Annotated in this window: 106 protein-coding genes (1 of these 106 cut by a window edge); 62 read left to right on the top strand and 44 right to left on the bottom strand. The window is 73.2% G+C overall.

The features are described from left to right. Positions 1-23: 23 nt before the first annotated feature. From ACIA5F_RS18785 to ACIA5F_RS18800, 4 genes are all read right to left on the bottom strand, one after another. Positions 24-212, bottom strand: coding sequence for a DUF397 domain-containing protein (locus ACIA5F_RS18785; protein WP_399354269.1), 189 nt, complete (start codon positions 210-212; stop codon positions 24-26). 34 nt (positions 213-246) lie between these two features. Beyond that, positions 247-447 (bottom strand): DUF397 domain-containing protein, encoded by a 201-nt coding sequence (locus tag ACIA5F_RS18790; protein WP_399354271.1) that lies wholly within the window; start codon positions 445-447, stop codon positions 247-249. A 149-nt stretch (positions 448-596) separates the two neighbouring features. Continuing rightward, positions 597-785 carry a DUF397 domain-containing protein gene (locus ACIA5F_RS18795; protein ID WP_399354273.1) on the bottom strand — a complete coding sequence of 63 codons (189 nt, stop codon included), beginning with the start codon at positions 783-785 and terminating at the stop codon, positions 597-599. After that, positions 782-1,570, bottom strand: a complete 789-nt coding sequence (locus ACIA5F_RS18800) for a Scr1 family TA system antitoxin-like transcriptional regulator (protein ID WP_399354275.1) — start codon at positions 1,568-1,570, stop codon at positions 782-784. Before ACIA5F_RS18800 ends, ACIA5F_RS18795 begins: the two co-directional genes overlap by 4 nt. 254 nt (positions 1,571-1,824) lie before the next feature. Between ACIA5F_RS18800 and ACIA5F_RS18805 the strand changes: the two genes are divergently transcribed. Further along, a complete protein-coding gene (locus ACIA5F_RS18805; protein WP_399354277.1) occupies positions 1,825-2,259 on the top strand; it encodes an ATP-binding protein in 435 nt (144 codons plus the stop codon). A gap of 277 nt (positions 2,260-2,536) precedes the next feature. After that, on the top strand, positions 2,537-3,241 hold the full coding sequence (locus tag ACIA5F_RS18810; RefSeq protein WP_399354279.1) for a GDSL-type esterase/lipase family protein: 705 nt from the start codon (positions 2,537-2,539) through the stop codon (positions 3,239-3,241). Between the two features lie 48 nt (positions 3,242-3,289). Here the strand turns inward: ACIA5F_RS18810 and ACIA5F_RS18815 are convergent, their stop codons facing one another. Continuing rightward, complete coding sequence (locus ACIA5F_RS18815; RefSeq protein ID WP_399354280.1) at positions 3,290-4,174, bottom strand: alpha/beta fold hydrolase; 885 nt, start codon at positions 4,172-4,174, stop codon at positions 3,290-3,292. Positions 4,175-4,473: 299 nt separating this feature from the next. Here ACIA5F_RS18815 and ACIA5F_RS18820 point away from each other — a divergent pair, with 299 nt between their 5' ends. Then, on the top strand, positions 4,474-5,346 hold the full coding sequence (locus ACIA5F_RS18820) for an alpha/beta hydrolase (protein ID WP_399354281.1): 873 nt from the start codon (positions 4,474-4,476) through the stop codon (positions 5,344-5,346). Positions 5,347-5,505: 159 nt separating this feature from the next. Next, positions 5,506-6,498: an aldo/keto reductase gene (locus tag ACIA5F_RS18825; RefSeq protein WP_399354283.1), complete on the top strand. Its 993-nt coding sequence runs from the start codon at positions 5,506-5,508 to the stop codon at positions 6,496-6,498. Positions 6,499-6,920: 422 nt separating this feature from the next. Here the strand turns inward: ACIA5F_RS18825 and thpR are convergent, their stop codons facing one another. From thpR to ACIA5F_RS18840, 3 genes are all read right to left on the bottom strand, one after another. Beyond that, the gene (gene thpR, locus ACIA5F_RS18830) at positions 6,921-7,589 is read right to left on the bottom strand and encodes an RNA 2',3'-cyclic phosphodiesterase (RefSeq protein WP_399354285.1); all 669 of its coding nucleotides are present in this window, start codon (positions 7,587-7,589) and stop codon (positions 6,921-6,923) included. 164 nt (positions 7,590-7,753) lie between these two features. Continuing rightward, positions 7,754-9,016, bottom strand: a complete 1,263-nt coding sequence (locus ACIA5F_RS18835) for an MFS transporter (protein WP_399354287.1) — start codon at positions 9,014-9,016, stop codon at positions 7,754-7,756. 301 nt (positions 9,017-9,317) lie between these two features. Then, positions 9,318-9,755 carry a MarR family winged helix-turn-helix transcriptional regulator gene (locus ACIA5F_RS18840; RefSeq protein WP_399354289.1) on the bottom strand — a complete coding sequence of 146 codons (438 nt, stop codon included), beginning with the start codon at positions 9,753-9,755 and terminating at the stop codon, positions 9,318-9,320. A gap of 130 nt (positions 9,756-9,885) precedes the next feature. Between ACIA5F_RS18840 and ACIA5F_RS18845 the strand changes: the two genes are divergently transcribed. Next, on the top strand, positions 9,886-10,068 hold the full coding sequence (locus ACIA5F_RS18845; RefSeq protein WP_399354291.1) for a ribbon-helix-helix protein, CopG family: 183 nt from the start codon (positions 9,886-9,888) through the stop codon (positions 10,066-10,068). A gap of 83 nt (positions 10,069-10,151) precedes the next feature. Here the strand turns inward: ACIA5F_RS18845 and ACIA5F_RS18850 are convergent, their stop codons facing one another. Next, positions 10,152-11,612 carry an NCS2 family permease gene (locus ACIA5F_RS18850; protein WP_399354293.1) on the bottom strand — a complete coding sequence of 487 codons (1,461 nt, stop codon included), beginning with the start codon at positions 11,610-11,612 and terminating at the stop codon, positions 10,152-10,154. A 199-nt stretch (positions 11,613-11,811) separates the two neighbouring features. Between ACIA5F_RS18850 and ACIA5F_RS18855 the strand changes: the two genes are divergently transcribed. The 5 genes from ACIA5F_RS18855 to ACIA5F_RS18875 all read left to right on the top strand — a co-directional run bounded on the left by ACIA5F_RS18855 (position 11,812) and on the right by ACIA5F_RS18875 (position 16,089). Continuing rightward, a complete protein-coding gene (locus ACIA5F_RS18855) occupies positions 11,812-12,171 on the top strand; it encodes a DUF2530 domain-containing protein (protein WP_399354295.1) in 360 nt (119 codons plus the stop codon). A 121-nt stretch (positions 12,172-12,292) separates the two neighbouring features. Continuing rightward, entirely contained in the window at positions 12,293-14,767 is a 2,475-nt protein-coding gene (locus tag ACIA5F_RS18860) for a cation-translocating P-type ATPase (protein WP_399354297.1), read from the top strand. A 13-nt stretch (positions 14,768-14,780) separates the two neighbouring features. Beyond that, positions 14,781-15,068 carry a hypothetical protein gene (locus tag ACIA5F_RS18865; protein ID WP_399354298.1) on the top strand — a complete coding sequence of 96 codons (288 nt, stop codon included), beginning with the start codon at positions 14,781-14,783 and terminating at the stop codon, positions 15,066-15,068. Beyond that, complete coding sequence (locus ACIA5F_RS18870; RefSeq protein WP_399354300.1) at positions 15,065-15,508, top strand: hypothetical protein; 444 nt, start codon at positions 15,065-15,067, stop codon at positions 15,506-15,508. Before ACIA5F_RS18865 ends, ACIA5F_RS18870 begins: the two co-directional genes overlap by 4 nt. Before the next feature lie 137 nt (positions 15,509-15,645). Then, entirely contained in the window at positions 15,646-16,089 is a 444-nt protein-coding gene (locus ACIA5F_RS18875) for a hypothetical protein (protein ID WP_399354302.1), read from the top strand. 82 nt (positions 16,090-16,171) lie between these two features. Here ACIA5F_RS18875 and ACIA5F_RS18880 read toward each other — a convergent pair whose 3' ends face one another. Both ACIA5F_RS18880 and ACIA5F_RS18885 read right to left on the bottom strand, forming a co-directional pair. Continuing rightward, a complete protein-coding gene (locus ACIA5F_RS18880; protein ID WP_399354304.1) occupies positions 16,172-19,465 on the bottom strand; it encodes a molecular chaperone Hsp90 in 3,294 nt (1,097 codons plus the stop codon). 175 nt (positions 19,466-19,640) lie between these two features. Continuing rightward, positions 19,641-20,573, bottom strand: a complete 933-nt coding sequence (locus ACIA5F_RS18885; RefSeq protein WP_399354306.1) for a hypothetical protein — start codon at positions 20,571-20,573, stop codon at positions 19,641-19,643. 247 nt (positions 20,574-20,820) lie between these two features. Here ACIA5F_RS18885 and ACIA5F_RS18890 point away from each other — a divergent pair, with 247 nt between their 5' ends. Further along, complete coding sequence (locus ACIA5F_RS18890) at positions 20,821-20,961, top strand: hypothetical protein (RefSeq protein WP_399354308.1); 141 nt, start codon at positions 20,821-20,823, stop codon at positions 20,959-20,961. 202 nt (positions 20,962-21,163) lie between these two features. Here the strand turns inward: ACIA5F_RS18890 and serC are convergent, their stop codons facing one another. Beyond that, a complete protein-coding gene (gene serC, locus ACIA5F_RS18895; RefSeq protein ID WP_399354310.1) occupies positions 21,164-22,282 on the bottom strand; it encodes a phosphoserine transaminase in 1,119 nt (372 codons plus the stop codon). A 350-nt stretch (positions 22,283-22,632) separates the two neighbouring features. On the opposite strand from serC, the gene ACIA5F_RS18900 reads away from it, so the two are divergent. The 8 genes from ACIA5F_RS18900 (at position 22,633) to ACIA5F_RS18935 (ending at position 31,454) form a co-directional block, all read left to right on the top strand. Next, positions 22,633-25,350: an FAD-binding and (Fe-S)-binding domain-containing protein gene (locus tag ACIA5F_RS18900; RefSeq protein ID WP_399354484.1), complete on the top strand. Its 2,718-nt coding sequence runs from the start codon at positions 22,633-22,635 to the stop codon at positions 25,348-25,350. A gap of 109 nt (positions 25,351-25,459) precedes the next feature. Further along, the gene (locus ACIA5F_RS18905) at positions 25,460-26,461 is read left to right on the top strand and encodes an EamA family transporter (protein ID WP_399354312.1); all 1,002 of its coding nucleotides are present in this window, start codon (positions 25,460-25,462) and stop codon (positions 26,459-26,461) included. Positions 26,462-26,629: 168 nt separating this feature from the next. Next, positions 26,630-27,304 carry a pentapeptide repeat-containing protein gene (locus ACIA5F_RS18910; protein ID WP_399354314.1) on the top strand — a complete coding sequence of 225 codons (675 nt, stop codon included), beginning with the start codon at positions 26,630-26,632 and terminating at the stop codon, positions 27,302-27,304. Positions 27,305-27,908: 604 nt separating this feature from the next. Continuing rightward, the gene (locus tag ACIA5F_RS18915; protein WP_399354316.1) at positions 27,909-28,274 is read left to right on the top strand and encodes a hypothetical protein; all 366 of its coding nucleotides are present in this window, start codon (positions 27,909-27,911) and stop codon (positions 28,272-28,274) included. Positions 28,275-28,382: 108 nt separating this feature from the next. Beyond that, the gene (locus ACIA5F_RS18920) at positions 28,383-28,811 is read left to right on the top strand and encodes a hypothetical protein (RefSeq protein WP_399354318.1); all 429 of its coding nucleotides are present in this window, start codon (positions 28,383-28,385) and stop codon (positions 28,809-28,811) included. A gap of 74 nt (positions 28,812-28,885) precedes the next feature. Then, positions 28,886-29,632: an ATP-binding cassette domain-containing protein gene (locus ACIA5F_RS18925; protein WP_399354320.1), complete on the top strand. Its 747-nt coding sequence runs from the start codon at positions 28,886-28,888 to the stop codon at positions 29,630-29,632. Continuing rightward, the gene (locus ACIA5F_RS18930; RefSeq protein ID WP_399354321.1) at positions 29,629-30,882 is read left to right on the top strand and encodes a hypothetical protein; all 1,254 of its coding nucleotides are present in this window, start codon (positions 29,629-29,631) and stop codon (positions 30,880-30,882) included. Before ACIA5F_RS18925 ends, ACIA5F_RS18930 begins: the two co-directional genes overlap by 4 nt. Positions 30,883-31,007: 125 nt before the next feature. Beyond that, positions 31,008-31,454, top strand: a complete 447-nt coding sequence (locus tag ACIA5F_RS18935; protein WP_399354323.1) for a hypothetical protein — start codon at positions 31,008-31,010, stop codon at positions 31,452-31,454. A gap of 353 nt (positions 31,455-31,807) precedes the next feature. Here the strand turns inward: ACIA5F_RS18935 and ACIA5F_RS18940 are convergent, their stop codons facing one another. The 3 genes from ACIA5F_RS18940 to ACIA5F_RS18950 form a co-directional block, all read right to left on the bottom strand. Next, positions 31,808-32,149 carry a hypothetical protein gene (locus tag ACIA5F_RS18940; protein ID WP_399354325.1) on the bottom strand — a complete coding sequence of 114 codons (342 nt, stop codon included), beginning with the start codon at positions 32,147-32,149 and terminating at the stop codon, positions 31,808-31,810. 48 nt (positions 32,150-32,197) lie between these two features. After that, positions 32,198-32,758: a DUF4291 domain-containing protein gene (locus ACIA5F_RS18945; RefSeq protein ID WP_399354327.1), complete on the bottom strand. Its 561-nt coding sequence runs from the start codon at positions 32,756-32,758 to the stop codon at positions 32,198-32,200. Between the two features lie 83 nt (positions 32,759-32,841). Then, on the bottom strand, positions 32,842-32,967 hold the full coding sequence (locus ACIA5F_RS18950; RefSeq protein WP_399354329.1) for a hypothetical protein: 126 nt from the start codon (positions 32,965-32,967) through the stop codon (positions 32,842-32,844). Positions 32,968-33,062: 95 nt separating this feature from the next. Here ACIA5F_RS18950 and ACIA5F_RS18955 point away from each other — a divergent pair, with 95 nt between their 5' ends. Beyond that, the gene (locus tag ACIA5F_RS18955) at positions 33,063-33,569 is read left to right on the top strand and encodes an RICIN domain-containing protein (RefSeq protein WP_399354331.1); all 507 of its coding nucleotides are present in this window, start codon (positions 33,063-33,065) and stop codon (positions 33,567-33,569) included. Between the two features lie 126 nt (positions 33,570-33,695). Here the strand turns inward: ACIA5F_RS18955 and ACIA5F_RS18960 are convergent, their stop codons facing one another. The 4 genes from ACIA5F_RS18960 to ACIA5F_RS18975 form a co-directional block, all read right to left on the bottom strand. Continuing rightward, on the bottom strand, positions 33,696-33,893 hold the full coding sequence (locus ACIA5F_RS18960) for a DUF397 domain-containing protein (protein WP_399354333.1): 198 nt from the start codon (positions 33,891-33,893) through the stop codon (positions 33,696-33,698). Between the two features lie 36 nt (positions 33,894-33,929). Continuing rightward, on the bottom strand, positions 33,930-34,133 hold the full coding sequence (locus tag ACIA5F_RS18965) for a DUF397 domain-containing protein (RefSeq protein WP_399354335.1): 204 nt from the start codon (positions 34,131-34,133) through the stop codon (positions 33,930-33,932). 150 nt (positions 34,134-34,283) lie between these two features. Next, complete coding sequence (locus tag ACIA5F_RS18970; protein ID WP_399354336.1) at positions 34,284-34,481, bottom strand: DUF397 domain-containing protein; 198 nt, start codon at positions 34,479-34,481, stop codon at positions 34,284-34,286. After that, complete coding sequence (locus ACIA5F_RS18975; RefSeq protein WP_399354338.1) at positions 34,478-35,305, bottom strand: helix-turn-helix domain-containing protein; 828 nt, start codon at positions 35,303-35,305, stop codon at positions 34,478-34,480. Before ACIA5F_RS18975 ends, ACIA5F_RS18970 begins: the two co-directional genes overlap by 4 nt. A gap of 228 nt (positions 35,306-35,533) precedes the next feature. Between ACIA5F_RS18975 and ACIA5F_RS18980 the strand changes: the two genes are divergently transcribed. Next, positions 35,534-35,968 (top strand): ATP-binding protein, encoded by a 435-nt coding sequence (locus ACIA5F_RS18980; protein ID WP_399354341.1) that lies wholly within the window; start codon positions 35,534-35,536, stop codon positions 35,966-35,968. A 246-nt stretch (positions 35,969-36,214) separates the two neighbouring features. On the opposite strand, the gene ACIA5F_RS18985 is transcribed toward ACIA5F_RS18980, so the two are convergent. From ACIA5F_RS18985 to ACIA5F_RS18995, 3 genes are all read right to left on the bottom strand, one after another. After that, complete coding sequence (locus tag ACIA5F_RS18985; protein ID WP_399354343.1) at positions 36,215-37,858, bottom strand: transporter; 1,644 nt, start codon at positions 37,856-37,858, stop codon at positions 36,215-36,217. Continuing rightward, positions 37,855-38,712, bottom strand: coding sequence for an ABC transporter ATP-binding protein (locus ACIA5F_RS18990; protein ID WP_399354345.1), 858 nt, complete (start codon positions 38,710-38,712; stop codon positions 37,855-37,857). Before ACIA5F_RS18990 ends, ACIA5F_RS18985 begins: the two co-directional genes overlap by 4 nt. Positions 38,713-38,969: 257 nt before the next feature. Next, complete coding sequence (locus ACIA5F_RS18995) at positions 38,970-39,659, bottom strand: bifunctional DNA primase/polymerase (RefSeq protein ID WP_399354346.1); 690 nt, start codon at positions 39,657-39,659, stop codon at positions 38,970-38,972. A gap of 217 nt (positions 39,660-39,876) precedes the next feature. Here ACIA5F_RS18995 and ACIA5F_RS19000 point away from each other — a divergent pair, with 217 nt between their 5' ends. The 4 genes from ACIA5F_RS19000 to purU all read left to right on the top strand — a co-directional run bounded on the left by ACIA5F_RS19000 (position 39,877) and on the right by purU (position 44,360). Next, complete coding sequence (locus ACIA5F_RS19000; RefSeq protein WP_399354348.1) at positions 39,877-41,259, top strand: transcriptional regulator; 1,383 nt, start codon at positions 39,877-39,879, stop codon at positions 41,257-41,259. A gap of 81 nt (positions 41,260-41,340) precedes the next feature. Beyond that, the gene (locus ACIA5F_RS19005; RefSeq protein WP_399354350.1) at positions 41,341-42,837 is read left to right on the top strand and encodes a hypothetical protein; all 1,497 of its coding nucleotides are present in this window, start codon (positions 41,341-41,343) and stop codon (positions 42,835-42,837) included. Positions 42,838-42,990: 153 nt separating this feature from the next. Further along, positions 42,991-43,437: a hypothetical protein gene (locus ACIA5F_RS19010; RefSeq protein WP_399354486.1), complete on the top strand. Its 447-nt coding sequence runs from the start codon at positions 42,991-42,993 to the stop codon at positions 43,435-43,437. 14 nt (positions 43,438-43,451) lie between these two features. Next, positions 43,452-44,360 carry a formyltetrahydrofolate deformylase gene (gene purU, locus ACIA5F_RS19015; RefSeq protein WP_399354352.1) on the top strand — a complete coding sequence of 303 codons (909 nt, stop codon included), beginning with the start codon at positions 43,452-43,454 and terminating at the stop codon, positions 44,358-44,360. Positions 44,361-44,458: 98 nt separating this feature from the next. Here the strand turns inward: purU and ACIA5F_RS19020 are convergent, their stop codons facing one another. Then, positions 44,459-44,983, bottom strand: a complete 525-nt coding sequence (locus tag ACIA5F_RS19020; protein ID WP_399354354.1) for an EF-hand domain-containing protein — start codon at positions 44,981-44,983, stop codon at positions 44,459-44,461. A gap of 430 nt (positions 44,984-45,413) precedes the next feature. On the opposite strand from ACIA5F_RS19020, the gene ACIA5F_RS19025 reads away from it, so the two are divergent. Together ACIA5F_RS19025 and ACIA5F_RS19030 are read left to right on the top strand one after the other, a co-directional pair. Further along, positions 45,414-45,995, top strand: a complete 582-nt coding sequence (locus ACIA5F_RS19025; RefSeq protein ID WP_399354356.1) for a sigma-70 family RNA polymerase sigma factor — start codon at positions 45,414-45,416, stop codon at positions 45,993-45,995. Beyond that, positions 45,992-47,221: a maleylpyruvate isomerase N-terminal domain-containing protein gene (locus ACIA5F_RS19030; protein WP_399354358.1), complete on the top strand. Its 1,230-nt coding sequence runs from the start codon at positions 45,992-45,994 to the stop codon at positions 47,219-47,221. The genes ACIA5F_RS19025 and ACIA5F_RS19030 overlap by 4 nt, the downstream gene beginning before the upstream one ends. A 24-nt stretch (positions 47,222-47,245) precedes the next feature. Here the strand turns inward: ACIA5F_RS19030 and ACIA5F_RS19035 are convergent, their stop codons facing one another. Continuing rightward, positions 47,246-48,820: a class I adenylate-forming enzyme family protein gene (locus ACIA5F_RS19035; protein WP_399354360.1), complete on the bottom strand. Its 1,575-nt coding sequence runs from the start codon at positions 48,818-48,820 to the stop codon at positions 47,246-47,248. Between the two features lie 199 nt (positions 48,821-49,019). Between ACIA5F_RS19035 and ACIA5F_RS19040 the strand changes: the two genes are divergently transcribed. From ACIA5F_RS19040 to ACIA5F_RS19080, 9 genes are all read left to right on the top strand, one after another. After that, complete coding sequence (locus tag ACIA5F_RS19040; RefSeq protein WP_399354362.1) at positions 49,020-50,249, top strand: amidohydrolase family protein; 1,230 nt, start codon at positions 49,020-49,022, stop codon at positions 50,247-50,249. Continuing rightward, positions 50,246-51,400: an acyl-CoA dehydrogenase family protein gene (locus ACIA5F_RS19045; protein ID WP_399354363.1), complete on the top strand. Its 1,155-nt coding sequence runs from the start codon at positions 50,246-50,248 to the stop codon at positions 51,398-51,400. The genes ACIA5F_RS19040 and ACIA5F_RS19045 overlap by 4 nt, the downstream gene beginning before the upstream one ends. A gap of 5 nt (positions 51,401-51,405) precedes the next feature. Further along, positions 51,406-52,347, top strand: a complete 942-nt coding sequence (locus tag ACIA5F_RS19050; protein ID WP_399354365.1) for an acyl-CoA dehydrogenase family protein — start codon at positions 51,406-51,408, stop codon at positions 52,345-52,347. A gap of 405 nt (positions 52,348-52,752) precedes the next feature. Continuing rightward, positions 52,753-53,226, top strand: coding sequence for an ATP-binding protein (locus tag ACIA5F_RS19055; RefSeq protein ID WP_399354367.1), 474 nt, complete (start codon positions 52,753-52,755; stop codon positions 53,224-53,226). A gap of 293 nt (positions 53,227-53,519) precedes the next feature. Next, entirely contained in the window at positions 53,520-54,479 is a 960-nt protein-coding gene (locus tag ACIA5F_RS19060) for a nucleoside hydrolase (protein ID WP_399354369.1), read from the top strand. Positions 54,480-54,532: 53 nt separating this feature from the next. Continuing rightward, positions 54,533-54,757 carry a hypothetical protein gene (locus ACIA5F_RS19065; protein WP_399354371.1) on the top strand — a complete coding sequence of 75 codons (225 nt, stop codon included), beginning with the start codon at positions 54,533-54,535 and terminating at the stop codon, positions 54,755-54,757. Next, positions 54,723-55,061, top strand: coding sequence for a hypothetical protein (locus tag ACIA5F_RS19070; RefSeq protein WP_399354372.1), 339 nt, complete (start codon positions 54,723-54,725; stop codon positions 55,059-55,061). Before ACIA5F_RS19065 ends, ACIA5F_RS19070 begins: the two co-directional genes overlap by 35 nt. A 414-nt stretch (positions 55,062-55,475) precedes the next feature. Further along, positions 55,476-55,931 carry an ATP-binding protein gene (locus tag ACIA5F_RS19075; RefSeq protein ID WP_399354374.1) on the top strand — a complete coding sequence of 152 codons (456 nt, stop codon included), beginning with the start codon at positions 55,476-55,478 and terminating at the stop codon, positions 55,929-55,931. A 320-nt stretch (positions 55,932-56,251) separates the two neighbouring features. Further along, on the top strand, positions 56,252-57,058 hold the full coding sequence (locus ACIA5F_RS19080) for a phosphotransferase family protein (RefSeq protein ID WP_399354376.1): 807 nt from the start codon (positions 56,252-56,254) through the stop codon (positions 57,056-57,058). 144 nt (positions 57,059-57,202) lie between these two features. On the opposite strand, the gene ACIA5F_RS19085 is transcribed toward ACIA5F_RS19080, so the two are convergent. Continuing rightward, on the bottom strand, positions 57,203-58,129 hold the full coding sequence (locus tag ACIA5F_RS19085) for a cyclase family protein (RefSeq protein ID WP_399354378.1): 927 nt from the start codon (positions 58,127-58,129) through the stop codon (positions 57,203-57,205). Positions 58,130-58,314: 185 nt separating this feature from the next. Here ACIA5F_RS19085 and ACIA5F_RS19090 point away from each other — a divergent pair, with 185 nt between their 5' ends. From ACIA5F_RS19090 to ACIA5F_RS19100, 3 genes are all read left to right on the top strand, one after another. After that, on the top strand, positions 58,315-59,235 hold the full coding sequence (locus ACIA5F_RS19090; protein ID WP_399354380.1) for an SDR family NAD(P)-dependent oxidoreductase: 921 nt from the start codon (positions 58,315-58,317) through the stop codon (positions 59,233-59,235). Between the two features lie 78 nt (positions 59,236-59,313). Beyond that, positions 59,314-60,597 carry an acyl-CoA dehydrogenase family protein gene (locus ACIA5F_RS19095; protein WP_399354382.1) on the top strand — a complete coding sequence of 428 codons (1,284 nt, stop codon included), beginning with the start codon at positions 59,314-59,316 and terminating at the stop codon, positions 60,595-60,597. 79 nt (positions 60,598-60,676) lie between these two features. Continuing rightward, positions 60,677-61,744 (top strand): alcohol dehydrogenase catalytic domain-containing protein, encoded by a 1,068-nt coding sequence (locus tag ACIA5F_RS19100; RefSeq protein WP_399354383.1) that lies wholly within the window; start codon positions 60,677-60,679, stop codon positions 61,742-61,744. Positions 61,745-61,826: 82 nt separating this feature from the next. Here ACIA5F_RS19100 and ACIA5F_RS19105 read toward each other — a convergent pair whose 3' ends face one another. The 3 genes from ACIA5F_RS19105 to ACIA5F_RS19115 form a co-directional block, all read right to left on the bottom strand. Beyond that, on the bottom strand, positions 61,827-62,474 hold the full coding sequence (locus ACIA5F_RS19105) for a flavin reductase family protein (RefSeq protein WP_399354488.1): 648 nt from the start codon (positions 62,472-62,474) through the stop codon (positions 61,827-61,829). Positions 62,475-62,614: 140 nt separating this feature from the next. Next, entirely contained in the window at positions 62,615-64,258 is a 1,644-nt protein-coding gene (locus tag ACIA5F_RS19110) for an alpha/beta fold hydrolase (RefSeq protein WP_399354385.1), read from the bottom strand. Positions 64,259-64,732: 474 nt separating this feature from the next. Then, entirely contained in the window at positions 64,733-65,839 is a 1,107-nt protein-coding gene (locus tag ACIA5F_RS19115; protein ID WP_399354387.1) for a citrate synthase 2, read from the bottom strand. A gap of 240 nt (positions 65,840-66,079) precedes the next feature. Here ACIA5F_RS19115 and pdxH point away from each other — a divergent pair, with 240 nt between their 5' ends. Continuing rightward, positions 66,080-66,706 (top strand): pyridoxamine 5'-phosphate oxidase, encoded by a 627-nt coding sequence (pdxH, locus tag ACIA5F_RS19120; RefSeq protein ID WP_399354490.1) that lies wholly within the window; start codon positions 66,080-66,082, stop codon positions 66,704-66,706. A 415-nt stretch (positions 66,707-67,121) separates the two neighbouring features. Here pdxH and ACIA5F_RS19125 read toward each other — a convergent pair whose 3' ends face one another. Next, positions 67,122-67,877 (bottom strand): SIS domain-containing protein, encoded by a 756-nt coding sequence (locus ACIA5F_RS19125; RefSeq protein WP_399354389.1) that lies wholly within the window; start codon positions 67,875-67,877, stop codon positions 67,122-67,124. A gap of 290 nt (positions 67,878-68,167) precedes the next feature. Between ACIA5F_RS19125 and ACIA5F_RS19130 the strand changes: the two genes are divergently transcribed. From ACIA5F_RS19130 to ACIA5F_RS19140, 3 genes are all read left to right on the top strand, one after another. After that, positions 68,168-68,860 (top strand): metal-dependent transcriptional regulator, encoded by a 693-nt coding sequence (locus ACIA5F_RS19130; RefSeq protein WP_399354391.1) that lies wholly within the window; start codon positions 68,168-68,170, stop codon positions 68,858-68,860. 403 nt (positions 68,861-69,263) lie between these two features. Next, positions 69,264-70,136, top strand: coding sequence for an alpha/beta fold hydrolase (locus ACIA5F_RS19135; RefSeq protein ID WP_399354393.1), 873 nt, complete (start codon positions 69,264-69,266; stop codon positions 70,134-70,136). A 369-nt stretch (positions 70,137-70,505) separates the two neighbouring features. Further along, complete coding sequence (locus ACIA5F_RS19140; protein WP_399354395.1) at positions 70,506-71,291, top strand: VOC family protein; 786 nt, start codon at positions 70,506-70,508, stop codon at positions 71,289-71,291. A gap of 80 nt (positions 71,292-71,371) precedes the next feature. Here ACIA5F_RS19140 and ACIA5F_RS19145 read toward each other — a convergent pair whose 3' ends face one another. From ACIA5F_RS19145 to ACIA5F_RS19155, 3 genes are all read right to left on the bottom strand, one after another. Then, positions 71,372-72,217 (bottom strand): enoyl-CoA hydratase/isomerase family protein, encoded by an 846-nt coding sequence (locus ACIA5F_RS19145; RefSeq protein ID WP_399354397.1) that lies wholly within the window; start codon positions 72,215-72,217, stop codon positions 71,372-71,374. 208 nt (positions 72,218-72,425) lie between these two features. After that, positions 72,426-74,660 carry an acetate--CoA ligase family protein gene (locus tag ACIA5F_RS19150; protein ID WP_399354399.1) on the bottom strand — a complete coding sequence of 745 codons (2,235 nt, stop codon included), beginning with the start codon at positions 74,658-74,660 and terminating at the stop codon, positions 72,426-72,428. A gap of 309 nt (positions 74,661-74,969) precedes the next feature. After that, positions 74,970-76,232, bottom strand: a complete 1,263-nt coding sequence (locus ACIA5F_RS19155; protein WP_399354401.1) for a flavin-containing monooxygenase — start codon at positions 76,230-76,232, stop codon at positions 74,970-74,972. 345 nt (positions 76,233-76,577) lie between these two features. Here ACIA5F_RS19155 and ACIA5F_RS19160 point away from each other — a divergent pair, with 345 nt between their 5' ends. After that, positions 76,578-77,021: a Zn-ribbon domain-containing OB-fold protein gene (locus ACIA5F_RS19160; RefSeq protein WP_399354403.1), complete on the top strand. Its 444-nt coding sequence runs from the start codon at positions 76,578-76,580 to the stop codon at positions 77,019-77,021. Between the two features lie 84 nt (positions 77,022-77,105). Here the strand turns inward: ACIA5F_RS19160 and ACIA5F_RS19165 are convergent, their stop codons facing one another. Further along, entirely contained in the window at positions 77,106-77,768 is a 663-nt protein-coding gene (locus ACIA5F_RS19165; RefSeq protein WP_399354405.1) for a pyridoxal 5'-phosphate synthase, read from the bottom strand. A 158-nt stretch (positions 77,769-77,926) separates the two neighbouring features. Beyond that, positions 77,927-79,204, bottom strand: a complete 1,278-nt coding sequence (locus tag ACIA5F_RS19170) for a thiolase C-terminal domain-containing protein (protein WP_399354407.1) — start codon at positions 79,202-79,204, stop codon at positions 77,927-77,929. A gap of 202 nt (positions 79,205-79,406) precedes the next feature. On the opposite strand from ACIA5F_RS19170, the gene ACIA5F_RS19175 reads away from it, so the two are divergent. Beyond that, positions 79,407-80,663: an acyl-CoA dehydrogenase family protein gene (locus ACIA5F_RS19175; RefSeq protein WP_399354409.1), complete on the top strand. Its 1,257-nt coding sequence runs from the start codon at positions 79,407-79,409 to the stop codon at positions 80,661-80,663. Next, complete coding sequence (locus ACIA5F_RS19180; protein WP_399354411.1) at positions 80,663-81,136, top strand: nitroreductase family deazaflavin-dependent oxidoreductase; 474 nt, start codon at positions 80,663-80,665, stop codon at positions 81,134-81,136. The genes ACIA5F_RS19175 and ACIA5F_RS19180 overlap by 1 nt, the downstream gene beginning before the upstream one ends. A 182-nt stretch (positions 81,137-81,318) precedes the next feature. Here the strand turns inward: ACIA5F_RS19180 and ACIA5F_RS19185 are convergent, their stop codons facing one another. Continuing rightward, a complete protein-coding gene (locus tag ACIA5F_RS19185) occupies positions 81,319-81,966 on the bottom strand; it encodes a TetR family transcriptional regulator (RefSeq protein WP_399354413.1) in 648 nt (215 codons plus the stop codon). Positions 81,967-82,367: 401 nt separating this feature from the next. Between ACIA5F_RS19185 and ACIA5F_RS19190 the strand changes: the two genes are divergently transcribed. From ACIA5F_RS19190 to ACIA5F_RS19200, 3 genes are all read left to right on the top strand, one after another. Then, entirely contained in the window at positions 82,368-83,246 is an 879-nt protein-coding gene (locus tag ACIA5F_RS19190; protein WP_399354415.1) for a VOC family protein, read from the top strand. Between the two features lie 193 nt (positions 83,247-83,439). Then, complete coding sequence (locus tag ACIA5F_RS19195) at positions 83,440-85,890, top strand: serine/threonine-protein kinase (RefSeq protein ID WP_399354416.1); 2,451 nt, start codon at positions 83,440-83,442, stop codon at positions 85,888-85,890. Positions 85,891-86,123: 233 nt separating this feature from the next. Further along, complete coding sequence (locus ACIA5F_RS19200; RefSeq protein ID WP_399354418.1) at positions 86,124-86,618, top strand: peptidylprolyl isomerase; 495 nt, start codon at positions 86,124-86,126, stop codon at positions 86,616-86,618. Between the two features lie 121 nt (positions 86,619-86,739). On the opposite strand, the gene ACIA5F_RS19205 is transcribed toward ACIA5F_RS19200, so the two are convergent. Then, a complete protein-coding gene (locus tag ACIA5F_RS19205) occupies positions 86,740-87,300 on the bottom strand; it encodes a hypothetical protein (protein WP_399354420.1) in 561 nt (186 codons plus the stop codon). A gap of 415 nt (positions 87,301-87,715) precedes the next feature. On the opposite strand from ACIA5F_RS19205, the gene ACIA5F_RS19210 reads away from it, so the two are divergent. Continuing rightward, positions 87,716-88,000 (top strand): hypothetical protein, encoded by a 285-nt coding sequence (locus ACIA5F_RS19210; RefSeq protein ID WP_399354423.1) that lies wholly within the window; start codon positions 87,716-87,718, stop codon positions 87,998-88,000. A gap of 106 nt (positions 88,001-88,106) precedes the next feature. On the opposite strand, the gene ACIA5F_RS19215 is transcribed toward ACIA5F_RS19210, so the two are convergent. The 3 genes from ACIA5F_RS19215 to ACIA5F_RS19225 form a co-directional block, all read right to left on the bottom strand. Beyond that, positions 88,107-88,883 carry an enoyl-CoA hydratase/isomerase family protein gene (locus tag ACIA5F_RS19215; protein WP_399354425.1) on the bottom strand — a complete coding sequence of 259 codons (777 nt, stop codon included), beginning with the start codon at positions 88,881-88,883 and terminating at the stop codon, positions 88,107-88,109. Further along, positions 88,880-89,308 (bottom strand): Zn-ribbon domain-containing OB-fold protein, encoded by a 429-nt coding sequence (locus tag ACIA5F_RS19220; protein ID WP_399354492.1) that lies wholly within the window; start codon positions 89,306-89,308, stop codon positions 88,880-88,882. The genes ACIA5F_RS19215 and ACIA5F_RS19220 overlap by 4 nt, the downstream gene beginning before the upstream one ends. Positions 89,309-89,446: 138 nt before the next feature. Beyond that, positions 89,447-90,598 carry a lipid-transfer protein gene (locus tag ACIA5F_RS19225; protein ID WP_399354427.1) on the bottom strand — a complete coding sequence of 384 codons (1,152 nt, stop codon included), beginning with the start codon at positions 90,596-90,598 and terminating at the stop codon, positions 89,447-89,449. 115 nt (positions 90,599-90,713) lie between these two features. Here ACIA5F_RS19225 and ACIA5F_RS19230 point away from each other — a divergent pair, with 115 nt between their 5' ends. Beyond that, positions 90,714-92,429 carry a FadD3 family acyl-CoA ligase gene (locus tag ACIA5F_RS19230; RefSeq protein ID WP_399354428.1) on the top strand — a complete coding sequence of 572 codons (1,716 nt, stop codon included), beginning with the start codon at positions 90,714-90,716 and terminating at the stop codon, positions 92,427-92,429. Here the strand turns inward: ACIA5F_RS19230 and ACIA5F_RS19235 are convergent. The 3 genes from ACIA5F_RS19235 to ACIA5F_RS19245 all read right to left on the bottom strand — a co-directional run bounded on the left by ACIA5F_RS19235 (position 92,401) and on the right by ACIA5F_RS19245 (position 97,009). Next, the gene (locus ACIA5F_RS19235; RefSeq protein WP_399354430.1) at positions 92,401-93,252 is read right to left on the bottom strand and encodes a class I SAM-dependent methyltransferase; all 852 of its coding nucleotides are present in this window, start codon (positions 93,250-93,252) and stop codon (positions 92,401-92,403) included. The genes ACIA5F_RS19230 and ACIA5F_RS19235 overlap by 29 nt on opposite strands. Positions 93,253-93,508: 256 nt before the next feature. After that, positions 93,509-93,706: a hypothetical protein gene (locus tag ACIA5F_RS19240; protein WP_399354432.1), complete on the bottom strand. Its 198-nt coding sequence runs from the start codon at positions 93,704-93,706 to the stop codon at positions 93,509-93,511. 228 nt (positions 93,707-93,934) lie between these two features. Further along, the gene (locus ACIA5F_RS19245) at positions 93,935-97,009 is read right to left on the bottom strand and encodes an AfsR/SARP family transcriptional regulator (protein ID WP_399354434.1); all 3,075 of its coding nucleotides are present in this window, start codon (positions 97,007-97,009) and stop codon (positions 93,935-93,937) included. A gap of 721 nt (positions 97,010-97,730) precedes the next feature. Between ACIA5F_RS19245 and ACIA5F_RS19250 the strand changes: the two genes are divergently transcribed. The 4 genes from ACIA5F_RS19250 (at position 97,731) to ACIA5F_RS19265 (ending at position 100,764) form a co-directional block, all read left to right on the top strand. Beyond that, positions 97,731-98,951, top strand: a complete 1,221-nt coding sequence (locus ACIA5F_RS19250) for an amidohydrolase family protein (protein WP_399354436.1) — start codon at positions 97,731-97,733, stop codon at positions 98,949-98,951. 147 nt (positions 98,952-99,098) lie between these two features. Continuing rightward, positions 99,099-99,341 (top strand): type II toxin-antitoxin system VapB family antitoxin, encoded by a 243-nt coding sequence (locus ACIA5F_RS19255; RefSeq protein WP_399354438.1) that lies wholly within the window; start codon positions 99,099-99,101, stop codon positions 99,339-99,341. After that, a complete protein-coding gene (locus ACIA5F_RS19260) occupies positions 99,338-99,754 on the top strand; it encodes a PIN domain nuclease (RefSeq protein WP_399354440.1) in 417 nt (138 codons plus the stop codon). The genes ACIA5F_RS19255 and ACIA5F_RS19260 overlap by 4 nt, the downstream gene beginning before the upstream one ends. A 119-nt stretch (positions 99,755-99,873) precedes the next feature. Further along, a complete protein-coding gene (locus ACIA5F_RS19265) occupies positions 99,874-100,764 on the top strand; it encodes a trypsin-like serine peptidase (protein WP_399354442.1) in 891 nt (296 codons plus the stop codon). 235 nt (positions 100,765-100,999) lie between these two features. On the opposite strand, the gene ACIA5F_RS19270 is transcribed toward ACIA5F_RS19265, so the two are convergent. Then, entirely contained in the window at positions 101,000-101,542 is a 543-nt protein-coding gene (locus ACIA5F_RS19270; protein ID WP_399354444.1) for an NUDIX hydrolase, read from the bottom strand. 237 nt (positions 101,543-101,779) lie between these two features. Here ACIA5F_RS19270 and ACIA5F_RS19275 point away from each other — a divergent pair, with 237 nt between their 5' ends. The 6 genes from ACIA5F_RS19275 (at position 101,780) to ACIA5F_RS19300 (ending at position 109,663) form a co-directional block, all read left to right on the top strand. Continuing rightward, the gene (locus tag ACIA5F_RS19275) at positions 101,780-102,619 is read left to right on the top strand and encodes a L,D-transpeptidase family protein (RefSeq protein ID WP_399354445.1); all 840 of its coding nucleotides are present in this window, start codon (positions 101,780-101,782) and stop codon (positions 102,617-102,619) included. 195 nt (positions 102,620-102,814) lie between these two features. Then, complete coding sequence (locus ACIA5F_RS19280) at positions 102,815-103,942, top strand: LLM class flavin-dependent oxidoreductase (protein ID WP_399354447.1); 1,128 nt, start codon at positions 102,815-102,817, stop codon at positions 103,940-103,942. Positions 103,943-104,066: 124 nt separating this feature from the next. Next, complete coding sequence (locus ACIA5F_RS19285; protein ID WP_399354449.1) at positions 104,067-105,806, top strand: amidohydrolase family protein; 1,740 nt, start codon at positions 104,067-104,069, stop codon at positions 105,804-105,806. Beyond that, complete coding sequence (locus ACIA5F_RS19290) at positions 105,803-107,317, top strand: aldehyde dehydrogenase family protein (RefSeq protein WP_399354451.1); 1,515 nt, start codon at positions 105,803-105,805, stop codon at positions 107,315-107,317. Before ACIA5F_RS19285 ends, ACIA5F_RS19290 begins: the two co-directional genes overlap by 4 nt. A gap of 316 nt (positions 107,318-107,633) precedes the next feature. Next, a complete protein-coding gene (locus ACIA5F_RS19295) occupies positions 107,634-109,253 on the top strand; it encodes an APC family permease (protein ID WP_399354453.1) in 1,620 nt (539 codons plus the stop codon). 86 nt (positions 109,254-109,339) lie between these two features. Continuing rightward, on the top strand, positions 109,340-109,663 hold the full coding sequence (locus tag ACIA5F_RS19300; RefSeq protein ID WP_399354455.1) for a hypothetical protein: 324 nt from the start codon (positions 109,340-109,342) through the stop codon (positions 109,661-109,663). Between the two features lie 219 nt (positions 109,664-109,882). Here ACIA5F_RS19300 and ACIA5F_RS19305 read toward each other — a convergent pair whose 3' ends face one another. After that, a complete protein-coding gene (locus tag ACIA5F_RS19305; protein ID WP_399354458.1) occupies positions 109,883-110,305 on the bottom strand; it encodes a hypothetical protein in 423 nt (140 codons plus the stop codon). Between the two features lie 393 nt (positions 110,306-110,698). Between ACIA5F_RS19305 and ACIA5F_RS19310 the strand changes: the two genes are divergently transcribed. After that, positions 110,699-111,042, top strand: partial view of a helix-turn-helix domain-containing protein gene (locus ACIA5F_RS19310; protein WP_399354460.1) — the 5' portion only. The gene runs 496 nt beyond the window's last position; the window shows 344 of its 840 coding nt (coding positions 1-344); it begins with the start codon at positions 110,699-110,701; its stop codon lies off the right edge, out of view.

Consider the following 111,042-nt stretch of genomic DNA (forward strand, 5'->3'; position numbering starts at 1 on the left):
TGCGATGGCTCGTAGGGAGAGGGTCAGCCGTCTGCGCGGGCCATGCCGACGAAGTCGGTCCAGGCGGTGGGGGAGAGGGCGAGGACGGGGCTGTCGGTCAGCTTGCTGTCGCGGACGCGGATGCCGGTCCGGGTGTCGTTGGCCACCTCGATGCACGCATCGTTGGTGTTGCCGCTGTAGGTGCTCTTGTGCCAGGCCAGGGCGTCGGTCATGGGTGATCCTTTGCGATGGCTCGTAGGGAGAGGGTCAGCCGTCTGCGCGGGCCATGCCGACGAAGTCGGTCCAGGCGGTGGGGGAGAGGGCGAGGACGGGGCTGTCGGTGAGCTTGCTGTCGCGGACGGGGATGGTGCCGGTGGTCGTCGCGGAGGTGGGGGACCACTCGACGCAGTTGTCGCGGTCACCGCTGTAGCTGGACTTGACCCACTGGTGAGAAGAAGAAGCGCTCATGCCAGGCTCCGCATCTGCTCTGTGGCCGTGCCGGATGGACGGCTGTGGCCGTTCGTGGCGGCAGGTTAGCCAATGGTGTCGGCAGCCGTGCCGGGAACGGCGGAACCCCACCGGAGAGAGTTACCGGTGGGGTTCCGTGGGGTGCGGGGTCAGCCGTCCGTGCGGGCCATTCCGACGAAGTCGGTGAAGGCTGCGGGGGAGACCGTCAGGATCGGGCTGTCGGTCAGCTTGCTGTCCCGGACGCGGATGCCGGTCCGGGTGTCGTCGGCCACCTCGATGCAGTCGTCGCGGTTACCGCTGTAGGTGCTCTTGTGCCAGGTGAGCGGATGCATAGTCATGTGTGCTTCCCCAGTGTTTCCCGGATGATCTCTTCTGACTTGCCTGGCCCAAGGGCCTCTGCGTGGAGCCGATCATAGACCTTCTGATACCTCTCCACGTCGTCTGCGTCCTGCATGAACCAACCGGTATCGAAGCCTTCGGTATAGGCGGCTCGCTCACCTGTGGGGGAGGTGAGAAGGCTGATGGAACCAGGGATGGAAGGGGCCCCGGTCGGCAGGATCTGGATGTGGATGTTCGGTTGCGTGATGTCCTTCAGCAGCTTCTCGATCTGGTCGCGCAGGACTGCCCGGGAGCCGATTGCCGTGGTCAGCGCGGACTCGGCCAGCACGACCCACAGCCAGGGCGCGTTGGAGCCAGCTAGAACCTCCTGCCGTTCAAGCCGCTGGTCCACAGCCGCATCGATGTCTGTCAGCCCGTCAGGATCTGCGGCGTGCATGATGGCGCGGGCGTACTCCGGTGTTTGGAGCAGCCCAGGCACGATGAGGGAGAACGTCCTTATCGTCTTGGCCTTCCGCTGCTTGATCAGGAACGGCACCGCGTAGTCCCTGAACGACTCGTTTCTGAGCAGCGGATACAGCTCCAGGAGGGCTCCTCCCGCGTTCAGGACCTGCTCAAGGCGCTGGACCATCTCCCGGTTCGGGGGATCGGTGCCCAGCTCCATCTTGGTCACCCGGTTGCCCGTGACGAAGAGCCTGCTGGCCAGTTCGTCGGGCGACCAGCCGTGCGTGTCGCGCAAAGCGCGGATCTTCGCCCCCAGCAGCCCGGCTGCGGTGGTCTTGTCCAAGTCTTTCCGAGGTCGTGCCACAACCGCCCCTCACACTCGTTTTGGAGCTTGCGGGCTCTGCATATTGAACCCTCTTTTCAGCGTAGCGAGTTGGGGCCAGCCTTGGTGCCGGAAGTCCTGTAATTCCACGAAGATGGGAAAGGGCCGGGTTACCGAACATGAGCGCGAGCGGTATGGGTGGCAGGGACAGTTCCGGGGTGGGTTCTGAGGTGGGGGTCGGTTGTGCTGTGGAGCGGGGGGCTTTCTATCGGTTGATGCCGGAGGTGGAGGGGGCGGTGGTGGATGCCGGGCCGCCTGCTCTGGCGGACTGTGCGCGGCGGTTCGGGGCGACGCCTCGGGGGGCTCGTCTGGCGCGGCGGTTTGCGGTGCGGCGGTTGGAGGGGTGGGGGGTGGCCGTGAGGTCGGAAGACTCTGACGCGGTGGTGGTCATCGTGGCTGAGCTGGTGGCGAATGCGGTGACGCACGGGCGGGTGCAGGGGCGGGACTTCGAGTTGCGGATGGTGCTGGATGAGGGCGGCGTGCGGGTGGAGGTGACGGATGCGCGGCGGGAGGCGGTGCCCCGGATCGGGGTGCGGACGTTGGAGGAGAACGGGCGGGGGCTTCTTCTGGTGGACGCGCTTTCTTCTGGCTGGGGGGTGTCGGACCGGGTGATCGGGAAGACGGTGTGGGCGGTGCGGAAGTTCGAGTGAGTTCGGGGTCTTGGTGTGGGTTCGGATTCCATCCCAGGGGTTGCGGGAATTCTGTTCGGCAGGTGCATGTAAACCAGCAGGTTCAGGTAATCCGCATGCCGAATCCCCTCCCACCCCCGGTGCTGCGCCCTGCGGCACCCCCATCCACCCAGGGTCGTGTTTCACGTGAAACACGACCCTGGTTTCACGTGAAACATCGCCCGCCGCCGTGCGGGCGTCCGTGTCGGGTGTCCTGCGTCACAGGGGGTGTGGGCCCGCGATCCGCGATGATGGCCCGATGCGTTTCATGTTCGTCGGCGACTCCATGACCATCGGGCGCGCCGGCGACTACACCTGGCGCTACCGGATGTGGCAGCACCTCAATGCCACCTTCGGCGGCCCCTACAAGATCGTCGGCCCGCGCTGCGAGGTGTTCGACACCTTCGCGTCCGAGCCCACCAGCCACGACTACGCCGACCCGGGCTTCCCGGACCACGCCCGCCGCCACCTGGCCGGCTGGGGCGAGGGCTGGTACCACCTGGCCCCGCTCGTCGGGCCCGCCGTCCGCGCCGCCAAGGCGGACGTCCTGCTCGTCTCTCTCGGCCTGATCGACCTCGGCTTCTACACCGGCGCCGAGGACACCGCCGCCAACGCCCGCCGCTTCATCGCCGAGGCCCGCGCGACCCGGCCCGGTATCCGGATGGTGCTGATGCCGGTGATCCCGAACGTCCGGGCCCAGGACGACGAGCCCTTCGCGGCCGAGGTCGCGCGCTTCAACGAGCTGCTGGCGAAGGCGGTCGCCGACCTGTCGACCGAGGCGTCACCGCTCCTGCTGGCCGCGCGCCCGTCCTCGTACGAGGTCCACCACGACACCTACGACGGCACGCACCCCAACGCCTCCGGCGAACACCGGCTGGCGGGGGAGTTCGCGGCCGTCCTCCACCAGGCGTGGGGCATCGGCGGCCCCTACCGCCCCGACCGGGACCGCGACCGGGACCGGTAGTCCGTACCGACAGCCCGTGCCGGTACGGGCCACCGGTACGGCGGTGCCTCAGGGGAGGTCGGCGAGGAAGTCGAGGACGGCCCGGTTGAGGGCGGGGGCGTTCTCCTCGTGCATGACGTGGGAGGCGTCCGGGATGTCGGTCTGCCGGGCGTGGGGGAGCAGCTCGGTGAGGCGGTCGGCGAGACGGTGCAGGACGGGGGAGCTGTGTTCCCCGGTCACCACCAGCGCGGGTGCCCGGACGGACCGGACCTCGTCATGGCCCAGGGGCGGGAACCCGGCCCCGAACAGGCCCGCCTTGAGGGCGCCGAGGTTCTCCCGCATCTGGGGGAACCGCCCGGCGGGCAGCCGCTCGTACGCCCACGGGTCGAGGACGCCGTGCAGGAAGAGGGCCATGGCCTCCTCGTCCTGCCCGGCCTTGAACTTCTCCGCGACCCGGTCCACGGTGCCCTTGCCGAAGGAGACGAGGGAGGCCAGCGTGCGGGGCCGGGCCAGCAGCCTGACCAGCTCCCCCGCCCTGGGCGGGTCACTGAGGTAGACCGGGACGACCGGGGGCTCCTCCAGCACGAGGCTCCGTACCACCCCGGGGTGGCGGATCGCGGTGAGGAGACAGATGAACGCGCCCCAGGAGTTGCCGACCAGGTGCGCCGGAGCCGCGTTCGTGGCGTGCAGGAACGCGACGAGATCCGTCACGTGCGGGTCCATCGGATTCGGGGTGCCCGCGGGGATGTCCGGATTGGGGCGGGCGTAGCGGCGGCTGTAGGCGAGGGCGCGGTACGCGGGGGAGAACGCGGGAAGCTGCTGCTCCCAGGTGCGCAGGTCGCTCAGGTCGCCGTGCACGAACACCACCGGCGCACCCCGGCCCTCCTCGCGGTAGGCGAGGCTCACCCCGTCGACGGTGGCGGACTTGAGGTCCGCGAGGCCGGGGAAGGTCATGACGTGTCCCTCTCCTCCTGTGATCGTGCGCCGTGCGGCAGCCGCGCGGCTGCCGCAGGGGCAGGGGCGGGGGCAGGGGCCTGACCGGCGCGGAGCCCCTTCCCGTCCTCCCCGTTTCCCGGTCCTACCGGCTCGTACGCGCCGGACGACGACGCCGCGCGGGCCGGCCGCACCCCCTGTGGACGGCGATCACCTGGACGGGCCAGGGATTTCACTCTTCTGCCCCTGCGGGAGCGCGGACGCGGCCGGACCGGCCGACGCTGAGGCGACAGCCTTTCCCGAGCGGAAGAGAGACCCTCATGGCTGTGTCCCCCTCCTCCCGTGCGCGGCGCCGCCGCACGGCGCGCGCGGGCGCCCTGGCCGTGGTGCTGACGGCGTCCGTGCTCGCCACGAGCCCCGCACTGGCCGACGACGACCCCTCCAGCAGTCAGAGCGCCGGCCCCACCGGCGGCGCCAAGCCGACGGTGGTCCTCGTCCACGGCGCGTTCGCGGACGCGTCCGGCTGGAACGACGTGGTCGAGCGGCTCCAGGGCCAGGGTTACCAGGTCGTCGCCCCGCCGAACCCGCTGCGCGGGGTGCTCAGCGACTCCACCTACGTCGCGTCGGTCCTCAAGTCGATCAAGGGCCCGATCGTGCTCGCCGGTCACTCCTACGGCGGCGCCGTCATCAGTCAGGCGGCGGCCGGGAACAAGAACGTCAAGGCGCTGGTGTACGTGTCGGCGTTCATGCCGGACGTGGGCGAGAACCCCGCCACGCTGTCCACGAAGTTCAAGGGCAGCGACCTCGGGACCGCGCTCCGGCCGGTCCCCTACACGGACGGGACGGGCAGCGGCACGGACCTCTACATCCAGAACGACAAGTTCCACGCCGTGTTCGCCGCCGACCTCCCCGAGGGCCAGACCCGGATCATGGCGGTCGAACAGCGGCCCGTCGCCCAGGCAGGGTTCGGGCAGAACGCGACGAAGGCGGCGTGGAAGACCATCCCGTCGTGGTTCATCGTGGCCAAGAACGACAAGGCCATCGCCCCGGACCTGGAGCGTTTCGAGGCCAAGCGGGCCAAGTCGCACACCGTCGAGATCGACTCCTCGCACGTGGCGATGATGTCCCACCCGGACGTCGTCACCGACCAGATCCTCGACGCCGCCCGCACCACGGCCGGCGCCCCGAGGTAGCGGAACCGGGGCAGCGGCCCCACCGGCCCGGGGGTGCCGTACGTCCGGACGTACGGCACCCCCGGGCCTCCTCTTTCAGGCCGGACCGGCAGCGGTGACGCGCCCTTCGCCGGAGGGTGTCTTGCTTCGAGTCCACTCGAACCAGTTGGGTAGGTCCCCATGAAGTACACACAGCTCGGACGCACCGGCCTCAAGGTCAGCCGACTCGTGCTCGGCACCATGAACTTCGGACCCATGACCGGGGAACCCGAGAGCCACGCGCTCATGGACGCGGCCCTCGAAGCCGGCATCAACTACGTCGACACCGCGAACGTCTACGGCTGGGGTGAGAACCGGGGCCGCACCGAGGAGATCATCGGCACCTGGTTCGCGCAGGGCGGCGCCCGCCGGGACAAGGTGGTGCTCGCCACCAAGGTCTACGGCAACATGGCCGCCTCCGAGGGCCCGAGCTGGCCCAACCACGACAAGCTCTCGGCGCTGAACATCCGCCGGGCCGTCGAGGCCAGCCTCACCCGGCTGAAGACCGACCACATCGACATCTACCAGTTCCACCACGTGGACCGGAACACCCCGTTCGAAGAGATCTGGCAGGCCATCGAGGTCCTGGTCCAGCAGGGCAAGATCCTCTACGCGGGCTCCTCCAACTTCCCCGGCTGGAAGATCGCCCAGGCCAACGAGGCCGCGGCGCGCTCCGGCCGGCTGGGGCTGGTCAGCGAACAGTGCCTCTACAACCTCGCGGAGCGGCGCGCGGAGATGGAGGTCATCCCGGCCGCCGAGGCGTACGGGCTCGGCGTCATCCCGTGGTCCCCGCTCCACGGCGGCCTGCTGGGCGGTGCCATCCGCAAGTCCGGCGAACCGGGCCGCTCGGGCGAGGGCCGCTCGGCGGAGGCGCTGGCCAACAGTGCCGTACGGACGCAGGTGCAGGCGTACGAGGACCTGCTGGACAAGCACGGCCTGGAGCCGGGCGAGGTCGCCCTGGCCTGGCTGCTGACCCGCCCCGGGATCACCGGGCCGATCGTCGGCCCGCGTACGCCGGAGCAGCTCGCGTCCGCGCTGCGGGCGGTGGAACTGGAACTCCCGGAGGAGCTCCTCACCTCCCTGGACGAGATCTTCCCCGGCCCGGGGCCGTCGCCGGAGGCGTTCGCCTGGTAGACCGCAGGCCCGGCCCCGCGGTGGCCCGGCCCCGCGGTGGCCCGGAGCTTTCGGTGGCCGGACCTGCCGGGGGTCCGGGGGCCGGGGGTCGTCCCCGGGCGGGCACGGTCCCGGCCCGGGTCCGTCGCGGGAGGCGTTCGCCCGGTAGGTGGTGGTGGGGCTGTGCACTGCCGTGCCGTGTCGTGCGGTGCTGCGCCGTGCTGCCGGGGGTCCGCCGTGGCGGGCCCCCGGCAGCACGGGAGCCCCGGGCCGGGCCGGCGGGCTACTGGCCCGTGGCCGCCGCGACGGCCACGACGAGGAACATGATCACGAGCACGCCCGCCATGACGCGGTTTCTGGTCTTGGGATTCACTGTTCGAGCGTAACGCGGCCGGGCCCGTCCCCCGTACGGAGGGGCCCCGCACCCCGTACGGAGGAGCGGCTCAGCCGCCCAGGGGCCAGGCCACGAGGGTCTCGTAACGCGGCTCCCCGCCGATGTGGCTGTGGACGAGACGGATCTCGGCGGCAGGCCAGGCGGAGCCCTCGAACCCGGCGAGGGCTTCGAGGTACGGGCGCAGGGCGGCGCTGGTGCCTGCCTCGGTCCCGGCCTTGGCCTCGGTGGAGGCCCCGGCCCCGGCTTCGGACGAGGTCCCGGCGCCCGGCTCCTCCCCCGACCAGGCTTCGGCGCGGTTGCTGTCACGGCTGCGGGCCAGGGTCAGGTGCGGCGTGTACCGGCGGGGCTGTTCCATCGGCACCCCGGCCCGCCGGGCGGCGGCGTCGGCCCGTTCGGCGAGTATCCGCAGCCCGTCGAGGTCACCGGCGACGCCCGCCCACAGGGCGCGGCCCCCGAAGTGCCCGCAGCCGTGCAGCCGCAGGGCGAAGGGGGCCGTCTCCAGGGCGGCGCGCGCCAGCCGCGCGCGCAGCTCGGGGAGCACCTCGTCCCGTACCTCGCCGAGGAAGGCGAGGGTGAGGTGCCAGCCCGCCTCGGGCGACCAGCGCAGCCGGGAGTCCCGTACCGCCCGTTCCTCCTGACCCGCCCGTGCCTCCCGCAGGGCCTCGGCCAGCTCGGTGACGACGGTCTCGGGAGGTACTACGGCGACGAAGAGTCTCATACGGGGACCATAGCCACCGGCGGCCTCCCCCGGCCGGGGACAGGCCGCCGGTGGACAGGCCGCCGGGCCGGGGAGCCGGTGGCGGTGGCGGGGCCCGGCGCCGGTGGCCGGGCCCCGCCGTCGCCCCGCTGAGCCGTCCGTCCGCTACGCCGTACGCCCGCCCGCTACGCCGCCGCGACGAGGTCGCGGCGGTTCGGGGACGGGACGAACGTGACGCCGCGACGGCCGACCCGCAGGCGGAGGTTGCCCACCCGGGCCAGGATCACCGCGATCGTCAGGGCGGCGGCCAGCGAGATCGCGCCCCCGGCGGCCATGCCGATCCGCGCGCCGTAGCTGTCCGTGATCCAGCCCAGCAGCGGGGCGCCCAGGGGCGCGCCACCGGTGAACACCATCATGAACAGGGCCATGACCCGGCCGCGCATCTCCGGGTCGGTCGCCATCTGGACGCTGGAGTTGGCCGTGACGTTCACGGTCAGGCCGAACACCCCGATCGGGACGAGCAGCACCGCGAAGAGCCACAGCCCCGGCGCGAAGGCCGTCACGATCAGCAGCGCCGAGAACAGCACGGCCGCCACGACCAGCAGCCGCAGCCGGGAGTGCCCGCGCCGGGCCGCGAGCAGGGCGCCCGCGAGGGAACCCGCCGCGATCAGCGTGTTGAAGAACCCGTAGGTGCCCGCGTCCCCGTGGAAGACCTCGCTGACGAAGGCCGACAGCCAGATCGGGAAGTTGAACCCGAAGGTGCCGATGAAGCCCACCAGCGCGATCGGCCAGATCAGCTCGGGACGCCCGGCCACGTAGCGCAGGCCCTCCCTCAACTGGCCCTTGGCGCGCGGCTGGACCTCGGCCCGGTGCAGTTCGTGCGTGCGCATCAGCAGCAGGCCGGCGATGGGCGCGGCGAACGACAGGCCGTTCAGCAGGAAGGCCCAGCCGGAGCCGACGGCGGTGATCAGGACACCGGCGACGGCCGGGCCGATCAGCCGCGCGGACTGGAAGTTGGCCGAGTTCAGGCTGACGGCGTTGGCCAGCTGGTCCTTGCCGACCATCTCGGAGACGAACGTCTGCCGGGCCGGGTTGTCCACGACGGTGACCAGGCCGAGCAGGAAGGCGGCGAGGTAGACGTGCCAGACCTGGACGTTCCCCGCGAGGGTGAGCACGGCGAGGGCGATGCCGGTCAGGCCCATCGCGCTCTGGGTGACGATCAGCAGGGGCCGCTTGGGCAGCCGGTCGGCGAGAACGCCACCGTAGAGGCCGAACAGCAGCATCGGCAGGAACTGCAGGGCGATGGTGATGCCGACGGCGGAGGCGGAGCCGGTCAGGGAGAGGACCAGCCAGTCCTGGGCGATGCGCTGCATCCAGGTACCGGTGTTCGAGACGGCCTGACCCGTCGCGAAGAGCCGGTAGTTCCGGATCTTCAGGGAGCTGAACATCGAGTTCTTGCTCCGGGCGGTGGTGCGTGTGGCGCCGGTGGTGCTGGCAGAACGAGCAGGACCGGAAGCCCTGGCAGGACCGGCAGTGCTGGCGGCACGGGTGTCGCTGGTGTCACGGGTACCGCTGGTGTCACGTATGCCGCTGGTGGTGCTGTCGGCGCCGGGGGTTCCGGGGGTGGCAGGGGTGCCAGGGGTTCCGGTGGGTCTGTCGGCGCCGGTCGTGTCGGGGGTGGGTAGGTTGCCGGGTGCGGAGTCTGCTCCGTTTCCCGTACTCAAAAGCGTCGCCTCCTGGCGTCGGTGGTCACAGGTGCGCGAGCTTCTCCAGCACAGGAGCGGCCTCGCGCAGTTTGGCCCATTCGTCTTCGGTCAGTTCGGCCGCGAGCCCGGCCAGGAAGGCGTTGCGCTTGCGGCGGCTCTCTTCGAGCATCGCCTCGGCTTCCTCGGTCTGGCTGACCACCTTCTGGCGGCGGTCGTCGGGGTGCGGCTCCAGCGTGACCAGTCCCTTGGCCTCCAGCAGCGCGACGATGCGCGTCATCGACGGCGGCTGGACGTGCTCCCGTCGGGCCAGCTCACCCGGGGTGGCCTGGCCGCAGCGGGCGAGGGTGCCGAGGACCGACATCTCGGTCGGGCTCAGCGATTCGTCGACGCGCTGGTGCTTCAGGCGCCGGCCCAGCCGCATGACGGCGGAGCGGAGATCGTTCACAGCGGCAGCGTCGTCGCCATGGGAAAGGTCAGACATGTCTTTAGAGTAACTCATTACTCTTCCTAAGGAACACCGGTATATCTCGTCACTCGTACGGGTGAGCCGGCTGCGGAAAGCGACGCGTGCCGGAGCCCGGTGGCCCGACCCTGTCGCCATGGGGACACCTGTGAGTACACATGTGCTGAGCCTGCGCATGGACGGAGAACTCCTCGACCGGCTCCGCAGCCATGCCGCCAAACGCGGAATGAGCGTCCAGGACTATGTGGTCCGGACGCTCATTCGCGACGACTTCGACGAGCGCTTCAAGGCGGCGGTCGACGAGACGGAGGAGTTCTACGGGCGCACGTGAGGCGGTGGGTGCGTGCGCCCGTAGCGAGGGGTGGGGCTGGGGGGACGGGGGGTGTCGGCCGGGTGGGTGCGGCCGGGGCGGGTCTACGTGAGGCCGAGCGCCGGCATCGCGTAGTAGAAGACGAACACCGCCGAGACGACGTACATGGCCACCGGGACCTCGCGGCCCCGGCCCGTCGCCAGCCGCAGCGCGCAGAAGCTCACGAAGCCGACGCCGATGCCGTTGGTGATCGAGTAGGTGAAGGGCATCGTCACCATGGCCAGGAAGGCCGGGACGGCGATGGTGAAGTCGCTCCAGTCGATGTCCCGGACCGAGCCCGCCATGATCAGGAAGCCGACCGCCACGAGGGCGGGGGTGGCCGCCTGGGAGGGGACCATGGTGGCGAGCGGGGTGAGGAAGAGCGCCACGGCGAAGAGCCCGCCGGTCACCACGTTCGCCAGGCCCGTACGGGCGCCCTCGCCGACACCGGCGGTGGACTCCACGAAACAGGTGGTCGCGGAGGACGAGGTCGCGCCGCCCGAGGCGACGGCCAGGCCGTCGACCAGCAGGACCCGGTTGATGCCGGGGAAGTTGCCGTCCTTGTCCATCAGCTTGGCCTCGTCGCCGACGCCCAGGATGGTGCCCATCGCGTCGAAGAAGCAGGACAGCAGCACGGTGAAGACGAAGAGGATGCCGGTCAGCACCCCGACCTTCCCGAAGCCGCCGAAGAGGCTGACCTGGCCGACGAGCCCGAAGTCGGGCGCGGCCACCGGGTTGCCCGGCCACTCGGGGACGGTGAGGCCCCAGGCGGTGGGCTCCAGCTCGGTGACGAGCTGGACGACGACCGCGACGACGGTCATGACCACGATGGAGATCAGGATCGCGCCGGGAGCCTTGCGGATCAGCAGGGCCAGGGTCAGCAGCACGCCGACGACGAAGATCAGGACGGGCCAGCCGTGCAGGTGGCCGTCCGAGCCGAGCTGGATCGGGACCGTGGTGTGCGCGGCGTCCGGGATGCGGGAGACGAAGCCCGAGTCGACCAGGCCGATCAGCATGATGAACAGGCCGATGCCGATCGCGATGCCCTTGCGCACGCCCAGCGGGACGGCGTTCATCACCCGCTCGCGCAGGCCGGTGGCGACGAGCAGCATCACCACGAAGCCGGCCAGGACCACCATGCCCATGGCGTCGGGCCAGCTCATCCGGGGGGCGAGCTGGAGGGCGACGACGGTGTTGACGCCGAGTCCGGCGGCCAGCGCGATCGGGACGTTGCCGATGACGCCCATGAGGAGGGTGGAGAAGGCGGCCGTCAGGACGGTGGCGGTGACGAGCTGGCCGCCGTCGAGCTGGTTCCCGTACATGTCCTTCGCGCTGCCCAGGATGATCGGGTTCAGCACGATGATGTAGGCCATCGCGAAGAAGGTCGCGAGACCGCCGCGGACCTCGCGGCCGATGGTCGAGCCACGCTCGGAGATCTTGAAGTAGCGGTCCAGCCCCGAGGTTCCGTGGGGGGCGGGGTCCGGGGAGACGGACGCGGGGGCGGGGGTCGGAGCCGGGGTGCTCATACCGTCCTCATTTGTATATTCATACGAAGAAAATGGGCCACGCCCAAACCGTTTCAGTATGAACACATGAAGGAAGAGCCGTCCATCTCCGCGCGTAGACCCGTGCGGGCACTGGCCGGAACCCGCCCGGGACGAGTCCGGAACCCACGGCGAACCCGCCCGGAACCAGCCCGGAACCAGCCCGCACTAGACTTGACGCATGGCGAAATGGACTGCGAAGCACGAGGCTCCCGAGCCCCTTGAGGGCCCGGTCGTCGCGACCGTCACGGGCGGCACGATCCTCTGGTTCGTCCTCTTCCTCGTCCAGCTCCCCTTCTACGGGTGGTTCGCCGACCGGGGCCAGCTCTGGTGGGTCTGGACCTGCGCGGCCGGCGGCTTCCTCGGCCTGATCGGCATCTGGTACGTCCGCGGCCGGGACGCGGCCCTCAAGCGGCACGCGGCCGAACACGCGGAAGCCGAACGCGCGGAAGCGGCGGGTGCGGCCGAACACGCGGAAGCCGCGGGTCCGGAGGCCGGGGCCGTCGACCCCGGGCGTGGCCCCGGGGCCGGACCGGCGTAGCCCTGACGTAGCCCTGGCGCGGCCCCGGGCCCGACTCAGGGACGATTCCCCGTCATCCCGTAGTCGGATCTTCGGTCTTCTCGGCGGGTGAACCGACCCCGCTCCCTCTACCGTCGGAAGCATGACGCAGCGGGCGAAGACCGAATCGGATGGACCGGAGCCGGGCGGCGGGGCCGTCGGCGCGGCCGGGCCCGCCATCGACGCGGGGTCCGAGCTGGACCCCGTACATCCGGTCCGGCCCCCCGCGCCCCGGTTCAGGCCGGGCGGTCTGACCACCGCCGAGGTCGCCGAACGCGTCGCGCGCGGAGCCGTCAACGACGTCCCCGTCCGCTCCTCGCGCTCCACCTCCGAGATCGTCCGCGCCAACGTCTTCACCCGGTTCAACGCGATCATCGGCGTGCTCTGGGCGGTCATGCTGGTCGTCGCGCCGATCCAGGACAGCCTCTTCGGCTTCGTGATCATCGCGAACACCGGCATCGGCATCATCCAGGAACTGCGCGCCAAGAAGACCCTCGACGGCCTCGCCGTCATCGGCGAGGCCAAACCCAGCGTCCGCCGCGACGGCAGGCCCGCCGAGATCTCCACCTCCGAGATCGTCCTCGGCGACGTCATCGAACTCGGCCCCGGCGACAAGGTGGTCGTCGACGGCACGGTCGGCGAGGCCGACGGCCTGGAGATCGACGAGTCGCTGCTCACCGGCGAGGCCGACCCCGTCCTGAAGAAGCCCGGCGACCCGGTCATGTCCGGCTCGTTCGTCGTCGCGGGCGGCGGCGCCTTCACCGCCACCAAGGTCGGCCGCGAGGCGTACGCCGCGCAGCTCGCCGAGGAGGCGTCCCGCTTCACGCTCGTCCACTCCGAGCTGCGCTCCGGTATCTCCACCATCCTCAAGTACGTCACCTGGATGATGGTCCCGACCTCGATCGGCCTCATCGTCAGCCAGCTGATCGTCAAGGACAACAACCTCAAGGACTCCATCGCCCGGACCGTCGGCGGCATCGTCCCGATGATCCCCGAGGGGCTCGTCCTGCTCACCTCCGTGGCCTTCGCGATCGGCGTGATCCGCCTCGGCCGCAAGCAGTGCCTGGTGCAGGAGCTGCCCGCCATCGAGGGCCTCGCCCGGGTCGACGTGGTCTGCCTCGACAAGACCGGCACCCTCACCGAGGGCGGCATGGACATCACCGAGGTCCGCCCGCTGGGCGGCGCGGACCCGGCGTACGTCACGAAGGTGCTCGGCGCGCTCGGCACCTCCGACCCGCGCCCCAACGCCAGCCTCCAGGCCATCATCGACGCCTACCCGGACGGTTCGCGGTGGCGCTGCACCGGGTCCCTGCCGTTCTCCTCCGCCCGCAAGTACAGCGGCGCCGCGTTCAGCGAGAGCGACGGCGGGACCAGCACCTGGCTGCTGGGCGCCCCCGACGTCCTCCTCCCGGCCGGGGACCCGGCGCTGGCGGAGATCGACGAGCTGAACGAGGAGGGGCTGCGCGTCCTGCTGCTGGCCCGCTCCGCCGGGGAGCTGGACGACGAGACCGTCGCCGCCGGGGCCCTGCCCACCGCCCTGGTCGTGCTGGAGCAGCGGCTGCGCCCCGACGCCGCCGACACGCTGCGCTACTTCGCGGAGCAGGGCGTCAGGACGAAGGTCATCTCCGGCGACAACGCCGTCTCGGTCGGGGCGGTCGCCGGGAAGCTGGGGATGCCGGGCGCGCGCAACACCGTCGACGCGCGCCGGCTGCCCACCGGCCAGGAGGAGATGGCCCGGGTCCTGGAGGAGAACGCGGTCTTCGGCCGGGTCACCCCGCAGCAGAAGCGCGACATGGTCGCCGCCCTCCAGTCCCGGGGCCACACCGTCGCCATGACGGGTGACGGCGTCAACGACGTGCTCGCGCTCAAGGACGCGGACATCGGCGTCGCCATGGGGTCGGGCTCCGAGGCCACCCGCGCGGTCGCGCAGATCGTGCTGCTGAACAACAGCTTCTCCACCCTCCCCTCGGTGGTCGCCGAGGGCCGCCGGGTCATCGGCAACATCACCCGGGTCGCGACCCTCTTCCTGACGAAGACGGTCTACTCGGTGCTGCTGGCCGTCCTGGTGGTCTGCTCGCAGGTGGAGTACCCGTTCCTGCCGCGCCACCTGACGCTGCTCTCCACGCTGACCATCGGCATCCCGGCCTTCTTCCTGGCGCTGGCCCCCAACAAGGAGCGGGCCAGGCCGCACTTCGTGAAGCGGGTGATGCGGTACGCGATCCCGGGCGGCGTGATCGCGGCGACGGCGACCTTCGTGACGTACCTGATCGCCCGGCACCAGTACACGGGCGTGGACTCCCTCAAGGCCGAGACCAGCGCGGCGACGCTGACGCTCTTCCTGACCTCCATGTGGGTGCTGTCGATCATCGCCCGCCCGTACACGTGGTGGCGGGTGGCCCTGGTGGGCGCGATGGGCCTCGCGTTCCTGATCGTGCTGGTCGTGCCCTGGTTGCAGGAGTTCTTCCAACTCAAGCTGGAGGGCGTCACGATGCCGTGGATCGCGGTGGGGGTAGCGGCGACTGCCGCGATGCTGATTGAATTCACCTTCAGGTGGGTTGACCGCAGGTTCCCGGCGTAGCCATACTTCTCATATGGCAACTAAGAAGGTCACCATCACCTTGCCTGAAGAGGTGCTGGAGTACATCAAGGAACGGGTGGACGGGCGCGGTGTCTCCGCGTACGTCACGGCCGCCGTCGAACACCGGGTCGCCATGGACAAGCTCGGCGAGCTGTCCGACCTGTTGGAGGAGGAGTACGGCCCGCTCACCGAGGAGGAGCTGCGGGCCGCGCGGGACCGGATCGACGCCATCGACGCCAGACACGACGACCCGAGATCAGGACGCGAGGTACGCCCCGACGAGGGGAAGGCCGCCGCGTGACCCCCCGACCCAGCTTCGAGGCCGCCCGCCGGTCCCGGACGTACGTGCTCGACTGCGAGGCGCTCTCCAAGGCGGTACGCGGGGACCGGGCCGTCCTCGCCCTGCTCGCCGAGGCGCGGACCTGCGGAATCTCCGTCGTCACCTCGGCGCTCACCACCCTGGAGGCCTGGGACCCCCGCTCCGGGGTCAAGGCCAGGCTCTGGGACTGGACGCTCTCCCGCATCACCGTGGTGCACACCGATGACGACATCGTCGCCTCGGCCCGCGCCCTGATGAAGAACGCGGGCCTGCACGGGCACAAGTACGCCATCGACGCGGTCCTGGCCGCCGTCGCCCTGGCCGGGGCCCGGCGTGGCGGGCAGGTGACCGTCCTCACCTCCGACGTGGACGACCTGGAACGCCTCCTGGCCGGGCACCGCGTCGTGGTCGAACCCGTCTGACCGGACCGTACGCCCAACTGCGGCTCGTCCCGCCGCAGTTGGGCGTACGGCCGATCCCCTGTCACGAACCGGGAACAACAGGCCCCCGGGCGGTGGAAGCCTGGCAGCATCGGGCTCCACCGACCCGGGGGGTTCCCATGCGCGTGCGCGCCTTCACGATCACCGTTGCCGTCACCGCCCTGCTGGCCACCGCGTGCGGTTCGTCCCCGGGCGAGGAACTGGGCGACTGGTACACCTCGGGCGGCGAGAAGCAGATCAAGCAGATGGCGCAGGACGCCGGGCGGGTCAGCGAGGTGAGCATGCGCACGCTCGACGCGATCGGGACCGCCTGCCAGGACCTCACCGGGCACCTGCCCGCCGCCGAGGGCTTCGCCCCGATCCCCGACGAGACGGCCCAGAGTGCGTGGTCGAAGGCGCTCGCCGCGCTCCGCGCGGGCGCCGCCGAGTGCACGGCCGGGGCCGCCGCCCAGGACGAGGTGCGGGCAGGTGCCGGGGTCCGGACGATCCAGCGCGACGGCCTCGGCGTGCTGCCGGAGGTGACCTCCCGGATCAAGGCGCAGCTCGCCAGGGAGAAGAAGTAGCGCGCCCCCGCCCCGCCCGCCCCCACCACGACACGCCCTGGCCGCCCTGGCCGCCCCGGCCGGGGCGGCCAGGGCGGCCGGACTAGTCGAACCAGCGGTCGCGGGCCAGTTCCGCCGTGCGGGAGGGGTCCTCCAGAAGGGCCGCCACCTCGAAGCGGCGGGGCCACTGGCCCGCCGACCAGGCGAGACCGGCCGCCACGCCCTCCACGGTGGCCGCGTGGAGCGTGCCGTCGGGGGTGCGGCGCCAGTCCAGTTCGACGCCGCCCGCGATCAGCTCCTCGTGCTCGACGTAGTGCCGGGGCGCCGCCGGGCCCAGCAGCAGGAGCACGGACTCGGGCACCTCGTGCTCCTCGCCCGCCGTGGTGACCTGCGCCGGGACGGTCTCCGAGAGCCGCCGGACCTGGAGCAGCTCCGCCAGCTCCGCCGCGTGCGCCGGGGCCACCGGCAGCAGGGGCAGGCCCGCCGTCAGGGGGAGCAGGTCCGGGGCGTCGGCGACGACCGCGTCGGCCGCGTCCACCACCCGGACCTCGCCGTCCACCACCGCGCGCAGCTCGTCCGGGAGGGTGACCCGCGCCGGGTCCAGACCGGCCAGGGCCCCGTACAGGCCGTGCAGGCGGCCGGCCGTCACCTCGCGCTCCGGGTCGGCGAGGCGGGTCAGCAGCTCGGCCGCGCCACCGGGCTCGTCCAGCAGGGCGGGCACGGTGGTCCGTACGCCCAGGGCCCGCAGGACCTGTTCGTCGTCGAAGCCGGTGGCGTCCGCCGGGGTGTAGAGGCCCTCCAGCAGCGGGTCGCCGCCCGCCGCGCGCAGGCCCGCCGGGCGGCGGCCGTCGAGCACCGGGTGGTCGCGCAGCCACCAGGCGGTGTACGGGCGGACCGACTGCGTGGTGCCGTCCGGCAGCAGGACCCGCACGGGCTGGGTCAGGGCGTCGCGCAGCGGCGGCATCGCCAGCATCGCCAGCGCCTGGGGCCAGCAGTCGTCGTCGACGAGGTCGAGGTCGCGGACGGCGACCAGCTCGGTCGCCACCGGCGGCACCGGGGTGTGCGGCAGCTGGTCCAGGACGTCCTCGCACCACACGTCGACGGCGTCGAGCAGCCCCGCGTCGTCGGGCTCGGCGAAGTCCCCGTCGCGGGGCTCCAGTTCGTCCGGGTCCAGGACCACGTCCGTGGCGCGGACCAGCTGGAAGGTGGCCAGGACCCCGCAGGCGGTGAGCGGCTGCTCGCCCCACCTGGCCGCCAGCTCGCCGTCCACGTACGGGATCTCGTCCTCGCGGACCACCGAGGCCAGCGGGGAGCCCGGCAGCAGCAGTTCACCCGCCGGGGTCGGTTCGCCGTCCTCGTCGGGCAGGGCCAGCGCGCCCAGCCAGGGTTCGTCGCCCGGGGCCAGAGCGGCGTCCCGGACCAGGCCCAGGACCACCTCGGCCAGCTCGTCGGCGTCCAGCGCGTCCGAGTCCTCGTCCCAGATCTCGCCCGCGTCCAGCGAGGCCGCGACGGCCGCCCGCACCTGCGGGGTCGTCAGCACCGCGCGCGGGGTGGCCGGGAGGGCGCCGAGCCGCTCCAGCAGCGGGTGCGCCGCGTCCGGGTGGGCCACCTTCAGCCCCAGCCGGGCCAGCTCCGGCGGGGTGTGCGCGCCCGGGAGCAGCAGGTGGCGCGGGCCGATCGCGGTACGGCCGTCGGCCAGCGGCACGGGCAGCCCGGAGAGCCGGTCGGGGTCCACCCCGGCCAGGCTGTCGTAGAGCCGGTGCCACCAGTCGGGGGTGCGCTCGATGCCCGCGATCCGCTCGATGGCGTCGCCCAGCGGGAGCCGGCCGACGCCCAGGACGCGCAGCTCGGGGCGGCGCTCCAGGCCCGCCGGGAGCAGCGTCGGCAGGACCTCGGCGAGGACCCGTACGGTGTCGGCGCCCGCGCCCTCCACCACCTCGGCCTCGAAGGGCCGCAGCGCGGCCCGCTCCCCGGCCGACCCGCCCTGTCCGCCGGGCTCCCCGGGTTCGCCGGGTTCGCCGGGCTCCTCATGCGTGTCGGCCGGGGCCGCGGGGGCGAGGAAGGCGGTCCGGGGCAGCCGCTGGAGCACGGCCGCGCGCAGGGCCCCGTCCAGCTCGCCCTTGCCGAGCTGCCCCGGGACGAGGTCCACGAGCGCGGTGGTCACCGGGGACCAGGCGCCCAGCAGTTCGGCGTACGCGTCGGCCGCCCGCTCCACCAGGAAGTCGGTCAGCGGGCCGGGCGCGGGGTGGCGGCGGGCGGTGTCCAGCGGCAGGGTCGCGATGAGCAGGGCGGGGATGCCCAGCGGCTCGTCCGTCGGGGTCGGCGCGTGCACCACGGGCGCGGTGGCCGGGTGGACGGGCGCGCCCTCGGCGTCGACGGGCACGGCCCAGGAGACCGCCCAGAACGGCCGCAGCCGCTCCTCCACCGGCCGGTCGGCGAGGAGCGCGGGCGCCAGGGGGCCGCCGTGGCGGACGGTGCGCCAGCGCCGGGTGCCCGTACGGGAGTCCTCGACGACGGTGTACGGGCCGTCCTCGCGGCGGCGCAGGGTGCGGGCGCCGCCGTCCGGGGTCTCCACGACGACCTCGCGCAGCCCGGGGAGGGTCAGCAGCAGGGCGTCGTCGATGCCGTCCAGCAGCCGCCGCGCCAGCTCCCCGGCGGCGGCGTCGCGCAGCGGGAGGACCACGACGGTGTCGTACCCCTCGGGCGCGGTGCCCTCGGCGGGCAACGGGAGCCGCAGCAGCGGGACGTGGCCGTCGCGGCGGCGCAGCTCGTCGCCGAGGCCGGGGCTGCCGACGGCGGCGCCCCGGGCCAGTTCGCGGGCCTCGGCCAGGGACCAGCGGACCCCTCCGTGGCGGCCCAGCACGGCGGGCTCGTCGGAGACCGCGAGCACGGCCGCGAAGCCGACGCCGAACCGGCCGACGCTCTCCCAGGAACCGTTGGCGCCGTTGGCACTGCTGGCGCCGTTGGCACTGTTGGAGTCGCTGGAGCCGTCGCCGCCCGCCCCGCCCGCACCGGGGGCCCCGCCCGCACCACCGGGCCCGCCCGTCGCGTCGCGCTTCGCGGAGGCGCGCAGGGTGCTCAGCGACTCCACGCCCGTCGCGTCCAGCGGGGCACCGGTGTTGGCGACGGCCAGGACCGGGTGCCCGTCCTCGCCGGGGTGCAGGGTGAGCCGCAGCCGCCCGGGCACCCGGGCCCGCGCCGCCGCGTCGGCGGCGTTCTGCGCCAGCTCGACGACGAGCCGGTCACGGTAGCCGCCGAGGGCCAGGTCCTCCTCGGCGTTGGCGTCCTCCCGGAACCGGGCCGGGCCCGCGCCCCAGGCGTCGAGCACTCCGCGCCGCAGCCGTGCCGTACCGAAGGGGTCCACGCCACCCTGGGCCGCCGTCACTCGCACGCTCACGCCGCTGCCTCCAAGAATCGCCGGACCTCGTACTCTCCGGACCCCGAACTGCTGAAGGTATCGCGTACGGAGCCGCCGCCCGTCCATGAGGTGCGCCACCGCCCCGGCCCCCCCGGACCGGGACGCGCCGGAGCCCCCGCCGGCGGTGAGGCCGGCGGGGGCGTCGTGCGGGGTTTCAGCGCCGGCCGGTCCGGTATCGCAGCCACTCCAGGGCGGCAGCGGCGTGAACTGCCCTGGAGTGGCGCAGGAACGGAGCCCCCGGCGGATCGAGCATGAGAGAGGACCACGTCCAGTACCCCGCCAGTCCCACGGCGAACGCGGTCAGCACATCCGGTTCCGGCTGCGGCAGTCCTGCCACAGCCGCTTCAGCCTGTTCGGGTGTGTGTCCGCCGACGATCAGCGCGGGCACCAGAACAGCGGGGTCGATCCAGTCGGCTCCCCGGAAGCGGTACGCCCAGTCGATCAGGACGATGGGTCCGTCAGGCCGGCGGATCATGTTGTCCGGCCGGATGTCCCAGTGGACGAGGGTGTCTCCCGCGCAGTCCGCGTACTCGCGCTGCTCGGTCTCCACGAGGGCGGCCATGTGACGCACTGCCCACGGGTCGAGCGCTTCGGCTCCTTCCTCGACCAGGTCGGTCCACCCGGTGAACCATTTGGCGAGAATGTCCGGCAGTTGAACAGAAGGGTTCAGCGGACAGGGGGTGAGTACCTTCGCCGCCGACTCCATCGCGCCCACCACGGCTTCCACGTCCCCGCCGGGGCAGAAGAGCGGCTGCGTACCAGGAACGTCCTCCAGACACAGCAGCCACCACCCCATACCCTCGTGCGGGGCCGCCCACCACAGCAGCTCCGGCGCGATACCTGCCGGTAGTGCCGCGGTCACGGCGACCTCGTCCGCGTAGTGCGGCGCGAAGGGGTGCTCGTCGCCCATTCCCTTGAGGAACATCCGGCGGCCGTCCTTCAGCAGCAGCCGTGAGGCCAGACCCGGTGTGTAGCCGCCTCCGCAGGTCTGTGCTTCGGTGACGGGGGAGCCCATCTGATGTTCGACATACGCGCGTACGGTGTCCGGCAGTGACGCCCAGTCGGGACGTACGGAGGTGGCAGTCATCTGCGCCACTGTAGGGAAGACGCGGCTCATCCGTACGGACCTTTTCCGTGAAACCCGAGGAGCCGTGTCAGGCGGCCAGACGCTCCGTCCAGGACGTCGTCGGGCATGCGGTAGTTGACGAAGGGGTAGAAGCGCCGGCTGATGAACCGGCGCCCGTACGCGGTGGTCAGCAGGTACCGCGTGGTCTCCGATTCGTTGAGGGCACCACGGTGCCAGGTCTGACTGTTGACGAGGTAGACGTCTCCCGGTGAGACGAGCAGCGGCTGGAGTCTTCGAGCGACTCCCCGACAGCTACCGGCAGGGCCTGGTCCGCTCCCGCGCCGAGACCCTGCACCGGCGCCTCACCGGCCGGGCGCGGGGGCACCTCGGGGACGCCCTGACCGCCTGACGCAAAGCTGCACACCCCCTGTCCCTTCCTGGGGAATGCGTCCGAAGCGTCCAGAGTGTCCGGGAAGGCTTCGCTGCTGTTTCGTTCATCTCGGACGCTTGGGACGCTTGGGCAGCCCGAGTTTGTGGAGGGTCGGAAACACAAGAAGCCCCCGCCGGTCCCAAGATGAGGCCGGCGGGGGCTCCGGTGCGCGTGGTAACCGTCAGAGCTGCTCGATCACGTAGTCGACGCAGGCGGTCAGTGCCTGTACGTCCGCCGGGTCGATCGCCGGGAACATGGCGACCCGGAGCTGGTTGCGGCCGAGCTTGCGGTACGGATCGGTGTCCACGATGCCGTTGGCGCGCAGCACCTTGGCGACCGCCCCCGCGTCGACCTCGTCCGCGAAGTCGATCGTGCCGATGACGGAGGACCGCTTGGCGGGGTCCGTGACGAAGGGGGTCGCGTACTTCGACGCCTCGGCCCAGCCGTAGAGGTTGCGCGCGCTGGCCGCCGTACGGCCGGTCGCGAACTCCAGCCCGCCCTGGCCGTTGAGCCACTTCAGCTGCTGGTCGAGGAGGAAGAGCGTGGACAGCGCCGGGGTGTTGTACGTCTGGTTCTTCAGCGAGTTGTCGATCGCCGTCGGCAGCGAGAAGAACTCGGGGACGTGCCGGCCGGAGGCGTGCACGCGCTGCGCGCGTTCCAGGGCCGCCGGGGAGAACGCGGCGAGCCACAGGCCGCCGTCGGAGGCGAAGGACTTCTGCGGGGCGAAGTAGTAGACGTCGGTCTCGGTGATGTCCACGGGCAGACCGCCCGCGCCCGAGGTCGCGTCCACCAGAACGAGGGACCCGGCGTCGGCGCCCGCGACCCGCCGCAGCGGCGCGGCGACACCCGTGGAGGTCTCGTTGTGGGTGTACGCGTAGACGTCCGCACCGGCCTCGGCGACCGGCTCGGGGTGGGTGCCCGGCTCGGAGGAGATGACGGTCGGGGCGTCCAGCCACGGCGCGAGCTTCGCGGCCGTGGCGAACTTGGAGGAGAACTCACCGAAGGTCAGGTGCTGGGACTTCCGCTCGATCAGCCCGTGCGTCGCGATGTCCCAGAAGGCGGTGGAGCCGCCGTTGCCCAGGATCACCTCGTACCCCTCGGGGAGGGAGAAGAGGTCCCGGAGACCCTGACGCACCGAGCCGACCAGGTTCTTGACCGGGGCCTGGCGGTGCGAGGTTCCGAGCAGGGAGTTTCCGGTGGCGGCGAGGGCGTCCAGCGCCTCGGTCCGCACCTTGGAGGGGCCCGCGCCGAAGCGTCCGTCGGCGGGCTTGATGTCAGCGGGAATCTGGATCTCGGCCACGGTCGGAGCGTATCCCCTCCCCCCGGGCGCGGCGGAAGCCCGTCCACCGGATGAGACGCGTCGGTGGGATGGTGGGGAACGTGACGTCTCCTGAGGAACAGCGGCGCGAACCCGGCCGGGAACACGGCCCCGAACCCGTTCCCGAACCCGTTCCCGAACCCGGCCGCGAACCCGGCCGCGAACCCGGCCGCGAACGCGTTCGGGAGCCCGTTCGGGAACAACACCGGGTACAGCGGCGGGAACACGGACCGCACCACGGTCCGCACCACCACCGGGAACTGGAACGGGCCCTGCGGGCCGAGGTGCGCGGGGAGGTGGACTTCGGGGCCGCCGCGCGGGCGCTCGTCACCATGGACGCCTCCAACTACCGCCGCGTCCCGGTCGGTACGGTCGCCCCGCGCGACGCCGAGGACGTGGCCGCCGTGCTGCGGGTGTGCGCCGGGGCCGGGGTGCCCGTCGTCCCGCGCGGCGGCGGCACCTCCATCGCGGGCCAGGCCACCGGGGTGGGCGTGGTCCTCGACCTGACCCGGCACATGAACGCCCTGGTCTCGCTCGACCCGCGGGCCCGTACGGCCGTGGTCCAGCCCGGCCTGGTCCTCGACCGGCTGCGCGACGCGGCCCGCCCGCACGGGCTCGTCTTCGGCCCCGACCCCTCCACCCACTCCCGCTGCACCCTCGGCGGCATGATCGGCAACAACGCGTGCGGCGCCCACTCGGTGGCCCGGGGCACCACCGCCGACAACGTCGCCGAGCTGGCGGTGACGGCGTACGGGGGCACCTCGCACCGGATCTCCACCGGCTGGGCGGGGGCGCCGGCGGGGCTGCGGGAGCTGGTCGCCGCCCATCTGGGGCTGCTGCGGACGGGGATGCCGCCCGCCTTCTCGCGGCGGATCTCCGGCTACGGCGCGCTGGACGCGCTGCTCCCGGAGCGCGGGGTGGAGCTGGCGCGGGCGTTCTGCGGGAGCGAGGGCACGCTCGGGGTGGTGACCGAGGCCGTCGTGCGCCTGGTCCCCGCGCCGCCCGCGCCCGCGCTCGCGGTCCTCGGGTACGCCGACGAGAGCGCGGCGGCCGACGCGGCGGCGGGCCTGCTCCCGTACGGCCCGCTGACGGTGGAGGGCATGGCGCGGGACCTGGTCGGGGACCTGGTCGGGGACCTGGTCGGGGACGCGCCCGGGCTGCCGCGCGGCGGCGCGTGGCTCTTCGTGGAGACGGCGGACGAGGGCGGGGCCCGCGCGGTCCTGCGGGGCGCCGACGCCCTCGACGCGCTGGTGGTCACCGACCCGGTGCGGCAGCGGGCGCTGTGGCGGCTGCGCGAGGACGCGGCGGGCACGGCGACCCGGATGCCGGACGGCACGGCCGCCTGGCCCGGCTGGGAGGACTGCGCGGTGCCGCCCGCCCGGCTCGGGGCCTACCTGCGCGCGTTCCGGGCCCTGCTGGCGGCGCACGGGCTGCGCGGGTCCCCGTACGGGCACTTCGGCGAGGGCTGCGTCCACGTGCGCATCGACTTCGACCTGGTGAGTGCGGAGGGCGTGCGCCGCTTCCGGGTCTTCTCCGAGGAGCTGGCCGCGCTGGTGGTGGCGCACGGCGGCTCGCTGTCGGGGGAGCACGGCGACGGGCAGGCGCGCGCCGAGCTGCTGCCGCTCATGTACGGGCCGGAGCTGGTGCGGCTCTTCGGCGCGTACAAGGACGTGTGGGACCCGGCGGGCGGCATGAACCCGGCGATCCTGGTTCGCCCGGCCCGGCTGGACGAGAACCTGCGCCTCGCGGTGCTGCCGTCCGGCGCGGCCCCCGGCACGGTCGCCGAGGGGGTGGCCGAGGGGGTCGCGCGCTGTGTCGGGGTCGCGAAGTGCCGGTCGACGGAGGTGGGCGGGCCGGGGGTGATGTGCCCGTCCTACCGGGCCACGGGTGAGGAACGGCACTCCACGCGCGGCCGGGCCCGGCTGCTGCACGAGATGCTCGCGGGGGAGATCGTCGAGGACGGCTGGCGCTCGGCGGAGGTCGCCGAGGCGCTGGACCTCTGCCTGGGCTGCAAGGGGTGCCGCAGCGACTGCCCGGTGGGCGTGGACATGGCCGCGTACAAGGCGGAGTTCCTGCACCGCCACTGGGCGGGCCGCCTCCGGCCGCTCGCCCACTACACGCTGGGCGGGCTCCCGCAGTGGCTGCGCCTGGTCACGGCCCTGCGGGCGGCGGGCGCCGTCAACGCGGCCGGGCGTCGGCTGCGCGTCCCGGGCCTGGCCCGGGAACGGTCCCTGCCGCCGCTGGCCCGGGAAACCTTCACCCGCTGGTGGGAGCGGCGGGAGGCATCCACCGGGTATGCCGGTCGGGGAGCCGGGGCGGGGCCTGCCGGGGCGGGGTCTTCCGGGGCGGCGGTCCTGCTCTGGCCCGACACCTTCACCCAGTACCTGGCCCCGGAGACCGGCCGCGCGGCCGTCCGCGTCCTGGCGGCCGCGGGCCTGGGGGCCGCCCTCCCGCCCGGCCGGGTCTGCTGCGCCCTGACCTACGTCTCCACCGGCCGCCTGGACCGCGCCCGCACGGTCCTGCGCCGGACCCTGGACACCGTGGGGGAGGTACGGGCCCCCGTGCTGGTCCTGGAACCGAGCTGCGCGGCTGCCCTGCGCACCGACCTGCCCGCGCTGCTCCCCGACGACCCGCGCGCCGGGCGCCTGGCGGCGGCGGTCCGCACCTTCGCGCAGACCCTGGAGGAGTACGCGCCCGGGTGGTCGCCGCCCCGCCTGGACCGGCCGGTGGCGGGGCAGACCCACTGCCACCAGCACGCGGTCCTCGGCGACGGCCCGGACCGGCGGCTGCGGGAGCGGGCCGGTCTGACGGGCGGGCTCAGCGGCGGCTGCTGCGGGCTGGCGGGCAACTTCGGCTTCGAGCCGGGCCACCACGAGGTCTCGGTGGCGTGCGCGGAGGAGCAACTGCTGCCGTCCCTGAGCGCGGCCCCGCCCGGCACGCTGGTCCAGGCGGACGGTTTCTCGTGCCGCACCCAGATCGCCCAGCTCGGCGGCGTCCGGGCCCGGCACCTGGCGGAGCTCCTGGCGGAGGGGCTGGCGGAGGGGCTGTGAGGGCGGGGCGGCCTGACGCTCGGGACGACGGTCGGGATGACGCTCGGGACGACGGTCCGTAAGGCGAGACACAAGTGGACACTCCTTACCGATCCCTTAATCTGGAGAAATGACCGCGCCCTCCTCCTCACCCGCCCCGGCCGCCCCCGTCCCGGCCCCCGCCACCGGCCCCCTGCCCACCGAGGGGCCCACCGAGGGGCCCACCGAGGGGCGCGGCGCGGGGCTCACCAAGGGGCCTGCCGAGGGGCGCGGCGCGGGGCGGTTCGGGCCGGTTGCGCTGGTCGTCTCGGCCGGGATATCGGTGCAGTTCGGCGCCGCCCTGGCCGTCCTGATCATGCCGAGGACCGGCGCGGCGGGCGTGGTCACGCTGCGGCTGGCCGCCGCCGCGCTCGTCCTGCTGCTCCTGTGCCGTCCCAAGGTCCGGGGCTACTCGCGCGCCGACTGGGGCACCGTCGTGGCCTTCGGCGTCACGATGGCCGGCATGAACGGCCTCTTCTACCAGGCCCTCGACCGGATTCCGCTCGGCCCGGCCGTCACCCTGGAGGTGCTCGGCCCGCTCGCCCTGTCGGTGATCGTCTCGCGCCGCCTGGTGAACCTGCTCTGGGCGGGCCTCGCCCTCGGCGGCGTGGTCCTGCTCTCCGGCCACGGCGGCGGCTCCGGCTTCGGCTCCCTCGACCCGGCGGGCGTGGCCTACGCGCTGGGCGCGGGCGCGATGTGGGCGGCGTACATCGTCTACAGCGCCCGCACCGGCCGCCGCTTCCCGCAGGCCGACGGCCTGGCGCTGGCGATGGCGGTCGCCGCCGTCCTCTCCCTCCCGCTGGGCGTCCTCCAGGCGGGCTCGGCCCTGCTGGTCCCGAGCACCCTGGCGCTGGGCATCGGCGTGGCCGTCCTCTCCTCGGTGCTCCCGTACACCCTGGAACTGCTGGCCCTGCGCCGCATGCCGGCCCCGACCTTCGCCGTCCTGATGAGCCTGGAACCGGCCATCGCCGCCACGGCGGGCTTCCTGGTCCTCAGCCAGGCCCTCTCCCCCCTGGACGCCCTGGCCATCGCCCTGGTCATCGCCGCCTCCATGGGCGCGGTCCGCTCCCAGCTCACCAAACCCCCGACCTGACCCCCCGCCGCCCGCGCCCGCGCCCCGCCCCGGAGCCCCGCCCGGCCCACCGGCCGGACGGGGCTCCGGCGCGTTCCCGCCGGACCGATACTTCGTGCACGACCGGCCCGACCCGCCGGGGCGGTCTGCGCGCGGGCGGCCCCGGCTCCCCCCACCGAGGAGCGCAGCATGGCCACCCGGACCTTCGGCCGCACCACCCTCACCACCCCCGACCTGGACGAGCCCGGCCTGTACCTGTCGAACGTCGGTACTCTCGACAGCCCGCGCGGCGCACTGCGGGACTTCGCGTACGGCGACGCCCGGCTGAGGGCGCCGGAGCTGGCCGACACCCAGTTGATCACCGGTCGCATCCACGGCGTGACGTCGCGGCGGACCGGCTTCGACCGGCTCGGCCTGCACGGGGTGGAGATCACCACCAGCGACCTGGGCGCCGTGCGCTGGGCCGGGAGCAAGCTGACCCGCGTGACCTTCCGGAACTGCAAGCTGCTGGGCGCCGCGTTCGAGGGCCTCGCCCTGGACGACGTCCTCTTCGAGGGGTGCGAGCTGGACCTGGCGACCTTCGGGAAGGTCCGCGCGACCGGGCCCGTGGTGTTCGCCGGCTGCTCCCTGACCGAGGCCGAGTTCAGCGACTGCGACCCGTCCGACGTCACCTTCTCCGGGTGCGCTCTGCGGCACACCGTCTTCGGCCCGGGCCGGTACCGGCACACGGACCTGCGGGGCAACACCTTGACGGAAGTGCGGGGCGTGGCGAACCTGGCGAAAGTCCGCATCGACCACGGACAACAGGCCGACCTCGCCGAGGCGCTGGTGGCGGAACTCGATGTCGCGTTCGGCGACGACTGAGACGAGAGCGGAAGGACCCCGCACCACCGGATGCGCGGCGGAGACGCCGGAGGCGGCTCCGCCGCGCCAGGGTTGAAGCTTCAGAGTGGGGTGCCAGGGCCGGAGCGTCGGCCATCCCACTGCCCGCCAGCTGGCAGGGCATCCGACGAGCGTCAGTTGTATGAACGGGGTGGGGTGTACAGGCCGCTGCTGGCTTATTGCAGGCTATTTGGCTCGATTGTGTGGACTATGTTCCGGTCAACTATTCTAAGGCCAGGAGGGTGCAGCGGGGGCTTTTCGCGGCAGCACCCGGCCTTGCCGCCATTGCGATCCCATGGCAGAACAAGTAATTCCGGCCCATCGGGGCGCGAACCGTCATTTCCGGCCCTGGTCGGCCTGCGGCGGATGGGGTTACCTTACTTGACCTTGACGGCGCTGTCTGGCACATGATTGCATCCCCGGTGTGCCTGGATGGCGGTTGTGCCGATCAATTCGATCGCGCTTCCAGGTGGGATCAGGTATCGAATCTTCGGTCAAACTATTCCCGGGGGGGAATGTGGAATCCGCTATTCTGTCCGGCCTGCGGAAAGCCGGGCAGCGTGCCGGGCTCGTTTCGCTCGGCGCCATGACCCTGCTGTCTTTGACGGCCGGGTCGGCCCATGCCGCCAGCTGGTCGAGTTACCTCTCTGGCGCCTACCCCAGCTTCGAGTCCCGCCGTTGGGCTGATGCGGGCGGCAGCACAAACATTCAGTTCACCAACTGCGCGGATCACACCGGAGCTACGAGCGCCGGTGTCACCCTGCGCAAGGATGTCGACTGGCAAGTGGACCCCACTTACACCACGGCTTCCTTCACCAACTGCTTCGTCGGCTACAACTCAACCTCTTCGGGTAACTGGGGCGACTACGGCAGCGGTAGTTACTACTTTGCCGTGAATCTGGGCGCGACGTACAGCGACCTGGACGTCCGGGTCGTCAGCGTCACTTACTGAAATAACCCGGAAATCGGTACGGGTGAACCACCAGCAGTCCACTCCGAGTAGGAGTCGGCCATGTCGCGGCCGTTTTGTTCGCCGCTATCTCAAAGGAGCGTCGGCATCATGAAGTCAATGCGTCTTTCCGTCCTGCGTGAATCCGGCCGCCGGGTGGCCGTGGTTGGCCTGGGCGCCACCGCCGTCGTCGGTCTGGTTGCCGGCCCGGCCCAGGCAGCGAGCTGGATGGGTAGCCTCACGAACGCGGGCCCGGGATTCGAGTCCCGTCGCTGGTACGACAACAACGGCGGCTCGACCAACATCAACTTCACCAACTGCACCAGCGGCTCCTCGGTAGCCAACGTCACCCTGCGCAAGGACCTCGACTTCCAGCCGGACCCGCAGTACACCACGGCAGCGTTCACCAACTGCTTCAACGACTACTACTCGACCTCTTACGGAACCTGGGGTGACCACGGCAGCGGCTACTACTACTTCGCCGTGAACTACGGCGGATGGGCGGACCTGACGGTCAGACTCGTGGATGTCTACTACTGATGCACTCCCTGTTCGGGTGGGAAGGGTCTCTTCCCACCCGAACAGGCTGGTCCCATAGCGCACTTGAGGTCTGCATGCCCCTGCTCTACCAGGACTGTACGTTTCGCTACGGTCGCCGCACACGTCCTGTCCTGAACGGGCTGGACCTGGCGTTCGCTCCAGGTCACACCGTCCTGCTCGGTCCGAACGGCGCCGGGAAGAGCACACTGCTCTCGCTCGGCGCCGGCGCGTTCCAGCCCGGAACGGGGCGGGTGGGTCTCGGTCGGTTGTCCGCCAGCGGCTCCCGCGCCACCCGTACCTACCGGCGCAAGGTCGCCTGGCTCCCGCAACGGCCCGGTTTCTTACCGGGACTGACCGCTCGTGAGCATGTGGCGTACATCGGCTGGCTCAAGGGAATGCGGGAGCGCGACGCCTGGACGGCTGCCCCCGCGGCGATCGACCGTGTCGGGCTCGCCGACAGGCTGAACGACCGCATCAAGACGCTCTCCGGCGGTCAGCAGCAGCGCGTCGCCATCGCCGGCGCCCTCGTCCACGAGGCCGAGGTACTGCTCCTGGACGAACCCACCGTGGGGCTCGACCCGCACCAGCGCCGCCGCTTCCTCGACCTGCTGGTGTCCCTGCGCGGCACCATGCATGTCATCGTCTCCACCCACGACATCGGCGACCTCGACCAAGCCTTCGACGAGGTGGTCGTCTTCGAGTCGGGCAGGACGAGGTTCCAGGGTCCGGTGTCGCTGTTCGACAGCTACGCCGCGCCCGACTGCGTGCCCGGCCGCCGGCTGGAGAGCGCGTACGCGTCTCTGCTGGAGGCCGCGGAATGATCACCTGGGCCAACCTCCGCGCCTCGGCCGCCCCCTGGGTGGTGCTGCCCGCCCTCGTCTACGCGGGCCTGTACATCACCGCCAACCGCATCAGCGTGCCGACGGCCTACGGGGTCGAGGCCGGCGAAGTCGTCGCGCAGGCCTTGCCCGTCGTGGTCGGTGCCGCGGCCGCGGTCGCGGCGTGGGAGGCCGGACGACACCGTCTGCTCGGCGCGTTCCCCGCCACCGCCGCACGCGGTGCGCCGCGCCAGTTCGTCTGGGCCGTCACCCCCGTCGTCGCGCTGCAGGCGGTGCTCCTCGCCGTCTCCTTCCTGCTGGCCGCCAAGACGGTCGGGGCGCTGCCGAGCGGCGCGGCCGGCTGGCTGGGTGTCGCCCATGCCGTCGTGCTTCCGCTCGGATGGACGGCCATCGGATGGCGGCTGGGACACATCCTTCCCCGCAGCCTGGCCGCCCCTGTCGCGGGCATCGGCGGCTGGATGTTCCTTTCCTTCCCCCAGGGCATGGCGAACCCGTGGCTGCGGCACCTGGGCGGATTCATCGACGGGTTCTCCTCCCCGACCGACACACGATCGCCGCTCGCGTACCTGGTCCCATGGGCGGTGCTCTGCGGTCTGGTCCTCGCGTTCTGGCTTCCCGCACTGGTCCGGCAACGGGTTCCCGCGATCTCCCTCGGTTTCGCCCTCGTGATCGCCACGATCCTGCTCGGCCGTGGCGCGGTCGCGGACTGGGGTTACTTCCGCCCTTCGGATGCGCGGATCGTCACCCCGGTGTGTGCCGGCGAGACGCCCCGGGTGTGCCTGCCGCCCGAGTACGCCTCCTACACGGACGGGATACGCAAGGACCTCACGGAGCCGCTGACCAAGTTGCGCGACGCGGGCGTGCCCATGCCCAGGGAACTGCTCCTGACCTCCTCGAAGGAACCGCTGAAGCCCGGAGTCTGGCCGCTGATCTGGTCGCTGCCGCTCGCCGATGGACAGGCGGACCCCGACTCCTTCCGGGCCGACCTGGCGGAATCCGCCGTCACCGGCACCTCTGTGAGCGCCGGGGTCACTCCCTGCCGCCGTCCCGGTTCCATGCCTGCCGCCTGGGCCGCTCTCGTCGTCGGCGTGAACGAGAAGAACGTACGGGGCGCGATGCCGCCCCTGGCCTGGCAGGAGATCACGCAGATCCGCACCCTCCCCAGGGAACAGCAGGTCGCGTGGTTCACCGAAGCGGCGCGGACACAGAAGCACTGCGGAGCCCTCTCGTGAAGCTCTACGCGCTGTCGGTGAGGCGCTGGTGGGTCATGGTCCCCGCAGTGCTTGCGCTCATGCTGGTCACCTGGCTGATCGGGGCGAGCCAGGTGCCTGTTCCCAGCGTTCTGGGAGGTGGGGGAATGGCCCAGATCAAGCACTTCGTGCCGGTGATCGTGAGCGTCGCCGTCATGTACTGCCTGGACCGGCGGCTGCTGGAGGCGGAGCTGACGGCGGTTGTGCCGGTCCGCCGTCTGGATCGAGCAGCGGTGTCAGCGGGGGCGGCGCTCCTCCTGGCCGCCACGCCCGCCGTCGGGCTGGACGTGGCCCGCAACACCCTGCTCGTCCTGGCTCTGGCCCTGGTGGTGCACCGGGTCGCGAACGAGGCCACGGCGGTGGCTGCCGGACTGCTGTACATCATCGCCAACGTGATGCTCGGACAACCCCCCGACCCGCTCGGGTATCGCATCGGCTCTTGGTGGGCGCTGCCCCTCTACCCGGCCGGCAGCATCCCCGCCCTCGTCCTTGTCGTAGCCCTGTTCGCCTGCGCGCTCGCCTGGGGCCTCGCGCCCCGCGCACGCACACGCTGAGACGCACAGCCGGGCGGCGCTCGTCCGGGAGACGACCCAGGACGGGGTCGTCGGTCAGCTTGCTGACGCGGTCGGCGCCGACCGGACGGTCAGCGGAAGGAGCCCGCGATGCCCGTCCGCCGGCCCCGGACCTGACGAAGGCCCCGCCCACCAGCCGACCTGAGCCCCTGCCCGCTTCCCCCCGCCCCGGAGCCCTGCCCGGCCCACCAGCCGGACGGGGCTCCGGCGCGTTCCCGCCGGACCGGTACTTCGTGCACGACCGGCCCGACCCGCCGGGGCGGCCTGCGCGGGCGGGCCGCCCCGGGCGCTTCTGCTCATGGATTCACCACTCGCAGGGAGTCTTCCCGGCCGCTTTAGAGCGATGCCCTCGGTCGGGCGGCCAAGGGCACGACGGACGCGGTCGCCAGGCCGTTGTGGTCGAAGGAGCAGGCGTCCAGCTCGATGCTTCGGATGAGGACCCCTGGAAGGTCGTCGAAGCGGGCGAGTGCCCGCTTCATGGCGTCCATCAGGCTGTCGGCCTCGAAGTAGCAGACGAACGAGGACTCCACGTCAGGGGTCTGCATCAGACTGACGTATCCGTCGGCGAAGCTGTCGAGCCCCGCCAGCACATCGCACTGCTCCTGGGTGAGCGGTTCTTGCGCGTGCAGGGTGAAGTGCCAGCCAGGCACAGTTTCGGTGCTCTCGGGTGAAGCCATCGATCTTCTTCGCCTCTCCTCCTGTACTGCGGGGCGTGCAGCGAACCGTCACCGCACGGAAGCCACCTCCAGCGCCCGGGGCAGCGGGTAGACGCGCTCGGTGGGGATCAGCCGCTGGGCTTTCGCGGCATGGCCGGTCTGTATCAGGGAGGCGGCCTTGCGGACCTGCGGGGTGAGGTCCGTGATGCTGACGACCCAGTCGTCGGCGAACGTGCGGATGAGGTGGCGGCCGATGCCGACCTGGATGCTGTAGTGGTTGAGCGCCGCCCCGCGCGCCGAGCGCTCGGGGTCCCACTGGACGTGCACGGCCGCCTTGGCCACGGCCGCCGGGTCCGAGGTCGTGAGCACGGCCTGGGACAGGGCCTCCTCCCAGCCCTCGCGCGTGATCCGCACCGCGAGAACGCGCTCCTGGCCCGGTTTGCGGGCCCAGTTGCTCCGGTGCATCAGCCACATGAACGACGGCTTGATCCACGTCATCCGGTGGAACGAGAACGGCGCGACGAAGCGGCCCGCCTGGAGTGCCGGATCGGCGATGGCGGGCGAGTACGCCTGGTAGACCACAATCGTGCGAGCGTCGTAGTCAGCACGAATCTGATATTGGGGTGCCATGAGCCGCACCCTGCCATCCGTCGCATGGGCCTCGCGAGCCGTTTTTCCCGCAGTGACCCCGAAGCCGGTTGCGAAAGCGCTGGTCACAGCCGCTCGTTGACGGCCACGACCGGCCCGGTCGCTTCGTATCGTGCGACGAGTTCGGCGTACCTCGTGGCGTTCGGTGCCCCGGACATGTCGGCGGCCAGGGCGGTGTGTCGCGGATTCATCACTTCAGGTGTCGGTTGCGGGAGAACGCCGTCCCCCTGGTAACCGCCCGGCTATCAATGGTGGCCCTCAGCCCGTTCGACTTCTCGGAGGCACCATGAAGTTCCCCCGCTGGACCGTCGCTGCCACCACCCTGGTGTTCGCCGGCCTGCTCACCGGTGTGCAGGCCGGTACCGCCTCCGCCACCGTGTTCACCGCGGAGCTGGTGGCCCGCAACAGCCAGAAGTGCGCGTCGGTCGCCGGTGCGAGTACCCAGAACAACGCCAAGGTGGTCCAGTTCGACTGTCTGGAGGCACCGAACCAGCAGTGGAAGCTGACCGCCACCAGCGCGGGCTACTACACCGTCAGTGCCGTGAACAGCGGTAAGTGTCTCTCCGTTGCCGGGGCGAGCGTCCAGAACAGCGCCGAGGTCGTCCAGTTCGACTGCGTCGGCGCCACCAACCAGGAGTGGAGGCTCGTCCAGAAGGACGCCGGGTACTTCTCCATCGAGGCCCGCCACAGCGGCAAGTGCCTGTCCGTTGCCGGGGCGAGCACCGACAACAACGCCGCCCTCGTCCAGTTCGACTGTGTGGAGAGCTACAACCAGCACTTCCGCCTCGGCTGAGCCCACACCACGCGGTGTCCGTGATCCTCCCCTCAGCGGACTCTTGCGACGGGGCGCCGACCACAACGGTCGGCGCCCCGTCGCGCGTCCGAGCCCTTCGCGATGGCTCGCAGGGCGAGCCGGTGGTCAGCCGTCTGCGCGGGCCATGCCGACGAGGGCGGTCCAGGCGGTGGCGGCGACGGTGAGGACCGGGCCGTCGGTGAGCTTGCTGTCCCGGACGGGGACGGTTCCGGTGGCCGCCGCGCAGGCGGGGGACCACTCGACGCAGTTGTCGCCTGCTGCGCTGCTGTAGGTGCTCTTGCGCCAGGTCAGGGTGTCAGTCATTTTCGTGATCCTTCGCGATGGCTCGTAAGGGGAGGGTCAGCCGTCTGCGCGGACCGTGCCGATGAAGGCGGTCCAGGCGGTGGGGGAGACGGTGAGGACCGGGCCGTCGGTGAGCTTGCTGTCCCGGACGGGGACGGTTCCGGTGGCCGCCGCGCAGGTGGGGGACCACTCCAGGCAGTTGTCGCCTGCTGCGGTGCTGTAGCTGGACTTGATCCACTGGTGGGAAGAAGGAGCGCTCACGTCGGGACTCCGCATCTGCTTGGTGGCCGTGCCGGACGGACGGCTGTGGTCGTTCGTGGCGGCAGGTTAGCCAATGGTGTCGGGGGCCACGCCGGGAACGACGAAACCCCACCGGCCAGGGATACCGGTGGGGTTCGTGGGGGCCGAGGGTCAGCCGTCTGCGCGGACCATGCCGACGAAGTCGGTCCAGGCGGTGGGGGAGAGCGTGAGGACGGGGCTGTCGGTCAGCTTGCTGTCGCGTACGGGCACCGCGCCGATGATGCCGTCGCAGACCTCGACGCAGTCGTCACCTGCCGCGCTGCTGTAGCTGGACTTGCGCCAGTTCGACAGTTCGCCGGTTGTTCTCATCGCTCGTACTCCTTCATGACCGTATTGATCAAGGCGGCCGACGCCGCAGGGTCCAGCGCCCGCTTCTGGAGCCGATCGTAGAGTACGTGGCGGGCCGTGACCTCTTCCTCGTCCTCCATGAGCTTGCCCATGAAGTGGCCCTCCGCGTAGGCGTACCGCTTGCCGTCCGGCATGAGGAGGAGCGAGAAGTTACCCATCGTCACAGCGGGCTCTGTTCGGGCGAACGTCAGCACCTGGACGTGGATCTTGCCCCGGTCCGCAAGGCCCAGTACGTGGGCCAGTTGCGCGGCCATCAGGGGGCCGGAGCCGATGACCTGCCGTAGTGCGGCCTCCGCGAGGATCACCCAGAGCATGGGCGGTTCGTCGGAGTGGAGTATCTGCTGACGCTCCACGCGAGCGTCCACCCGCTGATCGACGTTGCCCTCGCCCGTGACGCGGTAGCCAGCCTCCAGGAGTGTCCGTGCGTAGTCCCTGGTCTGGAGCAGGCCCGGGATGATCAGGGAGAACCCTTTGATGACCTCGGCCCCGGCCTGGAGCTTGACGAAGTCGGCCGACCAGTCCGGGTACTGCTTCCGGCTGAGGAACGGGATGAGGTCGGTGAGTGCCCCGTTCAGCTTCAGGGCGTCGTCCAACTGGTGGATCTGCCCCAGGGTGGGAGGGGTGACGCCGGTCTCGATGTGGCCGATGCGTCCGGGTCCTACGTGCAGTAGCGCTCCAAGATCTCGCTGGGACATCCCCAGCGAGAGCCGAGCGCGTTGAACGGCCTTGCCGATTGCCTCTTCGATGCTGCTCGGTTGGCCCAGGTCCTTCGATGGGCGAGACATCAGCGCACCTCCCTATGCCTATTTCTGGAACGGTAGGAATGAACCCTCTTTTCAGCGTAGCGAGTTGGGGCCAGCCTTGGTGCCGGAAGTCCTGTAATTCCACGAAGATGGGAAAGGGCCGGGTTACCGAACATGAGCGCGAGCGGTATGGGTGGCAGGGACAGTTCCGGGGTGGGTTCTGAGGTGGGGGTCGGTTGTGCTGTGGAGCGGGGGGCTTTCTATCGGTTGATGCCGGAGGCGGAGGGGGCGGTGGTGGATGCCGGGTCGCCTGTTCTGGCGGATTGTGCGCGGCGGTTCGGGGCGACGCCTCGGGGGGCTCGTCTGGCGCGGCGGTTTGCGGTGCGGCGGTTGGAGGGGTGGGGGGTGGCCGTGAGGTCGGAAGACTCTGACGCGGTGGTGGTCATCGTGGCTGAGCTGGTGGCGAATGCGGTGACGCACGGGCGGGTGCAGGGGCGGGACTTCGAGTTGCGGATGGTGCTGGATGAGGGCGGTGTGCGGGTGGAGGTGACGGATGCGCGGCGGGAGGCGGTGCCCCGGATCGGGGTGCGGACGTTGGAGGAGAACGGGCGGGGGCTTCTGTTGGTGGACGCGCTTTCTTCTGTCTGGGGGGTGTCGGACCGGGTGATCGGGAAGACGGTGTGGGCGGTGCGGAAGTTCGAGTGAGTTCGGGTGAGTTCGGGTCTTGGTGTGGGTTCGGATTCCTTCCCAGAGGGTTGCGGGTATTTCGTCCGGCAGGTGCATGCAAACCCGCAGGTTCAGGTAATCCGCATACCGAATCCCCACCCACCCCCGGAACGTGACGCAAAGGAGCCCCGGAGCATCACGCTCCGGGGCTCCAACAGTCCTACAAGTCCAGCAGTCCAGCGGTCCTACAAGTCCAGCGGCACAACAGCCCAGCCGCCGCCCGGCTCAGCCCTTGCTCACCGCCTGGAGGATCTCCGGGAGCTTGCGGGCCACCGTCGGGGCGGCCAGGCGCAGGCCCGCCCAGGCGGCCAGGGTTCCCCAGACGACACCCAGCGGGAGCACGGTCCAGGAGAGGCCCGGGTCGTCCGTCACGGCGAAGTAGACCGTCAGCGCGATCACCGGCGCGGAGATCACCGACGCGGCCAGCATCCCGCCGACGATGCCCATCCAGGCGAGCGCGCCCTGACCGGGGACGACGTTCTTGAAGGCGCCGTCCGTCGGGATGGAGTACGGGAAGCGGGCCGAGGCCAGCGAGCCCGTGCACAGCATCGAGCCCAGCAGGGCCAGGCCCAGGCCCAGGGCCGCCGGGAGCGCCGCCCAGTCGCCGACCAGCGCGGCCGTCACCACCGTGACCACCACCGTGTACGGGACGGTGACCAGGGCCAGCGCGAAGGCCCGCGCCCGCAGCTCGGTGTAGGCGTCGCGCGTCGAGGTGATGGTCTGCGCGACCATCCAGAACGCCGACGTGTCCTGCCCGAACTGGTTGTACATCTGGACGCCGAGCATGCCCGCGCCGAAACAGGCGAGGTAGACCGAGCCCGTGCCCTGCAAGGCGTTGAAGACCGGGACGATCAGGCCGATCGCCAGCGAGGTCACCCACGCGGCCTTCGTCTTCGGGTCCCGCACCGCGTACCGCAGGGTGCGCCGCATGGCCGCGCTCGTGCGCCCGTCCGGCAGCAGCGACCAGAAGCCGCCGCCCGTGCCGCGCTCCTTCGCCGGGCCGGACGCCGCGACCGTCGAGCCGTCCGGGCTCACCATCAGCTTGGTCAGGCCGCGCTCCCAGAACCGCAGCAGCAGGACCAGCGCGCCCACGGTCAGCACGAGCTGTGCGAGGGCCCTCAGGTACGCGCCCTCGCTCGCCGAGTCCACCATGCCCACGGCGGTCGCGGGCGGCAGCCACCGCACCACCTCCTCGACGGGCTCCAGCAGGGTCAGGCCGCCCGCCACGAACAGGCGCTGGCCCGCGAAGTTGGCGACCTGCGCGCCCACCGCGATCACCAGGCCGCTCAGGAGCGCCAGGTCACGCCCCTTGCGGCTGGTCAGCAGCCGCACATTGGCCGTGGCCACGGCGCGGGCGAGCGCCGCGCAGCCGAGGATCAGCAGCGGCACGGCCAGGACGGCGGCCACCACCCCCGCCGCGCCCCGGGCGACGGCGATCACCGAGCCGACCGCCAGGCAGAGCGTGAACAGCGGCCCGATGCCGACCAGCGAGGAGACCAGCAGGGCCCGGACCAGCGGCCGGGGCCGCAGCGGCAGCATGACGAGCCGGCTCGGGTCGAGCGTCTCGTCGCCGCTGGGGAAGAAGAGCGGCATGAAGGTCCAGCCGAGCGCCAGGATCGCGGCCAGCAGGACGACGATCGTCCCGGCGTGGTCGTCGCCGCGCAGCAGGGCCAGGCCGACCGTGGTGAAGAAGGCCACCACCACCGCGACGGCCAGCGAGGAGAAGTAGGCGGCCTTGCGCTTGGAGGAGCCCTTCAGCCCGTTGCGCAGCAGCGAGAGCTTCAGCCGGACGAAGACCGGGACCAGCGGGACCTCTGCGATCTGCGGGGCCTGTGCGACCTGCGGGACCTCCACGGCGGACGCGCTCATCGCCCGGCCCCGGCCACCGGGGAGCCGCCGCCGAGCCAGTCCAGGGAGTCCCCGGCCGTGTCCCGGCCCCGCGCCCCCACCAGTTCCAGGAAGGCGGCTTGCAGGGAGGGCGCGGAGCCCCGTACGTCGGCCAGCGGGCCCGCGGCCCGGATCTGGCCGGCGGCCATGACGGCCACCCAGTCGCACAGCGACTCGACCAGCTCCATCACGTGGGAGGAGAAGACGACCGTGGCGCCGGAGCCGGTGTAACGTTCCAGCACCCCGCGGATGGTCTGCGCCGACACCGGGTCGACCCCCTCGAACGGCTCGTCCAGGAAGAGCACTTCGGGGTTGTGCAGCAGGGCCGCGGCCAGACCGATCTTCTTGCGCATGCCGGTCGAGTAGTCCACGACCAGCTTGTGCTGCGAGCCCGCCAGGTCGAGGATCTCCAGGAGCTGCGTCGCCCGCTTGTCGGTCTCCGCGCCCGGCAGCCCGCGCAGGCGGCCCATGTAGCCGAGGAGTTCACGGCCCGAGAGCCGCTCGAAGAGCCGCAGCCCCTCCGGCAGCACACCGATCCGGGACTTCACCCGGACCGGGTCCGCCCACACGTCGTGCCCGGAGATCAGGACCCGGCCCATGTCGGGGCGGAGCAGACCGGTCACCATCGACAGCGTGGTCGTCTTGCCGGCGCCGTTCGGGCCGACGAGGCCGATGAACCGGCCCGCGGGCAGCTCCAGATCGACCCCCGCGACGGCCACCTGTTCACCGAAGCGCTTCCACAGACCCTCCACCCGCACGGCGGGGACGGCGGACGGCCCGGACCGCGCGCCACCCGCCCCGTCCGTCCCGACCACCGTGTCACCCTGGTCCGGCATGCGCCCGCCTCTCGTCCTGTCCCCGTCGGCTGTTCCCTCCTCAGCGTAGGAGGAGACGCGCGGGGCGGGCAGTTACGTATGTCATGACTTTCCGGCCGGTCCCGCCACGGCCCGCCCCACGGGGGGACGCGGCCCTGACCTGCGAGGTTCCGCACCGCAGCCGCATCGCAGCCGTGCCGCAGCCGTGCCGCCCGCACGGTTCGCGCCACGCGCGCACGGCCGTGCCGGGGCTTTCGCGCCCGTCAGGGCGGGGCGCGTCAGGCGCCGCGCCGGGCCCGTTCCGCCGCCGCCTCGCGCCCGCACGCGTACGCCAGCGCGTCGGTCAGCTCCTCCGCGTCCGGCAGCCACCGGTTGGCCGGCGTGGGGGGCTGCGCCCACTGGACCGCGCCCCGGCCGCCGACACGGGTGGGCGGGGCGGCCACGTACGCGCCCTCCCCCCGCACGGACAGGTCGATCGCGTCGGGAATCCAGCCGAGCTTGCGGACGCGGTCGGGAACCTTGGCCCCGGTGCCCGCCAGGACGAAGAACAGCATCCGGTCGCCGGGGGTGAGCGTGACCGGCCCGATCGTGCGTTCCATCCGCTCCAGCCGGGCCAGTGCCAGGAACCCGGCGGCGTCCGGGACGTCCAGGGCGTCGAAGGTCCGGCCCGTCGGCAGGAGGATCGAGGACCGCGGCCTCTCCGCCCAGATCCGCCGCACCTGCACGGCGCTGCCCGTGGCCCGGGAGGCCCAGTCCTCCCCGGTGGGGTGCGCGCCCGGAGCCGCGCACTCCGCCGCCCCGCAGGAGCACACCTCGCGGCCGTCCGCCGCCTCCAGCCAGGTACCGGCGAAGACGTCCCAGTGGCGTTCCTCCGTGTACCGCACGGCCTGGTCGACGAGTTGCTCGCCGCGCTGGAGGGGGACGGGCGCGGCGGTCTCGGTGTCTGCGATGGTCTCTTCCACGACCATCACAACTGCACCGCACACCGGGGGTTACGGCCGTAAACCAGCCCGCGGGCGGAGCATCGATCCTGCACACGGGGCGCATCGAGGCATCGGCGGGGGCGCGTGAGAGGCCGGAGCGCGGCAGTTGGGTAGCGACAAGACGCAGAGCGGAAGATTCTCCGCACATCAGGCGGGAAGTGATCATTCCATCGTCGATCACCCGCGGCCACAGGGGGTTTTCATGGCAGCCAGGACTCTCGTCGCCCGCCAGCCGAACGAACGGTTGCAGGCACTCATCCAGGAAGCCGGGTGCTCCAATGCCGGGCTCGCCCGGCGGGTCAACATGTGCGGGGCCGAACACGGCCTCGATCTCCGCTACGACAAGACCTCCGTCGCCCGCTGGCTCCGCGGCCAGCAGCCACGGGGCCGGGCCCCCGGCATCATCGCCGAGGCGCTCGGGCGCAAACTCGGCCGGGCCGTCACCATCGACGAGATCGGCATGGCCAACGGCAAGAACCTGGCCTCCGGCATCGGTCTCCAGTTCTCCCCGACCGTCGTCGGCGCGATCGAGCAGGTCAGCGAGTTGTGGCGGAGCGACGTCGGCCGCCGCGACTTCCTGTCGGGGTCGAGCGTGGCCGCGTCCGCGCTGGTCGAGCCCAGCCGCGACTGGCTGATCACCGGGGCCGACGCGCAGGTGGCCCGCAGCGGCGGCGCGCGGGTCGGGATGCCGGACGTGGAGGCGGTACGGGCCACCACCGAGGCGCTCAAGGAACTCGACCACCGCTTCGGCAGCGGGCACGTACGGCCCGTGGTCGTCCACTACCTCAACTCCGTGGTGTCCGGGCTGATCGGCGGCTCCTACCGGGAGCCGGTCGGCCGGGCGCTCTTCGCCGCGGTGGCCCGGCTGACCGAACTCGCGGGCTACATGGCCGTGGACACCGGCCAGCCGGGCCTGGCCCAGCGCTACTACATCCAGGCGCTCCGGCTGGCCCAGGCCGCCGGGGACCGGGCGTACGGGGGCTACGTCCTGGCGGCGTCCATGAGCCACCTCGCCGCCGAACTGGGCAGTCCCCGGGAGATCGCGCAGCTCGCGCGGGCCGCCCAGGAAGGGACGCGGGGGCAGGTCACCCCGAGGGTGGAGGCGATGTACTACGCCGCCGAGGCGCGCGGGCACGCGCTGCTCGGCGACATCCGGGCGACGGCGGTGCTCTCCTCGCGGGCGGTGACGGCACTGGAGCGGGCGGAACCGGAGTCCGGTGACGACCCGGTCTGGATCCGCCACTTCGACCACGCCTACCTGTCGGACGAGCTGGCCCACTGCCACCGGGACCTGGGCCAGGCCGACGCGGCGGACCGGTGCGCCCGGGAGGCGCTGCGGAGCCTGCCGGAGGGCAAGGCGCGCCGCCGGGCCATCGGACTGCTGCTGCTGGCGACGGCCCAGGTGCAGCAGCGCGAGGTGGAACAGGGCTGCCGGACGGCCACGAAGGCGGCGGAGCTGCTGTCGGGGCTGCGCTCGAACCGGGGCGTGGAGTACCTGGACGACTTCCGGCGGCGGCTGGAACCGTACCGGGAGGAGCCCGCGGTACGGGAGTTCGGGGCGCGGCTGGAGGCGCGGGTGGCCTGAGCCCGCCCCGGGGGCGTGGGCGACCCGGTAGCGTGACCCGACGGTTCCGCAGGGTTCGGGCAGGTCGGAGAAGGAGTCCCGGTGACGGAGAGCGGACAGGGGGGAGCGCCCCAGCCGGGTGCCCCGTGGGGCCCGGCCCCCACCTCCGGCCACCCCGGGCACCCCGCGCGGCAGCAGCCCGTACCGCCGCAGCCGGAACCGGAGCGGTATCCGGACCAATACCAGGGCCAGTACCAGGGGCAGGGGCAGTACCAGTCCCAGGACCACCAGCAGCCGCAGCAGTACCCGGAGCAGCACGCGGAGCAGTGGCAGGGGTACCAGCAGCACCAGGGGTACCAGGGGTACGAGTACCAGGACCACCAGGTGTCTCCGCAGCCGCAGCCGGATTACCAGCCGCAGCCGGGTCACCAGCCGTATCCGGAACAGCAGTACCAGGAGCCGCAGCAGTACCAGGAACAGCATCAGGAGTCGCAGCAGTACCAGCAGTACCAGCAGTACGAGCCGTACCCGCCCCTGACCCCGTCCCTGACCCCGCCCCTGCCCGAGCCCGAGGCCGCGACCCAGTACATCCCGGCCGTCCCGGCGGCCCCGGCCGCCCCGGGCCACGCGGAGGCGGCGACCCAGTTCATCCCGCCCGTGCCGGCGGCCCCGGACCACGCCGAGGCGGCCACGCAGTTCATCCCGCCCGTGCCCGCCGGACCCGTCGCCGGACCCGGCGGGGGGTTCCGGGGCGGCGGCCGGGACGACGACACCGCCGGGCACACCCAGACCCTGCCGCCGATCCAGGAGCCGGTGCTGCGCCGGCCGCCGCCGCGCGCCCGGCCGCCGCGCGGGCAGGGCCCCGTACCGCCCGGGCCCCAGCCCCGGCCCCGCCCCCGGACCGGGCCCCAGCCGCCCCCGCAGCGCAGGCACGGGCCGCCGCCGCCCGTGGAGGCTCCGCGCAAGGTGTCGCCGGGGGTCATGGCCGCCGTGGTGGTCGGGCTGGCCGTCGTCGGGCTCGGGGTCGGTTCGCTGCTCGGCGACGGCAAGCCGCAGAACACCGACCCGGGCGCGGCCCCCTCCGTGCCGGCCGGGCCCGGCGGCCCCTCGGCGGCGGCGGTCGGCGAGGCGCCCGTCGACCCGGCCCGGCCGCAGGCCGTCCAGCTCGACAAGCTGCTGGCCGACAGCAACGACAGCCGGGCCGCGGTGATCAAGGCCGTGGAGGACATCAAGGCGTGCCGCGAACTCGACCGGGCGGCCGACGACCTGCGCGACGCGGCCCGCCAGCGCGAGGAACTCGTCACCCGCCTCCAGGAGCTCAAGCTCGACCGGCTCCCGGACCACGTGAAGCTGACCGACGCCCTCACCCGGGCGTGGAAGTCCTCCGCGTCCGCCGACACCGGCTACGCGGCCTGGGCGGACGACGTGGACGACGACGACCGGGGCTGCAAGGACGGCCGGGCCAGGAACTCCGGGAACGCCGTCGCCGCGAACCGGGCGAGCGGCGACGCGACGCGGGCCAAGGAGTCGGCCGCGGCGCTGTGGAACACGGTCGCGGCCAAGTACGGCCTCACCCGGCGGGACACGTCCCAGCTGTAGGTCTCCCGCCGCGGCTCCTCTCCCGCTCCCCTCCCGCTCTGCCGTCACCTGTGGGTGACGCGAGAGCGTGCGGGAAGGGAACGTACGATCGAAAGCGTGACATTCGCACAGGGTTCGACGAACTCCTCCCGCCGCGCCACCCGCTCCACCACCATGGGCTCCATGCCCCTCACCGACATGCCGTGGTGGCGCTGGCGCGGCAACGTGCGCTCGGCGCTGCACATGCTCTCCGACCCGGCCTTCCACGAGGACACCTGGCGGGCGGGGGCCGAGGGGTACGGGGACGTCACCGACGCCGTGTACCGGCTCGTCGAGGACACCTGGCTCGACAGCTGGTCGGCGGAGAAGTACGTCGGCACGATCTTCCGGGACTCGCAGGAGGCGGCCCTGGTCGACCTCGCGGTGCTGCGCGTGCTGCGCATCCTGCACCAGGTCGGGCCCGACGCCCCGGTCCCCGTCTTCCTGGAGCACCACGCCTGGCCCGAGGCGGTCCGCGCCGCGCGCGCGGCACACGTACGGCTGGCGGTGGCGGACGGGGACGACCCGGATGCCCGGCCCGGGTCGCTGGACGTCCTGAGGATGCTCACGCACACGGTGTGAAAGGCTGTCGGGTCATGAGCGACGACCCCCAGCCCGGGACCCCGGCCCAGCCCCTGCCCGAGGCCCAGCCCGAGGCCCAGCAGTACATCCTGACCCTGTCCTGCCCCGACAAGCAGGGCATCGTGCACGCCGTGTCCAGCTACCTGTTCATGACGGGCTGCAACATCGAGGACAGCCGCCAGTTCGGCGACCACGACACCGGCCTCTTCTTCATGCGGGTCCACTTCTCGGCCCAGGCGCCGGTCACGGTGGAGAAGCTGCGGGCCAGTTTCGCCGCGATCGGGGACTCCTTCCGGATGGACTGGCAGATCCACCGCGCCGACGAGCGCATGCGGATCGTGCTCATGGTCTCGAAGTTCGGCCACTGCCTGAACGACCTGCTCTTCCGCTCCCGGATCGGGGCGCTGCCGGTCGAGATCGCGGCCGTCGTCTCCAACCACACCGACTTCGAGGCGCTGGCCGGCTCGTACGGGGTCCCGTTCGTGCACATCCCCGTGACGCGGGAGACGAAGGCGGCGGCGGAGGCGCGGCTGCTGGAGTTCGTCCGCGCCGAGAACGTCGAACTGGTGGTCCTGGCCCGGTACATGCAGGTGCTGTCGGACACCCTGTGCAAGGAGCTGAGCGGGCGGATCATCAACATCCACCACTCGTTCCTGCCGAGCTTCAAGGGCGCGAAGCCGTACCACCAGGCGCACACCCGGGGCGTGAAGCTGATCGGCGCGACCGCGCACTACGTGACGGCCGACCTGGACGAGGGGCCGATCATCGAGCAGGAGGTCGAGCGGGTCGGCCACGAGGTGACCCCGGACCAGCTCGTGGCGGTCGGCCGCGACGTGGAGTGCCAGGCGCTGGCCCGCGCGGTGAAGTGGCACAGCGAACACCGCGTCCTGCTGAACGGCACCCGCACGGTCGTCTTCGCGTAGGCCCCGGCCGGGCCCGGACCGTTCGGCCGGGCCCGGCCCCGATCCGGCCCAGGCCCCGGCTCCGGCGGGGCCGGGCGCGCCGCAGGTGGCGGGGAGGGTCAGGCGTCGGGGGCCTGGACCCCGCAGTAGGAGGCGAAGCCGCGCAGGATCTCCTCCTCCGAGATGCGGCCGTCGCCGTCCGTGTCCAGGGCCACCGCCGCCTGGCCCGCCAGCTCGGGCGGGGTGCCCAGGACCCGCAGGACGCGGGCGGTGGCCGAGGGGGTCGCCCCGGCCGGGGTGCCGCCGTCGCCCGCCACCGCGATCACGGCCCGCAGGAAGGGCCGCGCGATCTCCGCGAACCGCTCCGGGCTGTCCCGCAGCCGCTTCGCCGCCCCGGTGATGAACTCCTCGCGGGAGACGCGCTGGTCACCGTCGACATCGGCGATGCCGGCCATGCCCTGCCAGAACGCCTCGGCGCCCGCGAAGACGGCCTGTCCTTTGTCCGACCGGGCCGTGGCTCCGAATTCCGCCAGGACGGCCTTGGCGGCCGTGCTGAAGTCGTCCCGGTCGATGTAACCGGAGCCGTCCTGGTCGAAGGTGGCGAATCGGGCGGCGATCTTGCGCTCGTATTCTGCGCTGTCCATATTCGGCGTTCCGCCTTCACATGTGCGGTGGGGGTTCACATCAAGTCAGGCAGGAGCGTAAGCCCTTCGTGGCCTGCGCGTTGGGCGAAGGGCTCAGGCCGCCCGCCGCATCGAACCCGCGCACGGGGCGCGCGGCAGGGCGCGTACGCCTGTGCCCATGACACCTATGGTCATGACACCTGTATCCGTAACACCTGTATCCGTATGTCTCCGTAACACCTTTATCCATGACGCCCGTGCCGATGACGCCCGTGCCGATGACGCCCGTGCCCATGAGGAGCCGGCCCACCCCGGAGCACCGGCCGCGACGCCACTTTCAGGACATCCACTATCACGCAGGGCGGGCACCGGGGGCGGGGTTCTCGTAAAACCGCTGCGCCCGGCCGGCCGGCGACTACATTCGACGGGTCGACAACCGCTGGGGGCCAGGATGCCGAAGGACGCGCCACCGCGCTGGGACCGCCGCATGCAGCAGCGACTCGCACGCGGCGAGGCCGCCGCGCTCGGGGAGCTCTACGACCGCTTCGCCTCGCTCGTGCACAGCCTGGCGCACCGGGTGCTGGGCGACGAGACGGCGGCGGACCGGATCACCCGTGAGGTCTTCGGCTACATCTGGGAGAACCCGGACGCCTACGACCCCAAGGAGGGCTCCATGCGCTCCTGGGTCGCCCGGATCGCCCAGACCCAGGCGGTGGCCCGGCTGCGCCAGGCCGAGCGGGGCCGGGGCTCGCGCGAGGAACTGGAACAGAAGGTGCGCACCGCCAACGCCGCCGCCCGCGCCGACTACATCGTCACCTCCATGCCCGCACCGCTGCGCGCCGCGCTCGAACTCGCCTACTTCAAGCGGCGCGACTACCGGCAGGCCGCCGCCGACCTGCGGATCAGCGAGGACGAGGCCCGGCGCCGGCTGCGGCTCGGGCTCCAGCTCCTGTCGACCGCCAACGCCCTCCCGCAGGAGGACACCGCCCCGCCGTCCGGATACGGCTCACCCGGATATGGAACGCCCCGATGAACGGCCGCGCAGAGTCGCCCGACGACGCATACGAGAGTTCCGGCGGCCCGGTGCGGATACCGGGCCCGCGCGGGGCCGCCGACGACCTCGGCCCGCAGTGCGCGCCCGATCCCCTGCCCGCGCCGCCGCCGTCCCACACCGTGCTGAAGTCGCTGCTCGGCGCGTGGGCGCTGGCCGCGTGCTCCGCCGAGGAGACCCAGGCCGTGGAGGACCACCTCACCGAGTGCGCTCCCTGCGCGGACGAGGCGCTGCGGCTGCGCGACGCGGTCGGGCTGCTGCACCCCGAGGAGAGCCTCGACCTCAAGCCGCTGCTGCGCTCGCGCGTCCTGGAGGACTGTCTGGGCAAGCGCCCGGCCCGCATCCCGGTGCCGGTGTGGGCCCACCCGTACGACACGGAGACCGCCCGGCTCGACGCGCTGCTCCAGGACTTCGGGGACGCGGAATGGCACACGCCCGTGCGGCTGAAGTGGTTCGAGGAGGAGCGGCGCCAGACGCGCCGGACCACGGTGGCCGGGGTGATCGGCCACCTGCTGACGGTCGACGGGCTGGTCGCCACCGCGCTCGGCCTGGACGACCCGCTGGGTCCGCGGGCGCCGGGCGAGGGGCCGACCGTACGCACCGAGCACTTCTGGAAGGCGTCGCCGCACCCGACCACGCGCCAGGTCCGCGAGCCGTGGCGGGACCAGGGCCACACCCTGGTGCGCACGGTCTCCTTCGCGGGCCGTGGCGTCGCCGAACTGGCGGTGGAGTACGGGGCCTTCGCGCTGCCGCTCGGTGACGCGTTCCTGGAGCGCGCCTTCGAGTGCTGGGTGCACGCCTGGGACATCGCGGAGGCGGTGGACTACCCGTACGACCCGCCGTCGGGCCCGCACCTGCACGGGATGATCGACCTGGCGGCGCGGCTGCTGCCCGGCGCCCTCGCCGAGCGCCGCCGCTCGGGCCGGGCGGCCCCGGCGCGCGGCCTGGTCGCGGCGGGAGCCCCCGGCCGGACCCTGCACCTGGAGATCGAGGGCGTGGGCGGTGGCGGCTGGGACATCGCCCTGGACTCCCCGGCGGCGAAGCCGTCCCCGGAGCACACGGTGGCCCGGATCGCGCTGGACGGCGTCGAGTTCTGCCAGCTCGCCGCCGGGCACATCTCCCCGGAGGAGGCCGCCGCGGGCCAGCACGGCGACCGCGAGGCGATCCGCGACGTCCTCTTCGCCGCGGCCTCGCTGAGCCGCCTCTGAGGCTCTGCCGGGCGGTCCGGGGGCTCAGGCGTAGCGTTCGCGCAGCTTGTACTTGAGGACCTTGCGCAGGGTGTCGCCCCGGGGCAGGGCCTCCACCAGCTCCAGTTGTTCCGGGAGCTTGTGGGTGGCCAGGCCTCGCGCGCGCAGGTACGCCGTGACCTCGGGCAGGGTCAGCGCGGGCGCGCCCGGGGGCTGTTCGGCCACCGCGCAGACGCGTTCGCCGCGCTCCGGGTCGGGCAGGCCGATGACGGCGACGTCGGCGAGGCCCGGGAGCCCCTGGAGGAGTTCCTCGACCTCCCGGGCCGAGATGTTCTCGCCCTTGCGGATGATGACGTCCTTGGCGCGGCCGGTGAGGACGAGGTGGCCGTCCGGGGTCAGCCGGCCCAGGTCGCCGGTGATCAGGTAGCCGTCCTGGTCGAAGACCCCGTCCGCCGGGTCCTGCCCCAGGTAGCCCTGGCAGACGGCCTCGCCGCGCAGCCGCACCTCGCCGTCGGTGCCCGGCGGCAGCGGGACCCCGTCCGGGCCGGTGATGCGGACGGACATGGCGGCCGGGGGGCGGCCCTCGGTGGTGGCGAGGTGTTCGTCGGTGTCGTCCGGGTCGCCCATGGTGATCATCGGGACCTCGGTCATGCCGTAGCCGTGGGCCAGCCGGCAGCCCAGCTCGCGGACGACCGCGTGGTACAGCTCGGGCGGCTTGGGGGCGCCGCCGCCCGCCATCAGCCGCAGGGCGGGCAGCAGCGGGACGCCCGGGTCCTTGCGCTGTTCGGCGAGGAACAGGGAGTAGAAGGCGGTCGACCCGCCGGCCACCGTGACCCCGTGGCGGCGGTAGCCGTCCAGGGAGCCGGGCAGGGCGAACCGTTCGAAGAGGACCGCCGGGAAGCCCGCGAGCAGCAGCATCACGGTGTAGTCGGGTCCGCCTATGTGGGCGAAGGGGAAGGCCATCGAGCCGATGTCGTCCGGGCCGGGCCGCAGGGCCCCGGTGAGGCAGGAGCCGCCCGCGATCAGGGAGCGGTCGGTGTGCAGGACGCCCTTGGGGTCGGAGGTGGTGCCGGAGGTCCAGTAGATCCACCGGACGTCGGTGCCGTTCGCGGGCGGGGGCGGCAGGACGGCCGGGTCGCCGTCCGGGAGGGTCCCGTACGCCTCGAAGACGCCGCGCGCGCCGAGCCGCCGGGCCATCGCGGTGTGGTCGAAGCCGCGCCAGACGCCGGGGACGGCGAAGAACTCCGCGCGCGAGCGGCGCAGGGCGAAGCCCGTCTCGCGGTCCCGGCAGGAGGGGATGAGGGGGCTCTGGACGGCGCCGAGGCGGGCGAGGGCGACGGAGAGGAGCACCGTCCCGATCCGGGTGGGGAGCTGCCAGGCGACGACGGTGCCGGGGCGGACGCCCCTGTCGTACAGCCCGGCGGCGACCCGCTCGGAGCGGTCGCGGAGCCCGCCGAAGGTCAGGCGGCGGTCGGCCGCCGGGTCCTCGGCGGCCTCGATGAGGGCGGTGGCGTCCGGGGTCAGCGCGGCCCGGCGGGCGACCAGCTCCCACAGGGTCCGGGACCGGCTCAGCGCGGTCGCGGTGTCCGCCGCGCCGGTCGTGCCTGTCGTGTCTGTCATGTCGGGCGTGTCTGTCGTACCCGTCGCGGTGTCCGGCATCGGCGGCCTCTCCCCGGTGGCTGTCTGACGGTCGGTCAGATATGGCGGGGAGCGTAGGCCGTCGGCGCTTGTAGGTCCATGGGTGGCGGGCTAGCGTGTACCGGGCGCGTATCTGACGACTCGTCAGATAGTTGGTCACCGGACACGGCGAGGGGAAACCATGGAACTGCCCCGGATCATCAGCGTGGACGACCACGTGATCGAACCCCCGCACCTCTTCGAGCGCTGGCTCCCCGCCCGCTACCGCGACCGGGGCCCGCAGCCGCTCACCACGGGCATCGGCGAACTCGTCTACACCGGCGGCAAGTACGTGATCTCCATGGACCCGGACGGCCCGCCCGCCGACTGGTGGATCTACGAGGACCTGAAGTTCCCGTACAAGCGCAACATCGCCGCCGTCGGCTTCGACCGCGACGACATGACCCTGGAGGGGATCACCCGGGCGGAGATGCGCCGGGGGTGCTGGGACCCGGCGGCGCGCCTGCTCGACATGGACCTCAACCACGTCGAGGCGTCCCTGTGCTTCCCGACCTTCCCGCGTTTTTGCGGCCAGACCTTCGCCGAGGCCCACGACAAGGAGGTGGCCCTGGCCTGCGTGCGCGCCTACAACGACTGGATGGTCGAGGAATGGTGCGGCGACAGCGGCGGCCGGCTGATCCCGCTCTGCATCGTCCCGCTCTGGGACATCGGCCTCGCCGTCGCCGAGATCCGGCGCAACGCGGCGCGCGGGGTGCGGGCGGTGACCTTCTCCGAGATCCCCCCTTACCTCGGGCTGCCGTCCATCCACACCGGCTACTGGGACCCCTTCTTCGCCGTCTGCCAGGAGACCGCCACCGTCGTCAACATGCACATCGGGTCCAGCTCCCAGATGCCCGCCGCCTCGCCCGACGCGCCCCCGGCCGTCCAGGCCGCGCTGAGCTTCAACAACGCGATGGCCTCCATGACGGACTTCCTCTTCAGCGGCGTCCTGGTGCGCTTCCCGGCGCTGCGGCTCGCCTACAGCGAAGGCCAGATGGGCTGGATACCGTACGCCCTGGAACGCGCCGACGACGTCTGGCGGGAGCACCGGGCCTGGGGCGGGGTCCGTGATCTGGTCCCCGAGCCGCCGTCCACCTACTACTACCGGCAGATCTTCTGCTGCTTCTTCCGCGACAAGCACGGCATCGCCTCGCTCGACGTGGTCGGCCGCGACAACGCCACCTTCGAGACCGACTACCCGCACGTGGACTCGACCTTCCCGCACACCAAGGAGGTCGCCCTCGACCACGTCGGGGGCCTCGACGAGGAGACGGTCTACAAGCTGATGCGCGGCAACGCCATCCGCATGCTCGGCCTGGACCTCGACCGGGACCGCCCCCGGGACCGCCCCGGGCGGGAGGCCCGCCGGTGAGGCTGACGGACACCCCGCAGGAGCACGAGTTCCGGCTCCGGCTGCGCGCCTGGCTGGCCGGGGTGCTGCCGGACCTGCCCGCCCGGCCCTCCCCGGACGACTGGCCGGGACGGCGCGCCCACGACCTCGGCTGGCAGCGCAGGCTCCACGACGCGGGGTACGCGGGACTGCACTGGCCCGTGGACGCAGGCGGGCGCGGGGCCGGTCCGGCCCGGCACCTGATCTTCCTGGAGGAGACCGAACGCGCCGGGGCCCCCTACGTCGGCGCCAACTTCGTCGGGCTGCTGCACGCCGGGCCCACCATCGCCGCCGAGGGCACCCCCGAGCAGCGGGCGCGCTGGCTGCCCCCGGTCCTGCGCGGCGACGAGGTGTGGTGCCAGGGGTTCAGCGAACCGGACGCGGGCTCCGACCTGGCCTCGCTGCGCACCCGCGCGGTCCGCGACGGCGACTCCTACGTGGTCACCGGGTCGAAGACCTGGACCTCGCACGCGGAGGTCGCCGACTGGTGCGAACTGCTCGTCCGCACCGATCCGGCGGCCCCCCGGCACCGGGGCATCTCCTGGCTGGCGATGCCGATGGACGCGCCGGGCGTCACCGTCCGGCCCCTGCGCACCCTCGCCGGGTCCACCGAGTTCGCCCAGCTCTTCCTGGACGGCGTACGGGTGCCGGTCGCCAACCGGGTCGGCGCGGAGAACGACGGCTGGCGGGTCACCATGGTCACCCTCGCCTTCGAACGCGGCACCGCCTTCGCCGGTGAGATCGTCGCCTGCCGCCGGACCCTGGGCGAGCTGGCCCGCACGGCGAAGGCCGACGGCCGCTGGGACGACCCGGTGCTGCGCCGCGCGCTGGGACGGCTGTACGCGGAGTTCGGCGCGCTCTGGCGGCTCACGCAGTGGAACGTCAGCGAGTCCCGGCTCTCCGGCGGGGTCCCCGGCACCGGCGGCTCCGTCCTCAAACTGGCCTACTCGCGGGCCCGGCAGGAGCTGTACGACACGGCGGCCGTGGTGCTGGGCGCGGGCTCGCTCGCACTGGAGGAGGAGTGGGCGCGCGAGCGGCTCTCCTCCCTCTCGTACACGATCGCGGCGGGCACCTCGCAGATCCAGCACACCATCGTCGCCGAGCGGATGCTCGGCCTCCCGAAGGGCCGGTGAGGGCCGTGCGTTTCCACCTGACGGACGACCAGCGGGCCCTGCGGACCGGCGTACGGGACCTCCTGGCGCGGCGGTACGGCCGCGAGGCGCTGCGCGCGTCGGTGGACGCGGCCTGCGGACCGGGGCCGGGTTCCGGGGCAGGGGCGGCGCCCGGGGCGGTCGTGGACCGGGGGCTGTGGCGGGAGCTCGGCGCGGCCGGGTTCTTCGCGCTGCGGCTCCCGGAGGCGGACGGCGGCGTCGGGCTCGGGCTGCCGGAGGCGGCGCTCGCCTTCGAGGAGGCCGGCCGGGCGCTGCTGCCGGGCCCGCTGGTCGCCACGCACCTGGCCGCCGGGAGCGTCCCGGGCGCGGCGCGGGGCACGATGGTGGTGACGGCGTTCGACCTCGGCGGGCCGCTGGTGACGTACCTGGGGGAGGCGGACGCGGTCCTGGGGCACGCGTCGCTCCCGCCCGGCGAACCGGTCCGCCCGACGGACCCCCTGACCCCGCTCCACCGGGTGGCGCCGCCGTCGCCCGGCACGGCGTACGACGGCCTGGAGGAGTACCGCGACGAGGGGTCGCTGCTGACGGCCGCGCTCCAACTGGGCGGCGCCCTGCGGACGGTGGAGCTGGCGGTGCGCTACGCCCGGGAGCGCGAGCAGTTCGGGCAGCCGATCGGCGCGTTCCAGGCGGTCAAGCACCTGTGCGCCGGGATGCTCGTCCGCGCGGAGCTGGCCCGTACGGCGGTCTACGCGGCGGCGGTGACCGCCGACCCCGGGGAGATCGCGGGCGCCAAGCTGCTCGCGGACGAGGCCGCCGTCCGCAACGCCCGGGACTGCCTCCAGGTGCACGGCGGGCTGGGCTTCACCTGGGAGGCGGACGTCCACCTGTACCTGAAGCGGGCCTGGGTGCGGGCGGAACAGTGGCGGACAGTGGCCGAGGCCGAAGAGTTTCTGGCCGAAAGGGTGTAGCTCACCGTGACGAGAGGGCGCGGCGAGGCGCGGGACAGCACGGGAAGCCAGGGGGAAGCCAGGGGAAGGGCGGGAAGACACGGGAGGGACGACGTGGGACGCATGTCCGATTACAGAGAGTTGATATCTGTTTGTGTCCTTCGCCCACCTCGTTAAGGCCCAGGAGGAGGGGCCTGCTCCGGTACGCTCCCACGAATGCGAGCGGTTGAGCGGCGAGGGCGCGGCACAGTATGCACTATGTCTGTACCTTCGCGCGGGAATATGCCCGAAGCGCTTGTTGCGGTGACTTTGGGTCAACCATGCTGCTCGGTAAGGGGATCACAGTCGGTGATCCCGCCCGGAGGTGCCCCGGGTGATCCCGTCAGTCGCGAGGCGAAGTGTCCGCCGGTTCGGATGGTGTGAGCGGTGCAGGTACTTCAGGTCCAACTGGAAGTAGGAGCCGACCCCGCCGAGGTCGGCCGGGCCCGTCGGTGGGCGCGGTCCCGGCTGGCGGGCTCGGGCATAGGCGAAGACGAACCGCTCGCCGAGACGCTGATCCTGCTCATCTCCGAACTGGTCACCAACGCGGTCGTCCACACCGGCTGTCCGGCCGTGCTGCGGATGCTCTTCGGCGGGCCGGGCGTACGGGTCGAGGTCGCCGACCGCAGCGACCGCGCCCCGGCCCCCCGGCAGGCCACCGGGGACGACACGGGCGGCCGTGGCCTGGAGCTGGTGGACGGCCTGGCCGACCGCTGGGGCTGGCAGCGCGAGGGCGCGGGCAAGCGGATCTGGTGCGAGGTCGACCGCTCGGAGAAACCGGCCACGGACGACGCGGCGGACGGCCCCGGACGCGCGCCGGAACTGTACGGCCCCTCCCGGGAACCACGCGTGTACCTCTAACGAGGTGTTGACGGCTTCTCACCCGTTGATCACCCTGGTCTCAGCGATTCGTCGCGAGGGGACGCCAAGGGCTGACCTTGACGAGTGCGGGTCGTGGGGTGGCGGCTGCCGTGCCGCGCTCGGGGCGCGCACGAGGGTACGCCGCCACCCGTCACACCTGCCCACCCCGGTGGGCGCACCTCGGTACGTGTGCAAGCCATCGGCCTTCGGGGTTTGGCGCGGAACAGGCGGCTCCCGCAGCCTCCGGACGGCAGACTGGTGAGTTCAGCTGCCCCCGACGGCGAGGACGCACCGTGCCTGTCCCGATCATCATCGACTGCGACCCCGGGCACGACGACGCCCTCGCGATCATGCTGGCGGCGGCCGACCCGGCGGTCGATCTGCTGGCCATCACCACGGTCGCCGGCAACCAGACCCTGGAGAAGACGACCCTCAACGCCCGCCGCGTCTGCACGGTCGCCGGGATCACCGACGTGCCCATCGCCGCCGGCTGCGCCCGGCCGCTGCTCCAGCCGCTGGCCGTCGCCGCCGACGTGCACGGCGAATCCGGGCTGGACGGGCCGGAGTTCCCCGAGCCCACCGTCGGCGTGGTCCCCGAGCACGCGGTGGAACTCCTGCACCGGATCATCACGGAGCACCCGGAGCCGGTGACGCTCGTACCGACCGGCCCGCTGACCAACATCGCCCTGCTGCTGACCCGCTACCCCGACTGCGCCCCGCGCATCCGCGAGATCGTCCTGATGGGCGGCTCCACCGAGCGCGGCAACCGCACCCCGGCGGCCGAGTTCAACATCTTTACCGACCCCGAGGCGGCGGACATCGTCTTCCGCGCCGGGGTGCCGGTGACCATGTGCGGGCTCAACGTCACCCACCAGGCCCTGGCCACCCCCGAGATCCTGGCCCGCTTCGAGGCCCTCGGCACCGAGCTCGGCCACATCTGCGCGGAGCTGCTGGGCTTCTTCGCCTCCACGTACCGGACCCTGTGGGGGATGCCCCACCCGCCGCTGCACGACCCGGTCGCGGTGGCCCGGGTCATCGACCCGGCGATCGTGGGCTGCGCCGACGCCAACGTCACGGTCGAGCTGCACGGCACGTACACCCGGGGCGCCACGGTGGTCGACCTCCACCGCTACGTCGACCGCCCGGTCAACGCCCAGGTCGCGGTCACCCTGGACGCCGACCTCTTCTGGAACCGCGTCCTGACCGCCGTCACCGTCCTGGGCGAGCGGCGGGGGCGCGGACCGGTCGAGTGACATCCGGCTGATTTGGCCCGTGTGCTCGCGCGGTGCCGAGTAGACACGCGGGTATGAGCCAAGGAGATCGACACCAGAAGAAGGATGTCGAAGCAGCCCTCAAGAGGGCAGAGGCGTGCGGGCTCAAGGTGACGCACGCAAAGAACAGGCATAACTGGGGGTTCCTCATCTGCTGCCCCTGCACCAAGCGCTACACAGTCCATTGCACCCCTCAAAACCCAGGAGACGAGGCGAACAAGATCGATGCCTTCACCCGGAACCACCGCGGCTGTGCGTAAGTGGCACTTCACCCTGCACCTCAAGGACGTGCTCACCGAGGAGCAGTCCGACACCCTGGCCGGTCTGGACCGGTTCAACGACGGACGGATCGGCCTGGTGGAGGGGCCGGACACGGCGGAGTTCATGTGCTCCTTCGAGGCCCGGACGCTGACGGAAGCCATCGCGGAAGCGCTCGGCTTCTTCGAGGACTTCCCGGGCGTCCTGATCCGTAGCGTCGAACTCGACCCGATCGCCCTGGAGTCCAACGGCATGGCGACGGCTTCCGTGGTCCCGGCTCCGCCGATGCTCTCCGAGCTGGTCTGAGCTGGTCTGAGAGAGGTGGAACAGCCGGCTCCCGGCGTGAGCATCGATCACGCCGAGAGCCGGCTGGACTCGCCGCCGGTCGCCGCCGGCCGAGGCCCCTACGGCCGGGTGCCGTACTTGTCGAACTGGCCCGCCGCCGCGCCGTCGAGGAAGGCTTGCAGCTTGGCCCGGGTGGTACGGACGACCACGCCGGGCTCGTCGCTCTCGCGCAGCCGTGCCAGGGGTCCACTCTTTCGGATGCCCTAGCCGTACCAATGTTGCGCCGTACCAATGTTGTGCCCCACCTTCCGGGGAGCGGACACCCCACCGAAGAGCCTGAAGTGCACCTGTTCACAAGCCAGTTGGCTGTGGGCGGCCAGGGCCACGGGTTGCGGTGCCGGGATGCCGCAACCGTTGACGTCGGGAGGTACCACGATGAACACGAGCGCATTAACCGCCACCGAACGGGCGCGTGAGCCCGGTCTGATCTACCGGATGGTGGCGCCCAGCCGTCCGGACACGCCGAGGACCGCGCGGGAGTGGGTGGCGTTGGTCCTCCGGGGCGCCGGGTGTGACCTGCTCGTCGAGCGGGCGCGCCTGTGCACCTCCGAGGTGGTGACCAACGCCTACCAGCACACCGTCACGCCACGGATCTCCGTGGAACTCGCGCTCGGAGCAGGCCGGGTGACCGTCTTCGTGCGGGACCGGGGGTCCGGACCCGAGGACCTACCACCGCATGGGGCGCCGGGCGGCGGGCTGCTGGACACGCACGGGCGTGGACTCGCCCTCGTCGGCGCGTACGCCGACGACTGGGCCATGGTCGCCGAAGGCGGTTCGAAGGCGGTCTGGTTCAGCCTCGTCCGGGGTGCGGACCGGCGCGGGGAGGTGTGACCCGAGGGGAAGGCGCGAGCGCCGGACGCCCGCGCGGACGCCCGCGCGGACGCCCGCGCGGACCGGGGTGCGGGGAGGCTGTCAGAGGAGGGCGACCGGGGCGGCTGGCCGGACCCTGACGATCCCGCGAACGCCCGGCGACGGTCGGTCGGCGGCTGGTAGCTTCTCCGCCATGACGATGGCTCCTCTTGAGCGGCGCCCGCCCGCCGCGCCCGTATCCACGCCGCCGAAGGGGCGGCCGACGACCGCCCCTACCCGCCCGGACAAGAACCCGCCGATGCCGCCCAGCCCGCCGCAGCCCCGATAGGAGAGCGGACTCCGTGCGTGTGGAGCGGCTCCCGTACGAGGAGCTTCCGGAAGCCACGCGACAGGCGGTGGCCGATCGTGTCGGGGAGGACTGTCCGAGAGTCGACATGGACAACGGCACCGGCAGCGCCCTTGCCTCCTTGTTCTTCCCGCCTGGCGCGGAGAAGCAGTTCATCAAGGGGCTGCCGCTGGACCACGAGCGGGTGGAAGAGCTGGAAGCGGAGGCGGCCGTCAACCCGTTCCTGCCCGCCTGCGCTCCGAAGATGCTGTGGCGGACAGAGGCGGGCGGCTGGCTCTTGGTCGGCTTTCAGGGCGTGACCGCGACCCCATGGGCGTGGTTCGCCGGCAGCAGCGACCACCTGGAGCCGATCGCCACCGTCCTTCGTGAGCTGAGTGTGAGTCCCGCCCCCGAGATGGTCCTGAGAACACCATGGGACCGGTGGGGCGACTACTGCGACCCAGCCGACGAACGCCTCCTCGCCGGGGACCGGCTCGTGCACTCCGACCCGGCCGCGAGCAACTTCATGATCGGCGAGAACAGTAGGGTATGGCTGACTGACTGGGCATGGGCCATGCGCGGCCCCGCCTGGATCGACACCGCCCTGTGGGGGATGAGGCTCGTCCTGGACGGCTGGCAGGCCCCTGAGCAGGCGGCCCGCTGGGCGCAGACTGTCCCCGCCTTCGCGAGCGCCCCCCGTGAGGCGGTACGGGTGCTCACCGAAGCCGAAGCGCGCTCCTGGGAAGCCTGGCAGAAGTACGGGATGACCGAGCTGGACGAGACGATCACCGCCGCCCGCGCATGGGCCGCGCTCTGGAGATGACGGTGGCCACCGGTCCCGGGTACGCCCGGAGCGCCCGGTCCACGTGAGCGGGCCGGGCCGAGCGGTTCGAAGGCCGTCTGGTTCAGCCTCGTACGGGGTCTGGACCTGCGTGGGGAGGTGTGATCCGGGGCAGGGGGTGGCCCGTCACAGGAGGGCGACCGGGGCGACCGGGGTGCCGGTGGCGCCGGTGAAGGGTTCGGGCATGGCCGAGAGGAGGAACGCGTAGCGGGTCTCTTCCGCACAGGCTGTGGAGAGGGCTTCGAGGTTCCAGTTCTGGCCCTGGTGCATGCCCATCTCGACCAGGTGCAGCGCGTGCACCGGCAGCCACAGGTCCGCGATCTCCGGCGGGAAGACCTCGAAGGTCAGGGTGTCGTTGGCGACGGCCGCCACGTCGCGGGCGTGGAACCAGCGCGGTGTGCGCACGGACAGGCCGGGCGAGGGGAAGGCGTAGCCGTGGCGGTCGCCCGCCAGGCAGAGCTGGACCTGGCCGGTGCGGACGAGGACGATGTCGCCCGGCCGGACGGTGACGGCGCCGAACTCCTCGGCCTCCGTCAGGTCCTGCGGGGTCACCGCGTACCCGCCCGGCAGCCGGTCGAGGCCCTTCGCGCGGGCCACGTCCAGCAGGACGCCCCGCGAGACGACCGGCCCGGCCTTGTCGATGCCGCTGAACTCGGCCCGGCCGTGCGCGGTGACCGTCGTCGCGGGGCGGCCGTTGTAGATCCGACCCGAGTGCGAGACGTGGGCCAGGCCGTCCCAGTGGGTCCCGGCCTGGAGGCCCATGGTCACCGCGTCGTCGCTGCACGCCACCGTGCCCGGCCCGAAGACCTCCTGGTTGATCTGGACCATCGTGTGCAGCGGGTCGATCCGGCCGGGGATCAGCCCGGCCTGGACCCCGTCCGCCCGGAGCGGGAGCGCCAGCGGCACCCGCAGCCCGCGCCGGACCTCGGTGGCGGCGGCCCGGACGACCTCGTCGGTGACGAGGTTCAGGGTGCCCCGCTCGTCGTCGGCGCCCCAGCGGCCCCAGTTGTTGACGTGCCGGGCGATGTCGTGGAACTCGGGGGGCAGGGCCATGGGATCTCCTCGGACGGCGATGGGCGACGAGGGGCGACGAGGGGCGACGAGGGGCGACGAGGGGCGACGAGGGGCGGCGGGAGGCGGCGGGGGGTTGTGCGGGGGTGGTGCGCGGGGGTTGTGCGGGGCGGCCGGCTGGCCAAGAATCTAACGGACCGTCAGGAAATGCGGGAAGGGGTCCGTCCGTGGGGAACTTCTTGGCAGGCAAGGTCGTCGCCGTCACCGGCGCCGGCCGGGGCATCGGGCGGGCCGTGGCGCTGGCCGCCGCCGCCGAGGGCGCCCGGGTCGTCGTCAACGACTACGGCGTCGGCGTCGAGGGCTCCGCGCCGACCAGTGAGGTCGCCGGGGCCGTGGCCGGGGAGATCCGCGCGGCGGGCGGCGAGGCCGTCGCCGTCGCCGACGACATCTCGGCCATGGCGGGCGGGCAACGCGTCGTCGACACCGCCCTCGCCCGGTACGGGCGGCTCGACGGGGTCGTCTGCGTCGCCGGCATCCTGCGCGAACGGATGCTGTTCAACATGTCCGAGGAGGAGTGGGACCCCGTGGTCGCCACCCACCTCAAGGGCACCTTCACCGTCTTCCGCGCCGCCTCGGCCGTCATGCGCGAGCAGCGCTCCGGCACTCTGATCGGCTTCACCAGCGGCAACCACCAGGGCTCCGTCGCCCAGGCCAACTACAGCGCGGCCAAGGGCGGGATCATCTCGCTCGTCCGCTCGGCCGCGCTCGGGCTCGCCAAGTACGGGGTCACCGCCAACGCCGTCGCCCCGGTCGCCCGTACCCGCATGTCGGCGGGGGTCCCCATGGAGCTCAAGGAGATCGGCGAGCCCGAGGACGTGGCGGCCCTGGTCACCTACCTGCTCAGCGACCGGGCCGTGGCCCTCGGCGGCGAACGGATCACCGGGCAGGTCTACACGATCGCCGGGCCGAAGATCGCCGTCTGGGCGCAGCCGCGCGAGCTGCGCGCCGGGTACGCCGAGGGCTCCTGGACCCCCGAGCGGATCGCCGACTTCCTGCCCGGGACGGTCGGCACCGACCCGATGCCGATGCTCGCCCAGCTGGAGGCCATGGCCAGGGCGGCGGCTGCCGGGGACCGGCCCAACACATAGGACGTACCGGGGAGACGGGCGGGGAGACGTACCGGGGCGACGGCGTACACCGGGGGAACGGCACTCACAGGGGGAGCGGTGGACTTCAGCTTCGGGGCCGAGGACGAGGAACTGCGCGGCCGGGCCCGTACCTGGCTGGCCGGGCACCTCGTCGGCCCGTACGGGGACGCGCGCGGGCTCGGCGGTCCGGGCGGCGAGCACGAGGGCGTCGCGTCGCGGCGCGGGTGGGAGCGCGAGCTGGGCCGGGGCGGCTGGATCGGGCAGGGCTGGGACCTCCCGGCCGGGAGGTACGGCCAGCGGCGCCTCCCGCTGACCGGGCAGGTGGTGTGGGCCGAGGAGTACGCGGCGCTGCGCGCGCCCGGCCGGGTCGGCCACATCGGGGAGAACCTCCTCGCGCCCACGCTGATCGCGCACGGCAGCCGGGAGCAGCAGGACCGCTTCCTGCCCGGCATCGCGCGGGGCGAGGAGCTGTGGTGCCAGGGGTACAGCGAGCCGGACGCCGGTTCGGACCTCGCGGGCATCCGGACGACGGCCGTACGGGACCCCGTGGACGGGCTGCCGCGCGTCACCGGGCAGAAGATCTGGACCTCGCTGGCCCGGGACGCCGACTGGTGCTTCGTCCTGGCCCGGACCGGGCCGGGGTCCCGGCGCCACCGGGGGCTGTCGTTCCTGCTCGTCCCGATGGACCAGCCGGGCCGGATCGAGGTCCGGCCGATCCGCCAGCTGACGGGGACCTCGGAGTTCAGCGAGGTCTTCTTCGACGGGGCGGTCGCGGCGGAGACCGTCGGCGGGGAGGGCAACGGCTGGGCGGTGGCCATGGGGCTGCTCGCCCTGGAACGCGGGGTGTCGACGCTGGTCCAGCAGATCGGCTTCGCGGCGGAACTGGAACGCGTCCTGGCGGCCCACCTCGCCCGCGAGGCCGCAGGCGCGGGGGACCCCGTCCTGCGGGACCGGCTGGTGCGGCAGTGGGCCGAGTTGCGCACGATGCGGTGGAACGCGCTGCGGACGCTGGGGTCGGGCCGCTCTGCGGGGTCGGTCGGCCCGGTCGGCTCGGCGGGGGTGGCCGGTGGTGCGGGTGGGGCTGCTGCGGTGGGGGAGGCCGTGGGGGCTCCGAGTGTGGCCAAGCTGCTGTGGGGCGGCTGGCACCGGCGGCTCGGTGAGCTGGCGGTGCAGGTCCGGGGCGCGGCGGCCTCGGCCGGGCCCACGGCCTGGGCGCCCGGTCTCCCGTACGAGGGCGGACTCGACGCGGAGCAGCGCCTCTTCCTCTTCACCCGGGCCGACACGATCTACGGCGGCTCGGACGAGATCCAGCGGAACATCATCGCCGAGCGCGTGCTCGGCCTGCCCGGAGAGCCCCGGTGACGTGGTGGGACGCGACGGGGTGGCACGCGACGTGGTGAGCGGCGATGCGGTGAGGGGCGATGCGGTGAGGGGTGACGTGATGAGAGGTGTCGTCCTCGACGGCGGGCGGGTCCGGGTGGTGGACGACCTGGAGGTGCGCGGGCCGGGGCCGGGGGAGGTGCTGGTGGCGACGGCCGCGGCCGGGCTCTGCCACAGCGACCTGTCGGTGATCGACGGGACGATCCCGTTCCCGTCGCCCGTGGTGCTGGGGCACGAGGGCGCGGGGGTGGTGGAGGCGGTCGGCGCCGGGGTCACGCACGTGGGGCCCGGGGACCACGTGGCGCTCTCCACGCTCGCGAACTGCGGGGCCTGCGCGGACTGCGACCGGGGCAGGCCGACGATGTGCCGCAAGGCGATCGGGCGGCCCGGCCGGCCGTTCTCGCGGCGCGGGAAGCCGCTGTTCCAGTTCGCGTCCAGCTCGGCCTTCGCGGAACGCACGGTCGTCCGGGCCGTCCAGGCGGTGAAGATCCCCGGGGAGATCCCGCTGACCTCGGCCGCGCTGATCGGCTGCGGGGTCCTGACGGGGGTGGGCGCGGTCCTGAACCGGGCCCGCGTCGGCCACGGCGAGTCGGTGGTGGTCATCGGCGCGGGCGGCGTCGGGCTCAACGTGCTCCAGGGCGCCCGGCTCGCCGGGGCCGCGACGGTCGTGGCGGTCGACGCCGACCCGGCGAAGGAGGCGGTGGCCCGGCTCTTCGGCGCCACGCACTTCGTCGACGCCTCGGCCGTCCCCGATCCGGTGGCGGCGGTGAGGGAGGTCCTGCCGACCGGCGCCGACCACGCCTTCGAGTGCGTGGGCAGCGTCCGGCTGATCCGGCAGGCCGTCGACCTCCTGGACCGGCACGGGCAGGCGGTCCTGCTCGGCGTGCCCGGCTTCACGGAGGAGGCGTCGTTCCTCGTCTCGTCGCTCTACCTCGACAAGACGATCATGGGCTGCCGGTACGGGTCCGCCCGCCCGCAGCGGGACATCGCCCTCTACGCCGGGCTCTACCGGCAGGGCCGGCTGCTCCTGGACGAGCTGGTGACGGAGGTCTACCCGGTGGAGGAGTTCGGCAAGGCGGTGGACGACGCCCGCCACGGCCGGGTGGCGCGCGCGGTCCTGACCTTCTAGGACGGGGGGTTCGGGCCCCCTTTTCCGGGGTCCGGGACCGGGTCCGGTCCTGCCTCCGGTCCCGGTCCGGTCCCGGGCGGGGTCAGTGGGTGAAGCGGCCGAACCGGCCCTTGTGGAAGAGGAGCGGCTCGCCCTCCCCGGTCGCGCCCAGGGCCACCACCCGGCCCACCACGATCAGGTGGTCCCCGCCCGTGTGGACGGCGTGCACCCGGCAGTCGATCCAGGCGGGCACGGCGTCCAGCAGGGGCGAGCCGGTGCCGGGCGCGGGGGTGTGGGCGACCCCGGCGAACTTGTCGGCGCCGCTGACGGCGAAGGCCCGGCACAGCGCGTCCTGTCCGGCGCCGAGGACGTTGACGCAGAAGACCCCCGCGCGGGCGATCCGGGGCCAGGTCGCCGAGGTGCGGGCGACCATGAAGGTGACCAGCGGCGGGTCCAGGGAGAGCGAGGCGAAGGACTGGCAGGCGAACCCGGCGGGCCCCTCCTCGCCCTCGCCCTCGCCGCGCGGCGCGGTGACGACGGTGACCCCGCTGGCGAAGTTCCCCAGTACGGCCCGGAACTCGGCGGGGGCGACGGCTGGGGCTACGGCGGGGGCGGCGGGCGCCCGCTCGTCCTCCCCGACCGCCCGCAGGCCGGGACGCGGCGCCGGGTCCACGGCCCCGGGCACGGGCGCGGGCGCGGGGGAAGTGGGGGAGCCGGCCGACCTGAGGTACCGGACGACGGTGGCCGCCATCCCCGCGTGTCCCATCACAGGAACGATTGAATCTGACGGCGCGTCAGATAGGAACCCCCGTGCGGACCCGGAGTCCGCATGACCGGACCCCTTGCCCGGCGGCCGTACGGCCGGGCAAGGGGTCCGGGGTGCGACAGGGCCTAACCCAGCGGGAGGTCCAGGTGGGACGGCTTCTCCTCCAGGGAGGTGAAGGTCAGCGTCGCGCGGGGCAGGTTGGAGTCCCCGTAGAACGGGTCACGGGCGTCGATCACCAGCAGCAGCCGGTTGCCGGCCGGGACGTCGTACGCCGTGGCCTGGAGGTCGAACTCCGCGCTGACCGGTTCGCCCGGTCCCGTGACCAGGTCGGTGAAGGGGGCGTGCGTGACGATGTGCGCCGTGCCGTCGGGCGCCGTGTCGAAGAGGTACGCGATGAAGCTCGAACGGGGGCTCGGCGCCTGGTAGGTGAGGTGCAGCCGGGGCGTGCCGCGCAGCCGGGTGACCTCGTCGGAGGGGGCCGAGGCCCAGACCGCGGCGACGGTGCGGTCGATGTCGTCGGTCGGGTACGCCTTCGGGCGTCCGGCGATCTCCGCGAACCCGGCGAGGACGACCGAGTCGGCGACGGTCGCCGGGGTGTCCGTCCCGGTCAGCACCCCCGCCGTCCAGCCGGTCTGCGGCTTCTCGTCCAGTTCCCCGCCGGGCGCCAGGAAGAGCCGCCGGACCCGCCCGGTGAGGGATTCCCAGGTGGGGCGGGGCTCCAGGGCCTGGCTCCACATGATCTCGCTGAGGACCTGGCCCTCGCCGTCGATGCCGTTCTCGACGCCCTTGAGGTGGTGGTCGAACCAGCGGTGGGCGTTGGTCCAGATCCGGTTGGGCAGGCCGAGCATGCCCGACGCCTCGGGGCCGGAGTGGTCACCGATGGAGAAGAGGACGCGCTTGGGGCCGGTGAGCGCGTGGAACTGCTTCAGCGTCTGGTTGCTGGGGAAGAGCGTCTCGTGCCAGGCGTGCGCGAAGAGGACCGGCACCTGGCGGTCGTTGAGCTCCCGGACGTAGCTGAACGGGGAGCGCTCCTCCGCCCAGATCAGGGTCTCCTCGATGTTCTGGTTGGTGAGCACGTTGTCGAAGATGCTCTGCGTCTGCGGGCTCAGCCGCGCCTTCGAGGCGGCGTTCAGCAGGGCCCGTACGGCCTCGACGTGGCGGGTGGAGTTCTCGTAGAACGCCTCCCCGAGGTCGCCCCAGGTGCTGAGCGCGACCACGGCGTCGACGCGGCTGTCCCGCGCGGCCACGATCTGGCTGATGCCGGAGCCGTACGAGTCCCCGAGGAAGCCGATCTTCGTCACCTGGCCGGCGGTGCGCTCGATGAGGTGGTCCAGAGCGCGGCTGCCGTCCGCGATGTCGAGCGCGCCCGCCACCTCCACCTCGCCCTCGGAGCCGGGGAAGCCGCGGGTGGTGTAGGCGAGGACGTTGTAGCCGCGGGCGGCGAAGATGCTGGCCTGGACGGCGTACGTGTGCCAGCCCAGGTTGGTCCACGGCGAGGGCATCACGATCACCGGGCGGGGCTGGCTCCCGGTGTGACGCCAGAGCCCGGCGTCGAGCAGGGCGCCGTCGGCGCCGCCCACCTTGATCCGGCTGAAGAGGGCCACGGAGCGGGCGGCCTCGACCTCGGCGGCGCGGGCCGGGCCGAGGCCGCTGACGTCGCCGCTCTCCAGGGCGGTGACGAACGCGGCGAGCGCCGAGGCGTCGAGTTCCGGATAGAGCGAGAAGTCGGCGGAGGCGCCGGAGGAAGCGGAGTCGGCGGCTGAAGTCACGTCAGTACATCCTCGTCGTCGAGCTGTGGGAGAGGTGGGGTGCGCGCTCGGGCCCGGAGCGGAGTGCCCAGTATCTGCGGGGTGACGGTGAGCTACGGGGAGTTTTTTGGCTTACGGCCTGAAACGTCCCCTGCGGGTCCGGCGGCCCGCGGGCGGCAGGAACGTCACGGCCCTACGGGCGCCGGGCCGGTACCCGCCCGGTCCGGGGCGGACGGACCGGCGAGGGTGGCGTGAAGGCGATGCTCCGAAGGCGAACCGTGCAAGCGTGCTTGCTCGTTCTCGCGGCGGTGGCCACTCTGCCCCCCCACGCCGGGAGGGGAGCGCCCCGTGCCCGTCCCGCCCGTGCCCGTTCCGCCCGTGCCCGTTCCACCGACGACGCGGCCCGCCGGACCCGGGTGGTGGCCCGGCGGTCCCGGATCGTCGAGACCGCCCTGGCCCGACCACGCCCGCCGGAGAGCGCGTCGCGCGGGCGGGTCAGGAGGTTTCGGCGAGGTCCGCGTAGCCCTCGATCTCGTGCGGGTCGCGCACGCCCGGCCCGGTGTAGCGGGCCGACGGGCGTACCAGCCGGCCCGTGCGCTTCTGCTCCAGGATGTGCGCCGACCAGCCCGCCGTGCGGGCGCAGGTGAACATCGAGGTGAACATGGGGGCCGGGACCTCCGCGAAGTCCAGCGTGATCGCGGCCCAGAACTCGACGTTGGTCGCCAGCACCCGGTCGGGGCGGCGCGCGCGCAGTTCCTCCAGCGCGGCCTTCTCCAGGGCGGCGGCCACCTCGTAGCGCGGGGCGCCGAGTTCCTTGGCGGTGCGCCGCAGTACGCGGGCGCGGGGGTCCTCGGCGCGGTAGACGCGGTGCCCGAAGCCCATCAGCCGCTCGCCCTTGTCCAGGGCCTTGCGCACGTAGGCCACGGCGTCGCCGGAGCGCTCGATCTCCTCGATCATGCCGAGCACGCGCGAGGGCGCTCCGCCGTGCAGCGGGCCCGACATGGCGCCGACCGCGCCGGACAGGGCGGCGGCCACGTCCGCCCCGGTGGAGGCGATGACGCGCGCGGTGAACGTGGAGGCGTTCATGCCGTGCTCGGCGGCGGAGGTCCAGTACGCGTCGACGGCCTTGACGTGGCGCGGGTCCGGCTCGCTCCGCCAGCGGATCATGAACCGTTCGACCGCGGACCCGGCCTTGTCGATCTCGCGCTGCGGGACCATGGGCAGGCCCTGGCCGCGCGCGGACTGGGCCACGTAGGAGAGCGCCATCACGGCCGCGCGCGCGAGGTCGTCGCGGGCGGTGGCCGCGTCGATGTCCAGGAGCGGTTTCAGGCCCCACACCGGGGCGAGCATGGCGAGCGCGGACTGCACGTCGACGCGGACGTCACCGGAGTGGACCGGGAGGGGGAAGGGCTCGGCGGCCGGCAGGCCCGGGTCGAACGCACCGTCGACCAGCAGGCCCCAGACGTTCCCGAAGGAGACGTGGCCGACGAGGTCCTCGATGTCGACGCCCCGGTAGCGGAGGGACCCGCCCTCCTTGTCGGGCTCGGCGATCTCCGTCTCGAACGCGACGACCCCTTCGAGCCCGGGTACGAACTCGGACATCTGGCGGCTCCTCAGATAGATGCGGACACGCGTGGTTCCCGGCGTGACGCACGGTCCGGCGCGGTCATCCCCGTTGATGCCCGGCACGGCCGATGGTCATCCGTGCGGGGACCCTCGGACCGGCTCCCCGAGTGTGTCCGTTCCCGATGGGCTGCGGAAGCGTGACATACGGCATACGTTCCGCCGTTCCTCCTGGGGCAGGATGGCCCGGTGACCGACCAGGACTTTGACCCCGCCGTCATGCGCAAGCAGTACCGCTCGGAGCTGCTCACGCAGGAGAGCCTCGCCGAGGACCCGATGAGCCAGTTCGCCCACTGGTTCGGGCAGGTCACCGACGCGGGCCTGCCCGAGCCGAACGCGATGGTCCTCTCGACCGCCACCCCGGACGGCCGCCCCAGCTCGCGCACGGTGCTGCTGAAGCGGTTCGACGCGCGGGGCTTCGTCTTCTTCACCAACTACGGGTCCCGCAAGGGCGCCGAACTCGCCGCGAACCCGTACGCCGCGCTGCTCTTCCCCTGGCATCCGCTCGCCCGGCAGGTCGTCGTCACCGGCACGGTCTCCCGCATCGGCCGTGCCGAGACGGCCGCGTACTTCCGTTCCCGTCCCCACGGTTCCCAGCTGGGCGCCTGGGCCAGCGAGCAGTCCCGGGTGGTGGCCTCCCGGGCGGAGCTGGACCGCCGTTACGCCGAGCTGGCCGCCCGCTACCCGGAGGGCGAGCAGGTCCCGGTCCCGCCGGAGTGGGGCGGTCTGCGCGTCACGCCGGAGGCGGTCGAGTTCTGGCAGGGCCACGAGAACCGCCTCCACGACCGCCTGCGCTACGTCCTGGACGAGGACGGCGGCTGGCGGACCGAGCGGCTCTGCCCGTAGTCGGGTGGATCTGTCCGTAGCCGGGCGGCGTGGCCGGGAACGCAGACGACCCGCGGGCTCGGGTTTCTCTCCTGCAGTGAGAGAAGCCGGCCGGACGTGCCGGCGAGCCCGCGGGTCGGGTGACTGCTGTGGATTGGCGCCTGGCGATCCCGCCGGGCACCGCACTGGGTGCGTGCGACGACGGGCGCTTAGCCCGCAGTCACCTCACGCGTCCGGTTTCCGTACATTTCGGGAACCACCTCCCTTCTTGTGTACGGCAGAGCCTAGAGACCCGTCCCCGGGGCCACAACCGTTTTGTTCACGGGCCGCCGCCCACGGTTCCCCGGGGTGGGCGCGGACCGGTCCGGCGGTGTGCCGGGCCGGTGCCGGGGCCTTCCTTCACGGTCGCGGCGGCGGGTACCGGTACCGGTACCGGTCAGTGGCGGAAGAAGATCCGGTCGCCGTACTCCTGGATCACGCGGCCGTTCCACTCGTGGCCGCCGTCGACGTTGCCCGAGCGCAGCAGCGGGGGCTCGATGCCGCGCGCGGCCAGCTCGCCGGCCGCCGCCGCCATGACCGCCTGCATGATCGCGCTGGTCACCACGGTGGAGGCGGGGGCGAAGGGCGCGGCGATCCCGTCGAGGCTCAGCTCGGCGTCGCCGACCGCGATCTTGCTGTCGAGGACGATGTCGCAGTGGTCCTTGAGGAAGGTGCCGGAGACGTGCCGCGAGCGGGTCTCGGTCGCGTACGCCACCGAGGTCACGCCGATGACCTTGAGGCCGATGGCGCGGGCGTTCATGGCCATCTCGACCGGCAGGGCGTTGCGCCCGGAGAGGGAGATGATCACGAGGACGTCGCCGTCGGCGGCGGGGCTGCAGTCCAGGACGGCCCCGGCGAGGCCGTCCACGCGCTCCAGGGCGCTGCCCAGCGTCGCGGGCATGACGTCGATCCCGACCGTCCCCGGGACGGCGAGGAAGTTCATCAGGGCGAGCCCGCCGGCCCGGTAGACCACGTCCTGGGCGGGCAGTGAGGAGTGCCCGGCGCCGAAGGCGAAGAGCCGGTTCCCGGCCGCCACCGCGTCGGCGAGGACGGTTCCGGCCGCGGCGACGTGGGCGGACTCCTCGTCCCGCACCCGCTCCAGCAGACCGATGGCGGCGTCGAAGAACTGACCGGCCAGCTTGCTCTCGCTCATACGCCGATGGCCCTTCCAGAGGTGAGGTGCGTCCTGTCCGCCGCTCACCGTGCGGTCTGGACCAAGGGCGTGTCAATACGAACGTCAATCCCGGGACGAAAGGCCCTGAGGGGATGTCCCGGGATGTCCGGGAGATGCGTGGGAAATGTGCGGGAGATGTGTGCGCGGGAGCCCGGAGGGCCGCCCGGCCCTCTGTCCGAGGACAGCCCTGTCACTCGGCGCGGGACGGTTGTCGGCCCGATGCGTCAGAATTGGGGGCAGGGCCAGCGCACGCAATCCGAGGGGCACGAATGTCCGGACTGATCGACACCACGGAGATGTATCTCCGCACCATCCTTGAGCTGGAAGAGGAAGGTGTGGTCCCCATGCGCGCCCGTATCGCGGAACGGCTCGACCAGAGCGGTCCGACGGTGAGCCAGACGGTGGCGAGGATGGAACGGGACGGCCTGGTGTCCGTCGCCAGTGACCGCCACCTGGAGCTGACCGAGGAGGGCCGGCGACTGGCGACGCGGGTGATGCGCAAGCACCGGCTCGCGGAGTGTCTGCTCGTCGACGTCATCGGCCTGGAGTGGGAGCATGTCCACGCCGAGGCGTGCCGCTGGGAGCACGTGATGAGCGAGGCGGTGGAGCGGCGGGTGCTGGAACTGCTGCGTCACCCCACCGAGTCCCCGTACGGGAACCCGATCCCGGGCCTGGAGGAGCTGGGCGAGAAGGCCGAGGCGGACCCGTTCCTGGAGGCCGGGATGGTCAGCCTCTCCGAGCTGGACCCGGGCGCCGAGGGCAAGACCGTGGTCGTGCGCAGGATCGGGGAGCCGATCCAGACCGACGCCCAGCTGATGTACACGCTGCGCCGGGCGGGCGTGCAGCCCGGTTCCGTGGTGAGCGTGACGGAGTCCCCGGGCGGGGTGCTGGTCGGCAGCGGCGGCGAGGCCGCCGAGCTGGGCCCCGAGGTCGCCTCGCACGTGTTCGTGGCGAAGCGCTGACCTCCTGCGGCGGGTAGCCCCGCGGCGGGTGGTCCCGCGGCGGGTGGTCCCGCGGCGGGTGGTCCCGCGGCGGGTGGTCCCGCGGCGGGTGGTCCCGCGGCGGGTGGTCCCGCGGCGGGTGGTCCTGCGGCGGTGCGGGGCGATCCTGTGGCGTGAGCGGTCCCGGCGCCTCACGGCGCCGGGACCAGTCCTCCCCAGGTGACCCGGAGCCCCGAGCTCTCAAGGTCATCCCTCTCGGACCGTTTTCCCCGAGCGGCCCGCCTCCCCTGGGGAAAGGATCTCCATCGGCAGCGGCGGCCAATCCTTGAGCAAGGTCACTCGAAAGAGCGGTGTTGTCGGTGAGACCCCTGTTTTCGAATGCAGGTTCGATAGTCTGGCCGGGAGCGAAGGGGGTGCATCTGCGGTGGTACAGCGCATCGATGTGACAGGGGCCGACGGTGTGCGCCTGGCCGCCTGGGAGTTCCGGGAACCCACCGCCGCTGCCGCTCCCGGGGAGCCGCAGCGGCCCGGGGTCCTGTTACTCCACGGCCTGATGGGGCGCGCCTTCCACTGGGCCGGCACCGCCCGCTGGCTCGCCGAGCGCCACCGGGTCGTGGCCCTGGACCAGCGCGGCCACGGCCAGAGCGAACGCCCGGCCACCGGCCCGTACACCCGCGAGGCCTTCGTGCTCGACGCGGAGGCCGTCGTCGAGCAGCTCGGCCTCGGCCCCGTGACCCTGGTCGGCCACTCCATGGGCGCCCTCACCGCCTGGCAGCTCGCCGCCCGCCGCCCGGACCTGGTGGAGGCCCTGGTCATCTGCGACATGCGCGCCTCCGCCCTCGGCGCGGCCTCCCAGCAGGAGTGGGAGGAGTGGTTCCGCCGCTGGCCCCTGCCCTTCCCCACCCAGGACGCGGCCCGCCGCTGGTTCGGCGAGGACGACCACCGGGTCGAGCGCCCCGACCCCGGCCGGGGGGCCTTCTTCGCCGAGGTCATGCACGAGGCCCCGGACGGCTGGCGCCCGCTCTTCTCCCGCCGCCAGATGCTCACCGCCCGGGAGACCTGGGTCCACGACGCCCACTGGGAGGAGCTGGCCCAGGTCGGCTGCCCCGCCCTGGTCGTCCGGGGGCTGGACGGCGAACTCGGCCGTGCCGAGGCCCAGGAGATGGTCCGCGTCCTCCCGGCCGGTCAGTACGCCGAGATCCCCGACGCCGGCCACTACCTCCACTACGACCAGCCGGACGCCTGGCGCGCGGCGCTGGAACCGTTCCTGGACGGCGTCAAGGCGGGCCGGAACTGACGGACCCGCGCCGTCGGGCCCGGCCGCCGAGCCGGGCCCGACAGCCCGGAGTTGACGGACTACGGACGGGCCGGGGACGGATCGGGGACGGGCCGGGGACCGCCCGCGCCACGGGCCGGGGACCGTGGTGCGGGCGGTCCCGACGAGGCGCGGCCGGGCCGTCGCCGGGTCCGCGGGCCGGAGCGGATGGACACGGCCAGGCACGGGCGGACACGGGCGGATGCGGCAGGCGGGCCCGCTCCCTGCCCCCGCACGGGTGAAACCCCCGGCCGGGAGCGGCCCGTACGGAGGGCGAGCGCCCGGGCGTCGGCATCGTGGCAGGGGCCGGCGTACCGCCGTACGCCGTGACCGACCCGCAGGAGGACAACCGTGCTCGGCACCGACTTCCGTACCGGATCACCCAACTGGATCGACCTCGGGAGCCCCGACGTCCCCGCCGCCGCTGCCTTCTACCAGGCCGTCCTCGGGTGGCGGTTCGTCTCCGCCGGGCCGGACACGGGCGGGTACGGCTTCTTCCAGCTCGACGGGGAGACCGTGGCCGCGCTCGGGCCGCTCACCGAGGAGGGCGCGTCCTCGGCCTGGATGCCGCACTTCCTGACCCCCGACGTCCGGGCCACGACCGAGGCCGTCCGGGCGCACGGCGGGCAGGTCCGCAGGGAGCCGGTGGACGCCATGGGGGAGGGATGGCCCGCGCAGTTCACCGACCCGCAGGGAGCCCAGTTCGCCTGCTGGCAGCCGGGAAGGACCCTCGGGCTCCGGCGCACCTCCGCCGAGAACACCCTGGTGTGGGTGGAACTCCACGTCCCGGACCCCGTCGCGGACATCGCCTTCTACGCCGCGCTCTTCGGCTGGCGGTCCGCGGAGCTGCCCGCGCCCGGGATGACGTACCGCGTGCTCAGCATCGCCGACGGGGACCAGGAGGACGGTTCCTTCGGCGGGGCCGTCCCGCTGGCGCAGGGATCGGGCGGGGCGGCGCGCTGGGTGCCGTACTTCGCGGTCGCGGACGTGGACGCCACCACCGGGGCGGTCGCGGTGAACGGCGGGTCGGTGCTCGTGCCGGGGGAGGACGTGCCGGAGGTCGGCCGCATCGCCTGGGTCGCCGACCGGGCCGGCGCGGTGTTCGCCCTGCTGAAGCCCGCACCCCGGCAGGGGTAGGCCGCGGCGGCGGCCGGGCCGGACGGGGCCTCGGGGCGGGGCCTCGGGCGGGGGCTTCGGGCGGGCCCGCCCGGCCGCGTTCAGGCGCCCCGGTACGTGGGCGTGCGGCGTTCCACGAAGCTCGCCACCCCCTCCCGCGCGTCGGCCGTGGTCATGTTGATCTCCTGCGCGGCGGCCTCGGCGGCGAGCGCGGCGGCCCGGTCGCCGTCCAGGGAGGCGTTGACGAGCTGCTTCGTCAGGGCGAGGGCGCGGGTCGGGCCCCGCGCGAGCCGCTCGGCCCACTCCCGGGCGGCGGCCTCCAGCTCCCCGGCCGGGACCACCTTGTTGACCAGGCCGAGGCGCTCGGCCTCGGCCGCCGGGACCGCGTCGCCGAAGAAGAGCAGCTCCTTCGCCCGGTGCGGGCCGACGAGACGGGGGAGCAGGTAGGCGCCCCCGCCGTCCGGGACCAGGCCGCGGCGGACGAACACCTCGATGAAACGGGCCGGTTCGGCGGCGATGACCAGATCGCAGGCGAGCGCGAGGTGGGCGCCGATACCGGCGGCCGTGCCGTTGACGGCGGCGACCACCGGTTTCTCGCAGTCCAGCACGGCGGTGATCAGGCGCTGCGCGCCGAGCCGGATCATGCGGGCCACGTCACCGGCCACGCGGGCGGAGGCGGCGGGCGCCCCGCGCAGGTCGGCCCCGGCGCAGAAGCCCTTGCCGGTGGCGGTGAGGACGACGGCGCGGACGGAGGCGTCGGCGGAGGCGTCGGCGAACAGCGCGATGAGGCGTTCCCGCTGGTCCCAGGTGAGGGCGTTCATGGCCTCGGGGCGGTTGAGCGTGATCCACGAGACGCCGTTGTCAGTGCGGTGCCGTACCAATGAGTCGAGGGATGGTCCGGTCGGCTCGGCCGGACCGGCCGGTTCGGCTCGGGGGGAGTCGGTCATGGGGGATGTACTCCGGTTCAGGACGGGTTCGGGGGCGAGGACACGCCCGGGGACGAGGACACGTCCGGGGGCGGGCGGAAGGACGGGCGAGGGCGGGGGTACGAGCGGGGGTACGGGCGCGGGCGCCGGTCCGGGCCCGGCCGCGGGGGGAGGTGCGGGCGCGGCTTCCGGGGCGTTACGGGTCCTGCGCGCGGGGGCCGGGCCGGGGTCAGCGGCAGATCGCGAGGGCGTCCAGCGCCACCGCGCCCTGGCCGCGGGGAAGGACCATCAGCGGGTTGATGTCGAGCTCGGAGAGCTCGTCGCCCAGCTCCAGCGCCATCCGCTGGACCCGCAGGACGACCTCGACCAGGGCGTCGACATCGGCGGGGGGCGCCCCCCGGACACCCTCCAGCAGCGGGTGGCCGCGCAGTTCGGTCAGCATCGCCCGCGCCTGGTCCTCGCCGAAGGGCGGCACGCGGACGGCCGCGTCGCGCAGCACCTCCACGAGGACCCCGCCCAGGCCCACGGTCACGGTCGGCCCGAACAGCGCGTCCTGGGTGACGCCGACGACCATCTCGACGCCGCGCTCGACCATCTGGCAGACGAGGACACCGTCGAGCTCGATGTCCTCGTAGCGGGCGATGTCGGTCAGCTCCCGGTAGGTGTCCCGGATCTGGCTCGCCGAGGTCAGCCCGATCTTCACCAGGCCCAGTTCGGTCTTGTGCGCGAGCTGCGGCGCCGACGCCTTCATCACCACCGGGTAGCCGACCAGCCCGGCCGCGCGGACCGCCGCCGCCGCGCTCGTCACCAGCTGTTCGCGCGGGACCCGGATGCCGTAGGCCCGCAGCAGTTGCTTCGCCGCGTGCTCGCTGAGCTGCTCGCCCGGGCGCATGAGGGCCTGCGCCTTGCGGTACGAGGGCGAGGGCGTGCGCGGGGCGTCCGTGAAGGGGGAGCGGTAGCCGGCGGTGAAGCGGTGGTGGCCGAGGTAGGCGCGTACGGCGGTGATGCAGTTGCCGAAGGTGCGGAAGGTGGCCACCCGGGAGGAGCCGAGCAGGGTGGTGCGGTAGGCGTCCTCGGTGCCGAGGGGGGAGCCCCAGATGACGCAGACGAGCTTGTCCGTCCGCTCGGCCGCGTCCACCAGGTCCTGGGCGAGCCGGTCGCTCATGGGCGGGAAGGGCCCGGTGATCGGGCAGATCAGGACGCCCACGGAGGGGTCGGCCAGGATCGCGTCGATGATTTTGCGGCCGCGCCAGTCGCCGACCGGGTGCCCGCCGTTGTCGACCGGGTTGGCGACGCTCAGGTACTGCGGTATCCACTGGTGGAGTTCGTCCTGCCGGGCCGCGGAGAGGGTGGGGAGGGTGAGGCCCGCCTCCGTGGCCAGGTCGGCGAAGTGGGCTCCGGTGCCGCCGGAGATGGAGTAGACGACGACCCCGTCGGCCTGCGGCGCGCGGGCCCTGGCGAGCAGGGCGGCGGTGTCCTGGAGCTCGTCCAGCCCGTCGACGCGGATGACGCCGAACTGCCGCATCGCGGCGTCCACGACGGTGTCGGCGCCGGTCAGCTTCCCGGTGTGGGAGGCGGCCGTCCGGGCCCCGGTCTCGGTACGGCCCACCTTGACGGCGACGACGGGGACGCCGTTGCGGGCGGCCCGGTCGGCGGCGAGGAGGAAGGCCCGGCCGTCCTTGAGGCCCTCCACGTAACAGGCGATCGCGCCGACCTCGGGCCGCTCGGCGAAGTAGGAGATGAAGTCCGAGGTCTCCAGATCGGCCTCGTTGCCGGTGGGGGCCCAGTGGGAGAGCCGGATGCCCAGTTCCTGGAGGGTGTGCAGGGGGCGGCCCTGGTGGCCGGACTGGGTGATCAGTGCGATCGCCGGGCCGTCGAGGTCGTCGCGGAACGTCTCGAAGGCGTTGAGGTTCGTGTTGGGGCCGAGGAGGCGCAGGCCCGCGCGCCGGACGGCGGCGGCCAGCCGGGCCTGGGCGACGGCGCCCGCGTCGCCGGTCTCGGCGAACCCGGAGGCGAAGGCGACGGCGAACTTCACCTTGGCCGTGGCCAGTTCCCCGATGACGGGCAGCGGATCGCCGACGAGGAGGACGGCGAGATCCACCGGTCCGGGCAGGTCGGCCACGGAGGCGTGGCAGGGCAGCCCGAAGACGCTGGGGCGGGTGGGGTGCACGGGGTGGATGCGGGCGCCGACGCGTTCCGCCCAGGCGATGAGCTGGCGGGTGATGCCGCTGTTCGGCCTGCCCTCGGCGTCGGAGGCGCCGATGACGGCCACGGACTCGGGCCGGAAGAACCGGTCCAGGTCGGGCACCTCGGAGTACAGGGGCCGCCCGCTGACGTCCAGCGCGGCCAGGTCCCCGGCGGACGGCGCCGCCGTGGAGTGGACGGCGGGCCGGGGCTTCTCCCCGCATGCCTCGACACGTGCGCGGAAGTCGGTGGTGAGGGTGCCGTGAGTAGATCCAAGCATCGTTGCCGCCCACTCCTGCTCGATGGACCTCGATTACTGACGCGTAGTCAGATTACTGAACTGACGTGCCGTCAGGAACAGTGCTGCGCGGGAAAGGTGGTGGAGGAGGTCCGGGGAACGGTGCCAGATGTCTCCGGGGCGGTCCAGTACGGAAACCGGCCGTACGGCGCCCCGGTGTCCGGCACGGGGTGCGGAGGCGGCGGCCCCGGCGCCCGAGGGCCGGGGCCCTGGAGCCCGGCCCGGAGCGGGTGCCCCGGCGCCCCGGCCCGGGGTGCCGGGCGGGGCGGGGGCGGTCCGGTCCGGGGCGGGTCAGGCCGGTGGGGGCAGGGTGCGGGAGACGGCCTTGGCGATCTTGACGGCGTCGAGGGCCATTTCCCGGAAGGTCCCGCTGATGGGGTTGGCGAATCCGGTGAAGTACAGACCGGGGGCGCGCGGGGAGGTCCGGGCGCCGTGCGCGCGGGGCCTGCCGCGCCCGTCGAGCACGCCGAGGTGTCCGACCAGGCCCTCCAGGGCCCGGCGGTACCCGGTGGCCGCGATCACCACGTCCGGGGTGACCCGCGAACCGTCCGCGAGCACCACCGCGTCGCCGTCGAAGGAGACGACGGCGGCGACCGGTTCGACCCGGCCGGTACGGACGGCGTCGATCAGCCCCACGTCCTGCACCGGGATCGCGCCCTCCTCGACCCTGCTGTACAGGCCGGTGGTGGGGCGCGGGAGCCCGTACGCCGACAGGTCCGGGACAGAGACCCGGGCGACGAGCGCGCCGAGCCGGTCCACCAGCCGCACGGGCAGCCGCCGCACCAGGATGCCGGTGCGCTGGGCGGGCCAGCCCGCGGTGGAGCGGCGGACGAGGTGCGGGACGGTGCGCACGGCGAGCCGCACCCGCGCGGCCCCTCCCGTGACCCCGGCCGCGCCCCCGTCCGTGGCCCCGTCCGAGCTGCTGGCGGTGCGGGCGGTGGGGGCCGTACGGGGGGTGTGGCCCTCGGTGAGGTCGACGGCTATCTCGGCGCCGGTGTTGCCGGTGCCGACGACGAGGACGTCCTGACCGGCGTACGGTCCGGGGTTGCGGTAGTCGGCGGCGTGCAGGAGCCGGCCGCCGAAGGCGTCCCGGCCCGGCCAGTCGGGCAGGGCCGGGGTGTGGTTGAAGCCGGTGGCGACGACGACGGCCGAGGCGGCCAGGGCCCGCCCGCCGGTGGCGTGCAGGGTCCAGCCGTTCCCGTCGTCGGCGCGCTCGATCCGGGTCACCTCGACCCCGGTGACGAGTTCCAGCTCGTGGAACTCGGCGTACTTCTCCAGGTACCGCACCACGTCGTCGCGCGCGACCCACCGCCCGAACCGGCGGGGCATGGCCAGCCCCGGCAGGGCGGAGAGACGGCGGGTGGTGTGCAGGTGGAGCCGGTCGTAGTGGCGGCGCCAGGAGGCGCCGACCGACTCCGACCGCTCGACGACCACCGTGCGGACCCCGCGGGCGCGCAACGCCGCTGCTGCGGCGAGGCCGCCGGGGCCTGCTCCGATGACGTACACGGGGCGGGGCTGGGTGGTCCTGTCGGGTGCTGCGGAGGCTCCGGGCATGAGGTGTGAGCGTATCGCCGTGCGGCGCCGATGGGTCTCGGACAAGGAGGGAATCGATTGCGGATCGATCACGGTCCGGCCCCAACTCCCGTGTGCGGCAAGGGGTCAGGACCGGTCGGCGTCCGGGTTCCGCCCGGTTCCCGCCCCGGGTTCCGTTCGGGTTCCGCCCGGTTTCGGCGACGCCCGGGGGCTTGTGGGGCGGCGGCGCGTCCGCTCAACTGACGTGTCGTCAGTTGAGGCTGTTCGTACGGAGGGAAGGGAGCCGGGGCATGGCGTGCGAGGAGGAGGGCCGGTGCTCCGGTCCGGGTCCGGTGGCCGGGGTGTTCCGGTGAGCGGGGTGTCCTGGTGAGCGGGGTGCGGTACGACCTGCCGGAGGTGGACGACTTCACCCGCCCCTACTGGGACGCGGCGGCCCAGGGGCTGCTGCTGCTGCGCCGCTGCGGGGAGTGCGGGCGGACGCACCACTACCCGCGGGAGTTCTGCCCGTCCTGCTGGGCGGGGGAGGACCGGGTGACCTGGGAGACGGCGACCGGCCGGGCCACCCTCTACACCTGGTCGGTGGTCCACCGGAACGACCTTCCACCGTTCGGGACGCGGGTCCCGTACGTGGCCGCCGTGGTCGATCTGGCGGAGGGGCCGCGGATGATGACGGAGATCGTGGACTGCGAGGCTTCCGCCCTGCGGATCGGGATGGAGGTGCACGCCGCCTTCCGCGAGACGGCACCGGGGGTGTGGGTGCCGGTCTTCCGTCCACCGGACCCGTCTGCGTCACCGGACCCGTCGGCCTGAGAGGGTGGCGCGCGGCCGGTGAGGCCGGGCGTGGGCCGGTGGGTCGTGTCGGGGGTCCAGGGCCGGTGGGTCAGGGCTGGTGGGTCAGGGCCAGAGGAGGTGGCGGGTCCAGGTGCCGTCCGGGGTGCGGGTGTAGCGCAGCCGGGTGTGGCGGCGTTCGGCGTCGCCCTGGAAGAACTCGACCTCGGCGGGGCCGAGGACGTACCGCGTCCAGGTGGGCGCCGGGGCGTCCGGCTCGGCTCCGGCCCGTTCCCAGGCGGCGGCCGAGGCCCGGACCAGCTCCTGCGGGGAGTCCAGCACCTCGCTCTGCCGGCCGGTGAGCGCGGCGGCGAGGGCGCCGCGCGAGCGGACGGCCAGATCCGCCCGGCTCTCCTCGGGGCCGCACGCGGTCACCCGGCCCCGGACCCGGACCTGGCGGGCCACGGCGGGCCAGTAGAACCCGAGCGCGGCCTCCGGGCATCCGGCCAACTGGCGGCCCTTGGCGCTGGTGGAGTGCGAGGCGAAGTGCCAGCCGCGCGCGTCGGCGTCGTGCAGCATGAGGACGCGTACGTCGGGCCGCCCCTCGGCGTCGACCGTCGCCAGGCTCATCGTGTGCGGCTCCGGCTGCCCGGCCCGGGCGGCGTGCGTGAACCACTCCCGGAACAGCGGCAGCGGACCGGCCGGGGCGGCGGCGGTGTCGAAGGCGGGGAGCGGGGTGTCCCACACCCGCAGGGAGTGCAGGGTGGTGCGGAAGTCGTCGCTGCTCATCCCCCCATCGAACACCACCCCGGCGGTCGTCAGGGTTCGGGCCATGGATGTGCGCGCAGCCGTGGGGCGTGGGCCGCTGGGGCGTGGGCTGACGGTCCTCGCGGGGGTCCAGGTCTCGTGCGGGGGTGCCGGGCCGTTGTCGCCGTGGTCCAGGTCGATCAGTCGCGGCCCAGGAGGAGCGTGCCCGAGGAGCAGAACCAGCCGCCCGTGCCCGAGGCCAGGGCCACGCGGGGGAGGTGGCCGCCGGGCCGGGTGACCTGGCCGGGGCCCGCCTCGCCGCGCAGTTGGCGGACCGCCTCGACCAGGAGGAACAGGCCGCGCATGCCCGGGTGGCAGGCGGAGAGGCCGCCGCCGTCGGTGTTGACGGGGAGTTCCCCGCCGCGCAGCAGCCGGCCCTTCTCCACGAAGGCGCCGCCCTCGCCCTTCGCGCAGAAGCCGAGGTCCTCCAGGGTCACCAGGGTCATGTACGTGAAGGCGTCGTAGATCTCCGCGAGGTCGACGTCCGCCGGGGTCAGGCCCGCCCGCGCGAAGGCCAGGCGGCCCGAGACGGCCGCCGGGGAGACGGTGAAGTCCTCCCACTGCGACATGGCGGTGTGCGAGACCGAGGTGCCCGAGCCCAGCACCCACACCGGGGCCTTGGCCGTGTCCGGTACGTACTCCTCGGCCGCCAGGAGGACCGCGCAGCCGCCGTCCGAGCGGATGCAGCAGTGCAGCTTGGTGAAGGGGTCCGCGATCATCTCCCCGGACAGGACCTCCTCCACCGTGATCGGTTCGCGGAACATGGCGTCCGGGTTGGTCGCGGCGTTGGCCCGCGCCTGGACGGCGACCGACGCGAGCTGTTCCAGCGTCGTCCCGTACTCGTGCATGTGGCGGCGGGCGGCCATCGCGTACTTGGAGATCAGCGTGTGGCCGTAGGGGACCTCGAACTGGAGGGGCCCGCGGGCCCCGAAGGAGAGGTTCGCGGTCCGCCGCCGGGCCTTGACGTCGGCGCGGGCGGTGGACCCGTAGACCAGCAGGACGGCCCGGACGTGGCCCGCCGCGATCGCGTCGGCCGCGTGGGCCGCCATGACCTCCCAGGTCGAGCCGCCCACCGAGGTGGAGTCGACCCAGGTGGGGCGCAGGCCCAGGTACTCGGCCACCTCGATCGGGGCGAGGGTGCCGAGGCCGGCCGAGGCGAAGCCGTCGATGACGCGGCGGTCCAGTCCGGAGTCGGCCAGGGCCCGGCGGGCGGCCTGCGCGTGGAGGGCGTACGGGGTCGGGCCGTCGACCCGGCCGCAGTCCGAGAGGGCGACGCCGACCACCGCGACCCTGCGGCCGGTGCCGGTGCCGGTGCGGGCCGTGGGCCGGGGCCCGGGTCCCGGCGGGGGGCCTGACGGGTGCGGGGGGCCGGGCGCGGCTCCGGGAAGAGGTCCGGGGAAGGGTCCGGGCAGGGGCATGGGGTGACGGTACATCTGACGCTACGTCAGATTCTAGGGCCGGGTCGGGGCCGGGTCGGGGCCGGGCCGGGGTCGGGTCGGGGCCGGCCCCCGGTCGCCCGGCCCGCCCGGCCGGCGGGGGTGCGCACGCGTTCCCGCCCCTGGGCTTCTCGCTCGCCCCGCCCTAGCATGACGCCCCGTCAGATACGGGAGGAGCCCGCCGATGGACGCCGCCTTCACCGCGGAGCAGGACGAGATGCGCCGTACCCTGCGCGAGATCCTGGGCAGACACTGCGGCCCGGACGAGGTCAAGGCCGCCGTCCGTACCGCCGCCGGACACGACCGCGCGCTGTGGGAGCGGCTCGCCCGGCGGCTCGGGCTGCCGGGTCTCGCCGTCGCCGAGGAGTACGGCGGCGTCGGCTGCGCCCCCGCAGACCTGGCCCTGGCCTGCGAGGAGACCGGGCGGGTGCTGCTGCCCTCGCCGCTGCTGGCCACCGCCGTGCTCGCCGTGCCGCTGGTCGCCGCCCTCGGCACCGCCGCCCAGCGCTCCGCGCTGCTCCCCCCGCTCGCCTCCGGCGGCCTGACCGCGGCCCTCGCGGTCCCCGGTCCGGCGCTGGCCACCGCCCTCGCGCTGACCGACGGCAACGCGCCCGGCGAGTGGGCGGGCGGTGGGCGCGCGGGCGGGGTGCAGGCCCGTACGGACGGCTCCGGCGGCTGGCGGCTCTACGGGGAGGCGGCCCAGGTCCTCGACGGGCACAGCGCCTCGCTGCTGCTCGTCGCCGCGCACACCGGCGGCTTCGCCCGCGCCCGTACGCTGCTCTTCCTCGTCCGCGAGGACGCGCCCGGCCTCGTCCGGGCGCGGCAGGCCGTCCTGGACGAGACGCGCCCGCAAGCCCGCGTCCAGCTCCGCGACGTACCTGCGGAACTGCTCGGTCCGGACGCGGGGGACGCCACCCTCGCGGCCCTCGCCGCCACCGGACGCACCGCCTCCGCCGTGCTCGCCGCCGAGGCGGTCGGCGCGGCCGGGCAGGCGCTCGCCCGGACCGTGGAGTACGTGCGCGGGCGCGAGCAGTTCGGCCGGCCGCTCGGCTCCTTCCAGGCGGTCAAGCACCGGCTCGCCGACCTCTACGTCCAGGTGCAGGCGGCCCGCTCGGCCGCGTACTACGCCGCCTGGGACCCGGAACAGGGCGGCCTCGCCCTCGCGCAGGGGCTGGAGGCGCTGCGCGCGGCGGCGGGCGAGGCGATCCAGTTGCACGGCGGCATCGGTTTCACCTGGGAACACGACGCGCACCTCTACTTCAAGCGGGCGGCGGCCGACGAACTCCTCTTCGGGCCCGTCCACCGGCTCAGGGCGCACGCCGCCGCCCGCGCCGGCCTGTTCACCGCCCGGCCTCCCGCACCTGTATCCGTACCTGCGTCCGTATCCGTACCCGTACCCGTACCCGTATCCGCACCCGTATCCGAGAAGGCGGCCGTCTGATGGCTCCCGGCGTCAAGCTGATCCAGAAGGTGTCCTCGACCCTGCTCTTCGCCAGGATCGCCCCGCACGTCATCCCCGCGCTGGACAAGGCGGTGCACCGGCTGACCCGGGGCCGGGTCATCCTCAGCGCGCAACTGCTCCCGGGCGTGATCCTCACGGCCAGGGGCGCCAGGACCGGCCTGCCGCGCACCACCCCGCTCGCCTGCATGCCGGAGGACGGCGGGACGAGCTGGCTGCTGATCGGCTCCAACTTCGGCCGCCCCGGGCACCCTGCGTGGACCGGGAACCTGCTCGGGAACCCGGACGCGGAAGTGAGCTGGAAGGGGCGGGACATCGCCGTGCGGGCCCGGCTGCTGGAGGGCGACGAACGCGAGGACGCGTGGCGGGCGGTGCTGCGGTTCTGGCCGCCGTACGCGACGTACCAGGCGCGCATCGAGCGCGAGATCCGGCTGTTCCGCCTGGAACGGCGCTGATCACGGGCCTGCGGAGGGGAATGCGGGTACAGACGGACGACGGACGACGGACGACGGAGGGGCGGACGGGCGGGCGCAGGCGTGGGGCCGGTCGCATGCCTGCGCGCGGGACCGGCGGCCGGTGGTGGAACCCGTCCGGTGGTGGGACCGGCCGGGTGGCGGCGGGCCCGCGAGGCCCGCCGCTACCTGGTCGGCTTCCTGCCGGTGACGCCGAGGTGGACGAGCAGCGCCAGGTTCGGCTTGAGCTCGGCCTGCTTGACGCCCCAGGTCTGGAAGCCCTTCTGGTGCGAGGCGACCGCGGCCAGCATCGCGACCAGCGAACCGGCGATCGCCGCCGGGCTGACGTCCTTGTCCACCTTGCCCTTGGCCTGGAGCTCCTTCATCGACTCCGTCAGGGAGTTGGTGACCGAGTTCAGGATCTTCATGCGGATCTTGTAGAAGCGCTTGTCCCCTTCGGCGGCACCGAGGTCCACGACCCGCAGGATCGCGTCGTGGCGCCGCCAGAAGTCCAGGAAGCCCTCGACGAGTTCCTCGGCGGCGGCCCAGCCGGACTTGCCGACCCAGGTGCGGCCCTCGACCAGCGAGGTCAGCTGGGCGCCCTCGCCGGCCATGCGCTCGGCGATCTCCAGGACGGCGCCCTCGACGTCCGGGAAGTACTGGTAGAAGGTCGCGGGGGAGGTTCCGGCCTTGCGGGCGACGTCGATCACCTTGACGTCGCGGTACGGCGAGGAGCTGAGCATCTCGCCGAGGCAGTCGAGCAGCTTCTCCCGCGTCGCCTGGCCGCGCCGGCCCGCGACACGCCCGTCGACGGTGCGTACTTGTCCTGTCATGCCGTCAGCTTACCGAGGGGTGCCGGGATCGCTATTCGGCCGCCTGCAAATGGGGTGCGGAGCCCCTGGCCTGGCCGGAGTCCGGAGCGGGGGCGTCCGGACAGCGGAATCCGGCCGTCCATGCGCCCCGCCCGACCGCTGCCGGAATCCCGCCCGGGGGCGGTCCCGCATCCCGCCCGGAATCCCCTCCGGGATCGGGGCCGAAGGCCCGTGCGGCGCCCCGGCGGGGCCCGCGCTCCGCGGCCGGGCGGGGATGCCGGGTTTCCGGCGCGACCCCCGGACATCTCGGGGTGTATCCCCCGAATAGTCTTATCAACAGGCTGTGGACAAGTTTTCGGGCGGACCATGGCTGGGAGAGGTGAGAGGGTACAGAACCCCGCACAACGGAAGGAAACGGGCTTATGGCCGCATTCGCGGAAGGCACACCCTGCTGGGTGGACGCCTCGCTTCCGGACGTCGAAGCGGGCAAGCGCTTCTACGGTGCGCTCTTCGGGTGGACTTTCGGCGACAGCGCGGGAGCCGAGTACGGCCACTACACCCAGGCGTACAGCCGCGGCCGGAACGTCGCCGCCCTCGCCCCCAAGCCGGACGGCCGGATGCCCACCGTATGGGGCGTCTACCTCTGGACCTCCGACGCCTACGCCTGCGCCGCCCGCATCCGGGCCGCGGGCGGACAGATGGTGATGGACCCTCAGCCGGTCGGCCCGTACGGCACGGCCGCGATGGCCGCCGACCCCGGCGGGGCCGTCTTCGGGCTGTGGCAGCCCGGCACCCACCACGGCTTCGACGCCCAGCGGGAGCCCTACACGTACTGCTGGACCGAGCTGTACACCCGTTCCCGGGACGCCGTCGACGTCTTCTACGCCAAGGTCTTCGGCTACGTCACCCAGGACCCGGACGAGGGCCAGGACACGGACGGCGGCCAGGGCCAGGACACGGACGGCGGCCCGGACGGCGGCCGGGGCCAGGTCCGTGAACCGGCCCCGGACGACGCCGACTACCGGGTCTGGTCCCCGCCCGGGAGCGTGCCCGGGGCGGACACCGCCGTCATCGGCCGCAGCCTGATCACCGCCGCCTTCCCGGAGGTCATGCCCGCGCACTTCCTCGTCTACTTCGCGGTCCCGGACTGCGACCAGTCGGTGGCGATGGCCCGGCGGCTCGGCGGCCGGGTCACCGCCGACCCCTTCGACACCCCGTACGGGCGGATCGCGGTCGTCGCCGACGACCAGGGCGCGGTCTTCGGGCTGCTCTCGGAGCCCCGGACCAGACCGGCCGCCTGACCGGCCGCCCGACCGGTCGTACGCACCACCACGCGCCACCGCGCACGACCGGCCGTACGGCCCCACGCGCGGCCGGGGCCGGACCCGGCGCGGGCCTGACAGAATCGGGAGCGAGACGCTGCACGGGGCAGGGCCCCGTGCTGGTGGAAGCGGGCCCGGCGAGGGCCCGTACGGGGACCTGGGGAGGCGAGTGGTGGAGCAGCTGACGCAGCACGACCCGAGACGGATCGGCCCTTTCGAGGTGCTCGGACGGCTCGGCGCCGGCGGCATGGGGCTGGTCTATCTCGCGCGGTCGGCGTCCGGGCGGCGGGTCGCGATCAAGACGGTACGGACCGAGCTCGCCGAGGACCAGCTCTTCCGGGTGCGCTTCACCCGCGAAGTGGAGGCGGCCCGCGCCGTCTCCGGTTTCTACACCGCGGCCGTCGTCGACGCCGACCCCCGCGCGGCCGTGCCGTGGCTGGCCACCGCGTACGTCCCGGCGCCCTCTCTGGAGGAGATCGTCAACGAGTGCGGGCCGATGCCCGCCCAGGCCGTGCGGTGGCTCGCCGCCGGGATCGCCGAGGCGCTCCAGTCCATCCACGGCGCCGGGCTCGTCCACCGCGACCTGAAGCCGTCCAACGTGCTCGTGGTCGAGGACGGCCCGCGCGTGATCGACTTCGGTATCGCGAGCGGGGTCTCCAACACCCGGCTGACCATGACGAACGTCGCCGTCGGCACCCCCGCGTACATGTCGCCCGAGCAGGCGAAGGACTCCCGCAGCGTCAAGGGCGCCAGCGACGTCTTCTCGCTCGGTTCGACGCTCGTCTTCGCGGCGACCGGGCACCCGCCGTTCCACGGGGCGAACCCGGTCGAGACGGTGTTCATGCTGCTGCGCGAGGGGCCCGACCTGGAGGGGCTGCCGCAGGAGCTGCGCCCGCTGATCGATTCCTGCATGCAGATGGAGGCCGCGCGGCGGCCGACCCCGGCCGATCTCCAGGCGCAGCTGGCCCCGCACCTGTTCGACGGCGGTGACGACAGCGGGACCGCCTCGGCGTGGCTGCCGGAACGGGCCGTCGCGATGATAGAGGCCCGGCGGGCGGGGCACCGTACGGCGGTCGTGCCCATGGGGCCCGGCGCGGGCCGCGGTGCCGGTCCGGGCGCGGGTCCCGGTCCCGGTCCCGGCGTGGGGCCCGGCGTGGGTCCGGGGGCGGAGCCGGTCGCCGGTCCGGCCACGCACCGCCGCCGCCGTGGCGCCGAGCCCTGGGTGGACCCGCGTACCGGGCAGGCGGCCCCGCCGCGCCCGGACCGTCCCCCGATGGCTCCCGCGCCCTCCGGTGAGCCCGTCCGTCTCGGCGGCTCCCCGGTGCCGATCGGGCCGGGCCCGCGCGCGAGCGGCCCGGCGCATGCCGCGCACGCCGCCCTGGACGCGGCGACCGGCTGGGTCCGCCCGCCCGGCGGCGCGCCCGCGGCCGCCCCGCCGGCCGTCTCCCCGGAGGCCGCCGCCGTGCCCCGGCCCGGCCCCGCCCCGGACGGCGGCCGGTGGCGGCCCTGGCGGTTCCGCATGTCCAACGAGGTCTGGGGCACCCCGGCCGTCGCCGGTGACCTGCTCTACGTGACCTCCTTCGAGGTCCACGCCCTGGACGTGGCGAGCGGCCGGCGTCAGTTCAAGACCCGGGACGTGGCCTGGGCCATGGCCGTCACGGACGGCCGTATCCACGGCTCCGACGGCCCGTCCCTCTACGCGCTCGACGCCACCGACGGCTCCGACCTGTGGCGGCTCTCCACCGACGCCTGGGTGTACGCCCTGCGCGCCGGGCAAGGCGTCGTCGTCACCGCCACCCGCGGTGGCGGCGTCCAGGGCCGGGACGCGTCGAACGGCCGGACCCTGTGGGAGCTGACCGGGGCGCAGAGCGACTTCGAGACCCCGGAGGCGGCCCCCGTCCTCCACGAGGGAACGGTGTACGTGTGGCAGGACACGCGGCTGCGGGCGCTGGACGCGCGTACCGGCCGCGAGTCCTGGTCGTACCCGGTCGGCACCGCGGCCTCCTGCGGAAACGTCCCGGTCCGGGTCACCCCGGCCCCGGACGGCAACGTCTACGTCTGCGCCGGTACCCACGTCCTCGCCGTCGACCGGGGGTCGGGCCGGCTCCGCTGGCACTTCGAGGCCCCCGCGGTCTTCCTGGCCGCCCCGGCCTTCGCACCGGGCCCCGCCGTCACGGGCGGCGGGGTCTACCTCGCCGACTACCTCGGCACCGTCTACGCCCTGGACGCGGCCACCGGCCAGGACCGCTGGCGGATCGCGACCGAGCCGCGGACCTCCCCGGACCCGGTGCTGATCGCCGACGGCAACGTCCACCTGGGCGCGGGCAGCGCCCTGTACACGCTGGACGCGGTCACCGGCACCCCGAAGTGGCGGTTCGCGGCGGGCGGGGAGATCACCGGCCTGCCCGCGGTCGCGGACGGCCGCGTGCACTTCGGCTCGGCCGACCACTGCCTGTACACGCTGGACGCGGCGGGCGGTCAGCTCCGCTGGAAGCTGGCCACGGGCGGGGAGATCACCGGAGCCCCGGTGGCCGAGGCGGGCGTGGTCTACGCGTGCAGCAAGGACCGCTGTGTGTACGCCCTGGACGCGGCGAAGGGCACGGGCACCCGTACGGGAGCCTGACCGGCGGACACGAGTACGGGCCCGGACGGCAAGGCCACGGACGGCCCGGACACGAGTACGGGCGGAGCCGGGGTCGACGCCGGGCGGAGCCGGGTCCGGTGTTTCACGTGAAACCAGGGCGTGTGTTTCACGTGAAACACACGCCGCGTCCCCCAGGCCGGGGTCCGGCCCGGCCGGGGTGCTGACGGCCCCGCCGGGTCGTACTTCGTACCGGGAGTGACAGGATGGACCCCATGAGCAACGTTTACTTCGACATCAACATCGACGACAAGCCCGCGGGCCGGATCGTCTTCCACCTCTTCGACGAGGTCGTCCCGAAGACCGCCACGAACTTCCGTGAGCTCGCCACCGGCGTGCACGGCTTCGGCTACGCGGGTTCGCCGTTCCACCGCGTCATCCCGCAGTTCATGCTCCAGGGCGGTGACTTCACCAACCAGAACGGCACCGGTGGCAAGAGCATCTACGGCGAGAAGTTCGCCGACGAGAACTTCACGCTGAAGCACGACCGCCCGTTCCTGCTGTCGATGGCGAACGCCGGCCGTGACACCAACGGCTCGCAGTTCTTCGTCACCACCGTCGTCACCCCGTGGCTGGACGGCAAGCACGTCGTCTTCGGCGAGGTCGTCGAGGGCTCGGAGCTGGTCCGGAAGATCGAGTCCCTGGGCTCCCCCTCGGGTTCCACCCGCTCCAAGATCGAGGTCGCGGCCTCGGGCGTCGTCGAAGCCTGACCACCCCCGCCGCCCTGGCAGGCCGGCCCCACCCCTCTCCCGGGGCGGGGCCGCCGCCATGTGCGGACCCTTCCGGTGCATCCCTACCGGCGGCCCGGCCGGATCACTGGTGGTCGCCGGATCACTGGTGGTCGCGGGGTGGCCAGGGTGTGGGGTCCGGGGGTGGAGGGGCGTCCGGGGCGGGGTGGTCTCCAGGGGGCTGGGGAGGCGGCCAGTGCGGGGTTTCCGGAGGGGGCGCGGCGGACGGGGCCGGTTCGCGGCGGCGGGGACGGCCGCTCATGACGATCGCGGCCAGCAACAGGAGCGCGCCGCCCGCGAAGGCGTTGGCGACGCCCGCGCCGAGGCCCTGGCCCTCGCCGCCTACGGAGAGGCTGCCCGCGGCCTGCCCCTGCCGGACCGTCCAGAGGACCGCGAAGCCGAGCACCACGACCCCGGCCAGCGCCATGACCAGCCGCGAGCGCAGCACGATCGCGGCCAGGGTCAGCAGGGCGGCGAGGAGGGGCGGCAGCAGCAGCGAGCCCAGCAGGGCGGCGTGCCGGTCGGTGATCCCGGCGCTGGAGAAGAGTTCCTCGATGCGGTAGTCGCGGCCGTGCCGGCCGCCGTACCAGAGGCGGAAGGGGCTCCAGACGGCAACCGCCGCTCCGGCCAGACCCAGCAGCGAACCGAGTGCGTTGCGGATCATGCGCAGACCTCCCAGGTCAGGGGTCGTGGTCCCGACGCTACGCCGCACCGCCCACCCCCGCACGCGGGCCCGGCCGCCCGCCCTCCCGGACATCCCCGGACCGCAGGGGCGGGGACGTGTCCGACGAAGCGGAATCGCGGGCTCAAATGCCGTTCTGAAAAGCCCTGTTGAGAGTCCGGCCGTTTCGGTGACGCCTGGTAACGTGGCCCGCAATGGTCTGAGGAGGGGAACGGTCATGGGGGCTGGGCGTCGTATCAGGTGTGCTGCGGTGCTGGTGGCCGCCACCGTCGCATTGACCGGTTTCTCTTCCGTCGGCTGCTCCAGTTCCCAGAGCGGAGCCGAAAAGTCCGGCACGGACAGTAACGGCGGCGGGAGCAGCGCCGGGAACGGAAACAGCGGCGGCGGTTCGACGGCCGTGCCCAACCGGCCCGGCGGCCCGCCCGCGCGCGCCGAGGTGCTCGCGTGCGTGTCCCCGGGGCAGCCCCTCGCCACCGTCAAGGTCACCTCCACCTTCAACGCCGAACGGACCTTCGAAGTGCGGGTGACCTTCGAGAGCGCGACCACGGCCGACGTCCTCGACCGGACCTCGCTCCACATCACGCTCCAGGCGAACGAGAGCCGCTCCGTGCACGTGAAGATGGTGGACCCGGGCAAGGCGGAGCAGGTCAAGAACTGCATGGTCAGCGTCTCCCTCGTCTGACCGCGCCCCACCGGCCGGGCCCTGACCGCGCCCCGCCGCACCCACCGGCCCGCCCCACCGGCCGGCGTCCCACCGTCCCGGGTTCTACCGGCCCGGGACGACGGCCTCAGCGCAGCCGGAAATCCGTCCCGCCGCGCCGGGACGCGAACAGCTCCGCCTGCCGCCCCGGCGGCAGGTTCCCCAGTGCGATCAGCGCCGGGGCCTGGGCCAGGGCCTGCTGGAGCGCGGCCTGTTTCGCCGACCACAGGGCCCGTACGGTGCCCTGCACCGCCTCCGTCGGGCAGGCGGCCAGGGTCCCGGCCGCGCGCAGGGCCGCCGGGAGCAGCTCCCCGGGCCCGGTCACCTCCGAGACCAGGCCGATCTCGTAGGCGCGCCGGGCGGAGAGCCGTTCCGCCGTCCCCATCAGGGCCGTCCGGGCGGCCTCGCCGAACGGCATCCGCTGCGCCAGGTACACCGCCTCGTACGCGCTGACCATGCCGTAGGTCGTGTGCGGGTCGAAGTAGGTGGCGGTCGAGGAGGAGATGGCGAACTCCGACTCGCCCAGCAGGTAGAACGCCCCGCCGCAGGCCATGCCGTTGACGGCGGCGATCACCGGTTTCCACAGGTCGGCCGCCTTCGGGCCGATGGTGGCCAGCGGGTCGTCCACCGAGTACGGGGAGCCGGGCTGCGGTATCTCGGCGTCCCGGTCGATCCCGGTGCAGAACGCGGCCGTCCCGGCCCCCGTCAGCACCACCGCCCGCACGTCCGCCGCGTACCGGAACTCCCGCCACACACCGGCCAGCTCGGCCGCCGTCGCCAGGTCGATCGCGTTGTGGCGGTGGACCCGGTCCAGAGTGACGACCGCGACCCCGCTCGTCCCGTCCCGCTCCACCCGTACGGTCACGGCCGCTCCAGGACCCAGCGCGGCACGGCCGTCCCGCCCACCGTGGCGAAGACCACCTGCACCCGCGCGCCGATCCGCAGCCGGGCCGGGTCCACCGAGTTCAGCGGGGCGTCGGCCGAGGCCACCAGGTTCCCCACCAGCCGGATGCGCGGGGCGTCGGCCAGCTCCACGAGGATCACGTTGTACGGGGCCTGCGCGGCGTACGCGGGGAGCAGCGGCGGGTGCGGCAGGACGTAGGACCAGATGCGTCCGCGCCCGTTCGTCCGGCGCCAGGCGCGGTCGAAGGAGTGGCAGTGCGGGCAGCAGGGGCGGGGCGGGAAGCGCGGTCTGCCGCAGTCCGGGGCGGCGCAGACCTGGACGCGGAGTTCGCCCCGGGCCGCGTACTCCCAGAAGGGGGCGCCGTCCTCGTCCGGGACCGGCGCCAGGAGCGTCCCGTCGCCGGAAGTGCCATCGGAGGCGGCGTCGGAGGCGGCGTCGGAGGCGGGGGTGGGGGTGTTCACGGGCGGCGGCTCTCCTCGGGCTCGGCGGGATCGGGGGCCCCGGCGCGGTTCGGCGGCACCGGGTCAGGTGCGCAGCAGGAGCGCGGAGGTCGGGACGCCTTCGCCCGCCGTCACCAGGCAGGTCGTGGCGTCGGGCACCTGGGCGGTGGAGGTGCCGCGCAACTGCTTGACGCCCTCGGTGATCAGGTTGAAGCCGTGGACGTACGCCTCGCTCAGCCCGCCGCCGCCCGTGTTGAGCGGGAGCCGGCCGCCCGTCTCCAGGGCGCCCCCCTCGGTGAAGGCGGCGCCCTCGCCGCGCCCGCAGAAGCCGTATCCCTCCAGCGACAGCGGGATCAGCGGGGTGAAGGCGTCGTAGATCTGGGCGACGTCCACGTCCCCGGGCCCGAAGTCGGCCCGCTTCCACAGGTGGCGGGCGGCCGTCCAGGCGGGCCCGGAGAGCGGGTCGTCGTTCCAGTAGTTGACCATCCCGTGGTGCTGCGGGGGCAGGCCCTGGGCGACGGAGTGCACGTAGACGGGTCTGCGGCGGCAGTCCCGGGCCCGCGCGGCGGAGACGATCACGCAGGCCAGGGCCCCGTCCGTCTCCAGGCAGTTGTCGAACAGGCAGAGCGGGTCGCTGATCATGCGGGAGGTCATGTACATCTCGCGGGTCAGCGGGCGTTCGTACATCAGGGCGGCGGGGTTCTCGTTGGCCCGGTTGCGGCAGGCCATCGCGACGTTGAGGAAGTGGTCGCGGGTGGCCCCGTACTCGTGCATGTAGCGGCGGGCCAGCATGCCGATCTCGTCGGCCGGGCGCAGCAGCCCGAAGGGGCGCGTCCACTGGCCGGGGGTGGGGAGCTGGGCGGTGGTGTTCCGCCACGGGCGCGGGCCGGAGCCGCGTTTGCGGGAGCGCCAGGCGACGCCGACCGTGGCCTGTCCGGTGGCGACGGCCGCCGCGAGGTGGCCGACGGTGGCGCAGGAACCGCCGCCGCCGTAGCCGGCCTTGGAGAAGAAGGTGACCTCGCCCGCGCCGATGGACTTGGCCACCTCGACCTCGTCGGTCTCCTCCATCGTGTACGAGGCGAAGGCGTCGACCTCGCCGGGGGCTATCCCCGCGTCGGCGAGGGCCGCCAGGACGGCGCGGCAGGCCAGTTCCTTCTCGGACTGCGGAAGTCGTTTCGCGAAAGCGGTCTGGCCGATGCCGACGATCGCCGTCGCGTCCTTGAGCGTTGCCGCCATTGCCGCCTCCCGGGGGTGCGCCGCTGCTGCGTCACTGCTGCGCCACTGCTGACAGCCGCGAAGGCTACCGTTAATCTGACGGATAGTCAGCTAGTGGTACTGGGGGAGGCGCACCATGAGCGGGACCGGGCACGGGAGCGGGCACGACAACGGGAACACGGGCACGGGCACGGACACGGACGCGGCCGGTCCAGCGGCCGGGTACGGGGACGGTGACGACCCCCGGGGCGACCTGCGCTGGGGCAGCATCCCGGGGCTGGTCCGGTCGGCGGCGGCGCGGTACGGCGGGCGCGAGGCCGTCGTCGACGGCCGGGTCCGGGTCGGTTACGCGCTCCTCGGCGAACAGGTCGAGCGCGCCGCCGCCGCCTGTCTCGCCGCCGGGATCGAGCCCGGTGACCGGGTCGCCGTCTGGGCCCCGAACACCCTGGAGTGGATCGTCTCCGCCCTCGGCGCCGTCTCGGCGGGCGCGGTGCTCGTCCCCCTCAACACCCGTTTCAAGGGCGCGGAAGCGGCGTACGTCCTACGGCACAGCAGGGCCCGGCTCCTCTTCGTCACCGGCACCTTCCTCGGCACCTCCTACGTCGCCTCCCTGCGCCGCGCCACCGGCAGCCCGGGGAGGGGGCCGGGCTCCGGCCCCCTCCCCGGGCTGCCGGACCTGGAACACGTCGTCGTCCTCGCCGAGGACGCCCCCGACTCCTTCCGCACCTGGAAGGAGTTCCTGGCCGCCGGTGACCGCGTACCGGCCGGGGCGGTCCGGGAACGCGCCGACGCCATACGCCCCGACGACCCCTCGGACATCATCTTCACCTCCGGCACCACCGGCAGCCCCAAGGGCGCCGTCATCAGCCACGCCCAGTCCCTGCGCTGCTACGCCGTCTGGAGCCGGCTCGCCGGACTGCGCGAGGGCGACCGCTACCTGATCGTGAACCCCTTCTTCCACACCTTCGGCTACAAGGCCGGAGTACTCGCCTGCCTCATGCACGGCGCCACGATGGTCCCCCAGTCCGTCTCCGGCACGGACACCGTCCTCGCCAACATCGCCGCCGAACGGATCTCCGTCCTCCCCGGGCCGCCCACCCTCCACCAGTCGCTCCTCGACCATCCCCACCGAGACCGCCACGACCTCTCCGCCCTGCGCCTGGTCGTCACGGGCGCGGCCGTGGTCCCGCTGCGGCTCGTCGAGCGGCTCCGGGGCGAGCTGCGCATCCCGACCGTGCTCACCGCGTACGGGCTCTCCGAGGCCGGGGGCATCGTCACCATGTGCCGCCGCGACGACCCGCCCGGGACCGTCGCGGCCACCTCGGGCCGGGCCGTCCCCGGCACCGAGGTACGGATCACCGGCCCGGACGGCGCGGCCCGGCCCGCCGGGACGGCGGGCGAGGTGTGGGTGCGCGGCCACCACGTCATGCGCGGCTACTTCGAGGACCCGGCCGGGACCGCCCGGGTGATCACCCCCGAGGGCTGGCTGCGCACCGGCGACGTCGGCGTCCTCGACGCGGACGGCAACCTGCGCATCACCGACCGGATCAAGGACATGTTCATCGTCGGCGGCTTCAACGCCTACCCCGCCGAGATCGAGCAGCTCCTCGGCCTGCACCCGGACATCGCCGACGTCGCGGTGGTCGGCATCCCGGACGCGCGCCTGGGCGAGGTCGGCAAGGTGTACGCGGTCCGCCGCCCCGGCTCCACCCTGACCGCGGACGACCTGATCGCCTGGTCCCGGCGGGAGATGGCCAACTACAAGGTCCCGCGCGCGGTGGAGTTCGTCACCGGCCTCCCGCGCAACGCGAGCGGCAAGGTGCTCAAGCGCGAACTCCGCTCCCGCCCCTGACCTCCGGACCCCTGACCTCCGGACCCCTGCCCCTCGGACCCCTGGCCCCCGGACCGTGCCCGTCCGGGCCCCCGTCCTCGCCCGCCCGGCGGGCCAGGACCAGCCGCCACCGCGGTGAACCGTCGGGCCGCCGGCCGAACCGTTCCAGCGGCACGGTCTCCACCGTGAACCCGGCCGCCCGCAGGTCGGCCCGGACACCGCCCAGCGGGAAGGTGCGGTAGTACATGACGAACGGGGGCCGCCACACCGCGTTGCGCACCCGCATGGCCGCGTCGAAGCCCGCCAGCACCCACCAGAGCCGGGAGAACGCGGGCGGCGGGGCGCCGATGGGGAAGGCGAACAGTCCGCCGGGGCGCAGCGCGCGGTGGACCTCCGCGAAGAGGGCGGGTCGCTCGGCCGGCAGGAAGTGACCGAAGGCGCCGAAACTCACCGCCAGGTCGTACGCGCCCCCGAGCCCGGACGGGAGCGCCCGCGCGTCGGCCCGTACGAAGTCGGCCCGGACCGGGCCCGCCTGCGCCGGACCTGCGTGGACGTGCGCGGCGCGGGCCAGCATGCCCGCGCTGAGGTCCACCCCGGTCACCCGCTCCCGGCACAGGCGGCGGAGCATCCCGGTCGCGGCGCCCGTACCGCAGCAGAGGTCGAGCCCGGCGCCGAAGCCGCCCTCCCGCCGGGCGAGGACCTCCTCGACGGCGTCGAGCAGGGAGTCCGGGGTCCGGAACGGCGTGTGGTCGAAGGCGGGTGCCAGCAGGTCGTACCCGCGCTCGACCGAGGAGAGTGCCTGCACGGCGAGTTCGCGGAGCCCGGGCCCCTGGGAGGTGAACACGCTCCCAGCCTAGATCGTGCCTTCGGAGCGACCGGACGGCCGGACGAAATGACCGGACGGACGACCGGACAGACGACTTGTCCGGACCGTCACGGGAACACATCGCGAGAACACGAACACGAGAACACGGACACGAGAAGCACGAGAACACCTACGGCAGAACACGTACGGCGGTCGCGGTGGTCCCCCTCCTGGCCACCGCGACCGCCGTTCCCCCGCTCCCCCGTTGTTCCCCCGTGGTCTGTGACGCCCGTCGTTACGGGCGCGGGCCGGACGCGTGGTTGTCCAGCGTCCGTATCTCCTCGGCCGGAGCCGAGAGGTCCGGTGTGCCCAGCGGGTTGCCGCCGGGAGTGTGGCCGTCCAACGGTTTGATCTCGATGCCCGAAGCATGGTTGTCGAAGGGCCTGATGTCGCCCTCGTTCGTCAGGGTGTTCTCGTTCGTCGTCGTCGTCATCGGATCTCCTGATGGATGTGTCGAGCCCGTTCGGCGATTCCCCCGTGGATCGCCGAACGGGTAGTCCTCACAACCGACTCGCCTGCTCCCCCCGGTGCGGCGAGTCGATGCACTCATCCTGGCGCGGCCCGATAAACGAACGATGAACGTCCCGTCAATCACCTCCGGCACGGTCCGTCAGAGGCACTCAGAGGCACTCAGAAGGCCGTCAGAGGCCGCCGGGGGACGTCACGCCGGGATCTCGGACGCCAACAGGGCCCTTACCTCGTCGAGTTCGGAGGAACCGAGCTGGGCGAAGACGGTCTCCGCGTCCCGCCAGCACGCCCGCGCCCGGTCGGTCTGGCCCAGGGCCCGCAGCGCCTTGCCCAGGACGGTCAGCACCGTGGCCCGGCGCCACTCCCCGCCGATGCCGCGCAGCGCGATGGCCTGTTCCGCGTGCGAGGCCGCCAGCGTGGGCCGGTGCGCGGCCAGATGGGCCTCGGCGAGCCGGAAGTGGGTCACGCCCTCCCACAGAGGCTGCCGGTTGTCGTGGAAGAGCGACAGGGCCTCGGTGAGCTGCGCGAGGGCCTCCCCGAGCCGGCCGGCCTGGGTGAGCGCGATGCCCAGCGCGTACCGGCCGTTGGCCAGGCGCAGGGTCAGGCCCATCCGGTCGTACACGGCGATGCCCCGCTGGGCGAGGTCTATGGCGCTGGTGAGGCGGCCCAGTTCCACGTGGATGCGGGAGAGGTTGCACAGCGCGCTGGCCTCGCCGACGTGGTTGCCGTCGGCCCGGAAGTTCTCGATGGCCTCCCGCAGGTACCGCTCGCCGTCCGCGTACCGGCCCTGGTAGAGGGCGATGATCCCGCGGTCGTTGGGCGCCCAGCAGCTCGGCAGCGGGTCGCCCGCCGCGCGGGCGAGCGCCATGGCCCGGCTGGCCTCGTCGTCGGCCTCGGTGAAGCGGCCCGCGACCAGGTGGACGTTGGTGAGCGTGGTGCGGGCCCGGCCCTCGGCGTACGGGTCCCCGGCGGCGTGCGCGGCGTCGCGCAGGGCCACGGCGGCCGACTCGTACTGCTTGGAGTTGGCCCCGGACTCGGCGAGGTCCTTGGCCGCCCAGAGCAGGTCCACGGCCCGCCGCAGGACATCGGCCCGCCCGGACGGGCTGCCGGACGGGCCGCCGGACGTACGGGCGCCCGCGCCGCCGCCCGCGCCGCCGGACGCACGGGGAGCCGTACGGACGGACGCCTGCCGGACGCAGGCCAGCAGCGGGTCCGCCTCCGCGTACAGCCAGTCCAGGGCGGCCCCGGCCTCGGCGAAGGCCAGCCCGGGGTAGCGGGTGGCGCAGAGGTGCGCGACGAGCCGGTCACCGGGGCGTTCCAGCGCGTACACCCCGGAGGCGGTGGCCAGGTAGAAGTCCAGCAGCCGGTCCAGGGCGGCCGAGCGCCCGCCCGGCTGCTCGTCCCGCTCGGCGCACGCACGCGCGTAGAGCCGTACGAGGTCGTGGAAGCGGTAGCGGCCGGGGGCGGCCGATTCGAGGAGGGAGCAGTCGACCAAAGCTTCGAGGAGGTCCTCGGTGTCGTGCTCGGGCAGGTCGAGGACGGCGGCTGCCGCGTGCAGCGAGATGTCCGGCCCGTCGGCGAGGCCCAGGAGGCGGAAGGCGCGCTGCTGGGCCGGTTCGAGCTGCCCGTAACCCAGTTCGAAGGTGGCCTTGACAGCGAGGTCGCCGGCCTGGAGCTCGTCCAGGCGGCGGCGCTCGTCGGCGAGTTTGGCGGCGAGGACGGAGACGGTCCAGGTGCGGCGGGCGGCGAGGCGGCAGGCGGCGATGCGGATGGCGAGCGGCAGGAAACCGCAGGCGCCGACGACGGCGAGGGCGGCCTGCCGCTCGGTGCCGACCCGCTCGGCCCCGACGATCCGGGTGAACAGTTGCAGGGCCTCGTCGGGGCTCATCACGTCGAGGTCGACGAGGTGCGCCCCGGCGAGGCCGGCCATCCGGACCCGGCTGGTGACGAGGGCGGCGCAGCCCGCGGTGCCGGGCAGCAGCGGACGCACCTGGGCGGCGTCGCGGGCGTTGTCGAGCAGGACCAGGACGCGGCGGCCGTCGAGGACGGAGCGGTAGAGCGCGGCGCGGTCGGCGGGGGAGTCGGGGATGTCGGTGTCGGGGGTGCCCAGCGCCCGCAGGAAGGAGCCGAGGACGGCCTCGGGCTCGGCGGGACTGACCCCGGTGCCCTGGAGGTCGGCGTAGAGCTGGCCGTCGGGGAAGTGCGGGCGGGCGGCGTGCGCGACGTGCACGGCGAGGGTGGTCTTGCCGACGCCGCCGATGCCGGCGAGCGCGGAGACGGCCATGACCTGGGCCTCGGCCCCGGAGAGGATGGCGGCGAGCTCGTCCACGAAGCTGGTGCGGCCGGTGAAGTCGGGCACGGTGGCGGGCAGTTGGGCGGGCTTGCGGTGGACGGCCGCGGCGGCCGGGGCGGCTTCCTCGACGCGGGCCAGGTCGGCGTCGGCGCACAGGATGCGCTGCTGGAGCGAGGAGAGCTCGGGGCGCGGGTCGACGCCGAGTTCGTCGGCGAGGAGGCGCCGGGTGTCGGCGTAGACGGCGAGGGCCTCGGCCTGCCGGCCGCTGCGGTAGAGGGCGAGCATCAGCAGCTCGCGTAGGCGTTCGCGCAGCGGGTGGGCGGCGGTGAGGGCGGTGAGTTCGGAGACGGCCCCGGCGTGGTGGCCGACCTCCAGATCGAGGTCGAGCCGGGTCTCCAGGAGCTGGAGGCGCCACTCGACGAGCCGGATGCGCTCGGTGGCGGCGGCCGGGCCGGGGACTCCGGCGAGGGGCTCGCCGTCCCACAGGTCCAGCGCGCGGGCGAGCAGCGTACGGGCGCGGGCGCGGTCCCCGGCGGCGCGGGCCCGTTCGGCGTCGGCGGCGAGGTCGCGGGCGACGCAGAGGTCGAGGGTGGCGGCGGAGCGCAGGCGGACGGCGTAGCCGCCGGACTCGGTGACGAGCAGCCCGGGATCGAGGACCTTGCGCAGCCGGGAGGCGTACGTCCGGATGGTGGCGAGGGCCTGCTGCGGCGGGTCCTCGCCCCAGATGGCGTCGATGAGTTCGGGCGCGGTGGCGGTGCGGCCGTCGCAGAGCAGGAGCACGGCGAGCAGGGCGCGCTGCTGGGGCGTCCCGGAGGGCAGCGGCTCGGCTCCGCGCCAGGCCCGGATGGGCCCGAGGACGGAGAACCGTGACCCGGCGGCGGCGGACGCGTCGGGGCTCTCCCCGCCGGGTGCGGCGGGGGTGGTGAGGGCGGCGGGTGCGGCGGGTGCGGACGGTGTGCCGGGTGTGGTGGGCATGGTTTCGGGGGTGCCAGGGGTGCCAGGGGCTTCGGGAGTCCCTGGGGTGGCCAGGGCGACTGGGGTGGCTGGAGCGGCCGGGGTGTGGGGAGTGGCTGAGGTCAGTGGGGCCCCGGGGGCAGGCGGGGCTGCCAGGGCTCCGGTGACGACCGGGCCTGCCGGGCCCACTGGGCTGGTCGGGGCCACTGGTCCCACCGGGCCCACCGGTGCTCCCGGGCCCCCTGCGACGGCTGGTGTTCCCGGGCCCTCCGGGCCCCCCGCGGCGGCCCCGGCGTCCGGCGCCGCCGTCCCGCTCTCGGGAGTGATGGTCCCGGCTCCGGCCGTGGCGGCCTTCGCTCCGGGCGCCGGGGTCGAGGGGGCGGGCCGGGCTGCCTCGGGGTGGTTCCGCTGGTGCGGGATGGCCGGTACGCCGTCCATCTGTCGTCCCCCCTGCCTTCCGTCGGTGTCAGGGCCAGTCTGCCCTGTTCCGCACCAGGGCGTCAGCCCGTGGCGGACCGGGCGCCTCCCAACCGGGCCGTCCCTCGCGGCTCTTGCCCCGCCCGCCCGCCCGCGCCGACCGGCACCGCACCTCGCCGGGCTGCCGGAGCGCCCGAGCACGTCCAGTGCGCGGGCGCGCCTCCGCCTTGCGGGGCACCGCACCGGCCGGCGCGGGCCCGACCGGCATGATCCGGAAGAAACGGCCTAGCTGACGCCTCGTCAGATCGGCGCTACCGTGAGGGACATGGAGACCTTTCCGAAGATCATCTCGGTGGATGACCACACGGTGGAGCCCCCGCGCGTCTGGCAGGACCGGCTCCCGTCCAAATATCGCGAGAGCGGCCCCCGTGTCGTCCGCGCGCCCCTGAAGGAGATGACCTTCCTCGGCGGCAGGTTCGCCCCGGTCATGGGTGCCAAGGGCGACGACGGCCCGGTCGGCGACTGGTGGGTCTACGAGGACCTGTGCCGCCCGCTCACCCGCCTCGACACCGCCGTCGGCTACAGCCGCGACGAGATCCGGCTCGAAGTCATCACCTACGAGCAGATGCGCCCGGGGTCCTTCTCCGTTCCCGAGCGCCTCGCCGACATGGACGTCAACCACGTCCAGTCGGCGCTGTGCTTCCCGACCTTCCCCCGCTTCTGCGGCCAGACCTTCACCGAGGCCAAGGACCGCGAGCTGGGCCTGCTCGGCGTCCGCGCGTACAACGACTGGATGGTGGAGGAGTGGTGCGGGCCGGACGCGCACGGCCGGCTGATCCCCCTCACCCTCGTCCCCCTGTGGGACGCCCGTCTGGCGGCGGCGGAGGTCCGGCGGAACGCGGCGCGGGGGGTCCGGGCGGTGGCCTTCTCGGAGATCCCGCCGCACCTGGGCCTGCCGTCGGTGCACACCGACGCGTGGGACCCCTTCCTGGAGGCGTGCGACGAGACCGGCACCGTCATCGCCATGCACATCGGCTCGTCCAGCAAGATGCCCTCGACCTCGGCGGACGCCCCGCCCGCCGTCGGCTCCACCATCACCTTCGCCAACTGCTGCTTCTCGATGGTCGACTGGCTGATGAGCGGCAAGTTCGAACGCTTCCCCCGCCTGCGGGTCATGTACGCGGAGGGCCAGATCGGCTGGATTCCGTACATCCTGGAACGGGCCGACGTGGTGTGGCAGGAGAACCGCGGCTGGGGCGGCGTCGCGGACAAGGTCCACCGTCCGCCGTCCGAGCTGTTCGCGGAGCACGTCTACGGGTGCTTCTTCGACGACGCCTTCGGTCTGCGGAACCTGGACGCGATCGGGGCGGGCAACGTCCTCTACGAGACGGACTACCCCCACTCGGACTCGACCTGGCCGAACTCCCGCGCGGTCGGCGAGTCCCAGATGGCCCACCTGGCCCCGGACGTGGTGGACCGCATCGTGCGCGGCAACGCGATCGACCTCCTCGGCCTGACCCCGGACGGCCTCTGGCCGGGCCCGTAGCCGGGGGCGGGACGGCGGTGCCGGGTAACGGGCCGGTGCCGGTGACGGCCGCTGTCGCCGCAGAAGCGATATCTCTTGAGGTCGATCTTGATATCGTTGAGGGGAGGGCGAAGAGGGTCAGAGCGTCCCGTGCCCAGGAGGTCCGCCATGGCCAGAACCGTCATCGACGTGGACGACGCCCTGCTGGGTGAGGCCGCCGAGATCTTCGGGACGAAGACGAAGGTGGCCACGGTGAACGCGGCCCTCGCGGATGTGGTCAAGCGGCGCAAGCGCGAGGCGTTCCTCACCCGGCTCGCCGAGGGGCGGCTGCCGGGCCTCACCGGCCCGGCAGCCCCCGCCGAGGCCCTGCCCGTGCCCCCGGCCGGGCCGGGGCAGGACGTGGCGGCGTGAGCACGCGTTTCCTCATCGACAAGTCCGCCCTCGCCCGCTACCCCCGGCCGGCGGTGCGGGCGGTGCTCGACCCCCTGCACACTTCGGGCGTGCTGGCGCTGTGCGGCGCGGTCGAACTCGAAGTCCTGTACAGCGCCAGAAGCCGGACCGAAGCAGAGGAGATCCGCGAGGAACTGCGCGGCTTCGACCGGCTGCCCACCCCCGACGAGGCGTGGGAGCGGGCGGCGGAGGTGCAGACGCGGCTCATCGGGGCGGGGACCTGGAAGGCGGTCTCCGTGCCGGACCTGGTGATCGCGGCGACCGCCGAACGGCACGGGGCGACCGTCCTGCACTACGACGGTGACTACGACCTGATCGCCGACGTCACCGGCCAGCCCGTGCGCTGGGTGGTGCCGAGGGGTACTGCGGACTGACCCGTCCGTGCCCGGTCCGTGGGCCCGTCCGGGCCGTCCGGGGCCGGGCGACGGGTCGGTCTTGCGACCCGTGGGGCGGGCGGGGCATGCTTCGCCGGGGCAGAGGCGGAAGGATCATCATGCCGGTGGACAAGCGGACCCTCGTGACGGCCGTGCTGTGCGCGGCGGCGGCGCTGGGCGCCTCCGCGGTCATGACCAAGGTGGTGCCGGTGCCCGAGGGGGCCCCGGCCGTACGGGCGAAGGCGGCAGGGGGGCCGTCGGGGGCGCCGGGGTCGGCCGGGCCGTCGGCCGGGCCGCCCCGGACCCGGGAGGCCAGGCCCCAGCTCTCGTCCTCGCCCGGGAGCCCCGTCCCGACCTCCGCGCCCCCGGCGCCCGGCGGGCCGGTGCCCGGCGGGCCCGCGGCCTTCACCGGGGCCCTGTTCACGGGTGGCCTGGAGGGCGGCCACTTCTGCACGGCCACGGTCGTACGGAGCCCCGGCCGCGACCTCGTCGTCACCGCCGGGCACTGCCTGCTCGCCGGGGACCAGGGCGAGGGGGGCGCGGTGTTCGTGCCCGGGTACGCGAACGGCACGGCCCCCTACGGCACGTGGAAGCTGGAAGAGGTCTTCGAGGACCCCCGGTGGGCCGAGTCCACCGACGACGCCTACGACCTCGCCTTCGCCCGGCTCGCCCCGGACGCCTCCGGCCGCCGGATCGAGGACGTCACCGGCGGCGCCGTGCTGGACACCGGTGGCCGCGCGGGCGAGGAGGTCACCGTCACCGGCTACCCCGCCGACCGCAAGGTGCCCCGCACCTGCACGGCCGTCGCGGTCCGGCAGGGCCCCGGGGAGCAGCGCTTCGACTGCGCCGACTTCCCCGCCGGGACGAGCGGCAGCGCCTGGATCGCCCGGGACGGGAAGATCATCGGGGTGCTGACCGGCGGGGACACCGACGACGTGTCCACGAGCCCGGTCCTCGGCCCCTGGGCGGCGGAACTCTACTCCCGCGCCACCGCCGGAGGCCGTCGCTAGTGCTGTGACCGGAAAGGTTTGCCGGTAGGCCCGCGGCGTCCGGTGCGACTGCGTTCGCTGCGCTCACTTCGTCTCGGCTCTTGCCTTGATCCTTCGGATGCCGAGCGCATCGCAAGGCGGAGGGTCACGGCTTGTACTGGACGTACTTGCGTGGTCCGACAACGCGGCGAGGCGCCGTGCCGGGCGTCGAGGGCCGGTGAACCTTTCCGGTCACAGCACTAGTGCCGCGTCGGCACTAGCCCCGGCTCTGCCGGTCCTTCCGGCGCGGGGTCGCCGAGGTGATGCCCCGCCACGCCCTGCGGACCGGTCCCGGCGGCGGTCCCGGCGTCTGGGGCCGGTGGGGGATCAGGCCCAGGTGGACCGGACCGGCCGGGGCGTCCGAGAGGAGGTCCGGCAGGCGGGGTGGCCACAGGGGCTCGCCGAGGGCGGCCAGCCGCTGCGGGGTGAGCCACCGCCAGTGGATGCCGGGCGATTCCGGGACCGGGTCGCGGTGCGGTCCGGCGGTGACGTAGATGTGCTCGTGCTGGCGGACCGGTATGCCCTGGTGGGTGAAGTCGTGTTCCCAGGTGCACAGCAGCCGGCCCGGTGCGAGATCGGTCCACCCGGTCTCCTCGCGCAGCTCGCGCCGCACGCACTCCTCGGGGGTCTCGCCGGGGTCGATGCCCCCGCCGGGCGGCAGCCAGTGGATGCCGACCTCCACGTTGTTCTCGCGGAAGAGGAACACGGAGCCGGAGGGGGAGACGATGACAACGCGCGCCGCACGGCGTGGAGTTCGCATCAGATCAGCGTACGACCGGGGCGCCACGGGGTGTGAGGGCCGCGCGGGGGCCAGCTGTGCGGGCCCCTCCGGGCGCGCGGTCGCCTGTACCCCGGGTGCACCTGGTTCCCCTCGCGCCACACCCGTCCCCGCCGCCACCCGTCCCCGGACCCCGCCCCCCTGCTCTCCCGACACAGGATCGCCGTGGACCGGGGTGAAAACGGAGAAATCGGGGCATGTCTGTGTACGGTCGGGCCGATGAGCAAGCACGCCCGCCCGGGTTCCCGCCCCCTCTCCCGCGTCCGCCGGTCCCGGCACGCGTCCCGGCACGCGCGCCGCGCGCCGGACCGGGCGGCCCTCGTGGCCGCCTCCTGCCTGCTGGCCCTCGGGGCCTGCTGGGCGTACACCGTCCAGCACGCGCCCGGCCCGGACGCCGCCCTGGCCCGCGCCTCCGACGACCGGCCGCCCCCGGACCCCGGCCGCGCCGCGCGCGGGGACCGCCGGGACGGGCTCCAGGGCCTGACCGGCATCAGCGAGCGGACCCGGGCCCGGATTCCCGCAGGCTCCCGCCAGCTCGTCCTGGTCCTCGGCAGGGCGAAGGACTCCTCGGAGGCCACCGCGGCCCTCTACACCCGCCCCGCGCCCGGCGCCGACTGGGTCCGCGCCGGGAGCTGGCCCGCCCGCAACGGCGCCAGGGGCTGGTCCACGGAGCGCGCGTACGGCGACCTGACCTCCCCGGAGGGCGTGTTCGCGCTCACCGACGCGGGCGGCCTGCTGCCCGCGCCGCCCGGCACCCGGCTCCCGTACGACGAGAACGGCTCCTTCGTCGCCTCGGGGCGCGGGGTGAACGGCGAGTCCCTGGCGGGCTCCTTCGACCACGTCGTCGCCATCGGCTACAACCGCCGCCCCGGGACCTCCCCGCTCGACCCGGTCAGGCCGGACGGCGAGGGCAGGGGCGGCGGCATCTGGCTCCACGTGGACCACGGCGGCCCCTCCCAGGGCTGCGTCGGCGTCCCGAAGGCAGCCATGCGGACCGTCCTGGAGACCCTCGACCCGGCGGCGGAGCCGGTCATCGTGATGGGCCCGCAGGGCTTCTGACCCCGGGCCGCCCCGCCCCGCCGCCCCCCCCGCCCCGCCGGCGCCCCGCCCCCGCCCGTCCGCCCCGCCCCCGCCCGTCCGCCCCGCCCCCGCCTGCCCGGCGCCGTACCGGGTATTGACGCTCCCGCCCCGCGGTGGAACAGTCGGTCCATCGAATCTGACGGAACGTCAGAAACAGAAGGACGGTGAACTCCCTTGGAATTCGGGCTCTTCGTGCAGGGGTACGTACCGCAGGCGCGGTCGCGGGTCGATCCCGGGGCGGAGCACAAGGCGCTGATGGAGGAGACCGAGTACGTCATCCAGGCCGACCGGTCCGGTTTCAAGTACGCGTGGGCCTCCGAGCACCACTTCCTGGAGGAGTACTCGCACCTGTCGGCGAACGAGGTGTTCCTCGGCTACCTCGCCCACGCCACCGAGCGCATCCACCTCGGCTCCGGCATCTTCAACCCGCTCGCCCCGGTGAACCACCCGGTCAAGGTGGCCGAGAAGGTCACCATGCTCGACCACCTCTCCCGGGGCCGCTTCGAGTTCGGCACCGGCCGGGGCGCGGGCAGCCACGAGATCCTCGGCTTCCTGCCCGGCATCGAGGACATGAACCACACCAAGGAGATGTGGGAGGAGACCATCGCCGAGTTCCCCAAGATGTTCCTCCAGGAGGAGTACGAGGGGTTCTCGGGCAAGCACTGGTCGCTCCCGCCGCGCAAGATCTTCCCCAAGCCGTACGGCAAGGCGCACCCGGCCATGTGGTACGCCGCCGGCTCGCCCTCCTCCTACGCCATGGCGGCCCGCAAGGGCCTGGGGGTGCTCGGGTTCAGCGTGCAGAAGGTCTCGGACATGTCCTGGGTGCTGGAGCAGTACAAGACGGCGATCCAGGAGGCGAAGGCCATCGGGGCGTTCGTCAACGACAACGTCATGGTCACCTCGACCGCGATCTGCGCCGAGACCCACGACAAGGCCGTCGAGATCGCCGCGGGCGGCGGCCTCAACCGCCTCCAGTCGCTCGTCTTCCGCTACCACGACACCTTCCCGCGCCCCGAGGGCGTCCCGGAGTGGCCGGAGCTGCTCCCGGAGTACAGCGCGGAGATCATCGAGCTGCTGATCGCCGAGGAGCTGCTGATCTGCGGGGACCCGTCCGAGGTGCTCCAGCAGTGCAGGCGGTGGGAGGCGGCCGGGGCGGACCAGCTCTCCTTCGGCCTGCCCATCGGCGTCTCCCGCGAGGACACGCTCACCAGCATCCGGCTCATCGGCGAGCACGTCATCCCGGAGATCGACACCGACCCGGTGCACCGGACGACCCGCTTCCGCGAGGCCGCGGGCCAGTAGCGCCGGGGGCCAGTAGCACCGGGGCCCGCGCCGGTGGCTCCGCAGCCCCGCCCCGCACCCCGCCCCGCACCCCGCCCCGCACCTCGCACCGCGCCCCGCACGGCAGCCCAGGAGGGGAACCGTCATGCTCGACCACCTCATGCGCGCAGCGACCGTCGTGGACGGGACGGGCGCCCCCGCGTTCACCGCCGACGTCGGGCTGCGGGGCGGCCGGATCGCCGTCGTCGCCCCGCCCGGCACCGTCACCGAGGCGGCCCGGACCGCCGAGGACGCCTCCGGTCTCGTGCTGGCCCCCGGCTTCGTCGACCCGCACACCCACTACGACGCCCAGCTCTTCTGGGACCCGTACGCCACGCCCTCCATGCACCACGGCGTGACCACCGTCGCGGGCGGGAACTGCGGTTTCACCCTGGCCCCCCTGAACCCGGCGCGGCCCGGGGACGCCGACTACACGCGCCGGATGATGAGCAGGGTCGAGGGGATGTCCCTCCGGGCCCTCGAAGAGGGGGTCGACTGGGGCTGGTCCACCTTCGGCGAGTACCTGGACGCGCTGGAGGGCCGGATCGCCGTCAACGCGGGCTTCATGGTCGGCCACTGCGCCCTGCGCCGGCACGTGATGGGCGAGGCGGCCACCGGCGGGCAGCCCACCCCCGGGCAGCTGCGGGAGATGACCCTCCTCCTCCACGGGGCCATGGACGCGGGCGCCTGGGGCCTGTCGACCACCCAGTCCGCCACCCACTCCGACGGCGCGGGCGCGCCCGTCGCCTCCCGGCACGCCCGCCCGGCCGAGCTGATCGCCCTGGCCGGGGCGGTCGGCGAGCACGAGGGCACCCAGCTCGAAGCGATCGTCGCGGGCTGCCTCGACCAGTTCTCCGACGAGGAGGGCGACCTCCTCGTCGCGATGAGCGCCGCCGCGGGCAGGCCGCTGAACTGGAACGTCCTCACCATCGACGCCGCCGTCCCGGAGCGGGTGCCGCGCCAGCTGGCCGTGAGCGCGCGGGCGCGCGCGGCGGGCGGGCGGGTCGTCGCGCTGACGATGCCGATCCTCACCCCCATGAACATGTCGCTCGGCACCTTCTGCGCGCTCAACCTGATCCCCGGCTGGGGCGAGGTCCTCGGCCTGCCCGTCCCCGAGCGGATCGCCCGGCTGCGCGACCCGTCGGTCCGGGCGGAGCTGCTCCGGCGCGCCGGGAGCAAGGAGGCCGGGGTCTTCCGGCGCCTCGCCGACTTCGGGCGCTATGTCATCGGTGACACCTACAGCAAGGAGAACGCGGGCCTCTCCGGCCGGGTCGTGCGCGACCTCGCGGCCGAACGCGGGCAGGACCCCTTCCACTGCCTGGTGGAGATCTGCGCCGGGGACGGACTGCGTACGGTGCTCTGGCCGATGCCCACCGACAACGACCCGGCGAGCTGGACCCTGCGGCAGGAGACCTGGCTCCACGAGGACGTCCTGCTGGGCGGCTCCGACGCGGGCGCGCACCTGGACCGCATGTGCGGGGCCCCGTACACGACCCGGTTCCTCGGAGACTGCCTGCGCGGGCGCCGGCTCGTCCCGCTGGAACGGGCGGTACGGATGCTCACCGACGACCCGGCGCGCCTCTTCGGGCTGCGCGGGCGCGGCCGGATCACCGAGGGCTTCCACGCGGACCTGGTCCTCTTCGACCCGGAGCGGATCGACGCGGGCCCGGCCCGGCTCGTCCACGACCTGCCCGGCGACAGCCCCCGGCTGGACGCGCGCGCCCTCGGCGTCGTCTCGGTACGGGTCAACGGCGTCGAGACGGTCCGTGACGGCGAGGTGACCGGGGCCGTCCCGGGCACCGTGCTCCGCTCGGGCCGGGACACCAGGACGGTGAGCACCCGATGAGCGGTGAGCACCCGTCGAGCACGGAGGCCGGGCAGCGGCTCTACATCGGCGGCGAGTGGGTGGAGCCGGACGGCGGCCACTACGCGGTGGTGAACCCGGCGGACGAGTCGGTGGTGGGGCTCGCCCCCGAGGCTTCGTGCGCCCAGGTCGAGGAGGCGGCCCGCGCGGCGGCCGAGGCGTTCGAGGGCTGGTCCCGGACGGCGCCCGAGGAGCGCGCGGCGGTGCTGGACCGGGCGGCGGACGTGATGCGGCGGGAGTTCGAGCCCTGGTCGGCCCTGGCGCGGGCGGAGACGGGCGCGCCGCCCGCGATCGCCCGGGGTATGCAGCTGGGGGTGGGGATCTCCCGCTTCCGGCGGTACGCCAGGGGCGCCCTGGAACCGGTGGAGCGGGGGTTCGTGCCCCAGGTGACGGAGGCGGGCCCGATGGGGAGGGCGGCCGTCCTGGGCGCGCTGGAGGCGCGCCGGCCGGTCGGCGTGGTCGCCTGCGTCACCTCGTACAACAACCCGTGGGCCAACCCGGCGGGCAAGGTGGCCCCGGCGCTGGCCATGGGCAACACGGTGGTGGTCAAACCGGCCCCGCAGGACCCGCTGTCGGTGTTCCGGATGGCGCGGGCGCTCCACGAGGCGGGCGTTCCGGCGGGGGTGGTGAACGTGGTGGGCGGCGAGGCGGTGGCGGTCGGTGAGGCGGCGGTGGCCTCCCCGTACGTGGACATGGTCTCCTTCACCGGGTCCACGGGCGTCGGGCTGCGCATCGCGGAGGTCTGCGGCCGGTCGATGAAGCGCCAGTTGATGGAGCTGGGCGGCAAGGGCGCGGCGGTCGTCTTCGAGGACGCCGACCTGGACGCGGCGGTGGCGGGGATCGGGACGACCTTCTCCTTCTACAGCGGCCAGATCTGCACCGCCCCGACCCGGGTCCTCGTCCACCGGGCCGTCCACGACCGGCTGGTCGCGAAGCTGACCGCCTACCTGGGCTTCATGAAGGTCGGCGACCCGTCGGCCCCGGGCACGGTGGTCGGCCCGGTGATCTCGGCGGCGCACCGGGACCGGGTGGAGGCGTACGTCGCGCTGGGGCGCAAGGAGGGCGCGCGCGTCGCGTACGGCGGCGAGCGGCCCGTGGTGAACGCCCCGGCGGGCTCCCCGGGGAGTTCCCGGGGGAAGGGGTTCTACGTGGCGCCCACGCTGCTGGTGGACTGCGCGAACGACATGCGCGTGGTCCGGGAGGAGATCTTCGGCCCGGTCGTCGTGGTCGTCGCCTTCGACGGCGGTGAGGACGAGGCGGTGGCCCTCGCCAACGACAGCGACTTCGGGCTGCTGAGCTACGTCTGGTCCGGGGACGTGGCGCGCGCCTTCCGCGTGGCGCGGCGGCTGCGGGCGGGCGGGGTGGGCGTGAACACGGTCGGGCGCCACATGGAGGCGCCCTTCGGGGGCTTCAAACGGTCGGGGGTCGGCCGGGACGTGGGCTCGTACGCCCTGCACGCGTACAGCGAGACGCAGGCGATCGTGTGGGGGTGAAGGGTGAAGGGTGAAGAGTGAAGGGTGGAGCGGTACGGCCGGGCGGTGGCTGTGGGAGGTGCCAGGGCGGCGCCAGGGCGGTGGCCGAAAAAATTCCACGGGAAAGTTTGAAACCCGTTAAAACGGACATGGCTGCGATTTCCGTATGACGAAAACAAAGGCCCGATGCCACCGGAACAGCGACCGGCGGGTCTGTGAACCTTTCATTACGTGATCGTCAACTCTCCCGGCCTCAAGAATCAAGGAATTCCGGACCGCCCAGATCCGGACTTCAGCCATCCAGATGTGGAAATCGCAGGGTCTACCGTCCTGTTGCATGACTCAGCTGGACGCCCGGCCTCAGGTCGGAGACACGGTAAGCGGCGTCGCCGGCGACGGAGACGACGACGGCGACGACGGCGACGACGGCGTCCGCGGCAAGGGCCTCGGCAAGGGCTCCGTCGGTCTGATGGGAAGCGCCGTCATCGGCATTTCCACCGTCGCCCCCGTCTACTGCCTCACCTCGACCCTCGGCTCCACCGCCGGTGAGGTCGGCGTCCAGATGCCGGCGGTCTTCCTGGCCGGTTTCCTGCCCATGCTGCTCGTCGCCTTCGCCTACCGCGAGCTCAACAGGGCCATGCCCGACTGCGGCACCTCCTTCACCTGGACGGTGAAGGCGTTCGGCCCCCGGATCGGCTGGATGTGCGGCTGGGGCCTGGTGATCGCCACGATCATCGTCCTGTCCAACCTGGCCGGAGTCGCCACCTCCTACTTCTGGCTGCTGGCCGGCGAGATCACCGGGAACCCGGCGATCGCCGCCCTGGACGACAACAAGCTCGTCCACATCTCCACCTGCCTGACGCTGATCGCCGTCGCGACCGCCATCAGCTACCGCGGCATGACGGCCACCAAGGGCGTCCAGTACACGCTGGTCGGCCTCCAGCTCGCCGTGCTCGCCCTCTTCGTCGCCATGGCCCTGCAGAAGGCGTCCACCGGCTCCTTCGGCAGCGGATCTTTCGGCAGCGGCTCCTTCGAAACGGGCCTGGACTTCTCCTGGCAGTGGCTGAACCCCTTCGCGATCGAGTCCATGGCCGCCTTCACCGCCGGACTCTCGCTCTCGATCTTCATGTACTGGGGCTGGGACGCCTGCCTGGCCACCAACGAGGAGACCACCGGCTCCACCCGGACCCCCGGCCGGGCCTCGCTGATCGCGATGGTCGTCCTGGTCGGCTCCTACCTGGCCACCGGCATCGCCGCGCAGATGGCCGTGGGCACCTCCGCCACCGGCCTGGGCCTGGGCAACCCGGAGACCTCCGACAACGTCTTCGCGGCCCTCGCCGGCCCGGTGATGGGCCCGCTGCTGGGCATCCTGCTCTTCGTCGCCGTACTGGCCTCCGCCACCGCCTCCCTCCAGACCACCTTCATCCCGGTGGCCCGCACGGTCCTCGCGATGTCCACGTACGAGGCCCTGCCGCCCTCCTACGCCAAGGTCCACCCCCGGTTCAGGACCCCCGGCCGCGCCACCGTCATGGCGGGCATCGCCACCGGCGCCTTCTACACGGTGATGACCCTGGTCAGCGAGAACGTCCTGACCGACACGATCTTCGCGCTCGGCCTGATGATCTGCTTCTACTACTCGCTGACGGCCTTCGCCTGCGCCTGGTACTTCCGCGGCGACCTGCGCCGCTCCACCCGCGACCTCTTCTTCAAGGGCGTCTTCCCCGTCCTGGGCGGGCTGCTGCTGGCCGCCGTCTTCGGCAAGACCCTGATCGACATGTGGGACCCGTCCTACGGCTCCGGCTCCACCGTCCTCGGCGTCGGCAGCGTCTTCGTCATCGGCGTCGGCCTGCTGGCCCTCGGCCTCGTCGTCATGCTGGTCACCGAACGCCGCAGCCCCGCCTTCTTCCGCGGCGAGGTCCTGACGAAGTCCACCCCGGCCCTGGTGGTCCAGGACTGACGGCCTCCCGAAAGCCGGGGCATCACGGCGCGGCGCGGTGAGGTGAGGTGCGGTGACCCGTGCCGCCCGCCGTCGTTGAGCACGCCATGAACAAGACCATGAAGCGCACCCTTGCCGGCCTGGTTCTTTCCGGTGGCGCCGCCCTCGCACTCACCCCCGCCGTCGCGCACGCCGACGAGCCCCCGGCCGAGGCACCCCCGGTCGTCGAGCGCATCACCGAGATCGTCGACCACCCGGGCCAGACCCTCCAGGACACCAGGACGGCCCTGGGCATCGCCGCCTCCGCCGCCGGCTCCTCCGCGAAGGCCACCGACTCCTCCCTCACCGGAGTCGGCCCCTCCCTGGAGGGCGCGGGCACGGCCCTGCTCGGCGGCCTCCCGAGCACCCCGAGCGCCCCGAAGGCCGGCTGACCCCGAGGCTCAGCCCCAGGTGCGGGGGTAAGCGGGTGCTGCACCCTGGGCCCTCGGAGAACAGCAGGTCAGGCACGGCAGATGCCCCGTCCGGTACGTACCGGACGGGGCATCTGCCGTGCCTGACCGCCCTTCGGGGTGGTGGTTGTGTCCCGCTCCTGCCGGGGGCTCCGTGGGCCGGCCCGGCAGGAGCGGGAGATCACGGGAGGTCACGGGAGGTCACGGGAGGTCGGCGGCCTCGTGGCCGGTCTCCTTCACGACCCGTTCCAGCAGGTACGCGCACACGTACGGGCGTTCCGGTGTGGGCGGGGTGAGCCACTGGAGCGACCCCGTGGCACCGGACGGGGCGGGTACCCCGACGTAGGTGGTCTCGCCCTCCCGCGCGACACAGAGCGACACCCACTTCGGCCAGCTCAGCCGCTGCGCGGTCCTGGGCGCCACGAGGAAGTAGAACCAGCGCCCGCCGTACTCCGAGAGGACCGGACCGGGGGCGTCAGCCGTCAGACGGCGCAGCACCGCCACCACCTCCCCGCCAGCCCGGCCCTCCACCCGCACCGCATCGAAGTCCACCCCGGCCTCACACAGCGCGATACCCGACTCCGGCACCCACCCCGGCAGCCACACCGCCTTGACCGCACTCACCTGACACCCCCGCCGAACGCCCGGGTCAGAACCGGGGCCGATGCCGAAGCCGAAGCCGATGCCGGGGCCGGGGCCGGGGCCGGGTCTGGGGCGGCGAGGACCGGCAACCGCGCCTCGTACCCCTCACCGAACACCCGCTCCGCGAGACGATGCCCGGACGAGAACAGCACCGCCAGCCGCGCCAGCAGCTCCCCCTCCGACCGATGCTCCGGCCACCCCCGCGCCAGCAGCACCGCCCCACCCCGACCACGCCTGCACTCAGCCATCAGACCTCCCACAAGACATCACCGATCCCCCTAAGTAGCCATACCGCTACCGGGAGTGCCCAGCGTGGTCTAGAGTCAGGGACCGTTCAACTAGGGGAATTGGCAAACAAAGTCGGAGGCCACGCGCATGACGAACCGGAAGGAACTGAACCCGGAAGCCAGCCCACAGGCCGCTTTAGGTGCGCGTCTCCGGCGCGAACGGGAGCAACGCGGCTGGAAACAGCATGACCTAGGTGGCCGAATGGGGTACTCACCAACGCAGGTTTCGCACGTTGAAACTGCCCTCAAGAATCCGACTTTGCCGTTCTGTCGCGCCGCTGACGCTGTATTGGGGCTCGCGGGAACCGAAGAGTCGTTCGAGCGCGAGTGGTTGGGGATGAAGTACGGCGCGCTACTGGAGGGCTTCCCCGGGTTCATCGGGTACGAGAGCCGAGCGGCTGAGATCCGGCTCTACGAGGTGGGTGTCATCCC

The sequence above is a fragment of the Streptomyces sp. NPDC051567 genome (assembly GCF_044454165.1).
Classification (GTDB): Bacteria; Actinomycetota; Actinomycetes; order Streptomycetales; family Streptomycetaceae; genus Streptomyces.

Excerpts from the sequence above, each read along its gene's own strand:
- ACIA5F_RS18785 (WP_399354269.1), bottom strand. The coding sequence starts at position 212 with ATGACCGACGCCCTGGCCTGGCACAAGAGCACCTACAGCGGCAACACC.
- ACIA5F_RS18790 (WP_399354271.1), bottom strand. The coding sequence starts at position 447 with ATGAGCGCTTCTTCTTCTCACCAGTGGGTCAAGTCCAGCTACAGCGGT.
- ACIA5F_RS18795 (WP_399354273.1), bottom strand. The coding sequence starts at position 785 with ATGACTATGCATCCGCTCACCTGGCACAAGAGCACCTACAGCGGTAAC.
- ACIA5F_RS18805 (WP_399354277.1), top strand. The coding sequence starts at position 1,825 with ATGCCGGAGGTGGAGGGGGCGGTGGTGGATGCCGGGCCGCCTGCTCTG.
- ACIA5F_RS18810 (WP_399354279.1), top strand. The coding sequence starts at position 2,537 with ATGCGTTTCATGTTCGTCGGCGACTCCATGACCATCGGGCGCGCCGGC.
- ACIA5F_RS18815 (WP_399354280.1), bottom strand. The coding sequence starts at position 4,174 with ATGACCTTCCCCGGCCTCGCGGACCTCAAGTCCGCCACCGTCGACGGG.
- ACIA5F_RS18820 (WP_399354281.1), top strand. The coding sequence starts at position 4,474 with ATGGCTGTGTCCCCCTCCTCCCGTGCGCGGCGCCGCCGCACGGCGCGC.
- ACIA5F_RS18825 (WP_399354283.1), top strand. The coding sequence starts at position 5,506 with ATGAAGTACACACAGCTCGGACGCACCGGCCTCAAGGTCAGCCGACTC.
- thpR (WP_399354285.1), bottom strand. The coding sequence starts at position 7,589 with ATGAGACTCTTCGTCGCCGTAGTACCTCCCGAGACCGTCGTCACCGAG.
- ACIA5F_RS18835 (WP_399354287.1), bottom strand. The coding sequence starts at position 9,016 with ATGTTCAGCTCCCTGAAGATCCGGAACTACCGGCTCTTCGCGACGGGT.
- ACIA5F_RS18840 (WP_399354289.1), bottom strand. The coding sequence starts at position 9,755 with ATGTCTGACCTTTCCCATGGCGACGACGCTGCCGCTGTGAACGATCTC.
- ACIA5F_RS18850 (WP_399354293.1), bottom strand. The coding sequence starts at position 11,612 with ATGAGCACCCCGGCTCCGACCCCCGCCCCCGCGTCCGTCTCCCCGGAC.
- ACIA5F_RS18855 (WP_399354295.1), top strand. The coding sequence starts at position 11,812 with ATGGCGAAATGGACTGCGAAGCACGAGGCTCCCGAGCCCCTTGAGGGC.
- ACIA5F_RS18860 (WP_399354297.1), top strand. The coding sequence starts at position 12,293 with ATGACGCAGCGGGCGAAGACCGAATCGGATGGACCGGAGCCGGGCGGC.
- ACIA5F_RS18865 (WP_399354298.1), top strand. The coding sequence starts at position 14,781 with ATGGCAACTAAGAAGGTCACCATCACCTTGCCTGAAGAGGTGCTGGAG.
- ACIA5F_RS18875 (WP_399354302.1), top strand. The coding sequence starts at position 15,646 with ATGCGCGTGCGCGCCTTCACGATCACCGTTGCCGTCACCGCCCTGCTG.
- ACIA5F_RS18885 (WP_399354306.1), bottom strand. The coding sequence starts at position 20,573 with ATGACTGCCACCTCCGTACGTCCCGACTGGGCGTCACTGCCGGACACC.
- ACIA5F_RS18900 (WP_399354484.1), top strand. The coding sequence starts at position 22,633 with ATGGACGCCTCCAACTACCGCCGCGTCCCGGTCGGTACGGTCGCCCCG.
- ACIA5F_RS18905 (WP_399354312.1), top strand. The coding sequence starts at position 25,460 with ATGACCGCGCCCTCCTCCTCACCCGCCCCGGCCGCCCCCGTCCCGGCC.
- ACIA5F_RS18910 (WP_399354314.1), top strand. The coding sequence starts at position 26,630 with ATGGCCACCCGGACCTTCGGCCGCACCACCCTCACCACCCCCGACCTG.
- ACIA5F_RS18915 (WP_399354316.1), top strand. The coding sequence starts at position 27,909 with ATGACCCTGCTGTCTTTGACGGCCGGGTCGGCCCATGCCGCCAGCTGG.
- ACIA5F_RS18920 (WP_399354318.1), top strand. The coding sequence starts at position 28,383 with ATGAAGTCAATGCGTCTTTCCGTCCTGCGTGAATCCGGCCGCCGGGTG.
- ACIA5F_RS18925 (WP_399354320.1), top strand. The coding sequence starts at position 28,886 with ATGCCCCTGCTCTACCAGGACTGTACGTTTCGCTACGGTCGCCGCACA.
- ACIA5F_RS18930 (WP_399354321.1), top strand. The coding sequence starts at position 29,629 with ATGATCACCTGGGCCAACCTCCGCGCCTCGGCCGCCCCCTGGGTGGTG.
- ACIA5F_RS18935 (WP_399354323.1), top strand. The coding sequence starts at position 31,008 with ATGGCCCAGATCAAGCACTTCGTGCCGGTGATCGTGAGCGTCGCCGTC.
- ACIA5F_RS18940 (WP_399354325.1), bottom strand. The coding sequence starts at position 32,149 with ATGGCTTCACCCGAGAGCACCGAAACTGTGCCTGGCTGGCACTTCACC.
- ACIA5F_RS18945 (WP_399354327.1), bottom strand. The coding sequence starts at position 32,758 with ATGGCACCCCAATATCAGATTCGTGCTGACTACGACGCTCGCACGATT.
- ACIA5F_RS18950 (WP_399354329.1), bottom strand. The coding sequence starts at position 32,967 with ATGAATCCGCGACACACCGCCCTGGCCGCCGACATGTCCGGGGCACCG.
- ACIA5F_RS18955 (WP_399354331.1), top strand. The coding sequence starts at position 33,063 with ATGAAGTTCCCCCGCTGGACCGTCGCTGCCACCACCCTGGTGTTCGCC.
- ACIA5F_RS18960 (WP_399354333.1), bottom strand. The coding sequence starts at position 33,893 with ATGACTGACACCCTGACCTGGCGCAAGAGCACCTACAGCAGCGCAGCA.
- ACIA5F_RS18970 (WP_399354336.1), bottom strand. The coding sequence starts at position 34,481 with ATGAGAACAACCGGCGAACTGTCGAACTGGCGCAAGTCCAGCTACAGC.
- ACIA5F_RS18975 (WP_399354338.1), bottom strand. The coding sequence starts at position 35,305 with ATGTCTCGCCCATCGAAGGACCTGGGCCAACCGAGCAGCATCGAAGAG.
- ACIA5F_RS18980 (WP_399354341.1), top strand. The coding sequence starts at position 35,534 with ATGCCGGAGGCGGAGGGGGCGGTGGTGGATGCCGGGTCGCCTGTTCTG.
- ACIA5F_RS18985 (WP_399354343.1), bottom strand. The coding sequence starts at position 37,858 with ATGAGCGCGTCCGCCGTGGAGGTCCCGCAGGTCGCACAGGCCCCGCAG.
- ACIA5F_RS18990 (WP_399354345.1), bottom strand. The coding sequence starts at position 38,712 with ATGCCGGACCAGGGTGACACGGTGGTCGGGACGGACGGGGCGGGTGGC.
- ACIA5F_RS18995 (WP_399354346.1), bottom strand. The coding sequence starts at position 39,659 with ATGGTCGTGGAAGAGACCATCGCAGACACCGAGACCGCCGCGCCCGTC.
- ACIA5F_RS19000 (WP_399354348.1), top strand. The coding sequence starts at position 39,877 with ATGGCAGCCAGGACTCTCGTCGCCCGCCAGCCGAACGAACGGTTGCAG.
- ACIA5F_RS19010 (WP_399354486.1), top strand. The coding sequence starts at position 42,991 with ATGGGCTCCATGCCCCTCACCGACATGCCGTGGTGGCGCTGGCGCGGC.
- purU (WP_399354352.1), top strand. The coding sequence starts at position 43,452 with ATGAGCGACGACCCCCAGCCCGGGACCCCGGCCCAGCCCCTGCCCGAG.
- ACIA5F_RS19020 (WP_399354354.1), bottom strand. The coding sequence starts at position 44,983 with ATGGACAGCGCAGAATACGAGCGCAAGATCGCCGCCCGATTCGCCACC.
- ACIA5F_RS19025 (WP_399354356.1), top strand. The coding sequence starts at position 45,414 with ATGCCGAAGGACGCGCCACCGCGCTGGGACCGCCGCATGCAGCAGCGA.
- ACIA5F_RS19030 (WP_399354358.1), top strand. The coding sequence starts at position 45,992 with ATGAACGGCCGCGCAGAGTCGCCCGACGACGCATACGAGAGTTCCGGC.
- ACIA5F_RS19035 (WP_399354360.1), bottom strand. The coding sequence starts at position 48,820 with ATGACAGACACGACAGGCACGACCGGCGCGGCGGACACCGCGACCGCG.
- ACIA5F_RS19040 (WP_399354362.1), top strand. The coding sequence starts at position 49,020 with ATGGAACTGCCCCGGATCATCAGCGTGGACGACCACGTGATCGAACCC.
- ACIA5F_RS19065 (WP_399354371.1), top strand. The coding sequence starts at position 54,533 with ATGAGCCAAGGAGATCGACACCAGAAGAAGGATGTCGAAGCAGCCCTC.
- ACIA5F_RS19070 (WP_399354372.1), top strand. The coding sequence starts at position 54,723 with ATGCCTTCACCCGGAACCACCGCGGCTGTGCGTAAGTGGCACTTCACC.
- ACIA5F_RS19075 (WP_399354374.1), top strand. The coding sequence starts at position 55,476 with ATGAACACGAGCGCATTAACCGCCACCGAACGGGCGCGTGAGCCCGGT.
- ACIA5F_RS19085 (WP_399354378.1), bottom strand. The coding sequence starts at position 58,129 with ATGGCCCTGCCCCCCGAGTTCCACGACATCGCCCGGCACGTCAACAAC.
- ACIA5F_RS19100 (WP_399354383.1), top strand. The coding sequence starts at position 60,677 with ATGAGAGGTGTCGTCCTCGACGGCGGGCGGGTCCGGGTGGTGGACGAC.
- ACIA5F_RS19105 (WP_399354488.1), bottom strand. The coding sequence starts at position 62,474 with ATGGCGGCCACCGTCGTCCGGTACCTCAGGTCGGCCGGCTCCCCCACT.
- ACIA5F_RS19115 (WP_399354387.1), bottom strand. The coding sequence starts at position 65,839 with ATGTCCGAGTTCGTACCCGGGCTCGAAGGGGTCGTCGCGTTCGAGACG.
- pdxH (WP_399354490.1), top strand. The coding sequence starts at position 66,080 with ATGCGCAAGCAGTACCGCTCGGAGCTGCTCACGCAGGAGAGCCTCGCC.
- ACIA5F_RS19125 (WP_399354389.1), bottom strand. The coding sequence starts at position 67,877 with ATGAGCGAGAGCAAGCTGGCCGGTCAGTTCTTCGACGCCGCCATCGGT.
- ACIA5F_RS19130 (WP_399354391.1), top strand. The coding sequence starts at position 68,168 with ATGTCCGGACTGATCGACACCACGGAGATGTATCTCCGCACCATCCTT.
- ACIA5F_RS19145 (WP_399354397.1), bottom strand. The coding sequence starts at position 72,217 with ATGACCGACTCCCCCCGAGCCGAACCGGCCGGTCCGGCCGAGCCGACC.
- ACIA5F_RS19150 (WP_399354399.1), bottom strand. The coding sequence starts at position 74,660 with ATGCTTGGATCTACTCACGGCACCCTCACCACCGACTTCCGCGCACGT.
- ACIA5F_RS19155 (WP_399354401.1), bottom strand. The coding sequence starts at position 76,232 with ATGCCCGGAGCCTCCGCAGCACCCGACAGGACCACCCAGCCCCGCCCC.
- ACIA5F_RS19165 (WP_399354405.1), bottom strand. The coding sequence starts at position 77,768 with ATGAGCAGCGACGACTTCCGCACCACCCTGCACTCCCTGCGGGTGTGG.
- ACIA5F_RS19170 (WP_399354407.1), bottom strand. The coding sequence starts at position 79,204 with ATGCCCCTGCCCGGACCCTTCCCCGGACCTCTTCCCGGAGCCGCGCCC.
- ACIA5F_RS19175 (WP_399354409.1), top strand. The coding sequence starts at position 79,407 with ATGGACGCCGCCTTCACCGCGGAGCAGGACGAGATGCGCCGTACCCTG.
- ACIA5F_RS19180 (WP_399354411.1), top strand. The coding sequence starts at position 80,663 with ATGGCTCCCGGCGTCAAGCTGATCCAGAAGGTGTCCTCGACCCTGCTC.
- ACIA5F_RS19185 (WP_399354413.1), bottom strand. The coding sequence starts at position 81,966 with ATGACAGGACAAGTACGCACCGTCGACGGGCGTGTCGCGGGCCGGCGC.
- ACIA5F_RS19190 (WP_399354415.1), top strand. The coding sequence starts at position 82,368 with ATGGCCGCATTCGCGGAAGGCACACCCTGCTGGGTGGACGCCTCGCTT.
- ACIA5F_RS19200 (WP_399354418.1), top strand. The coding sequence starts at position 86,124 with ATGAGCAACGTTTACTTCGACATCAACATCGACGACAAGCCCGCGGGC.
- ACIA5F_RS19205 (WP_399354420.1), bottom strand. The coding sequence starts at position 87,300 with ATGATCCGCAACGCACTCGGTTCGCTGCTGGGTCTGGCCGGAGCGGCG.
- ACIA5F_RS19225 (WP_399354427.1), bottom strand. The coding sequence starts at position 90,598 with ATGGCGGCAACGCTCAAGGACGCGACGGCGATCGTCGGCATCGGCCAG.
- ACIA5F_RS19230 (WP_399354428.1), top strand. The coding sequence starts at position 90,714 with ATGAGCGGGACCGGGCACGGGAGCGGGCACGACAACGGGAACACGGGC.
- ACIA5F_RS19240 (WP_399354432.1), bottom strand. The coding sequence starts at position 93,706 with ATGACGACGACGACGAACGAGAACACCCTGACGAACGAGGGCGACATC.
- ACIA5F_RS19245 (WP_399354434.1), bottom strand. The coding sequence starts at position 97,009 with ATGCCCACCACACCCGGCACACCGTCCGCACCCGCCGCACCCGCCGCC.
- ACIA5F_RS19250 (WP_399354436.1), top strand. The coding sequence starts at position 97,731 with ATGGAGACCTTTCCGAAGATCATCTCGGTGGATGACCACACGGTGGAG.
- ACIA5F_RS19255 (WP_399354438.1), top strand. The coding sequence starts at position 99,099 with ATGGCCAGAACCGTCATCGACGTGGACGACGCCCTGCTGGGTGAGGCC.
- ACIA5F_RS19265 (WP_399354442.1), top strand. The coding sequence starts at position 99,874 with ATGCCGGTGGACAAGCGGACCCTCGTGACGGCCGTGCTGTGCGCGGCG.
- ACIA5F_RS19270 (WP_399354444.1), bottom strand. The coding sequence starts at position 101,542 with ATGCGAACTCCACGCCGTGCGGCGCGCGTTGTCATCGTCTCCCCCTCC.
- ACIA5F_RS19275 (WP_399354445.1), top strand. The coding sequence starts at position 101,780 with ATGAGCAAGCACGCCCGCCCGGGTTCCCGCCCCCTCTCCCGCGTCCGC.
- ACIA5F_RS19285 (WP_399354449.1), top strand. The coding sequence starts at position 104,067 with ATGCTCGACCACCTCATGCGCGCAGCGACCGTCGTGGACGGGACGGGC.
- ACIA5F_RS19290 (WP_399354451.1), top strand. The coding sequence starts at position 105,803 with ATGAGCGGTGAGCACCCGTCGAGCACGGAGGCCGGGCAGCGGCTCTAC.
- ACIA5F_RS19295 (WP_399354453.1), top strand. The coding sequence starts at position 107,634 with ATGACTCAGCTGGACGCCCGGCCTCAGGTCGGAGACACGGTAAGCGGC.
- ACIA5F_RS19300 (WP_399354455.1), top strand. The coding sequence starts at position 109,340 with ATGAACAAGACCATGAAGCGCACCCTTGCCGGCCTGGTTCTTTCCGGT.